128 protein-coding genes, 1 tRNA gene and 1 other annotated feature (2 of these 130 running past the window's edge) are annotated in these 115,343 nt (G+C 34.2%); of the genes, 126 read left to right on the forward strand and 3 right to left on the reverse strand.

Annotation, left to right across the window (positions count from 1 at the left end; all coding sequences use genetic code 11):
- The 67 genes from radA to ACZ446_RS02550 all read left to right on the forward strand — a co-directional run.
- On the forward strand, positions 1–472 hold the 3' end of the coding sequence (gene radA, locus ACZ446_RS02220) for a DNA repair protein RadA (protein WP_464393526.1). 899 nt of this gene lie to the left of the window's left edge; 472 of the gene's 1,371 nt are visible here — the last part of the coding sequence; the start codon falls outside the window, past its left edge; it ends in the stop codon at positions 470–472.
- Between the two features lie 30 nt (positions 473–502).
- On the forward strand, positions 503–1,582 hold the full coding sequence (gene disA / locus ACZ446_RS02225) for a DNA integrity scanning diadenylate cyclase DisA (RefSeq protein ID WP_464393527.1): 1,080 nt from the start codon (positions 503–505) through the stop codon (positions 1,580–1,582).
- Between the two features lie 122 nt (positions 1,583–1,704).
- Positions 1,705–2,205 carry a CarD family transcriptional regulator gene (locus tag ACZ446_RS02230; RefSeq protein WP_464393528.1) on the forward strand — a complete coding sequence of 167 codons (501 nt, stop codon included), beginning with the start codon at positions 1,705–1,707 and terminating at the stop codon, positions 2,203–2,205.
- A 32-nt stretch (positions 2,206–2,237) separates the two neighbouring features.
- Complete coding sequence (locus tag ACZ446_RS02235; protein WP_464393529.1) at positions 2,238–3,320, forward strand: PIN/TRAM domain-containing protein; 1,083 nt, start codon at positions 2,238–2,240, stop codon at positions 3,318–3,320.
- An 11-nt stretch (positions 3,321–3,331) separates the two neighbouring features.
- Entirely contained in the window at positions 3,332–4,018 is a 687-nt protein-coding gene (ispD, locus tag ACZ446_RS02240; RefSeq protein WP_464393530.1) for a 2-C-methyl-D-erythritol 4-phosphate cytidylyltransferase, read from the forward strand.
- On the forward strand, positions 4,018–4,542 hold the full coding sequence (gene ispF / locus ACZ446_RS02245; RefSeq protein ID WP_464393531.1) for a 2-C-methyl-D-erythritol 2,4-cyclodiphosphate synthase: 525 nt from the start codon (positions 4,018–4,020) through the stop codon (positions 4,540–4,542). Before ispD ends, ispF begins: the two co-directional genes overlap by 1 nt.
- Positions 4,539–5,330, forward strand: coding sequence for a HutP family protein (locus ACZ446_RS02250; RefSeq protein ID WP_464393532.1), 792 nt, complete (start codon positions 4,539–4,541; stop codon positions 5,328–5,330). Before ispF ends, ACZ446_RS02250 begins: the two co-directional genes overlap by 4 nt.
- A gap of 34 nt (positions 5,331–5,364) precedes the next feature.
- Complete coding sequence (gltX, locus tag ACZ446_RS02255; protein ID WP_464393533.1) at positions 5,365–6,840, forward strand: glutamate--tRNA ligase; 1,476 nt, start codon at positions 5,365–5,367, stop codon at positions 6,838–6,840.
- Between the two features lie 108 nt (positions 6,841–6,948).
- A complete protein-coding gene (gene cysS / locus ACZ446_RS02260) occupies positions 6,949–8,382 on the forward strand; it encodes a cysteine--tRNA ligase (protein WP_464393534.1) in 1,434 nt (477 codons plus the stop codon).
- A 159-nt stretch (positions 8,383–8,541) separates the two neighbouring features.
- Positions 8,542–9,270, forward strand: coding sequence for a 23S rRNA (guanosine(2251)-2'-O)-methyltransferase RlmB (gene rlmB / locus ACZ446_RS02265; protein WP_464393535.1), 729 nt, complete (start codon positions 8,542–8,544; stop codon positions 9,268–9,270).
- Positions 9,271–9,345: 75 nt separating this feature from the next.
- On the forward strand, positions 9,346–9,999 hold the full coding sequence (gene sigH, locus ACZ446_RS02270; RefSeq protein ID WP_464394363.1) for an RNA polymerase sporulation sigma factor SigH: 654 nt from the start codon (positions 9,346–9,348) through the stop codon (positions 9,997–9,999).
- A 152-nt stretch (positions 10,000–10,151) separates the two neighbouring features.
- Positions 10,152–11,345 (forward strand): elongation factor Tu, encoded by a 1,194-nt coding sequence (gene tuf, locus ACZ446_RS02275; RefSeq protein WP_464393536.1) that lies wholly within the window; start codon positions 10,152–10,154, stop codon positions 11,343–11,345.
- Between the two features lie 235 nt (positions 11,346–11,580).
- A complete protein-coding gene (gene rpmG / locus ACZ446_RS02280; RefSeq protein ID WP_014553844.1) occupies positions 11,581–11,730 on the forward strand; it encodes a 50S ribosomal protein L33 in 150 nt (49 codons plus the stop codon).
- Positions 11,731–11,764: 34 nt separating this feature from the next.
- Entirely contained in the window at positions 11,765–11,968 is a 204-nt protein-coding gene (gene secE / locus ACZ446_RS02285) for a preprotein translocase subunit SecE (RefSeq protein WP_464393537.1), read from the forward strand.
- Between the two features lie 36 nt (positions 11,969–12,004).
- The gene (nusG, locus tag ACZ446_RS02290) at positions 12,005–12,574 is read left to right on the forward strand and encodes a transcription termination/antitermination protein NusG (RefSeq protein ID WP_464393538.1); all 570 of its coding nucleotides are present in this window, start codon (positions 12,005–12,007) and stop codon (positions 12,572–12,574) included.
- Between the two features lie 45 nt (positions 12,575–12,619).
- Entirely contained in the window at positions 12,620–13,042 is a 423-nt protein-coding gene (rplK, locus tag ACZ446_RS02295) for a 50S ribosomal protein L11 (RefSeq protein ID WP_073160658.1), read from the forward strand.
- A gap of 102 nt (positions 13,043–13,144) precedes the next feature.
- Positions 13,145–13,849, forward strand: a complete 705-nt coding sequence (gene rplA / locus ACZ446_RS02300) for a 50S ribosomal protein L1 (protein ID WP_464393539.1) — start codon at positions 13,145–13,147, stop codon at positions 13,847–13,849.
- A gap of 42 nt (positions 13,850–13,891) precedes the next feature.
- Positions 13,892–14,023: a sequence feature (ribosomal protein L10 leader region), on the forward strand.
- Positions 14,024–14,068: 45 nt separating this feature from the next.
- A complete protein-coding gene (rplJ, locus tag ACZ446_RS02305) occupies positions 14,069–14,584 on the forward strand; it encodes a 50S ribosomal protein L10 (protein WP_464393540.1) in 516 nt (171 codons plus the stop codon).
- Positions 14,585–14,606: 22 nt separating this feature from the next.
- Positions 14,607–14,975, forward strand: a complete 369-nt coding sequence (gene rplL / locus ACZ446_RS02310; RefSeq protein WP_464393541.1) for a 50S ribosomal protein L7/L12 — start codon at positions 14,607–14,609, stop codon at positions 14,973–14,975.
- A 362-nt stretch (positions 14,976–15,337) separates the two neighbouring features.
- Positions 15,338–18,592, forward strand: coding sequence for a DNA-directed RNA polymerase subunit beta (gene rpoB / locus ACZ446_RS02315; protein WP_464393542.1), 3,255 nt, complete (start codon positions 15,338–15,340; stop codon positions 18,590–18,592).
- A gap of 26 nt (positions 18,593–18,618) precedes the next feature.
- Positions 18,619–22,098 carry a DNA-directed RNA polymerase subunit beta' gene (rpoC, locus tag ACZ446_RS02320; RefSeq protein WP_464393543.1) on the forward strand — a complete coding sequence of 1,160 codons (3,480 nt, stop codon included), beginning with the start codon at positions 18,619–18,621 and terminating at the stop codon, positions 22,096–22,098.
- A 208-nt stretch (positions 22,099–22,306) separates the two neighbouring features.
- Complete coding sequence (locus ACZ446_RS02325; protein WP_464393544.1) at positions 22,307–22,549, forward strand: ribosomal L7Ae/L30e/S12e/Gadd45 family protein; 243 nt, start codon at positions 22,307–22,309, stop codon at positions 22,547–22,549.
- A 20-nt stretch (positions 22,550–22,569) separates the two neighbouring features.
- Positions 22,570–22,941 (forward strand): 30S ribosomal protein S12, encoded by a 372-nt coding sequence (gene rpsL, locus ACZ446_RS02330; RefSeq protein ID WP_005488205.1) that lies wholly within the window; start codon positions 22,570–22,572, stop codon positions 22,939–22,941.
- Between the two features lie 14 nt (positions 22,942–22,955).
- On the forward strand, positions 22,956–23,423 hold the full coding sequence (gene rpsG, locus ACZ446_RS02335; protein ID WP_464393545.1) for a 30S ribosomal protein S7: 468 nt from the start codon (positions 22,956–22,958) through the stop codon (positions 23,421–23,423).
- Between the two features lie 48 nt (positions 23,424–23,471).
- Positions 23,472–25,538, forward strand: a complete 2,067-nt coding sequence (gene fusA / locus ACZ446_RS02340) for an elongation factor G (RefSeq protein WP_464393546.1) — start codon at positions 23,472–23,474, stop codon at positions 25,536–25,538.
- Positions 25,539–25,563: 25 nt separating this feature from the next.
- Positions 25,564–26,757, forward strand: a complete 1,194-nt coding sequence (gene tuf / locus ACZ446_RS02345; protein ID WP_464393536.1) for an elongation factor Tu — start codon at positions 25,564–25,566, stop codon at positions 26,755–26,757.
- An 85-nt stretch (positions 26,758–26,842) separates the two neighbouring features.
- Positions 26,843–27,154, forward strand: coding sequence for a 30S ribosomal protein S10 (gene rpsJ, locus ACZ446_RS02350; protein WP_014553831.1), 312 nt, complete (start codon positions 26,843–26,845; stop codon positions 27,152–27,154).
- Positions 27,155–27,175: 21 nt separating this feature from the next.
- Positions 27,176–27,796 (forward strand): 50S ribosomal protein L3, encoded by a 621-nt coding sequence (rplC, locus tag ACZ446_RS02355; RefSeq protein ID WP_464393547.1) that lies wholly within the window; start codon positions 27,176–27,178, stop codon positions 27,794–27,796.
- Positions 27,797–27,821: 25 nt separating this feature from the next.
- Positions 27,822–28,451, forward strand: coding sequence for a 50S ribosomal protein L4 (gene rplD / locus ACZ446_RS02360; RefSeq protein WP_464393548.1), 630 nt, complete (start codon positions 27,822–27,824; stop codon positions 28,449–28,451).
- Positions 28,448–28,738 (forward strand): 50S ribosomal protein L23, encoded by a 291-nt coding sequence (rplW, locus tag ACZ446_RS02365; protein WP_464393549.1) that lies wholly within the window; start codon positions 28,448–28,450, stop codon positions 28,736–28,738. The genes rplD and rplW overlap by 4 nt, the downstream gene beginning before the upstream one ends.
- 27 nt (positions 28,739–28,765) lie before the next feature.
- Positions 28,766–29,602 (forward strand): 50S ribosomal protein L2, encoded by an 837-nt coding sequence (gene rplB, locus ACZ446_RS02370; protein ID WP_464393550.1) that lies wholly within the window; start codon positions 28,766–28,768, stop codon positions 29,600–29,602.
- Positions 29,603–29,620: 18 nt separating this feature from the next.
- Positions 29,621–29,905, forward strand: coding sequence for a 30S ribosomal protein S19 (gene rpsS, locus ACZ446_RS02375; RefSeq protein WP_111572420.1), 285 nt, complete (start codon positions 29,621–29,623; stop codon positions 29,903–29,905).
- A gap of 32 nt (positions 29,906–29,937) precedes the next feature.
- Positions 29,938–30,279: a 50S ribosomal protein L22 gene (gene rplV, locus ACZ446_RS02380; RefSeq protein ID WP_464393551.1), complete on the forward strand. Its 342-nt coding sequence runs from the start codon at positions 29,938–29,940 to the stop codon at positions 30,277–30,279.
- Positions 30,280–30,282: 3 nt separating this feature from the next.
- Positions 30,283–30,927, forward strand: a complete 645-nt coding sequence (gene rpsC, locus ACZ446_RS02385; protein ID WP_464393552.1) for a 30S ribosomal protein S3 — start codon at positions 30,283–30,285, stop codon at positions 30,925–30,927.
- A 29-nt stretch (positions 30,928–30,956) separates the two neighbouring features.
- Positions 30,957–31,391, forward strand: coding sequence for a 50S ribosomal protein L16 (gene rplP / locus ACZ446_RS02390; RefSeq protein ID WP_005487011.1), 435 nt, complete (start codon positions 30,957–30,959; stop codon positions 31,389–31,391).
- A complete protein-coding gene (rpmC, locus tag ACZ446_RS02395; RefSeq protein ID WP_089655130.1) occupies positions 31,381–31,584 on the forward strand; it encodes a 50S ribosomal protein L29 in 204 nt (67 codons plus the stop codon). Before rplP ends, rpmC begins: the two co-directional genes overlap by 11 nt.
- A gap of 24 nt (positions 31,585–31,608) precedes the next feature.
- Complete coding sequence (rpsQ, locus tag ACZ446_RS02400) at positions 31,609–31,863, forward strand: 30S ribosomal protein S17 (RefSeq protein WP_464393553.1); 255 nt, start codon at positions 31,609–31,611, stop codon at positions 31,861–31,863.
- Between the two features lie 29 nt (positions 31,864–31,892).
- A complete protein-coding gene (rplN, locus tag ACZ446_RS02405; protein WP_464393554.1) occupies positions 31,893–32,261 on the forward strand; it encodes a 50S ribosomal protein L14 in 369 nt (122 codons plus the stop codon).
- A 15-nt stretch (positions 32,262–32,276) separates the two neighbouring features.
- Complete coding sequence (gene rplX, locus ACZ446_RS02410) at positions 32,277–32,591, forward strand: 50S ribosomal protein L24 (protein ID WP_464393555.1); 315 nt, start codon at positions 32,277–32,279, stop codon at positions 32,589–32,591.
- A gap of 22 nt (positions 32,592–32,613) precedes the next feature.
- On the forward strand, positions 32,614–33,153 hold the full coding sequence (gene rplE, locus ACZ446_RS02415) for a 50S ribosomal protein L5 (protein WP_464393556.1): 540 nt from the start codon (positions 32,614–32,616) through the stop codon (positions 33,151–33,153).
- A 28-nt stretch (positions 33,154–33,181) separates the two neighbouring features.
- Entirely contained in the window at positions 33,182–33,367 is a 186-nt protein-coding gene (locus ACZ446_RS02420) for a type Z 30S ribosomal protein S14 (RefSeq protein WP_073159829.1), read from the forward strand.
- Between the two features lie 20 nt (positions 33,368–33,387).
- Positions 33,388–33,786, forward strand: a complete 399-nt coding sequence (rpsH, locus tag ACZ446_RS02425) for a 30S ribosomal protein S8 (protein ID WP_464393557.1) — start codon at positions 33,388–33,390, stop codon at positions 33,784–33,786.
- A 41-nt stretch (positions 33,787–33,827) separates the two neighbouring features.
- Positions 33,828–34,361, forward strand: coding sequence for a 50S ribosomal protein L6 (rplF, locus tag ACZ446_RS02430; RefSeq protein WP_464393558.1), 534 nt, complete (start codon positions 33,828–33,830; stop codon positions 34,359–34,361).
- Positions 34,362–34,379: 18 nt separating this feature from the next.
- Complete coding sequence (gene rplR, locus ACZ446_RS02435; protein WP_464393559.1) at positions 34,380–34,736, forward strand: 50S ribosomal protein L18; 357 nt, start codon at positions 34,380–34,382, stop codon at positions 34,734–34,736.
- Between the two features lie 16 nt (positions 34,737–34,752).
- Positions 34,753–35,253 (forward strand): 30S ribosomal protein S5, encoded by a 501-nt coding sequence (rpsE, locus tag ACZ446_RS02440; protein ID WP_073159821.1) that lies wholly within the window; start codon positions 34,753–34,755, stop codon positions 35,251–35,253.
- A gap of 19 nt (positions 35,254–35,272) precedes the next feature.
- Positions 35,273–35,716 carry a 50S ribosomal protein L15 gene (gene rplO, locus ACZ446_RS02445; RefSeq protein ID WP_464393560.1) on the forward strand — a complete coding sequence of 148 codons (444 nt, stop codon included), beginning with the start codon at positions 35,273–35,275 and terminating at the stop codon, positions 35,714–35,716.
- A 1-nt stretch (position 35,717) separates the two neighbouring features.
- A complete protein-coding gene (secY, locus tag ACZ446_RS02450) occupies positions 35,718–36,986 on the forward strand; it encodes a preprotein translocase subunit SecY (protein ID WP_464393561.1) in 1,269 nt (422 codons plus the stop codon).
- Positions 36,987–37,001: 15 nt separating this feature from the next.
- Positions 37,002–37,652 carry an adenylate kinase gene (locus ACZ446_RS02455; protein WP_464393562.1) on the forward strand — a complete coding sequence of 217 codons (651 nt, stop codon included), beginning with the start codon at positions 37,002–37,004 and terminating at the stop codon, positions 37,650–37,652.
- The gene (gene map / locus ACZ446_RS02460; protein WP_464393563.1) at positions 37,652–38,401 is read left to right on the forward strand and encodes a type I methionyl aminopeptidase; all 750 of its coding nucleotides are present in this window, start codon (positions 37,652–37,654) and stop codon (positions 38,399–38,401) included. Before ACZ446_RS02455 ends, map begins: the two co-directional genes overlap by 1 nt.
- A gap of 41 nt (positions 38,402–38,442) precedes the next feature.
- Positions 38,443–38,766, forward strand: a complete 324-nt coding sequence (locus tag ACZ446_RS02465) for a hypothetical protein (protein ID WP_464393564.1) — start codon at positions 38,443–38,445, stop codon at positions 38,764–38,766.
- 3 nt (positions 38,767–38,769) lie between these two features.
- The gene (infA, locus tag ACZ446_RS02470) at positions 38,770–38,994 is read left to right on the forward strand and encodes a translation initiation factor IF-1 (protein WP_005487029.1); all 225 of its coding nucleotides are present in this window, start codon (positions 38,770–38,772) and stop codon (positions 38,992–38,994) included.
- Between the two features lie 23 nt (positions 38,995–39,017).
- Entirely contained in the window at positions 39,018–39,131 is a 114-nt protein-coding gene (gene rpmJ / locus ACZ446_RS02475; protein ID WP_005487032.1) for a 50S ribosomal protein L36, read from the forward strand.
- 20 nt (positions 39,132–39,151) lie between these two features.
- The gene (rpsM, locus tag ACZ446_RS02480) at positions 39,152–39,532 is read left to right on the forward strand and encodes a 30S ribosomal protein S13 (RefSeq protein ID WP_464393565.1); all 381 of its coding nucleotides are present in this window, start codon (positions 39,152–39,154) and stop codon (positions 39,530–39,532) included.
- Positions 39,533–39,548: 16 nt separating this feature from the next.
- Entirely contained in the window at positions 39,549–39,944 is a 396-nt protein-coding gene (gene rpsK, locus ACZ446_RS02485) for a 30S ribosomal protein S11 (RefSeq protein ID WP_073159808.1), read from the forward strand.
- Positions 39,945–39,972: 28 nt separating this feature from the next.
- Positions 39,973–40,599, forward strand: coding sequence for a 30S ribosomal protein S4 (rpsD, locus tag ACZ446_RS02490; protein ID WP_464393566.1), 627 nt, complete (start codon positions 39,973–39,975; stop codon positions 40,597–40,599).
- Between the two features lie 52 nt (positions 40,600–40,651).
- On the forward strand, positions 40,652–41,599 hold the full coding sequence (locus ACZ446_RS02495) for a DNA-directed RNA polymerase subunit alpha (protein WP_464393567.1): 948 nt from the start codon (positions 40,652–40,654) through the stop codon (positions 41,597–41,599).
- 13 nt (positions 41,600–41,612) lie between these two features.
- Positions 41,613–41,954: a 50S ribosomal protein L17 gene (gene rplQ, locus ACZ446_RS02500; protein WP_464393568.1), complete on the forward strand. Its 342-nt coding sequence runs from the start codon at positions 41,613–41,615 to the stop codon at positions 41,952–41,954.
- A 20-nt stretch (positions 41,955–41,974) separates the two neighbouring features.
- Positions 41,975–42,796, forward strand: a complete 822-nt coding sequence (locus tag ACZ446_RS02505) for an energy-coupling factor transporter ATPase (protein WP_464393569.1) — start codon at positions 41,975–41,977, stop codon at positions 42,794–42,796.
- Positions 42,790–43,638: an energy-coupling factor transporter ATPase gene (locus ACZ446_RS02510; RefSeq protein WP_464393570.1), complete on the forward strand. Its 849-nt coding sequence runs from the start codon at positions 42,790–42,792 to the stop codon at positions 43,636–43,638. Before ACZ446_RS02505 ends, ACZ446_RS02510 begins: the two co-directional genes overlap by 7 nt.
- Before the next feature lies 1 nt (position 43,639).
- Positions 43,640–44,431, forward strand: a complete 792-nt coding sequence (locus ACZ446_RS02515) for an energy-coupling factor transporter transmembrane component T family protein (protein ID WP_464393571.1) — start codon at positions 43,640–43,642, stop codon at positions 44,429–44,431.
- A 12-nt stretch (positions 44,432–44,443) separates the two neighbouring features.
- Entirely contained in the window at positions 44,444–45,190 is a 747-nt protein-coding gene (gene truA, locus ACZ446_RS02520; protein WP_464393572.1) for a tRNA pseudouridine(38-40) synthase TruA, read from the forward strand.
- Between the two features lie 131 nt (positions 45,191–45,321).
- Complete coding sequence (rplM, locus tag ACZ446_RS02525; protein WP_464393573.1) at positions 45,322–45,750, forward strand: 50S ribosomal protein L13; 429 nt, start codon at positions 45,322–45,324, stop codon at positions 45,748–45,750.
- 23 nt (positions 45,751–45,773) lie between these two features.
- Entirely contained in the window at positions 45,774–46,169 is a 396-nt protein-coding gene (rpsI, locus tag ACZ446_RS02530; RefSeq protein ID WP_464393574.1) for a 30S ribosomal protein S9, read from the forward strand.
- Between the two features lie 525 nt (positions 46,170–46,694).
- A complete protein-coding gene (amrB, locus tag ACZ446_RS02535) occupies positions 46,695–47,522 on the forward strand; it encodes an AmmeMemoRadiSam system protein B (protein WP_464393575.1) in 828 nt (275 codons plus the stop codon).
- Positions 47,523–47,566: 44 nt separating this feature from the next.
- Positions 47,567–48,094 carry an AmmeMemoRadiSam system protein A gene (gene amrA, locus ACZ446_RS02540; RefSeq protein WP_464393576.1) on the forward strand — a complete coding sequence of 176 codons (528 nt, stop codon included), beginning with the start codon at positions 47,567–47,569 and terminating at the stop codon, positions 48,092–48,094.
- A 66-nt stretch (positions 48,095–48,160) separates the two neighbouring features.
- Positions 48,161–48,508: a radical SAM protein gene (locus tag ACZ446_RS02545; protein ID WP_464393577.1), complete on the forward strand. Its 348-nt coding sequence runs from the start codon at positions 48,161–48,163 to the stop codon at positions 48,506–48,508.
- 158 nt (positions 48,509–48,666) lie between these two features.
- On the forward strand, positions 48,667–48,834 hold the full coding sequence (locus ACZ446_RS02550) for a hypothetical protein (protein WP_464393578.1): 168 nt from the start codon (positions 48,667–48,669) through the stop codon (positions 48,832–48,834).
- A 57-nt stretch (positions 48,835–48,891) separates the two neighbouring features.
- Here the strand turns inward: ACZ446_RS02550 and ACZ446_RS02555 are convergent, their stop codons facing one another.
- Entirely contained in the window at positions 48,892–49,617 is a 726-nt protein-coding gene (locus ACZ446_RS02555; protein ID WP_464393579.1) for a hypothetical protein, read from the reverse strand.
- Between the two features lie 125 nt (positions 49,618–49,742).
- Between ACZ446_RS02555 and cdaA the strand changes: the two genes are divergently transcribed.
- The 41 genes from cdaA (at position 49,743) to ACZ446_RS02760 (ending at position 92,837) form a co-directional block, all read left to right on the forward strand.
- Positions 49,743–50,528: a diadenylate cyclase CdaA gene (gene cdaA / locus ACZ446_RS02560; protein WP_464393580.1), complete on the forward strand. Its 786-nt coding sequence runs from the start codon at positions 49,743–49,745 to the stop codon at positions 50,526–50,528.
- Positions 50,529–50,918 carry a hypothetical protein gene (locus ACZ446_RS02565; RefSeq protein ID WP_464393581.1) on the forward strand — a complete coding sequence of 130 codons (390 nt, stop codon included), beginning with the start codon at positions 50,529–50,531 and terminating at the stop codon, positions 50,916–50,918.
- A gap of 24 nt (positions 50,919–50,942) precedes the next feature.
- Positions 50,943–52,295 (forward strand): phosphoglucosamine mutase, encoded by a 1,353-nt coding sequence (gene glmM, locus ACZ446_RS02570; RefSeq protein ID WP_464393582.1) that lies wholly within the window; start codon positions 50,943–50,945, stop codon positions 52,293–52,295.
- A 354-nt stretch (positions 52,296–52,649) separates the two neighbouring features.
- Positions 52,650–54,479, forward strand: a complete 1,830-nt coding sequence (gene glmS, locus ACZ446_RS02575; RefSeq protein WP_464393583.1) for a glutamine--fructose-6-phosphate transaminase (isomerizing) — start codon at positions 52,650–52,652, stop codon at positions 54,477–54,479.
- A gap of 124 nt (positions 54,480–54,603) precedes the next feature.
- Positions 54,604–54,984: a holo-ACP synthase gene (acpS, locus tag ACZ446_RS02580; protein ID WP_464393584.1), complete on the forward strand. Its 381-nt coding sequence runs from the start codon at positions 54,604–54,606 to the stop codon at positions 54,982–54,984.
- Positions 54,985–56,547 carry an NAD(P)H-hydrate dehydratase gene (locus tag ACZ446_RS02585; RefSeq protein WP_464393585.1) on the forward strand — a complete coding sequence of 521 codons (1,563 nt, stop codon included), beginning with the start codon at positions 54,985–54,987 and terminating at the stop codon, positions 56,545–56,547.
- Positions 56,548–56,619: 72 nt separating this feature from the next.
- A complete protein-coding gene (gene dcd, locus ACZ446_RS02590; protein ID WP_464393586.1) occupies positions 56,620–57,162 on the forward strand; it encodes a dCTP deaminase in 543 nt (180 codons plus the stop codon).
- 16 nt (positions 57,163–57,178) lie between these two features.
- Positions 57,179–59,428: an IGHMBP2 family helicase gene (locus ACZ446_RS02595; RefSeq protein ID WP_464393587.1), complete on the forward strand. Its 2,250-nt coding sequence runs from the start codon at positions 57,179–57,181 to the stop codon at positions 59,426–59,428.
- 141 nt (positions 59,429–59,569) lie between these two features.
- Complete coding sequence (locus ACZ446_RS02600; RefSeq protein ID WP_464393588.1) at positions 59,570–59,716, forward strand: hypothetical protein; 147 nt, start codon at positions 59,570–59,572, stop codon at positions 59,714–59,716.
- Positions 59,717–59,814: 98 nt separating this feature from the next.
- Positions 59,815–60,111, forward strand: a complete 297-nt coding sequence (locus tag ACZ446_RS02605) for a CopG family transcriptional regulator (RefSeq protein WP_464393589.1) — start codon at positions 59,815–59,817, stop codon at positions 60,109–60,111.
- Positions 60,092–60,442, forward strand: a complete 351-nt coding sequence (locus ACZ446_RS02610; protein ID WP_464393590.1) for a type II toxin-antitoxin system PemK/MazF family toxin — start codon at positions 60,092–60,094, stop codon at positions 60,440–60,442. Before ACZ446_RS02605 ends, ACZ446_RS02610 begins: the two co-directional genes overlap by 20 nt.
- 178 nt (positions 60,443–60,620) lie before the next feature.
- A complete protein-coding gene (locus ACZ446_RS02615) occupies positions 60,621–61,025 on the forward strand; it encodes a hypothetical protein (protein ID WP_464393591.1) in 405 nt (134 codons plus the stop codon).
- Between the two features lie 21 nt (positions 61,026–61,046).
- On the forward strand, positions 61,047–61,475 hold the full coding sequence (locus tag ACZ446_RS02620; RefSeq protein WP_464393592.1) for an ATP-binding protein: 429 nt from the start codon (positions 61,047–61,049) through the stop codon (positions 61,473–61,475).
- Between the two features lie 29 nt (positions 61,476–61,504).
- Complete coding sequence (locus tag ACZ446_RS02625; RefSeq protein ID WP_464393593.1) at positions 61,505–62,839, forward strand: [Fe-Fe] hydrogenase large subunit C-terminal domain-containing protein; 1,335 nt, start codon at positions 61,505–61,507, stop codon at positions 62,837–62,839.
- Entirely contained in the window at positions 62,829–63,158 is a 330-nt protein-coding gene (locus ACZ446_RS02630; protein ID WP_464393594.1) for a DRTGG domain-containing protein, read from the forward strand. Before ACZ446_RS02625 ends, ACZ446_RS02630 begins: the two co-directional genes overlap by 11 nt.
- A complete protein-coding gene (locus ACZ446_RS02635; RefSeq protein WP_464393595.1) occupies positions 63,159–63,899 on the forward strand; it encodes a PHP domain-containing protein in 741 nt (246 codons plus the stop codon).
- A gap of 21 nt (positions 63,900–63,920) precedes the next feature.
- Positions 63,921–64,403, forward strand: coding sequence for an NADH-quinone oxidoreductase subunit NuoE (nuoE, locus tag ACZ446_RS02640; protein ID WP_464393596.1), 483 nt, complete (start codon positions 63,921–63,923; stop codon positions 64,401–64,403).
- Position 64,404: 1 nt separating this feature from the next.
- Positions 64,405–64,962 (forward strand): ATP-binding protein, encoded by a 558-nt coding sequence (locus ACZ446_RS02645; protein ID WP_464393597.1) that lies wholly within the window; start codon positions 64,405–64,407, stop codon positions 64,960–64,962.
- Positions 64,962–65,324, forward strand: coding sequence for a (2Fe-2S) ferredoxin domain-containing protein (locus ACZ446_RS02650; protein ID WP_464393598.1), 363 nt, complete (start codon positions 64,962–64,964; stop codon positions 65,322–65,324). Before ACZ446_RS02645 ends, ACZ446_RS02650 begins: the two co-directional genes overlap by 1 nt.
- 23 nt (positions 65,325–65,347) lie before the next feature.
- Positions 65,348–67,150: an NADH-quinone oxidoreductase subunit NuoF gene (gene nuoF / locus ACZ446_RS02655; protein WP_464393599.1), complete on the forward strand. Its 1,803-nt coding sequence runs from the start codon at positions 65,348–65,350 to the stop codon at positions 67,148–67,150.
- 24 nt (positions 67,151–67,174) lie between these two features.
- Positions 67,175–68,896 (forward strand): NADH-dependent [FeFe] hydrogenase, group A6, encoded by a 1,722-nt coding sequence (locus ACZ446_RS02660; RefSeq protein WP_464393600.1) that lies wholly within the window; start codon positions 67,175–67,177, stop codon positions 68,894–68,896.
- A gap of 297 nt (positions 68,897–69,193) precedes the next feature.
- Positions 69,194–70,588 (forward strand): N-acetylglucosamine-specific PTS transporter subunit IIBC, encoded by a 1,395-nt coding sequence (nagE, locus tag ACZ446_RS02665; protein ID WP_464394364.1) that lies wholly within the window; start codon positions 69,194–69,196, stop codon positions 70,586–70,588.
- Between the two features lie 80 nt (positions 70,589–70,668).
- Positions 70,669–71,574, forward strand: coding sequence for a DUF7916 family protein (locus ACZ446_RS02670; RefSeq protein WP_464393601.1), 906 nt, complete (start codon positions 70,669–70,671; stop codon positions 71,572–71,574).
- A gap of 221 nt (positions 71,575–71,795) precedes the next feature.
- On the forward strand, positions 71,796–72,653 hold the full coding sequence (gene glcT, locus ACZ446_RS02675) for a glucose PTS transporter transcription antiterminator GlcT (protein ID WP_464393602.1): 858 nt from the start codon (positions 71,796–71,798) through the stop codon (positions 72,651–72,653).
- Positions 72,654–72,809: 156 nt separating this feature from the next.
- Positions 72,810–74,231, forward strand: coding sequence for a PTS transporter subunit EIIC (locus ACZ446_RS02680; RefSeq protein WP_464393603.1), 1,422 nt, complete (start codon positions 72,810–72,812; stop codon positions 74,229–74,231).
- Positions 74,232–74,308: 77 nt separating this feature from the next.
- Positions 74,309–74,788, forward strand: a complete 480-nt coding sequence (locus ACZ446_RS02685) for a PTS sugar transporter subunit IIA (RefSeq protein ID WP_464393604.1) — start codon at positions 74,309–74,311, stop codon at positions 74,786–74,788.
- A 134-nt stretch (positions 74,789–74,922) separates the two neighbouring features.
- On the forward strand, positions 74,923–76,059 hold the full coding sequence (gene proB / locus ACZ446_RS02690; protein WP_464393605.1) for a glutamate 5-kinase: 1,137 nt from the start codon (positions 74,923–74,925) through the stop codon (positions 76,057–76,059).
- Positions 76,049–77,305 (forward strand): glutamate-5-semialdehyde dehydrogenase, encoded by a 1,257-nt coding sequence (locus ACZ446_RS02695; protein WP_464393606.1) that lies wholly within the window; start codon positions 76,049–76,051, stop codon positions 77,303–77,305. Before proB ends, ACZ446_RS02695 begins: the two co-directional genes overlap by 11 nt.
- An 18-nt stretch (positions 77,306–77,323) precedes the next feature.
- Positions 77,324–78,127 (forward strand): pyrroline-5-carboxylate reductase, encoded by an 804-nt coding sequence (gene proC / locus ACZ446_RS02700; protein WP_464393607.1) that lies wholly within the window; start codon positions 77,324–77,326, stop codon positions 78,125–78,127.
- Positions 78,128–78,598: a tRNA (adenosine(37)-N6)-threonylcarbamoyltransferase complex ATPase subunit type 1 TsaE gene (gene tsaE, locus ACZ446_RS02705; RefSeq protein WP_464393608.1), complete on the forward strand. Its 471-nt coding sequence runs from the start codon at positions 78,128–78,130 to the stop codon at positions 78,596–78,598.
- Entirely contained in the window at positions 78,592–79,305 is a 714-nt protein-coding gene (gene tsaB, locus ACZ446_RS02710; protein WP_464393609.1) for a tRNA (adenosine(37)-N6)-threonylcarbamoyltransferase complex dimerization subunit type 1 TsaB, read from the forward strand. Before tsaE ends, tsaB begins: the two co-directional genes overlap by 7 nt.
- Position 79,306: 1 nt before the next feature.
- Positions 79,307–80,359 carry a tRNA (adenosine(37)-N6)-threonylcarbamoyltransferase complex transferase subunit TsaD gene (gene tsaD, locus ACZ446_RS02715; RefSeq protein ID WP_464393610.1) on the forward strand — a complete coding sequence of 351 codons (1,053 nt, stop codon included), beginning with the start codon at positions 79,307–79,309 and terminating at the stop codon, positions 80,357–80,359.
- Positions 80,360–80,369: 10 nt separating this feature from the next.
- The gene (locus ACZ446_RS02720) at positions 80,370–81,710 is read left to right on the forward strand and encodes a DUF512 domain-containing protein (protein WP_464393611.1); all 1,341 of its coding nucleotides are present in this window, start codon (positions 80,370–80,372) and stop codon (positions 81,708–81,710) included.
- A gap of 235 nt (positions 81,711–81,945) precedes the next feature.
- The gene (locus ACZ446_RS02725; RefSeq protein ID WP_464393612.1) at positions 81,946–82,239 is read left to right on the forward strand and encodes a co-chaperone GroES; all 294 of its coding nucleotides are present in this window, start codon (positions 81,946–81,948) and stop codon (positions 82,237–82,239) included.
- Positions 82,240–82,355: 116 nt separating this feature from the next.
- Entirely contained in the window at positions 82,356–84,020 is a 1,665-nt protein-coding gene (gene groL, locus ACZ446_RS02730; protein ID WP_464393613.1) for a chaperonin GroEL, read from the forward strand.
- Positions 84,021–84,420: 400 nt separating this feature from the next.
- A complete protein-coding gene (locus tag ACZ446_RS02735) occupies positions 84,421–85,230 on the forward strand; it encodes a pyruvate, water dikinase regulatory protein (RefSeq protein WP_464393614.1) in 810 nt (269 codons plus the stop codon).
- Positions 85,231–85,244: 14 nt separating this feature from the next.
- Positions 85,245–87,869 (forward strand): pyruvate, phosphate dikinase, encoded by a 2,625-nt coding sequence (gene ppdK, locus ACZ446_RS02740; RefSeq protein WP_464393615.1) that lies wholly within the window; start codon positions 85,245–85,247, stop codon positions 87,867–87,869.
- Positions 87,870–88,047: 178 nt separating this feature from the next.
- Complete coding sequence (gene guaA / locus ACZ446_RS02745; protein WP_464393616.1) at positions 88,048–89,586, forward strand: glutamine-hydrolyzing GMP synthase; 1,539 nt, start codon at positions 88,048–88,050, stop codon at positions 89,584–89,586.
- A 24-nt stretch (positions 89,587–89,610) separates the two neighbouring features.
- Positions 89,611–89,916 (forward strand): YerC/YecD family TrpR-related protein, encoded by a 306-nt coding sequence (locus ACZ446_RS02750; protein ID WP_464393617.1) that lies wholly within the window; start codon positions 89,611–89,613, stop codon positions 89,914–89,916.
- Positions 89,917–89,989: 73 nt separating this feature from the next.
- Positions 89,990–91,219 carry a hypothetical protein gene (locus ACZ446_RS02755; protein ID WP_464393618.1) on the forward strand — a complete coding sequence of 410 codons (1,230 nt, stop codon included), beginning with the start codon at positions 89,990–89,992 and terminating at the stop codon, positions 91,217–91,219.
- A gap of 214 nt (positions 91,220–91,433) precedes the next feature.
- Entirely contained in the window at positions 91,434–92,837 is a 1,404-nt protein-coding gene (locus tag ACZ446_RS02760; RefSeq protein WP_464393619.1) for an NAD(P)/FAD-dependent oxidoreductase, read from the forward strand.
- 88 nt (positions 92,838–92,925) lie between these two features.
- On the opposite strand, the gene ACZ446_RS02765 is transcribed toward ACZ446_RS02760, so the two are convergent.
- A tRNA-Pro gene (locus tag ACZ446_RS02765) sits at positions 92,926–93,002 on the reverse strand.
- A 157-nt stretch (positions 93,003–93,159) separates the two neighbouring features.
- On the opposite strand from ACZ446_RS02765, the gene ACZ446_RS02770 reads away from it, so the two are divergent.
- From ACZ446_RS02770 to hslO, 10 genes are all read left to right on the forward strand, one after another.
- The gene (locus ACZ446_RS02770) at positions 93,160–93,618 is read left to right on the forward strand and encodes a redoxin domain-containing protein (protein ID WP_464393620.1); all 459 of its coding nucleotides are present in this window, start codon (positions 93,160–93,162) and stop codon (positions 93,616–93,618) included.
- A gap of 236 nt (positions 93,619–93,854) precedes the next feature.
- Positions 93,855–94,334: a DUF456 domain-containing protein gene (locus ACZ446_RS02775; RefSeq protein ID WP_464393621.1), complete on the forward strand. Its 480-nt coding sequence runs from the start codon at positions 93,855–93,857 to the stop codon at positions 94,332–94,334.
- A gap of 82 nt (positions 94,335–94,416) precedes the next feature.
- On the forward strand, positions 94,417–96,396 hold the full coding sequence (locus tag ACZ446_RS02780) for a UvrD-helicase domain-containing protein (protein WP_464393622.1): 1,980 nt from the start codon (positions 94,417–94,419) through the stop codon (positions 96,394–96,396).
- 3 nt (positions 96,397–96,399) lie between these two features.
- The gene (locus tag ACZ446_RS02785) at positions 96,400–98,607 is read left to right on the forward strand and encodes an ATP-dependent helicase (protein WP_464393623.1); all 2,208 of its coding nucleotides are present in this window, start codon (positions 96,400–96,402) and stop codon (positions 98,605–98,607) included.
- Positions 98,608–99,405: a PD-(D/E)XK nuclease family protein gene (locus ACZ446_RS02790; protein WP_464393624.1), complete on the forward strand. Its 798-nt coding sequence runs from the start codon at positions 98,608–98,610 to the stop codon at positions 99,403–99,405.
- Positions 99,406–99,494: 89 nt separating this feature from the next.
- Positions 99,495–100,097, forward strand: coding sequence for a hypothetical protein (locus ACZ446_RS02795; protein ID WP_464393625.1), 603 nt, complete (start codon positions 99,495–99,497; stop codon positions 100,095–100,097).
- Entirely contained in the window at positions 100,084–102,381 is a 2,298-nt protein-coding gene (gene recJ / locus ACZ446_RS02800) for a single-stranded-DNA-specific exonuclease RecJ (RefSeq protein WP_464393626.1), read from the forward strand. The genes ACZ446_RS02795 and recJ overlap by 14 nt, the downstream gene beginning before the upstream one ends.
- A gap of 60 nt (positions 102,382–102,441) precedes the next feature.
- Entirely contained in the window at positions 102,442–103,149 is a 708-nt protein-coding gene (locus ACZ446_RS02805) for a 2-phosphosulfolactate phosphatase (RefSeq protein ID WP_464393627.1), read from the forward strand.
- A complete protein-coding gene (locus ACZ446_RS02810) occupies positions 103,150–103,434 on the forward strand; it encodes a hypothetical protein (protein ID WP_464393628.1) in 285 nt (94 codons plus the stop codon).
- Positions 103,435–103,530: 96 nt separating this feature from the next.
- Positions 103,531–104,472 (forward strand): Hsp33 family molecular chaperone HslO, encoded by a 942-nt coding sequence (gene hslO, locus ACZ446_RS02815; protein WP_464393629.1) that lies wholly within the window; start codon positions 103,531–103,533, stop codon positions 104,470–104,472.
- Between the two features lie 30 nt (positions 104,473–104,502).
- On the opposite strand, the gene hflX is transcribed toward hslO, so the two are convergent.
- On the reverse strand, positions 104,503–105,789 hold the full coding sequence (gene hflX, locus ACZ446_RS02820; RefSeq protein ID WP_464393630.1) for a GTPase HflX: 1,287 nt from the start codon (positions 105,787–105,789) through the stop codon (positions 104,503–104,505).
- Positions 105,790–106,501: 712 nt separating this feature from the next.
- Here hflX and ACZ446_RS02825 point away from each other — a divergent pair.
- The 8 genes from ACZ446_RS02825 to ACZ446_RS02860 all read left to right on the forward strand — a co-directional run.
- Positions 106,502–106,945, forward strand: a complete 444-nt coding sequence (locus tag ACZ446_RS02825) for a GIY-YIG nuclease family protein (protein ID WP_464393631.1) — start codon at positions 106,502–106,504, stop codon at positions 106,943–106,945.
- A 52-nt stretch (positions 106,946–106,997) separates the two neighbouring features.
- On the forward strand, positions 106,998–109,145 hold the full coding sequence (pcrA, locus tag ACZ446_RS02830) for a DNA helicase PcrA (protein WP_464393632.1): 2,148 nt from the start codon (positions 106,998–107,000) through the stop codon (positions 109,143–109,145).
- Between the two features lie 12 nt (positions 109,146–109,157).
- Positions 109,158–111,173, forward strand: coding sequence for an NAD-dependent DNA ligase LigA (gene ligA, locus ACZ446_RS02835; protein WP_464393633.1), 2,016 nt, complete (start codon positions 109,158–109,160; stop codon positions 111,171–111,173).
- 43 nt (positions 111,174–111,216) lie between these two features.
- Entirely contained in the window at positions 111,217–111,504 is a 288-nt protein-coding gene (gene gatC / locus ACZ446_RS02840; RefSeq protein ID WP_464393634.1) for an Asp-tRNA(Asn)/Glu-tRNA(Gln) amidotransferase subunit GatC, read from the forward strand.
- 25 nt (positions 111,505–111,529) lie between these two features.
- Complete coding sequence (gene gatA / locus ACZ446_RS02845) at positions 111,530–112,972, forward strand: Asp-tRNA(Asn)/Glu-tRNA(Gln) amidotransferase subunit GatA (protein ID WP_464393635.1); 1,443 nt, start codon at positions 111,530–111,532, stop codon at positions 112,970–112,972.
- Positions 112,973–112,993: 21 nt separating this feature from the next.
- Positions 112,994–114,439 (forward strand): Asp-tRNA(Asn)/Glu-tRNA(Gln) amidotransferase subunit GatB, encoded by a 1,446-nt coding sequence (gene gatB / locus ACZ446_RS02850; RefSeq protein WP_464393636.1) that lies wholly within the window; start codon positions 112,994–112,996, stop codon positions 114,437–114,439.
- Between the two features lie 108 nt (positions 114,440–114,547).
- On the forward strand, positions 114,548–115,171 hold the full coding sequence (locus ACZ446_RS02855; RefSeq protein WP_464393637.1) for an NUDIX hydrolase: 624 nt from the start codon (positions 114,548–114,550) through the stop codon (positions 115,169–115,171).
- Positions 115,172–115,262: 91 nt separating this feature from the next.
- Positions 115,263–115,343, forward strand: the 5' portion of a protein-coding gene (locus ACZ446_RS02860; protein ID WP_464393638.1) for a YeeE/YedE thiosulfate transporter family protein. Its footprint extends 432 nt past the window's final position; the window shows 81 of its 513 coding nt (coding positions 1–81); it begins with the start codon at positions 115,263–115,265; its stop codon lies off the right edge, out of view.

Genomic DNA, 115,343 nt, shown 5'->3' on the forward strand with positions numbered 1-115,343 from the left:
AGAAGGTAGCCGAGTGCTTTTGGTAGAAGTACAATCTCTGGTAACTGATGCTGCCTTCCCGTCACCTCAGCGGCTTGCAAAAGGCGTCGATTATAAGAGGCTTTCTCTACTTTTAGCAGTTTTAGAAAAACGCTTAGGGGCTAATTTCAAAGAGTTTGATGTTAATTTAAATATTACCGGTGGAATTAGTGTAGAAGAACCAGGGCTTGATTTAGCTATTATAGCAGCAGTTATTTCAAGTTATAAGGATGTTTCACTAGATAATGATTTAGCCGTAATTGGAGAAGTTGGTTTGGGTGGAGAAGTTAGAGCTGTTGGTCAAATAGATAAGCGAATTAATGAATTAAAAAAACTATCATTTAAAAAGGTAATTATACCAGCTGCAAATGCTAAAAATATTGCTTTTGACCCAGAAATTAAGATTGATGCAGTTAAGGATATAGCTGAATTTGTAAAAATCATTCTAAAATAAATAGCAAATCATGTGAAAAGAGGTGAAGAAGTGGAAGAAATAGATGAAAAATTAATGGATATCTTAAAGGTATTAGCTCCAGGTACAGAATTTAGGGATGGGCTTGAAAATATTTTAAGGGCCCAAACAGGAGGCTTAATTGTTGTTAGTGATAAAGAAGAAGTTCTAGATTTAGTTAATGATGGTTTTCAAATTGAAACTCCTCTTTCACCTGCTCGTTTATATGAACTTGCAAAAATGGATGGCGCAATTGTTTTAGATCAGGATGCTGAAAATATTTTATTTGCAAATGCCCAATTGATTCCTGATCCCACAGTTAAATCTTCCGAGACTGGAACAAGGCATAAAACTGCCGAAAGAGTTGCACGTCAAACTGGTGAATTAGTAATTGCTATTTCTCAACGTAGATCAATCATTACGATTTATAAAGATGATTCCAAACATATTTTAGAAGACATAAGGGTAGTGTTAGTTAAAGCTAACCAGGCAATCCAAACACTGGAAAAATATAGATCTGTTTTTGATCAGGCTCTTACTAATTTAAGTGCTTTAGAGTTTGAAAACTTGGTGACGCTATCAGATGTTGTTACTGTAATTCAAAGAACTGAAATGGTTCTAAAAATTCAGCGAGAAATCGAAAAATATATTTCTGAACTAGGATCAGAGGGAAGATTGATTAAAATGCAGCTGGAAGAACTGGTTAATAATGTTAAAGAAGAAGGTATTTTACTGATTGAGGATTATATTTCAAATGAGCTGGAAGAAGATGCTTCTGATCCTGAAAAAGTCTTAGAGGATCTTACTGATTGGTCTTCAGATGAAATATTAACTTTAAACACTATTAGTAAGGCCCTTGGTTATAGTGGTAGTTTAAATGCTTTAGACGAAACAGTTTCACCGCGTGGATATAGAATAATGAGAAAAATACCAAGACTTCCAATGCCGGTTATTGAAAATTTAGTTGAACATTTCGAAAATTTACAGGCTATTATTAGAGCTTCAGTAGATGAGTTAGATGATGTTGATGGTATTGGAGAAGTAAGGGCTCAGGCGATAAAAGATGGATTGAGACGCCTTCGAGACCAAGTTTTACTTGATCGACATATATAATAATATTTAATACACTTCGTTATAAGTCTAATCTAAAAAGTATGCAAATTGACTGTAGCTTTTTAAAATGGTATAATTATAAGGTGGATTTTTATTGCTTTCATAAAAGAGGAGTGGATAAAATGTATAAAATTGGTGACAAAGTCGTTTATCCTAATCATGGTGCAGGAACCATTGTTGGTATTGAGACTAAGACTATTTTAGATGAAAAAAAAGAATATTATATAATGAAACTTCCGATTGGAGAAATGAAAGTTATGATTCCTGTTGATAAAATTGATAAAATTGGGATTCGTGATGTTATTTCTGAAGAAAAAGCAGATGAAGTTTTTGAATTACTTAATGGCGAAAAAAGTAAAATGTCACAAAATTGGAACCGCCGTTTTAGAGCTAATCAGGAAAAATTAAAGACTGGTGATATTTTTGAAGTAGCAGAGGTTGTGAGAAATTTAAGTATTAGAGACCGCGAAAAGGGTCTTTCTACAGGTGAAAAAAAGATGTTAAGTAATGCCAGACAAATTTTAATTAGTGAACTTGTGCTGGCTAAAGATATGAATGAAGAAAGTATTTCAGAAAAAATGGATGACTTATTTACACTTGACGAAGAGGATCTTGAATCCTAATTTAAGATGTTTTTCGGAAGGGGGTGAAAATAATGCTGAAGAAAATAATGCGCTTAATTTTTGGGGTTTTTGGCGGTGTTATCGCCTATAATTTAATTGATATTTTTGGCCTGGCAAGTGATTATTCATTTAGCTGGCAAAACATTGGGGAATTCTTTTTAACTACACAGTTTTATGCTATATTATTAGGAGCAGTATTAGGTTATTTTCTTATTTTTTATGCTTTAAACAAACTTTTAGAGTTTATCATGGGCTTTGAATTGAAGTTTAAAGAACTAAGTTGGAAAAAAATCGTTATAGCAATAACTGGTCTAATAATTGGTTTAATAACTGGTGCTATTATAAATTTTATATTTTCTATTCCTAAAATACCTCGAATTGGAATGCCCCTACAAATTTTTGTTAATATCACATTTATTTATATGGGATTCGCCCTTGCTGTTCACAAAGCAAAGGATATAGAATCTTTTTTATTTTCCAGAAAAAAAGAAAAAACAGAATGTCCCCAGGATAAAACTGGTAGTGATAAAATTTTAGATACCAGTGTTATTATTGATGGCAGGATTTTTGATATATGTAAAACTGGATTTATAGAAGGAAATTTTATTATTCCTGAGTTTGTTTTAGAAGAATTACAACATATTGCAGATTCAGCCGATGATTTAAAAAGAAATCGTGGCCGTCGAGGTCTTGATATTTTAAGACAAATGCAAAATGATTCTGAAATCAAGGTAGAAATAATTGATCATGATTTTGAAGAAATTTCGGAAGTTGATAGCAAGCTTGTTAAGCTTGCTCAGCTGAGTTCAGCTAAAGTGTTAACTAATGACTATAATTTAAATAAAGTTGCTGAACTCCAGGGGGTTAATGTCCTAAATATTAATGAACTTGCCAACGCTGTTAAGCCGGTTGTCCTTCCAGGTGAAGAAATGGATGTTAAAGTAATTAAGGAGGGCAAAGAAAATGGACAGGGTGTTGCTTATCTTGATGATGGGACTATGATAGTTATTGAGGAAGGTATTAAATATTTAGGTGATGATATTTCTGTACTTGTTACAAGCATCCTGCAGACTGCTGCAGGAAGAATGATATTTGCTAGACCCAAAAGTAATTAAGGAATGATTTTATGTCTGAAATAGGTGTTTTGATACCTGCCGCCGGCAGTGGTAGTAGAATGGGCAAAAATATAAACAAACAATTTTTAAATTTGTTAGGGAAACCAATCTTGTATTATACAATTAAAAGTTTTCTAGATTGGAGAAATGATTTTGAAATCAATATTGTTTTATCAGCTGATGAATTTGATTATTTCAAAGATAAAATAAATCCATTATTTTTTCATTCTAAAAAAAGATTTAATTTAGTTGTGGGAGGTAGAAGCCGGCAAGAATCAGTTTATAATGGCTTGAAAAACTTTAGCGAAGAAGTTAAGTATGTTATAATACATGATGGTGCCAGACCATTGGTAAGTAAAGAATTAATTGAAAGATGTTATCAAGCTGCTAAAGAATATGGTGCAGCAAGCTGTGGAGTCAGAGTTAAAGACACAATTAAGCTGGTTGAGGATTCTTTTTCTAAGAAAACCCTGGATCGAGATTCATTGAGAGCTATTCAAACTCCACAAGCTTTCAAATTAGATTTAATAAAAAAGGCACATCAGGCTTATAAAAAAGATGAAGCTTCAGATGATGCTTCTTTGGTAGAAGAATTAGGAGAAAATGTTTATATTGTTAATGGTGACTATAATAATTTCAAAATAACTACTCCTGAAGATCTAAAACCAGCAGAAATGATTTTAAAGGAGAGAATATAATGTTCAAAGTAGGCTTTGCTTATGATAGTCATCGTTTTATAAAAAATAGGCCTCTTTTTTTAGGTGGTGTAGAAGTTAAATCTGATTTAGGATTAAAAGGTCATTCAGATGCAGATGTTTTACTGCACGCATTAATGGATGCTTTATTAGGAGCTGTAGGAAGTGGGGACATTGGAACCCATTTCCCGGATGATGATCCTAAATATAAAAATATAAGCAGTTTGATATTGTTAGATGAAGTACGAAAAGAAGTAGCAGAAAAAAAGTATATAATTAATAATTGTGATTTAGTAATCGTGGCTGAAAGGCCAAAATTAAAACCCTATCGCAACCAAATTGTTGAATCAATTGCAGATAATTTAAAAATAAAAAAAAATAAAATTAATTTTAAAGCAACAACAAATGAAAAAATGGGTTTTACTGGTCGAGAAGAAGGAATAGCAGCATATGCTGTTGTTAGTGTTGTAGAGAGTAAATTATGGCAGTTTTTTGAGACATTGAAAAGGGAAGGGAGTATTAGATGATGTTAGTAAAAGATATTATGACACCTAATCCAATAACTATTGGTCCTAATGCAACAATTTTTGAAGCAGAAAAGATGCTTTCAATCAATAAAATTGGAAGGTTGTTAATTGTAGAAAACGGAAAATTAATCGGTATGCTGACAGATGGAGATATTATTTCAGAAAAAAATCTAGAAGCGCCAGTAAGTGAATTTATGTCAGATAATTTAATAATTATCAATGAAAACAGTACTGTGCAGCAGGCAGCAAAAAAATTATCTGAAAATCATATAGGAGGTTTGCCTGTCTACACTGATAAAGATGAATTAGTTGGAGTAGTAACTTCTGAAGATATAGTTTATGGTTATTTAAAAGATGAAGAAGAAGAAATGGAAATGGAAAAAAAGACTATAACACCTGAAAGTTCAGCTATCTATCTTTCAATGACAAGAAGCAGAGATTATGAAGAGTATTGGTTGAAAAAAATTGAAGGTTATGGTTATCGTGGTGCAATTACTCAAACTGGTGCAAGCGCTGAAAAGCTACCAATTAAATTAAGAGAGAGTACTACAGTTGCTGCAATTGCCAGAGGGGTTATCAACGAAAACTCTCGCGAAAAGATGGCTGTATCAAATGCAGTTAAAGATGCTTATAGTCAGCTGGACCTTGTTAATCCTGGTCTAGGTGGAGGTTTTAAAATAGCTGTTGTTCGTGGGGACGGGCATGTTTCTGTGGCTATATTTGGTAAGTTTGGACATGCTTTAGTAGATGGACCTGAACAATTAACTGTGGGTACTAGTGTAATATAAGAAATTTAATATTATTAGGAGGAATTATAAGGTTATGAGTAATAATATAAGATTACGTTTCCCCCCAAGTCCAACTGGGAAAATCCATATTGGTAATATGCGAACAGCCTTATTTAACTGGCTGGTTGCAAAGCAAAAAGACGGGGAATTAGTATTAAGAATTGAAGATACAGATCAGGCAAGATCAACAAAAGAGTTTGAAGATATTATCATAAAAGAAATGGAATGGCTCGGCCTTGATGCCGATGAAGGTGTTGGAATTGGTGGAGATTATGGCCCTTATCGCCAGACTGAAAGAATCGATCTTTATCAAGAATATGCGGACAAATTATTACAATCAGGTGATGCATATAAATGTTATTGTACTAAAGAAGAACTTGATGAAATGCGCCAAAAGGCTATAGAAAATGATAAAATGCCTCGTTATGATGGGTCATGCCGCAACTTAAGTGAAGAAGAAATAGCAGCTTTTGAAGAAGAGGGAAGAGAACCGGTTTTACGTTTTAGGCTGCCCGAAGCAGAAAAAGAGATTATTGTTGAAGATTTAATCAGAGGTGATGTAAGTTTTAGTTCCTCTGTTTTAGATGATTTTATAATTTTTAAATCTGATGGAATGCCAACTTATAATTTTGCGGTTGTAATTGATGATGCATTAATGGAAATTTCCCATGTAATTAGAGGTGAAGATCACTTATCAAATACACCAAAACAAATTTTAATTTATGAAGCATTAGGTTTTGATTTACCAAAATTTGCCCATCTTCCATTGATTTTAGATGAAAATAAAGCAAAACTTAAAAAGCGAGGCAAGGATTCTGTTTATATTGGTGAATTTAGAGAACAGGGTTATCTACCGGAAGCATTATTTAATTTCATGGCTCTTTTAGGTTGGTCAACTGGTGATGAAGAAGAGATATTATCTCAGGCAGAAATTATAGAGCGTTTTGCTATCGAAGATGTTAATAAAAGTGGCGCTGTATTTGATCGCGAAAAACTAAATTGGATGAATGGAAAATATATTCGAGCTGCAGAATTAGATCGGATCGTAGAATTATCAATTCCTTTCTTACTGGATTCTGCTTTAGTCGATAATGACTATATAGAAAATAATAAAGAGTGGTTGACTAAAGTAATCGATGAAGCTAGAACAGGGGTTGATTATTTATCTCAAATTCCAAAAGAAGCAGAACTATTCTTAACAGAAATTGAATTTGAAGATCCTGCTGAAGCAGCTGAAGAATTTAAAGGCGCAGATGTTAAATTGGTTTTTGAAACTCTTAAAAAGAAAATTTATGCCCAGGAAGAACTAACTGCAGAAGCAGTTGGAGAAATTTTTAAAGAATTAAAGAATGAGCTTGATGTAGGTGGCCGAACAATTTACCATCCAACTAGATTAGCGATAACGGGTAAAGGTTCCGGTCCAGAAATGACAAGTGTAATTTCTATTTTTGGAGCAGAAGAAATTGCTAAAAGATTGGATTCAGCTCTTGAATTAGCTGAAAACTATTAAATAGATAAAATGAAGGAGTCTTCTCTGAGGGAGAAGGCTCTTTTTGAAAATATAAATTGACTTATATTTTAGATTTAAAAAGCGCCTAATCAAGAAGGGAGTGAAAAAATGATAAAAGTTTATAATACCTTAACAGGTGAGAAAGAAAAATTTGAAACAGTTGAAGCGGGAAAGGTGAAGATGTATGTCTGTGGATTAACAGTTCAAAATTATTCTCACATTGGTCATATCAGAAGTGCTATTAATTATGATGTGATCCGACGTTTTCTCGAATATTTAGGCTATCAGGTCGATTATATCTCTAATTTTACCGATATTAATGAAAAGATTGTAAAACGAGCAGCTGAAGAGGGACTAACTCCTGAGGAATTAGCTGATAAGTATGCAAATGCATTTTTAGAAGATATTAGAGAATTTAATATTAAACCAGCAGATAAATATTTAAGAGTGAGTGAGAATGTTGATGAAATTATTGAAATGGTGAAAACTCTGATTGAAAAAGGCTATGCTTATGAAGTTAATGGCAATGTCTATTTTAGTGTAGAGAGTTTTGAGGATTATGGAAAACTTTCGGGACGCAGCTTGGATGAAATGCAGGCAGGTGCTAGAATTGCTGTTAATGAGGAAAAAACCAATCCTTTAGATTTTGGTCTTTGGAAAAAGGTTGAAGCCGGAGAAGGCTGGAACAGTCCCTGGGGAGAAGGATGGCCTGGATGGCATATAGAATGCTCTGCAATGTCTATGAAGCGTCTTGGTGCAACTTTTGATATTCATGGTGGCGGAGTAGATCTGATTTTTCCTCATCATGAAAATGAAATAGCTCAGTCAGAAGCATACAGCGGCAAAAAATTTGTTAATTACTGGCTGCATAATGGCACTGTAAACTTGAGCGGTGAAAAAATGTCTAAATCTCAAGGTAACTTTTTTACAAGCCGTGAGGTTTTGAAAGAATTTTCAGGACAGGAAATCAGATATTTTTTATTAAGCAGGCATTATAGGAGTCCTATTGATTTTTCTTATGAAAAATTGGAGGAAGCTAAAACTTCACTCGAAAGAATTAAAAATACCAGACGACAGTTAGATAAGGTATTAAATTTTGATATAGCAGCTGCAGCTGAAGTAAATGATAAGTTCTTTGACGAAGTAATTTCAAAGAAAAATGATTTTGTTGATGCTTTAAGTGATGATTTCAATACAGCTGAAGCAATAGGTGTTCTGCATGATTTAGTTGGAGTAATTAATAGTTATATTAATCAAAAAGACTTCACACTAAATGAAAAGAACTTTGCTATTCTAGAAGAAACAGAAGAAATTTTCTTGGAATTAGCGGAAATTTTAGGTTTGAAATTTGAGTTGGAATCAGTTTCTGCAGTTGAAAATAGTTTAACCGAACCCTTAATTGCTTTGCTGTTAGAACTTCGCGAAAAGGCCAGAGAAAATAAAAACTGGGAAGAGTCAGATTTAATTAGGGATCGGCTGCAGGAAATTGGTATAGATGTAATAGACACTCCACATGGTACTGAATGGGAAATCAGTACTTAATAGAAAGTTAAAAGTTTGACCAGTAAATGCTTAAACAGGTAAAAATTAGTTCTAGTTTATTTTAAAAAATTGGACCTTCCTGTTAGGCAAAAGGCAAATGCCCAGAAGGGGAAATGTCCTGTGGGCGAATTGATTCGATTAAAAAGGAATGATAATTAAATGCCAAAAATTGAAGGAAGAAATCCGGTTTATGAAGCTTTAAGAGGTAACAGGAGAATACATCGAATTTTTATTCAGGAAAAAATTTCAGCTGATATCATTGATAAAATTTTAGAATTGGCGGCTGAAAAAAATGTTCCAGTTAGTAGAATTTCCTCTCGAAAGCTAGATGAAAGTGCAAAATCTCATGCGCATCAAGGTGTTATAGCTGAAGCAGATTCTTTAAAAGAATATGGTTTAGCTGACATTATAGAAATAAAAAAGAATAAAGAAGCCGATTCTTTAGTTATTATTTTAGATGAAATTAAAGACCCGCATAATTTTGGGGCGATAATTAGGACCGCTTATGCAGCAGGTGCTGATGCAGTTGTTTATCAGGACAGACGGGCAGTGGGTATAACTCCTGTTGTTTTAAAAGCTGCTGCTGGAGCTGCTGAACATATGCCATTAGTTAAAGTTTCTAATATTAATTATGCAATTAAAGACTTAAAAGAAGCTAATTTTTGGATTGCAGGAGCTGATGCAGCAGCCGAACAAAGTCATTTTGAAGCTGATTTAAGTGGTTCACTCGGGCTTGTAATAGGTAGTGAGGGCAGTGGACTTAGAAGACTTGTTAGAGAAAATTGTGACTTTCTTATTAAAATTCCAATGAGTGGAGAGTTAGGATCCCTAAATGCTTCTGTAGCAGCAGCAGTTATTATCTACGAAATTTTCCGTCAGCGCGGATAAGATAATTCTTGACGAAAGTTTTTTTAGCAAGTATAATAGTAATGTAATGGATAAGGGAGGGGATTCTGGTTGAAGATGAATGCTCATGAACTCGATTTTGATGATATCAGTTTTGAAGAGTATAAACAGATGTCCGATGATGAACTAGTTGAACTGGTCCATCAGGGTGATATGGAAGCTCAGGAAACTCTGATTAAACGTTATAAAAACTTTGTGCTTGCTAAATCACGCTCCTATTTTTTGGTTGGGGCTGATCGCGAAGATATTGTACAGGAAGGTATGATTGGCCTTTATAAAGCAGTACGGGATTATAAGATTGAGAGATTGGCTTCTTTTAGGGCTTTTGCTGAATTATGTATTACTCGACAAATCATTACTGCAATCAAGGCAGCTACCCGCCAGAAACACCAGCCTTTGAATACTTATATTTCTTTAAATAAGCCGATCTATGATGAGGAATCTGATCGAACACTTTTGGATATCCTCAAAGGTGGAAAATTATCAAATCCAGAAGCTTTATTTATCAGCAATGAAACATATGATTTAATTGAATCTGAAATTTCTTCTATGTTGAGTGATTTAGAATTTGATGTATTACAGGAATATTTAGATGGGAAATCTTATCAAAAGATTGCTGAAGCATTGGATAAGCATGTTAAATCAGTTGATAACGCATTACAAAGAGTGAAAAGAAAATTAGAAGTGTTTTTAGAAAAGCATAATATATAATAAATAAATTTTTCTAAATGCTTTTAATTTAAATAAATATAACTGTCATTAACGGCAGTATTCGGCCTGCAGCCGCCAGGCCTTTTTTGTGGATATTTTATCCTGATGGCTACATAAAATTAAGTTAAATTTTTAAGGGGGAAGAAAAGAAAATGGCAAAAGCAAAATTTGAAAGAACAAAACCACATGTTAACATAGGAACAATAGGACATGTTGACCATGGGAAAACAACGCTAACAGCAGCAATCACAAATGTGTTAGCAAACTATGGTGGAGCAGAAGTAAGAGCATTTGATTCAATCGATAATGCTCCAGAAGAAAAAGAAAGAGGAATTACAATTGCGACTTCTCACGTAGAGTATGAAACAGAGTCAAGACACTATGCTCACGTAGACTGTCCAGGACACGCTGACTATGTAAAGAACATGATTACAGGAGCAGCACAGATGGACGGAGCAATTTTGGTAGTATCTGCAGCAGATGGCCCAATGCCACAGACAAGAGAGCATATTCTTTTAGCTCGCCAGGTTGGTGTACCATCAATCGTAGTATTCTTAAACAAAGCAGATATGGTAGACGATGAAGAGTTAATCGAACTAGTAGAAATGGAAGTAAGAGAACTCTTAAGCGAATATGACTTCCCAGGAGACGATATTCCGGTAATAGTAGGATCAGCTTTAAAAGCAGCTGAAAACGGAGATCCAGAAGGAGAATGGGGTAAGAAGATCATCGAGCTTATGGATGCAGTAGATAGCTACATTCCAGAGCCAGAAAGAGATACAGAAAAGCCATTCTTAATGCCTGTAGAGGATGTATTCTCAATCACAGGACGTGGAACAGTAGCGACAGGACGTATTGAGAGAGGAACTTTACATCCATCAGACGAGGTAGAGATTGTAGGAATTAAAGAAACAGAAACAACAGTAGTAACAGGAGTAGAGATGTTCCGTAAGATGTTAGACGAAGCAGTAGCAGGAGATAACATTGGAGCATTATTAAGAGGTGTAAAAAGAGAAGACATCGAGAGAGGTCAGGTACTGGCAAAGCCAGGAAGTATTACACCACATACAAAGTTCTATGCAGAAGTTTATGTATTAAGTAAAGATGAGGGTGGAAGACACACACCATTCTTTGATGGATACAGACCACAGTTCTACTTCCGTACAACAGATGTAACAGGAAACATTCAGTTACCAGAAGGAGTAGACATGGTAATGCCTGGAGATAACATTGAGATGACAGGAGAGCTAATCACTCCAATAGCTATGGAAGAAGGACTACGTTTTGCAATCCGTGAAGGTGGTCACACAGTAGGAGCTGGAGTTGTAACTGAAATTATTGAGTAAATGCTGCTTAATATAATAAGTTATTAAAACTTAAATTTAATTCCATAGGCATGTGCAGATCAAACTGCACATGCTTTTTTTCTAAAAAAACATTGACATTAGTCTTTAAATATGGTAAATTAATTAAGGTTAAGAATCAGAAAAAATATCTTTGAATTTAAAAAACAGACTAATTAAAATTTAAAAATATAAGTTTTTCAAGCAGCAATTGTTTGATTGAGGAGGTGGATTTACGGTGAGAGAAATTATTACTTTAGAGTGTACAGAATGCAAAAACCGCAATTATTCTACCAAAAAAAATAAGAAGAATACTCGTGATAGACTGGAACTGAAAAAATATTGTAAGTTTTGCAAGGAGCATACCCTCCATCGTGAAACAAAGTAGAATCATTAATACTTAGCTGAGGAAGTGATTTAAGATGGCAAAAGAACTAGGGTTTTTTGGCAAAATCGCTAAATTTTTTAAATCAGTAAAATCTGAATTAAAAAAAGTGAACTGGCCAAATAAAGAGGAAATTACTTCGAATACATTAGTTGTAATTGTAACTGTAATTGCTTTAATAACATTTATTGGTTTAATAGATCTAACGCTGGCTAATATAATTACTCCATTAATTTCGTAATTGAGGAGGTGAGGATTCTCTAGAGAATCCTTAAATATGAATGAAGAAAGTAAGTTTAATGAAGAACTAGAAAAAGCAAGAGAAGATATTCCCTGGTATGTTGTCCACACATATTCGGGGCATGAAAGAAAAGTTAAGGCAAATCTTGAGAAGAGAATAGCCAGTACAGGTATGGAAGGCAGCATTTTTAGAATTTTAGTTCCAACTGAAGAAAAAATAGAAAAGAAGAAAGGGAAAGATGAAGTAGTTAAAAAAAGAATTTTCCCCGGTTATATCTTATTACAGATGGATATGAATGATAAATCATGGTATGTTGTTAAAAACACACCTGGTGTAATAGGCTTTGTTAGTGGTGGAACCAAACCACTCCCTGTAGAAAAAGAAGAGGTTGATGCAATTCTCAGTAGTATGGGTGAAAAAGCTAAAAAGGTTTCTGTTGACTTTGAAGTTGGAGATCAAGTTACCGTAAAAGATGGTCCATTCGAAGACTTTGATGGAGTTATTAAAGAAATTCACCCTGAACAGGGTAAAGCAAAAATTCTTGTCTCTATGTTTGGTAGAGAAACTCCAGTTGAATTAGAGTTTGATCAATTTGAGAAACATTAGTTGTTTTCTAATATAAAGAATTATTGAAGAAAGGGGTGTTTTTAAATGGCTAAACAGGTTATGACAGTAATTAAATTACAGATTCCTGGCGGACAGGCTAATCCTGCACCACCTGTAGGTCCAGCACTTGGACAGCATGGTGTTAATATTATGGAATTCTGTAAATCTTTTAATGCAAAAACTAAAGAAAATCAAGGAACATTAATTCCGGTAGAAATTACAGTATATCAGGATCGTTCTTTTGATTTTATTACTAAAACTCCACCAGCTGCTGTATTGTTAAAGCAGGCTGCAGGAATTGATACTGCTTCTGGAGAACCAAATGTTAATAAAGTTGCTACAGTTAGCAAAGATGCTGTGCAGAAGATTGCAGAAACTAAAATGCAGGATTTAAATGCTGGTAGTTTAGAAGCTGCAATGAGCATGATTGAAGGTACTGCAAGAAGTATGGGAATTTTAGTAGAGTAAATTATCTTTCTGCTCTAAAAGTAAATGCCTAGTAAAATTGAAGTTTATAGACGTAATTCAGTGGGAGGAAATTTCCGCTAATACCACAAAGGAGGAATAATAATGGCAAAAAGTAAACGTTATGCAGAAACATTAGAAAAATTTGATCGCGAAAAATTATATGAGCCCAAAGAAGCTTTTGGATTAGTTAAAGAACTTGCAACTGCAAACTTTGATGAAACAATTGAATTGTCAGCGAGATTGGGAGTAGACCCCAAACATGCTGATCAAAATATTAGAGGGACTGTTGTTTTACCGGAAGGTACAGGTCAGGAAGTAACTTTAGTTGTATTTGCTAAAGGTGAAAAAGCCAAAGAAGCTGAAGAAGCTGGAGCAGATTTCGTTGGTGGTGAAGAATTAGCAGAAAAAATTGAGGGTGGATGGTTAGATTTTGATTTAGCTATTGCTACACCTGATATGATGAGTGTTGTTGGCCGTCTTGGTAGAGTTTTAGGACCAAAAGGTTTGATGCCTAATCCTAAAGCAGGCACAGTAACTTTTGAATTGGAAAAAGCTGTAGCTGAATTTAAAGCTGGTAAACTAGAATACCGTGTTGACAAAACTGGTATTGTTCATCTGCCAATTGGTAAAGCTTCTTTTACAGAAGAAGAGCTTTTGAATAACTATCACAAAATCATGGATACTCTTGCAAAGGAACGCCCAGCAGCAGCTAAGGGTAAATTCTTTAGATCTTTAGCTATCTCACCAACAATGGGTCCTGGAGTAAAAGTTGATCCAGCAGCTACAATGTCTTTTATTGGAAGATAAAAAAAGTTTGACCTGTTAAGATTTTTGTGTTATATTTATTTAGACAAGAAAATAACCTTTCCGAAGACAGCAGGGGCGTTATGCTTAAATTTCCTGCCGAGGGCAACTTTCTGCAAATATTATTTTTGCATTTATACCTCCTGACTGTCTACAGGAGGTTTTTTCAATTTATAAAAATTACGATTAAATTTAAGCTCATATTTTAAGGGGGGTGAAAATGTGGCAAGACCAGAAAAAGAAGCAGTTGTTAAAGAACTAACTGATAAATTTAGCACTGCCAAATCACTTGTAATTACAGATTATCTGGGTTTGAATGTTGCCGAAATGACTGAATTAAGAAGTAAGCTGAGAGAGGCAGGGGTAGAATTTAAAGTTGTTAAGAATACCCTGGCTACTATTGCAGCTAATGATGTTGAAATGGAAGAAATGACAGAATTTTTCTCAGGACCAACAGCTATTGCTTTTGGTGAAGAAGATGCTGTATCTCCTGCTAAAATTTTAGTAGAATACGCTAAAGATCATGAAGTTTTAGAAATTAAAGCTGGTCTTTTAAATGGTGAAATTATAAGTAAAGAGAAAGTGGAATCTCTCGCAGAAATTCCATCCAGAGAAGAACTGCTGGCAAAGGCTTTTGCAAGTATGAAAGCACCCCTATCTGGATTGGTCAACGTACTGCAGGGTAATATCCGCGGCTTAGTACAGGTATTAAATCAAATCAAAGAAGAGAAAGCTTAAAAAAATAAGGAGGATTATTATAATGAATAAAGAAGAAATTATTAGTGCAATTGAAGAAATGAGTGTTTTAGAATTATCTGAGTTGGTTGAAGAATTAGAAGAAAAGTTTGGTGTAAGTGCGGCAGCTCCTGTAGCAGTAGCTGGTGGAGCAGCAGCAGGTGGAGCAGCAGAAGAAGAAAAGTCTGAGTTTGATGTTTTCTTAGCTGATGTTGGTGGCAAGAAAATTAAAGTTATCAAAGCTGTTCGTGAATTAACAGGTTTAGGTCTGAAAGAAGCTAAAGCTGTTGTTGATGACGCTCCAGGTAATGTTAAAGAAGGTTTAGCTAAAGAAGATGCAGAAGAAATGAAAGAAAAGTTAGAAGAAGCTGGAGCAACTGTAGAACTTAAGTAATCCAGTTTTAATATAGCAATTATGATAATAGTCCTGCTGTATAAATTTATACAGTGGGACTATTTTTTCATCATATACTGTGAAATTCTCTCTTTTATATACATTTATGCATTATCTTTATTATTTATATAATTTTTTATTAAAAAGTTTATTTTTTTATTTATTGACATATAAAGTATTATATTAATCATGGAGTTAATGACTAATTGAAAAAAGATTGTAAATGGGAGAATTTCATCTTAAAATCTCTTGACAAGAGATTTTTCCTGTGCTATCATTATTAGATGTCTATAAGGTAAATAAGTAAATGATTATTATGGGATAGTTTCAGCTAATTATTAGAATTTCCTGGGGGTGCAATGATGTCAACGGCAAGGGAAAGACATACTTTTAGTAAAATTGATGACGCGATGGACTTGCCAGATCTGATTTATACACAATTAAACTCTTATCAGTGGTTTTTAGAAGAAGGATTGCGCGAGGTTTTTGATGAGATCTCACCAATTGAAGATTTTTCTGAAAATCTGGTACTTGAATTCGTAGATTATTATTTAGAGGATCCCGAATATACAGTGGAAGAGTGTCGGGATAGAGATGATACTTATTCAGCTTCTTTGCAGGTTAAGGTTCGACTTATAAACAAGGAAACTGGTGAAGTTAAGGAACAGGAAGTGTTTATGGGTGATTTCCCACTTATGACTGATAAGGCAACATTTATTATTAATGGTGCTGAAAGAGTAGTGGTTAATCAGCTGGTTAGATCATCTGGTGTTTATTTTAGTGATGAAAGAACAAAAGACGGGCGACGCTTGATAACAGGAAGCATTATACCTAATCGCGGAGCTTGGATCGAATTTGAATATGATAAAAAGAGAATAATTTCTGTAAGAGTTGATAGGACTAGAAAACTTCCATCAACTGTTTTGCTGCGTGCACTTGGTTTTGGTACAGATGCAAAAATTACAGACGAATTTGGTGATTCAGAAGTACTGCATGATACTTTAGAGAGAGACAGTACGGAATCAAAAGAAGAAGCTTTAATTGAATTATATAAGCGCCTCCGTCCGGGAGAGCCACCTACAGTAGAAAGCGCTACCAATCTTTTAGAATCATTATTTTTTGATCACAAAAGATATGATATGGCAGCTGTTGGGCGCTATAAATTAAATAAAAAATTAGAATTAGATGTAGATAAAGATCGTAAATATCTTCATATAGATGATATTGCAGCAACTGTGAAGTATATGATTAAATTAATTTATAATGATCCAGAAGCATTTATAGATGATATTGATCATCTGGGTAATCGTCGATTAAAAACAGTCGGTGAGTTACTTCAGAATCAGTTTAGAATTGGACTTTCCAGAATGGAAAGAGTTGTACGAGAAAGAATGACTATTCAGGATGTGGATGTAGTTACTCCCCAGGCTTTAATTAATACAAGACCTGTTGTGGCTTCTATCCAGGAGTTTTTTGGTAGTTCACAGCTTTCTCAATTTATGGATCAGACTAATCCGATGTCAGAGTTGACTCATAAAAGAAGATTATCTGCTCTTGGACCTGGTGGTTTGAGTAGAGAAAGAGCTGGTTTTGATGTGCGTGATGTTCACCATTCTCATTATGGTCGTATCTGTCCAATTGAGACACCTGAAGGACCAAATATTGGTTTGATCGGTACAATGGGGACTTATGCCAAGACTAATGAGTTTGGTTTTTTAATGACTCCTTACCGTAGAGTAGTTGATTGTAGAGTTACTGATGAAATTGACTATTTAACTGCTGATGAGGAAGATAAACATATAATTGCACAGGCAAATGCAGAAATTGATGAAGAAGGAAACTTCACTAAAGAATTTGTTATTGCTCGTAAAAGAGGCGATATTTTAGAGGTGCATCCGGAAGATTTAGATTACATGGATGTTTCTACTAAACAGATGGTTGGGGTTTCCGCAGCGATGATACCTTTCTTAGAGAATGATGATGCAAACCGTGCTTTAATGGGTGCAAATATGCAGCGTCAGGCAGTTCCGCTGATGATAACTGATGCACCAATGGTTGCTACAGGTATGGAGTATAAAGCTGCGAAAGATTCAGGTGCAGTTATTGTAGCAGAAAAAGATGGAGAAGTTGTTAGTGTAACTTCTAATAAGATAATGGTAAAAAATAATGAAGGTTTAATTGATAGTTATCAATTAATGAAATATAAGAGATCTAACCAGGGAAGCTGCATGAATCAGAAGCCAATTGTTGCTAAAGGTGACCGAATTGAAGCTGGAGACATAATTGCAGATGGACCGTCAACTGAAAAGGGAGAAATGGCCCTCGGAAGAAACTCATTGATTGCATTTATGCCCTGGGAAGGATATAACTATGAGGATGCTATTTTAATCAGTGAAAATTTGGTTAAAGAAGATGCATTCACTACAATTCATATAGAAGAACACGAAGCAGAGGCCAGAGATACTAAACTTGGGCCTGAAGAAATTACCCGTGATATCCCTAATGTAGGGGAAAGTTCACTCAAAAACCTTGATGAACGTGGAATTATTCGGGTTGGTGCCGAAGTTGAGGAAGGAGATATTTTAGTTGGTAAGGTAACTCCTAAGGGAGAAACTGAACTATCAGCTGAAGAAAGACTTTTAAGAGCTATCTTTGGTGAAAAAGCACGTGAGGTTAGAGATACATCTCTTAAAGTTCCTCACGGTGAAGAAGGTATAGTTGTTGATGTTAAAGTATTCTCTCGCGAACAGGGAGATGACTTGAAGCCAGGGGTTAACCGTTTAGTTAGAGTTTATGTTGCTACAAAGAGGAAAATATCTGTAGGGGATAAGCTTGCTGGTCGTCATGGTAACAAGGGTGTTATTTCGAGAATCTTACCTGAAGAAGATATGCCTTTCTTGCCAAACGGAGAGCCTGTAGAGGTTGTACTTAACCCACTTGGTGTACCATCTCGTATGAATATTGGACAGGTACTTGAAACTCATCTCGGTATGGCAGCTAGGGCGCTTGGTATTTATACTGAAACACCTGTCTTTAACGGTGCAACTGAGATTGAAGTTGAGGATATTTTAGAAGAAGCCGGGTTATCCAGAGATGGAAAAACTGTTTTATATGATGGCAGAACCGGTGAAAGATTTGAAGAAAGAGTAACAGTTGGAGTTATGTATATCCTGAAACTCCACCACTTAGTTGATGATAAATTACATGCTCGTTCAACAGGACCTTATTCTCTTGTTACACAGCAGCCGCTTGGAGGTAAAGCTCAATTTGGTGGTCAGCGCTTTGGTGAGATGGAAGTTTGGGCACTTGAAGCATATGGTGCTGCTTACACCCTGCAGGAAATGCTGACAGTTAAATCTGATGATGTTGTAGGAAGAGTTAAAGCCTATGAAGCAATTGTTAAGGGAGAAAATGTTCCTGATCCTGGTATTCCAGAATCATTTAAAGTATTGATCAAAGAGATGCAGAGTCTTGGACTTGATGCTCGAATCTTTACTTCAGATGAAGAGGAGCTGCAGGTTGCTGAAAATGAGGATGAAATGATGGAAACAGCGCAAAAACTTGGTTTAGATACAGACTTGAAATTAAGTCGTGATAATGATGATGAAGACGAATAATTCCAATATAGAAAGGGGAGAGACCCTTGTTAAATGTGAATAATTTCGATTCAATGAGGATCGGAGTTGCTTCTGCAGAGCAGATACGTGATTGGTCCCGTGGAGAGGTTAAAAAGCCGGAAACTATTAATTACAGAACTTTGAAACCTGAAAAAGATGGTTTATTCTGTGAGAAAATTTTCGGGCCAACCAAGGATTATGAATGTCACTGTGGTAAGTATAAGCGGGTCCGTTATAAAGGTGTTGTGTGTGACCGCTGTGGAGTAGAGGTAACTAGATCCAAAGTGAGAAGAGAAAGAATGGGGCACATAGAATTGGCTGCACCATGCACACACATTTGGTATTTCAAAGGTATCCCCAGTCGACTGGGTTTGATAATGGATATGTCACCAAGAGCATTAGAGAAAGTTATTTATTTTGTACATTATATAGTAACTGATCCTGGTGATACACCATTAAGTGAAAAGCAGCTGCTTGCAGAAAGTGAATATAGGGAAGCCAAAAGCAAATATGGCAATACCTTTAAAGCTGCAATGGGAGCAGAAGCTGTTCAGGAACTGCTGGGAAGAATTGATGTAAAATCTGAGGTAGAAGAACTAAAGAAGGAAGTTAAGGAAGCAAGTGGACAGCGCCGCAAAAGGGCTGTACGCAGATTGGAAGTTATGGATGGACTTTTAGATTCAGGCTTAAATCCTGCTAATTTAGTCTTGAATGCAATTCCAGTTATTCCACCTGATTTGAGACCAATGGTTCAGCTTGATGGTGGACGCTTTGCTACTTCTGATCTGAATGATTTATATAGAAGAGTTATTAATCGTAACAATAGATTAAAAAGACTACTCGATCTTGGAGCACCAGAAATAATTATTCGTAATGAAAAAAGAATGCTGCAGGAGTCAGTGGATGCTTTAATTGATAATGGACGTCGTGGTAGACCGGTAACAGGAGCTGGAAATAGACCGCTTAAATCTTTAAGTGATATGCTTAAAGGTAAACAGGGTCGATTCCGTCAGAATTTACTTGGTAAGCGTGTTGACTATTCAGGTCGTTCGGTTATCGTTGTTGGACCAGATCTTAAAATGCATCAATGTGGACTTCCTAAAAAAATGGCTTTAGAGTTATTTAAACCATTTGTAATGAGAGGTTTGGTTGAAGAAGGACATGCTCATAATATTAAAAATGCAAAAAGAATGGTCGAAGATGTTGATGAAGCAGTTTGGGGTATTTTAGAAGAAGCCATTAAAGATCATCCAGTTCTTCTAAACCGTGCGCCAACACTTCATAGACTTGGTATTCAGGCTTTTGAGCCTGTACTTGTAGAAGGTAAGGCTATTAAGTTACATCCATTAGTTTGTCCGGCTTATAATGCTGACTTTGATGGAGACCAGATGGCTGTACACCTTCCTTTATCTGTCGAAGCTCAAGCAGAATCTCGCTTGCTGATGCTTGCTACTACAAATATTCTTAACCCATCAGATGGTGGTCCGATTACTGTACCAACACAGGATATGGTTTTAGGAGTCTTTTATTTAACTACCATCAAAGAAGATCGGAAGGGTGCTGGAAAAATATTTGCTAATGCAGATGAAGCAATCAAAGCTTATGATACTGATCGAGTACATCTGCAGGCACCGGTTAAAGTAAGATTAGATGGTGAGATAATTGAAACTTCAATTGGTCGGGTTATCTTTAATGAGGCTCTACCAGAAGAGTTAGAATTTATTAATAAGAGATTTGGCAAAAGTGATTTGGGAGATTTAATTACTGACCTTTACGAAGAAGTCGGTAATGACAAAACAGCAGCTACACTAGATAAGATTAAATCTATGGGTTATGACTTTGCTACACGCTCAGGTATTTCAATAGCGGTAAGTGACGCTGAGATCCCACCTGCAAAGCCAAAAATAGTTTCCCAAGCTGAAGATGAAGTTCATCAAATTGAAAACCACTACCGACGTGGTGCTATAACTGAAGATGAAAGATATCATAAAGTTGTAGATATTTGGAATCAGGCTAAAGATGATGTTACAGATGCACTACTTGAAAACCTTGATGAAAGCAACAACATTTACATCATGGCTATTTCTGGTGCTCGTGGTAATACATCTCAAATCTCACAGCTTGCTGGTATGCGTGGTTTGATGGCAGATCCATCAGGTAGAATTATTGATGTTCCGATTCGTTCCAGTTTCCGTGAAGGTCTGGATGTATTAGAGTATTTCCTATCTACTCATGGTGCCCGTAAGGGTCTGGCTGATACTGCCTTAAGAACTGCTGACTCTGGTTATCTAACCAGACGTTTGGTTGACGTATCACAGGATGTTATTGTTCGTGAAGATGACTGTGGTACAGAAGAAGGTATTTATGTTGAATCAATTGGTCCTAAGGGTAAGAATGCTGTGGAACCTTTATCTGAAAGGTGTATAGGAAGATTTACAGCTGAAGAAATTGTTGACCCTGAAAGTGGAGAAGTTATTGTAGAAAATAATACTCTAATTGATAGAAAGAAAATGAACAAAATTGAAGCAGCTGGGATAGATAAAGTTAAAATTAGATCTAACCTGACCTGTGAAGCACAGCATGGTGTCTGCCGTAAATGTTATGGTCGTAACCTGGCAACTGGTAAACTTGTAGACATTGGAGAATCAATTGGTATTGTCGCTGCACAGTCAATTGGTGAACCTGGTACTCAGCTTACTATGCGTACCTTCCACACTGGTGGTGTTGCTGGAGATGATATAACTCAGGGTCTTCCAAGAGTTGAAGAGCTCTTTGAGGGAAGAACTCCTAAAGGTCAGGCAATCATGACTGAAAGAGAAGGGTATGTAACAATTGTCGAAAAGAAAAACTCTAAACGAGTTGTGGTTGAGAATGAAGACGGCAAAAAGAAAACATATAAAATTCCTTATGGATCCAAAATGATTGTAAAAAATGATGATTACGTGACAGCCGGGGATAAACTAACAGAAGGTCCGCTTGATCCAAATGTTCTACTTAAGGTTAAGGGAGAAAAAGCTGTACAGAATTATCTTTTAGAAGAAGTACAGAATGTTTATCGCTCACAGGGTGTTGAAATAAATGACAAGCATATTGAGGTAATTGTTCGCCAGATGATGAAGAAGCTAAAAATTATCAAACCTGGTGACACTAATTTACTCCCAGGAAGTCTTGTTAATAGATATGATTATCGGGTAGCAAATAAGAAGGCTGCAGAAAACAATGAAGAAACAGCTGTTGCTAAACCTGAACTTCTTGGTATAACGAAAGCTTCACTTGCTACTGATTCATTCTTATCTGCTGCTTCATTCCAGGAAACAACTAGAGTACTGACAGAAGCATCACTTGACGGGAAAGTTGATCCATTATTAGGATTAAAAGAAAATGTAATTATTGGTCAATTGATTCCTGCAGGTACAGGTATGAAACATTATAGAGATATTGATGTAGTAAAAGAAGATGGAACAATGTTTGGAGATTTAACTGAAGATTTAACTGAAGTTGAATAGAATTACCAAACATATGAAATATAAATAATAAAAAGAGTTTTCCCTTTTGGTTAAGCTTAGAAATGGACTGGAATTGTTTTTAAAAGTTCTTATTTTACAAAATCAAAAAAAGGGAAAACTCTTTTTGATTTTTGCTTGACATGTCATAGTAAAGCTGTTAAAATACTTAAGTGTGCTCAACAAAGTTTGATCTGGAGGTTTGGTTAAAATGCTAAGCGATAAATGCGGTGCTGAACTGTTAGTAGGCAGCAAGCAGACTTTAAAAGCTATAGCAAACAATCAGGTAAAAAAGATATTTTTAGCTAAAGATATTGACCAGCCTTTAAAAAAAGAAATACTTAAGGCTGTTAATGATAATAATATTCCTTTTGAGATTGTAGAAAGCAAAAATGAATTGGGCAGAATTTGTGGAATCGATGTTTCTGCAGCTTCTGCAGCTCTATTGAAATAATTGGAAGGAGGTGGGATTGCATGCCGACAATTAGTCAGTTGATTCGTAAAGGACGAGAAAAGACTAAAAAGAAGACTTCCGCTCCTGCTTTGGAGGGTTCTCCACAGAAAAGGGGTGTCTGTACTAGAGTATATACTGCTACTCCAAAAAAGCCTAACTCAGCTTTAAGAAAAGTAGCTCGTGTACGTTTAACTAATGGAAAAGAGGTAACAGCCTATATTCCAGGAATTGGACATAATTTACAGGAACACTCTGTTGTGTTAGTACGAGGTGGAAGAGTAAAAGATTTACCAGGTGTTAGATATCATATTGTTAGAGGAGCACTAGATACAGCTGGTGTAGAAGACAGAAAACAGGGACGTTCCAAGTATGGTGTAAAAAAACCTAAGTAAAAGGAGGGATTTTAGTGCGCAAAAATAGAGCAGAAAAAAGAGATGTATTACCAGATCCAGTATATGATAATGTTGTTGTCAGCAGAATTATTAACAAATTAATGTTGGACGGCAAAAAAGGACTGGCAGAAAAAGCATTTTACAGTGCTCTTGATATCATCTCCGAAAGAACTGGTGAAGAGGGTTTAACAGTGGTTAATGAAGCGCTGGAAAATATCAAACCCGCTCTTGAAGTTAAATCAAGACGTGTTGGTGGTTCAAACTATCAGGTACCAGTAGAAGTGGATGAAGATAGAAAAAGAACTTTAGCATTACGCTGGTTAGTGACAGCTGCTAGAGGTCGTAATGAAAGAACTATGAGAGAGAGAATTGCTGGAGAAATTACAGACGCATATAACAATACAGGCGGCGCAGTTAGAAAGAAAGAAGAAGTCCATCGTATGGCTGAAGCCAATAGAGCTTTTGCACATTATAGATGGTAATTTAGTTGCGTGATGATGTATATAATTTTTATATAAGGGGGGAGAATAGTGGCCCGACAATTTCCACTAGAAAAAACACGTAACATTGGTATTATGGCACATATTGATGCAGGTAAGACAACTACAACAGAAAGAATTTTATACTATACAGGTCGAGTTCATAAAATGGGTGAAACTCATGATGGTGCATCTGTTATGGACTGGATGGAGCAGGAACAGGAAAGAGGAATTACAATTACCTCTGCTGCTACTACCTGTCAGTGGCGTGAAAATCGAATTAACATTATAGATACGCCCGGACACGTGGACTTCACAGTTGAGGTAGAAAGATCCTTGAGAGTTTTAGACGGGGCAATTGCTTTGTTCTGTTCTGTTGGTGGTGTTGAACCACAATCTGAAACTGTATGGAGACAGGCTGATAAATATGGAGTTCCTAGAATTGCATTTGTTAATAAAATGGATAGAACAGGAGCTGACTTTTTCAGAGCTGTAGATATGATGAAAGATAGACTTGGAGCCAATGCAGTTCCAATTCAGCTTCCAATAGGAAGTGAAGATAGATTTGATGGTGTTGTTGACTTAGTAGAAATGGACGCTATTGTTTATGAAGATGAGCTTGGTGTTAATTTTGATAGAGTTGAGATACCTGAAGATATGAAAGAACAGGCAGAAGAGTACAGAGAAATTTTAATGGAAGTTCTGGCTGAAGAAGATGACGAATTTATGATGAAATATTTAGAAGGTGAAGTAAGTACAGATGATATTAAACAATTACTACGTCAGGCAGTACTTAATGTAAATGTAATTCCAGTATTGTGTGGATCTGCCTTTAAAAACAAAGGTGTACAGATGTTACTGGATGCAGTTTTAGATTATTTACCTTCTCCAACTGATGTACCACCTATTGAAGGATTTAATCCTGAAACTGAAGAAACTGAGGTAAGAAAGGCTGCTGATGATGAACCATTTTCTGGTTTAGCATTCAAAATTATGTCTGACCCATATGTTGGTAAATTAGCATTCTTTAGATCATATTCTGGAACTTTAGAAGCTGGTTCTTATGTTTATAATGCGACAGCTGATATTCGTGAAAGAGTAGGACGTATCTTGCAGATGCATGCTAACCGCCGGGAAGAAAGAGATGTAATTTATGCTGGTGACCTTGGGGCTTTAGTTGGTCTTAAAAACACAAGTACTGGTGACACAATTTGTGATCAGGATAATCCAATTATATTAGAGGCAATGGAATTCCCTGAACCAGTTATTGGTGTTGCGATTGAGCCTAAGAGTAAAGCTGACCAGGATAAACTTGGTGAAGCTTTACAAAGATTAGCTGAAGAGGATCCAACTTTTAGAGTTCATACTGATGAAGAGACAGGACAGACAATTATTGAAGGTATGGGAGAATTACATCTGGAAGTTATTGTTGACCGCCTCTTAAGAGAATTCAAAGTTGATGCTAATATTGGTAAACCTAAGGTAGCTTACAGAGAAACAATTACTAAGAAAGTTACTGGTGTTGAAGGTAAATTCATCCGTCAGTCTGGTGGTCGTGGACAGTATGGACATGTTGTAATGGACATTGAGCCACAAGAAGCAGGCGAAGGTTTTGAATTTGAAGATAAAATTACTGGTGGATCAATTCCACGCGAATATATTCCTTCTGTTGAAGATGGAATTGTAGAAGCAATGGAAAATGGAATTATTGCTGGTTATCCGGTTGTGGATGTTAAAGTAACACTGAATGATGGTAGTTATCATGATGTTGACTCTTCTGAAATGGCATTTAAAATTGCTGGTTCAATGGGCTTCAGAGAAGGAGCTAAAAAAGCAGCACCTGCTATTTTAGAACCTGTAATGAGTGTTGAAGTTGTAACTCCTGAAGAATATATGGGAGATGTTATGGGTGACTTAAACGGACGTCGTGGAAAAGTTGAAGGTATGGAACCTAGAGGTAATGCTCAGGTTGTTAGTGCTCATGTACCTCTTTCTGAGATGTTTGGTTACTCAACTGATCTTCGTTCTAAAACTCAGGGTAGAGCAACTTATACAATGCAGTTCTCACATTATGAGCAGGCACCAAAGAGTATTGCTAAAGAAATTATTGGAGAATAGATAAATTTTTAAGGAGGAATAAAAAATGGCAAAAGCAAAATTTGAAAGAACAAAACCACATGTTAACATAGGAACAATAGGACATGTTGACCATGGGAAAACAACACTAACAGCAGCAATCACAAATGTGTTAGCAAACTATGGTGGAGCAGAAGTAAGAGCATTTGATTCAATCGATAATGCTCCAGAAGAAAAAGAAAGAGGAATTACAATTGCGACTTCTCACGTAGAGTATGAAACAGAGTCAAGACACTATGCTCACGTAGACTGTCCAGGACACGCTGACTATGTAAAGAACATGATTACAGGAGCAGCACAGATGGACGGAGCAATTTTGGTAGTATCTGCAGCAGATGGCCCAATGCCACAGACAAGAGAGCATATTCTTTTAGCTCGCCAGGTTGGTGTACCATCAATCGTAGTATTCTTAAACAAAGCAGATATGGTAGACGATGAAGAGTTAATCGAACTAGTAGAAATGGAAGTAAGAGAACTCTTAAGCGAATATGACTTCCCAGGAGACGATATTCCGGTAATAGTAGGATCAGCTTTAAAAGCAGCTGAAAACGGAGATCCAGAAGGAGAATGGGGTAAGAAGATCATCGAGCTTATGGATGCAGTAGATAGCTACATTCCAGAGCCAGAAAGAGATACAGAAAAGCCATTCTTAATGCCTGTAGAGGATGTATTCTCAATCACAGGACGTGGAACAGTAGCGACAGGACGTATTGAGAGAGGAACTTTACATCCATCAGACGAGGTAGAGATTGTAGGAATTAAAGAAACAGAAACAACAGTAGTAACAGGAGTAGAGATGTTCCGTAAGATGTTAGACGAAGCAGTAGCAGGAGATAACATTGGAGCATTATTAAGAGGTGTAAAAAGAGAAGACATCGAGAGAGGTCAGGTACTGGCAAAGCCAGGAAGTATTACACCACATACAAAGTTCTATGCAGAAGTTTATGTATTAAGTAAAGATGAGGGTGGAAGACACACACCATTCTTTGATGGATACAGACCACAGTTCTACTTCCGTACAACAGATGTAACAGGAAACATTCAGTTACCAGAAGGAGTAGACATGGTAATGCCTGGAGATAACATTGAGATGACAGGAGAGCTAATCACTCCAATAGCTATGGAAGAAGGACTACGTTTTGCAATCCGTGAAGGTGGTCACACAGTAGGAGCTGGAGTTGTAACTGAAATTATTGAGTAAATATAAAAGAGCAGAGGAGGCATCCTCCTCGCTTTTTCTATGCTCCTAACTGAGCTTAAATCGTAAAGATTAAGGAGGTAAGCAAATGGCAAAACACGAAAAAATTAGGATTCGCCTTAAAGCTTTTGAACATGAGCTCCTGGATCAATCAGCAGAGAAGATTGTTGCTACTGCTGAGAGAACTGGTGCAGATGTATCTGGTCCAGTACCTTTACCAACAGAGAAAGAGGTATTTACAGTACTTCGCTCACCTCATGTTCATAAAGATGCAAGAGAACAATTTGAAATGAGAACACATAAAAGATTGATCGATATTCTCGATCCTACATCAAAAACTGTAGACTCACTGATGAGGCTTGATTTGCCCGCAGGAGTAAATATAGAAATTAAACTTTAATGTCAGGAGGTGTATTAGGCCATGGCGAAAGCTATATTAGGAAAAAAACTGGGGATGACTCAGTATTTTAAAGATAATGGAGAGCTGGTACCTGTAACTGTAGTTGAGGCCGGTCCCTGTGTTGTTACACAGATCAAAACTACAGAAAAAGATGGATATAATTCAGTACAGCTTGGATTTGGAGAAGTTAAAAAGCACAGACTTAACAAACCGGAACTTGGTCAATTTGAAAGCCGTGATATTGAACCTAAGAAGCATTTAAGAGAGTTTAAAGGTTTAGATATGGAATTAAGTGAAGGTAGTGAAATTAAAGCTGATCTCTTCGAAGTAGGAGAAAAGGTTAATGTTAGTGGTGTTTCCAAAGGTAAAGGATTTGCCGGTAATATTAAAAGATGGAATCACAATGCAGGACCCAAAACACACGGTTCACATTTCCATCGTGCACCAGGTTCTATTGGTGCTGTAGATGCTAGAAGAGTATTTAAAGGCTTTAAAATGCCCGGAAGAATGGGTCATAATAGAGTTACTGAAAGAAATTTAGAAATTGTAAAAGTTGACGTAGAGCGCAATGTTTTATTGATTGCTGGTCCAGTACCAGGAGCTAAAAAAACAGTGCTTGAAATCAAATCTGTTAACAACTAAATAAGTTTAGAAAGGAGGATTTTTGATGCCGCAGGTAACAAAATTCAATCAGAGTGGAAAAGAACTCGAAAAAGTAGAATTAAACGATTCTGTTTTTGATGATAAAATAAATAAACATGTTGTACACCAGGTAGTTAATGCACAATTAGCTGCTAGAAGAGGCGGAAATGCTTCTACAAAAACTAGAGGTAAAGTTCGCGGTGGTGGCCGTAAACCATGGAGACAGAAAGGTACTGGACGTGCTCGTCACGGAAGTATTCGTTCTCCTTTATGGGTAGGTGGAGGAATCACATTTGGACCTTCTCCCCGCAGTTATGATAAAAAGCTTACCAAAAAAATGAGAAGATTAGCTTTAAGATCTGTCTTAACTGATAAGGTGCAGAGAGATGAGCTGATTTTAGTTGATAAAATTGAATTAGATCAACCTAAAACTAAAGCAGTAGTTAATATTTTAGCTGATTTAAAACTAGAAGATAAAAAAGTTGTCTTAGTAATGCCTGAAAAGGATGAGAACTTATATCTTTCAGCTAGAAATATTCCTAATGTAAAAACTCTGCTTGCCGGTTCAATTAATGCATATGATCTTTTAGATAATGAAATGGTTATTTTTATCGAAGAAGCGGTTAAGATGGTTGAGGAGGTGCTGGGCGAATGAAAGATGCAAGAGATATAATCATAGCACCTATTATTTCTGAAAATACTATGGAACAAATGCAGGAGGCAAATACTTATACGTTTAAGGTTGCCAAAAATGCAAATAAAATTGAAATTAGAAATGCAGTAGAAGAGATCTTCTCTGTAAATGTTATAAATGTTAATACAATGAATATTAGAGGTAAAAAAAGAAGACTCGGCTTCCATGTTGGTAAAAAGCCAGACTGGAAAAAAGCTTTAGTTAAGCTGGCTGAGGGCGATGAAATAGAAATTTACGAAGGCCTCTAAAAAATAATTTAAAAGGAGGGAAATAAGATGGCGATTAAAAGTTTTAAACCAACCACACCTTCAAGGCGTTATATGACTGTTGCTAGTTTTGATGAAATTACAACAGACAAGCCTGAAAAGAGCCTATTGGCTCCTTTAAAAAGAAAGGGTGGCCGTAACGCGAATGGTAGAATTACCAGCCGTCATCAGGGTGGTGGACATAAGCGCCGCTATCGTATTATAGATTTTAAGCGGGATAAAGATGGAATTCCTGCTAAAGTTAAGACTATAGAATATGATCCAAATCGTTCTGCAAGAATTGCGCTGCTGCAGTATGCAGATGGAGAAAAAAGATATATTCTTGCGCCAAACAAAGTAGAAGTTGGTGACACACTTGATACTGGTGCAGCTGCAGATATTACTGCAGGGAATGCACTTCAGTTAAAAGATATTCCTGTAGGTACGATTGTACACAATGTAGAAATGCAGGCAGGAAAAGGTGGCCAGATTGCACGTTCTGCTGGAACAATGGCACAGGTTCTTGCTAAAGAAGGTAAATTTGTACATTTAAAGATGCCTTCAGGTGAAGTAAGATTGATTCACCAGGTTTGTAAGGCAACTATTGGACAGGTCGGAAACATTGACCACGAAAATATTACAGTTGGTAAAGCCGGACGCAGCCGCTGGAAAGGTAAAAGACCTCATGTACGCGGTGTAGTTATGAATCCTCATGACCACCCACACGGTGGTGGAGAAGGTAAATCACCTGCTGGTAGACATCCTGTAACTCCGTGGGGTAAACCTACTATGGGTAAAAAGACACGTAAACCAAAGCGCTCAGATAAGTACATTATCCGTTCACGTCACGCTAAGAAGCGCAAATAGTAGAAAGGAGGATTATTGATGGCTAGATCTATAAAAAAGGGACCTTTCGTCTCAGAAAAACTTATTGCCAAAATCAGAGAAATGAATGAGAGTGGAAAAAAGCAGGTTGTTAAAACCTGGTCTAGAAGCTCAACCATTTTCCCTGAAATGGTTGGACATACAATTGCTGTCCATGATGGTCGCAAACATGTGCCAGTATATATATCTGAAGAAATGGTAGGACATAAATTAGGAGAATTTGCTCCAACCAGAATCTTTAGAGGTCACAGCCGCCATACAGAACGTTCAACAGCACTTAAATAGGAAATATTGTTATAGAGTAAGGGGGTTTTAAAATGGAAGCAAAAGCAGTTGCAAAGCACCTGCGTATTACTGCCCGCAAAGCACGTCTGGTTACAGATTTGATTAAGGGTAAGGACGTTAATACAGCAGTTGCAATTTTAAAAAGCACACCAAAAAAAGCTGCTAAGATGGTAGAGAAAGTATTAAATTCAGCTACAGCAAATGCTGAAAATAATCATGATATGTTTGTAGATGACCTTTACGTAAAGAGAGCTTTTGTTGATGAGGGTCCTACAATGAAAAGATGGAAAGCACGTGCTCAGGGATCGGCTAGCCCTATTAATAAAAGAACAAGCCATATCACAATCGTTTTAAGCGATACAAAGGAGGGATAGAATTTGGGTAATAAAATAAATCCACATGGTCTCCGAGTTGGAGTTATAAAAGATTGGGATGCAAAATGGTATGCGGATAAGAGTGATTATTCTAAGCTTTTAACTGAAGACCGTGAGATCAGAAGTCATGTTAAGGAGAAAATGTTTGAAGCTGGAATTTCTAAAGTTGTAATCGAAAGAGCTGCAAATAGATTAAAATTAGATGTTCACACTGCTAGACCCGGAATGGTTATTGGCCGTGGTGGATCAGAAGTAGAAGCATTAAGAAATGAAATTGAAGCTTTAACTGGTAAAACTGTACAAATCAATGTTGTAGAGGTTAAAGATCCTGAAATGAATGCTCAATTAGTTGCTGAAAATATTGCTTCTCAGTTGGTAAGAAGAATTTCTTTCCGTAGAGCAATGAAGCAGGCAATGAATCGTGCAATGCGCATGGGCGCTGAAGGTTTCAAAGTTCAGAGCAGCGGCCGTCTTGGTGGAGCAGAAATGGCAAGACGTGAAGGCTACAGTGAAGGTAGTGTTCCAATGCACACACTAAGAGCTGATATTGACTATGGTTTTGCAGAAGCAGACACAACATATGGATTAATTGGAGTTAAAGTTTGGATTAATAAGGGAGAAATACTTCCAGAAATAGATGATGAATAGATAGATTATGTAGGAAAGGAGGCTCTTTGATGTTAGTACCTAAAAGAGTAAAACATCGTAAGCAAATGAGAGGAAGAATGAAAGGTAAAGCTCATCGGGGGAATAAAATCACTTTTGGTGAATATGGCCTACAGGCTTTAGAACCCGTATGGATTACCAATAGACAGATAGAGGCTGCTCGTGTTGCCCTTACTAGAAGCATTAAGCGTGGAGGTAAAGTTTGGATCAAAATATTCCCAGACAAGCCTGTAACCGCAAAACCTGCTGAAACACGTATGGGTAGTGGTAAAGGTGCACCTGAGAAATGGGTAGCTGTAGTAAAACCAGGTAGAATTATGTTTGAGCTGGCTGGTGTACCGGAAGAGGTTGCCAGAGAAGCGATGCGCCTTGCATCTCACAAACTGCCTATTAAAACTAAATTTGTAGCAAGAGAGGGAATGGATGGTGAGGCCGATGAGAGCTGATGAATTAAGAAATTTAACAGAAGCAGAGTTAGAACAGAAAGCCCGCGAATTTAAAGAAGAGTTATTTAACCTTCGCTTCCAACATGCAACAGCACAGTTGGATAATCCAATGAGGATTAAAGAGGTTAAAAGAATTATTGCCCGAATTAAAACTGTTCTGCGGGAAAGAGAACTAGGTATCGAAAGGGCTTAATTCTTTTTTGAAAGGAGGTTTCTCATGGAAAGAAATAGTCGTAAAGAGCGTAAAGGTGTTGTAGTTAGTGATAAAAGAGATAAAACTATCACTGTCGCTGTAGAGCGCAGAACACAGCATCCTAAATATAAAAGAGTTGTAAAGAAAACTAAAAAGTATACAGCTCATGATGAAGAGAATGTATGTAATGAAGGTGACATTGTAAGAATTATGGAAACACGTCCATTAAGCAAGACAAAGAGATGGCGTTTAGTAGAAATTATTGAAAAAGCAAAATAAGTCCTGGTAGTAGAAAGGAGGGCCTGAAAATGATACAATCTGAAAGCCGTTTAAAGGTAGCGGATAATTCAGGTGCCCGAGAACTTTTATGTATTAAGGTACTTGGAGGCTCCAAAAAGAAATATGCTAAAGTTGGAGATGTAATAGTAGTCAGCGTTAAAGAAGCTATTCCAAATGGAATGGTGAAAAAGGGTGAGGTTGCTAAAGCAGTAGTTGTTAGAACCAAAAAATCTTTAAAGCGCAAAGACGGCACCTATATTAGATTTGATGAAAATGCAGCAGTAATAATCGATGACAACAATAATCCTAAGGGTACACGTATTTTTGGTCCTGTGACCCGTGAACTGAGGGAAAAGAATTATATGAAGATTATCTCCCTTGCACCGGAGGTATTATAGAAGGAGGGGATTGGATTGAGAATTAAAAAAGGTGACACTGTGGAAGTTATATCCGGAAAGGATAAAGGTAAGCGCGGTGAGATTTTAAAAGTAATTCCTAAAAAAGATCGCGTAATTGTTGAGGGTGTTAATATTGTACACCGTCATGTAAGTCCTACTCAGGATATGCCGCAGGGTGGAATTATAGAAAACGAAGCAGCAATTCATGCTTCAAATGTTCAGCTCGTCTGCCCCCGTTGTGACGAAAAGACAAGGGTTGGCGCAGAACGTTTAGATGACGGAACTAAAGTAAGAAAATGCAAAAAATGTGACGAAGTTGTTGATAAATAAATAAGCGGAAGGAGGTCCAGAAATGTCAGTATTAGCTAATGAATATAAAGAAGAAATTCTACCTCAACTAATGGAGAAGTTTAATTACAACAATGTAATGGAAGCTCCAAAGCTAGAAAAAGTTGTTGTTAATGTTGGGTTAGGAGATGCTAAAGAAGATACTAAACTTCTGGATACTGTTGTTGATGAGATCGCAAGAATAACAGGACAGAGTCCTACTGTAACTCGTGCAAAAAAATCTATCGCTAATTTCAAAATTAGAGAAGGTATGCCGGTTGGAGTAAAAGTTACTCTTCGCGGTGAGCAGATGTTTGAGTTTTTATATAAATTGATTAATATTACAATGCCACGTATCCGAGATTTTAGAGGTGTATCTCCTAAATCATTTGACGGTCGCGGTAATTACAGTTTAGGAATAAGTGAGCACACTGTTTTCCCTGAAATTAATATTGATGATGTTGATGATGTTCATGGTATGGAGATTACTATTGTAACCTCTGCTGAAACAGATGAAGAAGCATTTGAACTATTATCATTAATGGGAATGCCTTATAAGAAGTAAAGACCTATAAATTTAAGGGGGGTTTAGTTTGGCACGTAAAGCTCTAATCGAAAAGGCCAATAAAGAGCCTAAATTTGAGACACGTAAAGTGAATCGCTGCAGTAGATGTGGACGTTCACGTGGATATATGAGAAAGTTTGATTTATGCAGAATTTGTTTCCGAGAATTAGCCCACAAAGGCGAAATTCCTGGAGTTAAAAAAGCAAGCTGGTAAAACTGGAAGGAGGTTTGTAAATGAATTTAACAGATCCAATAGCAGATATGCTGACCCGGATTCGCAATGCTAATAGTGTAGGGAAAGATAGAGTTGATATTCCCGCTTCTAAGGTTAAAACCAGCATTGGTGAACTTCTAAAAGATGAAGGTTTCATTAATGATGTAAAATTAGTTGAAAGAAAACCTCAGAACATGATTCGGGTGTATTTAAAGTACGGAGATAATGATGAAAAAGTAATCAGTGGAATTAAAAGAATCAGTAAGCCTGGTTTAAGAGTATATGTAGGTAAAGATGAAGTGCCTCAGGTACTAGGAGGTTTAGGAATCGCTGTGATTTCTACTTCCCAGGGTGTTATGAGTGATAAAGAAGCAAGAGAAAAAGGAATCGGTGGAGAAGTTCTCTGTTATGTTTGGTAATTAGAGAGCTTCTTTAGATAAAATCTACGGAGGTGAAATTTATGTCACGTATTGGTGATCTACCTATTGAAATACCAGAAAAAGTTGAAGTTAACGTTGATGGTCAGACTGTAAAAGTTAAGGGCCCATTAGGTGAATTAGAAAGAACTTTTAAAGCTGGTATTGATATCAAAGTCGAAGACAACGAGATTGTCGTTGAACGCAATGGTGAAGATATTGAATCACGCTCCATGCACGGATTAGTTAGAAGCTTAATCGAAGGTATGGTTGAAGGTGTCAGCAAAGGCTTTGAAAAGAAATTAGAAATGGTAGGTGTAGGATATAATGCTCAGGTTCAGGGAGATAAACTGAAGCTTGAAGTTGGATATTCTCACCCAGTAATTATTGAAGCTGAAGGTGATATTTCATTTGAGGTTGAAAAAAATACAAATATCACAGTTAAAGGTATTGATAAGCAGCGTGTTGGAGATACAGCCGCTAAGATTCGTGAAGTAAGAAAACCAGAACCTTACAAAGGTAAAGGAATTAAATATGTTGGAGAACATATTAGACGTAAGGTTGGTAAAACTGGTTAATAGAAAGGAGTGAAAGTGATGGGAAAAAGAGAAGCAAGACAAAAACGCCATCAGAGAATTAGAAATAAAGTTGTGGGTACACCTAACCGTCCAAGAATGAATGTAACCCGCAGTTTAAAGCATATTTATGTGCAGATTATAGATGATTTATCTGGAGAAACTATTGCTTCTGCATCTACTCTCGATCCAGCTCTTCGCGATTCGATTGAAGCAGCAAGCAACAAAGATGCTGCTAAAAAAGTAGGAGAGTTAGCTGCAAGTAGAGCACTGGAAAAGGGTGTAGATACAGTAGTATTTGACAGAAGTGGATATAAATATCACGGCCGAGTAAAAGCTCTGGCTGATGCTGCCCGGGAGGAAGGGCTAAAGTTTTAAATAAGGAGGTAAATTAATGAGTAAAATTAACGCTGATAAACTCGACCTTGAGGAGCGCGTAGTTAATATTAACCGTGTTGCTAAGGTTGTAAAAGGTGGCCGCAGATTTAGCTTTAGTGCCCTAGTAGTTGTAGGGGACGGAGAAGGCCATGTTGGTGCAGGTATTGGTAAAGCAAACGAAGTACCTGAAGCCATCAGAAAAGGTATTGATGCAGCTAAAAAAGAGTTAATCGAAGTTCCAATTGTAGATACTACAATTCCCCATGAGAAAACTGGAGTTTTTGGTGCAGGTAGAGTATTACTAAAGCCCGCTGCTCCTGGTACTGGTGTTATTGCTGGTGGTCCTGTACGTGCGGTAATCGAACTTGCAGGTATTAGTGATATTTTAACTAAATCTCTGGGAACATCAAATCCGATTAATATGATCAATGCTACAATTACAGGTCTAAGTGAACTTAAAAGTGCAGAACAAGTTGCCAAATTAAGAGGTAAATCTGTAGAAGAATTAATTGGATAAATATTAAGGAGGTGTAAGGATGAAATTAAATAATCTTAAGCCTGCTGCTGGATATAAGAAAAATCGTAAAAGAGTTGGTCGCGGTACTGGCTCTGGAAGCGGCTATACTTCCGGTAGAGGTGCAAATGGACAGAACTCTCGTGCGGGAGGAAGAGTACGCCCTACATTTGAAGGTGGTCAAACTCCACTATTCAGACGTCTTCCAAAACGAGGATTTAACAATAAATTTAAAAAAGAATTTAATGAAGTAAATGTATATCAATTAAACAGATTTAATGCTGATGAAACTGTAACACCTGAGGTGTTATTAGATCAGGGAGTTATTGATAACATTGCTAAAAATGGTGTTAAAATTTTAGGCAAAGGTGAAGTTAATGTTGCCCTTGATGTTAAAGCACAGGCATTTACTGCTTCTGCCAGAAAGAAAATAGAAGCTGCTGGCGGAAAGTCAGAGGTGATTTAAGTTGCTAAAGGCTCTCGGTAATGTTTTTAAAGTAAAAGAACTTAGAGATAAAGTTTTATTTATGCTTGCTATGATGGCAGTTTACCGCCTGGGAGCACATATACCTGTTCCTGGAGTAGATGTAGCATTACTTCAGGAGAGACTTTTTGGTGGAAACTTTGGCGGGGCACTTGATTTTTTAGATTTATTTGCAGGTGGTGCGTTAAGCAACTTTACAATTTTTGCGATGAGCATTACTCCCTACATTACTGCTTCGATTATTCTGCAGTTGTTAACTGTAGTTATACCGAAATTAGAAGAACTTTCTAAACAGGGTAATGAGGGCCGTAAAAAAATTGCTCAGTATACTAGATATGGTACTATTGTACTTGCTGTTATTCAGGCAGTTGGTATCACACTATATATTCAGCGTTTTGGAGCAGTACCTAATGCAAGCGTATTTGATATTGCTTTAATTATTGTAAGTTTAACTGCAGGAACAGCTTTCTTAATGTGGTTAGGTGAGCAAATTACGGATAAAGGAATAGGAAATGGTATTTCTATTATCATTTTCACATCTATTATTTCACGTTTTCCATCAGATATGTATAACACATATGAGTTATTACAAGCAGGAACAATTTCAATTTTAAATATTCTCATTTTTGCTGTTCTGGCAATTATCATCATCGCTGGTATAATTTTTGTGCAGCAGGGTGAAAGAAGAATTCCAGTTCAGTATTCTAAGAGAATTGTTGGCCGTCGAGTTTATGGTGGTAGAAGCACTCATATTCCAATGAAGATTAATCAGGCTGGAGTAATTCCAGTAATTTTTGCTTCATCTGTGCTTTTATTCCCTGGGATTATTGCTCAGGTATTACCTTATGACTGGGCAGCTGGCTTAGCAAATGCTATTAGTCCTGGTTCAACGCTTTATATGGTATTATATGGTTTGATGATTTTATTCTTTACTTATTTCTATACTGCTATTACCTTTAATCCAGAAGAAGTAGCAGATAACATGAAGAAATATGGTGGTTTTATTCCTGGTATTAGACCTGGAAGACCAACCATTAATTATTTAGATAAAGTATTAATGAGAGTTACACTTGCAGGAGCTATATTCTTAACAATTGTTGCATTACTTCCTTTTGCAATGCAGCCATTAACAGGTGTAACAATTAGTTTTGGAGGTACATCCCTAATAATTATGGTAGGTGTAGCTTTAAAAACTATGGAACAGATCGAATCCCATCTCCTGATGAGACACTATGAAGGTTTCATGAAATAAAAAGGAGGAAATTAAATGGATATGATTTTACTGGGTTTACCTGGTGTAGGTAAGGGAACTCAGGCAAAAAAATTAGAAAGCGAACTTGAAATTCCTCACATTGCTACTGGAGATATTTTTAGAAAAGCAATTAAAAATAAAACTCCTTTAGGAAAAAAAGCTAAGTCATTTATTGATGCTGGCGAATTAGTCCCAGATGAAGTAACAATTGGAATTGTTGAAGAACGATTAAAAGAATCCGATTGTGAAAATGGATTTATCTTAGATGGTTTTCCTCGTACAATCGCACAGGCTGAAGCCTTAGATCAAATTTTAGCAGAGCAGAATAGAGAACTCGATTTAGTTATTTATCTGCAGGCTGAAATTGATGTTTTAGTTGAAAGACTTGCTGGCCGCAGGGTTTGTGTAGATTGTGGTGCTACCTATCATGTTAAAAACGATCCTCCTGAAGTTGAGGGTGTTTGTGATAAGTGTGGTGGCGAAGTTATTCAGCGTAGTGATGATCAGGAAGAAACAGTTAAAAAAAGAATTGAAGTTAATAAAGATAAAACTGCTAAACTTGCAGATTATTATCAGAAAAAAGGAATACTGCATGAAGTTGAAAGTATTGGTGGAATTGATAAAGTGCAGAAAAGACTTTTGAAGTTAATTGAGGAGAATAAATAATGATTATCTTGAAATCGAGGCGTGAAATTGATATAATGCGTGAAGCAAACCAAATAGTTGCTGAAACCCACGCTTTTTTATCTGAAAAGATTAAACCTGGTATTTCAACAGCTGAACTAGATCAGTTTGCTGATGAATTTATTCGCAGCAGAGGAGCTGTTCCTTCTTTTAAAGGTTATCAGGGTTTTCCAGCCTCAGTTTGTATCTCAATTAATGAAGAAGTTGTACATGGTATTCCTGCTGAACACCGCTTTTTAGAAAATGGTGATATAGTAAGTATTGACATTGGGACTTTTTATGAAGGTTTTAATGGTGATGCTGCCAGAACCTATGCAGTTGGATCAATTTCTGAAAATGCCAGCAAATTATTAAAAGTAACAGAAGAATCTCTTCTTAAAGGATTAGAGAAAGCAGTTATCGGCAACAGATTATTTGATATTTCTCATGCTGTACAAGAACATGTTGAAAAAAATGGGTTTTCTGTGGTTCGAGATTATGTGGGTCACGGTATTGGCCGTGATATGCATGAAGATCCACAGATACCTAACTTTGGCCCAGCAGGTAAGGGCCCAAAGTTAAAAGAGGGGATGACCCTTGCTGTAGAGCCAATGGTTAACATTGGTAGTTATGAAGTCGAAACATTAGAGGATGATTGGACAGTAGTAACAAAAGATAGAAGTTTATCTGCACATTTTGAGCATACTATTGCAATAACTAAAGCTGGAGTTGAAATATTAAGTAAACTATAACTTTTATTGCAGAGTTTATCTTATCTATGGTATAATGAACAGTGCGTGCAAAAAGAAGCACAGAGAAAAGAGTGATATTTTTGGATACTGCTTTTAAAGTTGGCGAAATTGTAAAGTCAACTGCCGGCAGAGATAAAGGAAATTATTATTTGGTAATAGATAATAGTTTTAAAAATAAATTCAAAGTTGTTGATGGTGTTAAGAAAAAATTTAATAATCCGAAGTATAAAAACGGCAAACATTTAGAGGGCACTGGAGAGATTTCAAATGAATTTTTACGCTGGTTAAAGAGTAAAAAAAGAGTGCGTAATGAAGATGTTCGCTTAGTTTTAAAGGATTATCTCAGCAAAGAGGAGGTAAAATAATTTATGGCAAAAGAAGATCCTATTGAAGTCCAGGGTACAGTTGTTGAACCCCTGCCAAATGCAATGTTTAGAGTAGAATTGGAAAACGGACACAAAGTTCTGGCACATGTTTCAGGAAAAATGAGGATGAATTTTATACGAATCTTACCTGGTGATAAGGTAACAGTAGAACTTTCTCCCTATGACTTGAGTCGTGGCCGGATAACTTATCGACATAAAGCGAAATAAATTACCACAAGGGGTGATTGTTAATGAAAGTAAGACCATCAGTTAAGCCGATTTGTGATAAATGTAAAGTTATCAGACGCAATGGTAAAGTAATGGTTATTTGTGAAAATCCCAAGCATAAACAGCGTCAGGGATAAAAAATACTGGAGGTGAAATCATGGCTAGAATTGAAGGTGTTGATCTTCCTAGAAATAAAAGGGTAGAAATTGGATTGACATATATTTATGGTATTGGTAAAACTACTTCTCAAAAAATTCTTGCAAACACAGGTATTGATCCTGATACAAGAATTAAAGATTTAACAGAAGCTGAAATTTCAGATTTAAGAAGTGAAATTGATAATAACTATATTGTTGAAGGTGAACTAAGAAGAGAAAGAAGAGCTGATATTAAAAGATTAAAAGATATTGGTTGTTACCGTGGTCTTCGTCACCGCAGAGGTTTACCTGTACGTGGACAGAGAACTAAGACAAATGCTCGTACACGTAAAGGACCTAAGAAAACTGTTGGTGTAACAAGATCAAAACCAGCTAAGTAAGGAGGGAATTTAATTAATGGCTAAAAATAAGAAAAAACAGCGTAGAAGAAAAAAGGTTAAGCGTAATATAGAAAAGGGTCAGGCTCATATTAAATCTACATTTAATAATACAATTATTTCAATTACTGATGAAGAAGGTAAAGTAATTGCCTGGTCAAGTGCTGGAAAAGTTGGTTACAAAGGTTCCAGAAAAAGCACCCCTTTTGCTGCCCAGTTGGCTGCAGAAAATGCTGCTGAAGAAGCAAAAGATATGGGAATGAAGGAAATTGAAATTTTTGTTAAAGGACCCGGTTCTGGTAGAGAATCTGCAATTAGAACTCTTCAGTCTGCCGGCTTAAATATTACTTTAATTAAAGATATTACTCCTATTCCACATAATGGTTGTAGACCCCCAAAAAGAAGACGTATATAATTATATAATAGAAAGTTGAGGTGTAAAAATGGCAAGATATACAGGTTCAGTTTGTAAATTATGCAGGCGTGAAGGTGAAAAATTATATTTAAAAGGCGCCCGCTGCTATAGTGATAAATGTTCTTTTGACCGCAGACCTTATGTTCCAGGTGAACATGGTCAGGGTCGCCAGAAAGTTTCTGAATATGGTTCACAGTTAAGAGAAAAACAAAAAGTTAGAAGAATTTACGGTATTATGGAAAAGCAGTTCCGTAATTACTTTGAAAAAGCAGAAAATGAAAATGGAGTTACAGGTGAAAACTTCCTCCAATTATTAGAAAGAAGATTAGATAATGTCGTTTACAGAATGGGTTTTGCCAGCTCTCGCAGTGAAGCAAGACAGTTTGTATTACACGGACATATTAAAGTGAATGGACGCAAAGTTGACATTCCTTCATATGAAATTGATGTAGATGATGTTATTAGTGTGAAAGATTCCAGCCGTAAGTCCAAACGTTTTAAAGAGATCTTTGAATATAATGCTGACTTTACTACACAGGAATGGGTTAATTCTGATCTTGAAAAAGCTGAAGGTACAATTGTTGGATTACCAGAGAGGGAAGATATCGATTATCCGGTAGAAGAACACCTGATTGTCGAGTATTATTCACGGTAAATGAATACCCTCAGTCATAAAATTGTTAATATAAGGAGGGTAAGCTGATAAGATGATAGAAATTGAAAAACCACGTGTGGAAAGACTTGAAAGTGATGAGAACTATGGTCGTTATGAAATTTCTCCTTTAGAAAGAGGTTATGGTACTACTCTTGGTAATTCTCTGCGTCGTATCCTGCTTTCTTCTTTACCCGGAGCTGCACTTACTTCAGTAAAGGTAGAGGGAGTAAAGCATGAATTTTCAGCTATTCCAGGAGTAGTTGAAGATATGACAGATCTAATTCTGAATCTAAAAGAGGTAGTTGTTAAGTATTCAGGTGATGAAGAAACAACTATTAGATTAGAAGCAGAAGGTGAGGGAGAAGTTACAGCTGGTGACTTTGTTTCTTCAGGTGATGTACAGGTTGTTAATAAAGATCATCATATAGCTACACTTGCTGAAGATGGTAGATTAGTACTAGAAGCAACTGTTCATAAAGGTAGAGGCTATCATACTGCTGAAGAAAATAAAGATTTATTTGAAAATAATGTAATTGGTTTAATTCCAATAGACTCTTCTTACAGTCCTATTGAAAGAGCTAATTTTAATATTGAAAATACCAGAGTTGGTCAGGTAACTGACTTTGACCGTTTAGTTTTAGAGGTCAATACTAATGGTAGTATTAATCCTGATGATGCTATCAGTCTTGCTGCTAAAATCATGGTTGAACATCTTGAATTATTTATCAATCTTACTGATGAAATCGAAGATGTGGAGATTATGGTGGAAGTAGAAGAAGAAGAAAAGGATAAGATCCTTGATACAACAATTGAAGAATTAGAACTTTCTGTTCGTTCTTCCAATTGTCTAAAACGGGCCGGTATCAATACAGTTGAAGAACTTGTTGATAAAACTGAAGATGATCTGATGAAGGTTCGTAATCTTGGGAAAAAATCCTTACAGGAAATTAAAGATAAATTAGATGAACTGGAACTAGATTTAAAAGAGAATGAAATTTAAGGAGGGATTTTAGGTGGCTAAGCGTAAATTACAGAAAAGATCTTCTCATCGTAAGGCGATGTTAAGCAACATGGCTACATCACTTTTTCGTGAAGGAAGAATCGAAACTACACTACCTAAGGCTAAAGAATTAAGATCTTATGCTGAGAAACTTATTACAGCTGCGAAGACTAATAACTTAGCTTCTAGACGCAAAGTAATGAGTAAAATCAAAGATAAAGAAGTTGTTACTAAATTATTTGATGAAATTGCACCTCAGTATTCTGAAAGACCTGGTGGTTACACAAGAATTTTGAAGATGTATCCCCGCAGAGGAGATGCAGCAAAACAAGCAATTATTGAATTGGTAGAATAATACTGAATGAAGGTGTTAATATGAGCCTGATAGAAATAAATGGGGTAGATTTTCTTTATCAAAATGAAAACAGTGATAGACCGGCTCTGCAAGATATAAATCTGCAGATAGAAGCCGGTGATTTTGCTGTTATTATTGGTTCGAATGGTTCGGGCAAATCTACCCTGGCAAAGTTATTGAATGTACTCTTAACTCCTTCTACAGGAGAAATATTTGTAGATGGTTTAAATACTAATAATCCTGATAATACCTGGAAGATTAGACAGAAGGTTGGAATGGTTTTTCAAAACCCTGATAATCAGCTGGTTGCTTCTATGGTTGAAGATGATGTAGCATTTGGACCAGAGAATCTTGGTGTTCCTAGTCAAGAGATTCGTCAAAGAGTTGACAAATCTCTAGAAATGGTTGGGATGTCTGGATTTCAAAAATTTGCACCGCACAAATTATCTGGCGGTCAAAAACAGAGAGTTGCTATTGCTGGGGTTATTGCCATGGAACCTGATTGTATAGTTCTTGATGAACCAACTGCAATGCTTGATCCGCAAGGAAGAAAAGAAGTTATGGAAACGGTACAGTACCTGAACAAAGAAAAAGGGATTACTGTTGTGCATATAACTCATTTTATGGAGGAAGCTGTGGATGCAGACAAAGTTATTGTTATGAACCAGGGAGAAATTTTGCATAAGGGATGCCCAAAGACTATTTTTAGATTAGTTGAGCAATTAAAAGAGATAAATTTAGACATTCCTGTGGCAGTTGAAGTTGCTGAATATCTGCGTCAGGAAAAAATTGATGTCCCTGATATCTTGAGCATAGATGAGTTGGTGGAAGCATTATGTTAATAGAACTTGATAATGTTAGCCATGTCTATCAGGATGATAATAATGTTAAAGCCCTAAAAAATATTAATTTAGAAATAAGCAAGGGAGAATTTATTGGAATTGTAGGACATACAGGTTCTGGTAAATCTACTTTAGTTCAGCTTTTTAATGGATTAATAATTCCCAGCTCTGGAACTGTAAAGGTTAATGGAAAAAATATTACTAATGAAAAAAATAATTTAAAAGAAATCAGACGCCATGTTGGTTTGGTTTTTCAGTATCCAGAACATCAGTTGTTTGAAGAAACTGTTTATCAGGATATAGCCTTTGGTCCAAAAAATCTGGGTTTTAAAAAAGATGAGATTCAACTTAGAGTAAAAGAGGTTATGGAATTAGTTGGCCTTGATTATAGTGAGTTTAAGGATAGGTCTCCATTTAATTTAAGTGGAGGTCAGCAGCGAAAAGTAGCTATTGCTGGTGTTTTAGCTTTAAAACCAGATGTTTTAGTCTTAGATGAACCAAGCGCTGGACTTGATCCTCAGGCTCGAAAACAGCTGGCAGAACTGCTGCAGTATCTTTATCAAGAGTTGGAAATGACTATTATATTAATATCTCATCGAATGGAAGAAATTGCTGAATTATCAAGTAGAGTTATTGTAATGCATCAGGGCGAAGTTGTAATTGATGATAATCCTGTTGAGGTTTTTTCAAAGGAGCAGAAATTACATAAACTATCTTTGGATTTACCACAGATTACTGAAATTTTACACCGCTTAGATGAAAGAGGTTTGAAAGTAAATACAAATTTATTTTCGATATCTGAAGCATCAGCAGAAATAACTAAAGCATTGAGGAGCAAATAATATGCTAAAAGATATTACAATTGGTCAATATATAGCTCGTGATTCTATTATTCATGCTTTAGATGCCAGAATTAAAATTATGATTACCACAATTTTGATAATAGCTCTGTTTACTATTGATTCATTTATAGGTTTTGGATTTTTTACAGCCTTTGTTTTGGTTGTAATATTGCTATCTAAAATATCAGTAAAAAAAGTTTTAAAAGGGTTGAAGCCAATTTTGATTTTGGTTTTATTTACTCTATTTATTCATATATTTTTAACCAAAGGTGGTCAGGTTCTCTGGTCCTGGAAATTTATTTCCATTGAGTCTGAAGGTGTCTATACTGGTTTTTTTATGGTAAGTAGGATTTTTATTTTAATTTTATTTACATCCCTTTTAACTTTAACGACTTCTCCTCTGCAGTTAACTGATGGAATTGAATATATTTTATCACCCCTAAAAAGATTTGGAGTTCCGGCAAGTGAACTATCAATGATGATGACAATTGCTTTAAGGTTTATTCCAACTTTACTGGAAGAAGCTGATAAAATAATGAAAGCTCAGCAGGCCCGAGGTGCTGATTTTGAATCGGGTAATTTAATTCAAAGAGCAAAAAGCTTAATTCCATTACTTGTTCCTTTATTTATTAGTGCATTTAGAAGAGCAGATGATCTAGCGCTGGCAATGGAATCAAGATGCTATCGAGGTGGAGAGGGTAGAACAAGGCTGCATGAGTTAGAATATAGATATTATGACTTTGTTGCCTTAGGAATGATAATTATACTGGCAGTTGCTGTATCATTTTATTAGGTGATAATTGAGATGAGACAAAATTATAAAATAATAATTGAATATGATGGGACAAACTATAGCGGCTGGCAGATTCAAAAAAATACTAACGAGACAATTCAGCAGAAGCTGGAGAAGGCTTTATCAAAAATAAATAAAAGCAGAGTTTCTGTAACAGGTGCAGGAAGAACAGATGCTGGGGTTCATGCGGCTGGTCAGACAGCAAATTTCTTTTTAGATATTGATATTCCTGCAGAAAAAATACCACTTGCTTTAAATAGTGAGCTGCCTAATGATATTATTTGTAAAAAAGCTGAAAAAGTTAGTGCTGATTTTCATTCTCGTTATGATGCACGGGGCAAAAAATATAGATATAGAATTCTAAACAGTAATTTTAATTCAGTTTTTGTCCGTAATTTTGTATATAATGTTCATAAAAAACTTGATTTAAAACTTATGCAAAAAGCAGCTGAAATTTTTGAAGGCTGTCATGATTTTGCTTCATTTTGTGCTGCTGGTTCTTCAGTAGGATCTACAGTTAGAGATATCTACTCATTAAATCTTTATGAAGCAGAAAATGATGAGATTTGGATCGATGTTATTGGAAATGGTTTTTTATATAATATGATAAGAATTTTAGCCGGTACACTAATTGAAACCGGTCTCAAAAAAAGATCTTTGTTTGAACTGCAAAATGTTCTGCAGAGTTGTGATCGAAACAATGCTGGTTTTACTGCTCCGGCTCAGGGTTTAACTTTAATAGAAGTATTTTATGATTAATTTATTTCGTTTAACTTGACAAAAGCAGAAGATTGTATTAAAATTACTATGAATTATTCTGTCCAACAACAAGCCCCGTTGAGAATATATTCATGTAATTATAGAGAGTATTTAACTAAGGAGGTATAGTTATGTCAACATATATGGCCAATAATGAAAGTGTAGAGCGCAACTGGTACGTAGTTGATGCTGCAGATAAAACTTTAGGAAGACTAGCATCTGAAATTGCTCAGTATATTAGAGGTAAGCATAAGCCAACTTTTACTCCTCATGTAGATATGGGAGATTATGTAATTGTTGTTAATGCTGAGAAAGTAAAATTAACTGGAAAGAAGTGGGACGATAAAAAACATTACAGTCACACTAATCACCCAGGTGGTATTAATGAAATTACTTATAAGGAACTTCGTGCTAAAGACCCAGAGTTTATAATCGAAAAAGCTGTAAAGGGTATGTTACCACACAATAAATTAGGTAGAAAAATGTTAAAAAAGTTAAAAGTATATAGTGGATCAAACCATCCACATCAGGCTCAACAGCCAGAAAAATTAGAACTTTAATTCTGAAAGGAGGAATTTAATAGATGGCTTCTGAAGTACAATATAGAGGTACAGGTCGTAGAAAAACTTCTACAGCTCGTGTTCGCCTGCTGCCTGGAGATGGAAAGTTTTTAGTAAATGACAAAGATATTGATACCTATTTTAATAGAAAATCTTTAATTAAAGATATTATGTCACCTTTAGAATTAGTTAATGCTGATGGAACATTTGATGTATTAGTAAATGTTAGAGGTGGAGGACTTTCAGGTCAAGCTGGAGCAGTTAGACATGGAATTGCTAGAGCGTTACTGGAAGTAGATAAAGATTATCGTGGACCACTTAAGAAAGCTGGTTACTTAACCAGAGACTCCCGTATGGTTGAAAGAAAGAAATACGGTCGCAAAAAAGCGAGAAAAAGTCCACAGTTCTCAAAAAGATAATATTTATTTTTCATTTTATTACAGGCAGAGCTCAGGCTCTGCTTTTTTCTTTTTTATAATCTCAGTATTAGTTAATTATTTTAAAGCTGAGCATTAAAATATCAATCCAGAAAAAATTATTACAATAACTAAGACTCATAAAAGAACTTAGTTGAGCTGCCTGAGCAAAGAAACGTCCTGTTTCTAGCTCAGCTCAGAGCGTCCTTGCTCTTCGGCTCAACTAAGTTTTTTTATTCATCAAGTTATAATAAAATAATTTATTTAGTCATTCATTTTAATGCTCAGCTTTAAAATAAAATATTCAAATAGATTATAAAAATAGAAAAGGCAGGCCTTCCAGTGTTAACTAAGTTATAATTAATAAAATGTATCAGCGAAAAGTAGGCTTAGAGGTGTTTTTTTATCAGTTAATTTGTTGTATAATATAAATGATAGAGGAATTAGTTAAGAATTTTTAATTTTTTGGAAGTAAAATTAAATTTATCTGCATTGATTTAGAGCTTAACTTTAGCGGAGGTGAAATTTATGGGAGTTAAATGTGCTGCTTTACTGCCGCACCCGCCGATTGTTATCGAAGAAATTGGGGGTCGGGAATTAAAAAAGGCAGAAAAAACTGTTCAGGGATTTAAAAAGACAGCAGCAGAAATAGCTGAATTTAAGGATGAACTTGATTTAGTGGTTTTTATTACACCACACGGCCCGGTATTTCGTTCTACAGCTTCTTTAATTGTCAAAAAAGAACTTTATGGTGATTTTGGTGATTTTTCATATCCTAAAATTAAGTTTAAGGAAGAGTCAGATGTTGAATTTGCTGAAAAATTAATAGCTAGAACCAGAGGGAAAAAATTATCTCTACAGCCGCTTAGAACAAAAGATTTAAACAATTATGGAATAGATCAAGAATTAGACCATGGAATTATGGTTCCTCTGCATTATTTTAAAAAATTTGACATCAAATTACCTATTTTACCTCTATCAATTGGTTTTATTTCATATGAAGAATTATATCAAATTGGTAAAGAAATTAAAGAAAATGCAGCTGAAATGGGTTATCAAATTGCTGTGATTGCAAGTGGTGACTTATCTCATCGACTTAAAAAGGGTGCACCTGCTGGTTTCAATCCAAAAGCGCATCTTTTTGATGAGCGATTAATTCAATATTTTAAGGAACAAGACTTCAAATCAATTTTAAATTTTGAACCTGAACTAGTTGAGAAAGCTGGAGAATGTGGCTTAAGGCCCATTGTAACTATGCTGGGAGCTTTAGATGAATTAGATTTAGAAATCAGTGTAAATTCCTATGAAGGGCCTTTTGGTGTTGGATATGGTACTATTTTTATAGATATAAAATAAACTTTTTTAAAAGCATAGAGTATATTATACTAGGAGTGATAACTATGAATCAAGAAAAATTTATTACCGATTTAGCAAGAAGAGCAGTTGAGGAGTATATCATTAGAGGTAGAGAGGTTGAAGTTGATGAGAATGAACTTCCAGAAATTTTAAAAAAGCAGGCTGGTGTATTTGTTACTTTAAAGAAAAATAGTAATTTAAGAGGTTGTATGGGAACTTTTAAAGCGGTTCAAAAAAATGCTGCCTATGAAATTATTAGTAATGCAATGACGGCTGCTGAAAATGATCCTAGATTTCCTGAAGTAAATAAAGAAGAACTAAATGAAATTAAGTTTTCAGTTGATATATTGTCAGAACCAGAACTGGTAAGAGATGAAGAAGAATTAGATCCCAAAAAATATGGTATTTTAGTAAAAGGTGGACACCAAACAGGTTTATTACTGCCAGATTTAGATGGAATAGATACTCCAGAAAAACAGATAAATATCGCTAAAAGAAAAGCAGGGTTAAATCAGGACACTAATGTGGAAATTTATCGTTTTCAAGTGAGAAGGTTTGAGGAAAATGATTAAAAACTATCCAGCTAAATTCTATAATTTAGAGGGGGAAAAAATTCGCTGCAAGTTATGTCCACATGAATGCAAAATTGGCAAATTAGCCAGCAAAAACCCTTTTTAAGAGATTATTCGCCTCAGGCAATTGTTAATGAGGCTGTTGATAGGGGGATCAATTATATTGCTTACACTTACTCTGAACCAATAGTCTTTTATGAATATATGCTGGAAACAGCTAAAATAGCCCGAAAAAAGGCAATAAAAAATATAATGATCAGTAATGGGTTTATTAATGAAAAGCCTTTAAAAGAGCTTCTTCCGCTTATAGATGCTGCTAACATTGGCTTGAAGGCGTTTGCAGATGAATTTTATCGTAATTATTGTAATGGTGGATTGGAAAGTGTAAAAAATACTATAAGCTTATTAGCTTAAGAAGTCCATTTAGAAATTACAACTTTAATTATAAGCGTTTTATCAAATAATTCTTAATTTTGTTTTTTCAAGTGAGATCTTGACAGTGAATATTGCTGCTGCTATACTCTAGATAAGCTCATATAATTTTATAAGAATAATAAGGAGGGCTTATAATAATGAAAAATAAAAATGTGAAATGTAATATATGTGGAAGCCAAAATTGGTCTGGTACATTATATTGCGAAAAGTGTAGTGGAGATTTATATCATAATCATAACTATAATGAAGAAAAATCTTCTGCTAAGATTAATCAATTAACTAAAATTTTTAAATTGTGGAAGTAAAAATTTATGAATAAAAAGGTCGGCCGCTGGCCGGCCTTTTTTACTAAATTAAATACTTTAAATATACATGAATTTAAAACCATAAATAAAGGCAATATAAAGAGTTAAAAAATAACTGTAAAATATTATCGAGCTAAATAAATTATAATCTGTAATAATATAAAGATAATTACTTATAACAACTGAAATAAAAATTATTAAAATAAAAGCTGGATTAAATTCTAAAAATAGTAGAGAAGCAAAAAGTGAACTAAATATTACAGCAATAAATGTTGGTAGATAAAGATCAAATAATGAAAATATTACTTTATTAAATAAAAATTGTTCTACACAAGCTGTAAAAAGTAGTGCTGTAAAAATGATAACAAGTAGTGGTAAATCAGTATAAATTGCTTGAAAAAAATTTTTTCCTAGTTGAAGAGGGAAAAAGCTGTTGTTTATTTTATTTTGTGCATTAAGATTGATTAAAATTACTCCTGCAGTTAAGATAGAAAAGATAATAAATAGAGCTTTTAAATTTATTTTTTTAAATTTAAATTTAAAACCTAAATCTGACAGGCTGAAATCATAAAGAAGATTAAAATAACTATAAATGATAATTAAAAAAATAAAATGAGAGAGAATATTTATTGCAAAACTTAAAATTTCATTAATGTAAATTAAGGCTGCAAAATCATTTTCACTAATATAATAGCTGCTTAAAGTTATAAAATACCAGCACAGAATGACAATTAAAAAATCTTTGTAATTAAGGCGTTGATCAGAGAAAATATTTTTGTTCAAATTATCACCTCCTCTCTCATATTTCTATTAAAAACCAAGGAATCCTTTAAAAATTTATTTTTTTGAATGGATTAGAGAAAATAAGCAGGGTTTGCCCGGGCGTTTGCCGAATATTTAAGATAGAGGTGATAAAATTGTCCTGGAAAGTTTTAACAAGTTTATTAGACATTTTTATAATTGCTTTCATTATTTATTATTTATTAAATATTATCTCAGGAACAAGGGCAGTACAGTTAATTAAGGGCTTAGGTTTAATTTTTGTAGTCGCACTAGTGGCGCAGCTTTTAGAACTAAATACAGTTAACTGGTTTTTGGATAGTTTTTTAACAATTATAATGGTTGCTTTACCAATTGTTTTTCAACCTGAATTAAGAAGAGCACTTGAACAAATTGGACGGGGAGGGTTTTTGAAAGAACAATTCTGGCAAAATTGGGGTCCAAAAGAAATTAACGAAATAGTTCTAGCTGCAGATGAAATGTCTGAGCAAAATATTGGTGCATTAATAGTGATTTCACGTAGAGTTGGTTTGAAAAATTATATAGAAACCGGAATAATGTTGAATGCTGAAATAACTAAACAGCTTCTCTACAGCATTTTCCAGCATGAATCACCACTTCATGATGGGGCTTTGATAATTGAGAATGGTAGAATTAGGGCTGCAAGCTGTTTTTTAAATCTTTCTACTCGCTCTGATATTAATCCCCGACTTGGAACAAGGCACAGAGCGGCAATTGGGATCACTGAAGAATCTGACGCATTAGCTCTGGTAGTTTCTGAAGAAACAGGAGTTATTTCTGTTGCTGAAAATGGACAGTTAAGCCGTCACCTTGATAAGTCTGAGCTGCGCGAGAAATTATCTCACAGCTTTGAAAAGTCAAGAGAAAAATCATTTGTGAGGAGGCACCTATAAATGTTTTCTCTAAGTGAAAATCAAAAAAAGTTAATTTTGGCCTTCTTTATTGCTGTTTTACTCTGGGGATATGCCAGTAATCAAACAGCAAATGTATTCAATTTTGGTGAAGAACAGGCAGCTTCGTTTTTGATAGATATCAAAGTAAGAAATTTAGCTGATAATTATCAGGTGGAATCGATGTCTGTAGATCGAGCAGTTGTAAGAATTGACTATGTCTCTTATTTTTCTCAAATTAAAAAAGAAGATATAACAGCTTATGTTGATTTGCGTAATGTTGACCCAGGTGATAATATGAAAATAATTGAGGTTGAACTTCCCAGTTCTGCGAGATTAATGGGAGTCGATCCGGGATATTTACTGGTTAATGTAAGTCAAAAAGATAATTAATAAAAATAAATAGAGGTGGATAATTTGGAAAAAAGATTGTTTGGAACTGATGGAGTACGTGGAGTAGCTAATCACGAATTAAAGGGTGAGTTAGCTTTTAAATTAGGAAGAATTGGAGGATATTTTCTAAGCAAAGATTCTAAAGTTGAAAGACCGGTAGTTGTAATTGGTAAAGATACAAGGCTTTCTGGAGATATGTTGGAAGCAGCTTTAATGGCAGGTTTAACTTCTGTTGGAATTGATGTTTATCGTTTGGGAATTATTCCTACTCCGGGTGTTTGTTATCTAAGCAGAATTAAAAATGTTGTTGGAGGAATTATGATTTCTGCTTCTCATAATCCAACTGCTGATAATGGAATTAAGTTTTTTGATAGTAATGGAATCAAATTAACTGATGAAGCTGAATTAGAAATAGAAGAACTAATATTCAATGATCATTCTGAAGAGCTGCCTTATCCAATTGATAATGAAATTGGATTAGTAGAAGAAAAATATGATTGGATAGATCAGTATACTAATTTTATTATAGATAGTTCTGAGCAAAAATTGAATGGTTTAAAGATTGTTATTGATTGTGCTAATGGGGCTGCTTACAAGGCTTCTCCATCAGTATTTGAAGCTTTAGGTGCTGAAGTTTATATAATTAATAACCATCCAAATGGAGAAGAGATTAATGTTAACTGTGGTTCAACTGCACCTGAGCTGGCAGCTGAGAAAGTTGTTGAGTTGGGAGCAGATCTTGGGGTTGCTCACGATGGGGATGCTGATCGAGTTATTTTAATTGATGAAAAGGGTGATGTTGTAGAAGGTGATAATATTATGGCAGTTGCTGCTCGTGCTATGATAGAAGAAAATAAATTAAACAAAAAAACTGTTGTTACAACAAAATACAGTAATTTAGGTTTAAAAGAAAGTTTGGCAGAAGTAGATGCTGATTTAGTAATTACTAAAAATGGGGATCGTTATGTTTTAGCAGAAATGCTTAGAAATGATTATAAGCTAGGTGGAGAAAAATCAGGACATATTATTTTTAGTGAATATAATACAACTGGTGATGGTATATTAACTGCAGTTAAAATTGCTTCTATAATTAAAAAGAAAAATAAATCTTTATCTGAGCTGAAAAAAGTAATGAATTATTGGCCCCAAATTCTAGCTAATGTTGAAGTAAATCAAAAAGAAGGCTGGAAAGGAAATGCTAAAATCAACTCTGAAATTGAGGCTGCAGAAGCAGAAATATCTAAATCTGGTCGTGTTTTTGTTAGAGCTTCAGGTACAGAACCTTTAATTAGAGTGATGCTGGAAGGCAAGGATGAAGAACTTTTGAACAAATGGGAAAATAAATTAACTTCAATAATTAGTTCTGAATTGAACTAAAGATTTGCTATTTTAAGTAATTTATAATAATATTATATTTGTGTTTATTTAAATTTGTTGTAAAGAATCGAATGTTGTTAAGGTAGGATTTTTTGATGAAAAATTATTGAATTTGATCTAAATTAAAGGAGGTGGTTGGAAATTTATAAATAAAAGCGCCAGAACCCAATTGGAACGGAATCTTAATTGGGTGGACGAGGAAGAAGGTTATCGAAATTTCGGCGGATGCCTTCAGGCAGCAGCTTTTCTGCCTTAAGTTTATTTCTTAAAATCAGTGGGTAATTACTGAGACAAAGGAAATAAATAATAGCTGACAATTGAATATTAATAATAAAACGGAGGTTAAGATACTATATGTGCGGAATTGTTGGTTATATTGGAGAAAAAAAAGCGGCCCCGATACTTCTTTCTGGACTCAAAAAGTTGGAATATAGAGGTTATGATTCAGCTGGGATTGCTGTTCAGGAGAAAAAGGCTGTTAAAATTGTAAAAAAAGAAGGTAAATTAGATAAATTGAAATCAAGCGCAGAAGAAGAAATTTTTTATGGAGGTACTGGAATTGGACATACCAGATGGGCTACTCATGGTCGACCATCTGATATTAACTCACATCCCCATACTGATTCTTTTTCTGAAATTGTAATAGTGCATAATGGTATTATTGAAAACTTTAGAGAATTAAAAGAGGATCTAGCAGCAGCAGGTCATCAGTTCAAATCTGAAACTGATTCAGAAGTTGTTGCTCATTTGATTTCTACTTATTACGAAGACGATTTAAGGGCTGCAGTTAATAAAACTGTTGAAAGGTTGGAAGGGTCTTTTGCACTTGCTGTCATGTCAAGGCAGGAGAAAGATAGAATTATTGCTGTCCGTAAAGATAGTCCTTTAATTATTGGCTTAGGCGAAAACGAGAATTTTTTGGCTTCAGATATTCCAGCATATCTTGAACATACTAATGATTTTTATATACTTGAAGACGGAGAAATTGCTGATATTAGAAAAGAAGAAGTTACTATTTATACATTTAATGGTGATATGATAGCTAATAAAAGTAAGACAAAAATCAGCTGGGATGCTGAAATGGCTGAAAAACAGGGATATCAGCATTTTATGTTAAAGGAAATTCATGAGCAGCCTGAGTCTTTAAAAAGATTACTTGAAGATAATTTAAAAAGTGGTTATGTTGACTTAACTGCCAGTGGTCTTGCTGAAAACTGGCTTGATAATTATGATAAAATTCATATTGTAGCCTGTGGTACTGCTTACCATTCTGGAGCACTTGCTAAATACCTGCTGGAAGATAAATTAAGAATTCCAGTGGAAGTTGAAGTGGCAAGCGAATATCGCTATCGTAATCCCATTATTGATGCTGGTACTTTAATGATTGTTGTCAGCCAGTCAGGAGAAACTGCTGACACTTTAGCGGCTTTGAGATTAGCAAAGAAAAAAGGAGCATCAGTTTTAGCGCTGACTAACTCCAGGGACAGCAGCATTGCTCGAGAATCTGATATGGTAATCTACCTAAAAGCTGGCCCTGAAATAGCTGTTGCTTCAACAAAAGCTTATACAAATATGGTAGCAGCCTTTTATCTTTTGTTGATAGATGGAATGAGGCAGAGAGATAATATTAGTGAGCAGATTACAGCTGATTATACTTCTGATTTAATTAAACTACCGGAAATGATTCGGAAGCTTAGTGAACAGAGTAAAGAACAAATTCAGGCTATTGCTGATAATTACGCAGATAAAGAAAATATTTTCTTTATTGGACGTAATACTGATTATACTCTGGCTTTAGAAGGAGCTTTAAAACTTAAAGAGATCTCTTATATTCATGCAGAGGCTTACCCTGCAGGAGAATTAAAACATGGTACACTTGCTTTGATTGAGGAGGGAGTGGCTGTTGTTGCTCTCGGAAGTAGAGCTGATATTTTTCCGAAATTATTTAGTAATTTAAAGGAAGTTAAAGCTAGAGGTGCTGAAACATTACTGATTACTGAAGAAAATCAGAGATTCGAAACAGAGAGTGTTAATCATTTAATTAAACTGCCGGTTTTAAATGAAGATTTTGCCGGTCTACTGGCAATTATTCCACTACAGCTTTTGGCATATTATACTGCTTTAAATTGTGGTGAAGATATTGATCAACCAAGAAACTTAGCAAAGAGTGTAACAGTAGAATAAATGATCTAATAAATTTGAAACCGAGTCTTTATAGGGCTCGGTTTTTTGCATTTAACTCATAATTTTAATATAATTATTAAGAAGAGTAGTTATAAGATTTTATACGATATTAGAAAGGATAAATATGATTATTGGAACTGGAATAGATATAGTTCAAAATAATAGGATTGAAGAGCTTATTAATAAGTACGGAGATCGTTTTTTAAAAAAAATTTATACAGCAAAAGAAATTGAATACTGTCAGTCTAAAAATAATTTTGTTGCTTCTTTTGCAGCTCGATTTGCAGCTAAAGAGGCTGTCTTAAAGGCTTTAGGAACTGGAATGAGAAATAACAGCTGGCATGAAATTGAAATTCTTAATGACGAACTTGGAAAACCTGAGGTCCTATTAAATAACAAAACTGCCAGAAGAGCTGAAAAAATTAAGGTTAGATCTATTTTTATATCAATTTCTCACGAAAAAAAATACAGTATTGCTCAGATCATTATGGAAGGAGAAAAATAAATGGAAGTCTTGACTCCAAAAATGATGACAAAATGTGATCAGGAGACTATAGAGGCTGGTTATCCTGAAATTTTATTAATGGAATCAGCTGCTTTGGGTACAGCTAAGCTTGCTGAGGAAATTATAGAAAAAAAATTAGTTTATGAGGAAAAATCTAAAATAAAGATTACTTTTTTAGTAGGCAAAGGGAATAATGGGGGAGATGGGCTGGCTGCTGCCCGTATTTTGAAAAATTGGGGCTATAATCCTAAAATAATTTTGAGTTCAAGTAAAGATGAATTAAATGGTGTTAACAAAAAGAATTTTGAACTTGCTGTTTTAAATAAAATAAAGATAGTTCAATTTTCAAATTTAGAAAAAGCAAAGTTTTTAGCTGAAATAAAGAATAGTGATTTAATTATTGATTCACTTTTAGGTACAGGAATTACTGGTGAGCTTAGAGGAAATATTAAAAGAATTATTAATTTAATTAATCAAAATATAAATGATCAAGCTATAACTATTGCTGTAGATATTCCATCAGGGGTTATAGGGAAGACAGGCAATACAGCAGGAGGAGCTTTAAAAGCTGATTATACAGCAACTATGGCTGCATATAAAAGAGGCTTGATTTTATATCCAGGTAGAGATTACACTGGTGAAGTTAAGGTTATTAATATTGGGATTCAGGCAGAAACTATTGAAAAAAATGGAGATGGCCTAAAAATATTTAACCATCAGGAAGCAAAAAAGTTAATTCCTTATAGAAAAAATTATGGCCACAAAGGTGACTTTGGTAAAGTTGCTGTGTTTGCAGGTTCTAGTGGGATGACAGGTGCTCCTTTATTAACAACTAAGGCAGCTTTAAAAAGTGGGTCCGGACTTGTTTATTTATTAATTAGCGAAGAAATTGAAGCTTTAACCAGTTCAAAAGTTGAAGAATTAGTAGGAATTCCGCTTCCATCTCAAAAGGGTGTAATTGCAAAAAAAGCATTTGAAAAAATTAAGGAATTTTCAAAAAAAGTTGATCTTTTAGCTGCTGGCCCGGGGCTTGGCTCAACTGAAGCTGTCCAGACTGTAATAAACAATATTTTGGAGCAGTTAAATGTTCCTTTGGTTTTAGATGCAGATGGACTGAATTCAATTACCGATTTAAAACTGTTAAGAGATTATCAGGGAGAGCTTATTTTGACACCACATCCGGGAGAAATGTCTAGATTGACTGGTTTAACTATTTCTGAAATAAATAATAATCGTTTAGAAGTAGCAAGAAATTTTGCAAAAGAAAACAATCTAAACTTAGTTTTAAAGGGAGCTGCAACAATAACTGCTGCTCCAGATGGAAGAGCCTATATTAACAGCAGTGGCTGTAATGGAATGGCAACTGCGGGTAGTGGTGATGTATTAACTGGTATAATAGCTTCCTTAAAAGCTCAGAGAATGAATAGCTTTGAAGCTGCAGCTTTAGCAGTATATATTCACGGTAGAGCTGGAGAATATGCAGCTGCTGCAGAAAGCAATTTTGCGCTTACTGCAGGGAACATTGTAGATAATTTAGCATCAGTTTGGAAAGAATTGACTTAAAACTAGAAAAAATATATAAATATAATTTAGTTAGTTTGAATTTATAAAATAAAATAATTTAAGGGGTAAAAAATGATATTATCAGATAAAACAATAAAAAAAATGTTGGTCGAAAATGAGCTTGTAATTGATCCTATAGATGATTTGCAAATCCAGCCCGCTTCAGTTGACATGAGGTTGGGAAATGATTTTTTAAAGGTGGATGAGAATTCTCTACCAGTTATGACTCTAAATGATAAGGTTAATTATGAAGAAGTGAAGGGTAATGAAATTATTATACCACCTCACTCATTTTTGCTTGCAACTACTAAAGAATATATAAAACTACCAGATAATTTAACTGCTTTTGTAGAGGGGAGAAGTTCAATCGGCCGGATGGGGCTTTTTATTCAGAATGCAGGCTGGGTTGACCCTGGTTTTGAAGGTCAAATAACACTGGAATTATATAATGCTAATCGGTTGCCAATTAAACTGGAATCCGATCGGAGAATCTGTCAGCTTGTATTTGCTTCGATGGACAATAAAGCTGATAATCCATATCGTGGTAAATATCAGGGACAAAAAAATACAGTAGGTACCAGGGTATTTAAAGATCCAGAAAATAAAAAAAGATAAAACTGGAGGTGTTGTTGTGGTAACTTTAGTTATTTCAGATATTGATAATAGTATTGGCCCAGGGGATATAGTAGGTGCATTTATTAACGAAGCTGGGACAGAAAGTGATAATATTGGTAAGATCAATATTGACAAAAAAAATAAAATTGCAGAAGTTGAAGTAAATTGGGAGTCTGCTCCTCAGATTATAGAAGCTATGGACAACAATCAAATTGGAGGAGTAAAGGTTCAGGTAGAAGCAAAAAATCCGGATGATCTGATTGATAAAGATATTATTAATTATTATAATAAATTTCATAATTTGGTCGAACTAGAAAGACAGGAAGAGATTGACCGACATAAGTTAGAAATAAAATATTTATCTGCAAGAGAAAGGCAGGCAAAAGGAAGAGCTTTATTGGATCTTCACGGTAGAGATAATGGAACAACTTTTGGGCATCGGCCTTTAGTTAAGTTTACTTCAAAATATAAAGGAGAAAGACTGGCTGAGACTCAAATTACACCTGGGGATTTAGTAATGATTAGTTTAAATAAACCTTTACACCCGAATAATCCGACTGGGACAGTAATTGAAAAAACTGCTTATTCAATTACTGTTGCTTTTGAGAGTTATCCACCCGAATTTATTTATAATAAGGGAGTAAGAATTGATTTATTTGTCAATGATACCAGTTTTCAGCGAATGTTTTCTGCTTTAGAAAAGATTAAACATCCTGAAAATGAACTGCAGAAAAGGAAACGAGATATTTTATTGGAGCGAAAAAAACCAGAATTACCAAACAGTTTAGATTTGAGTCTGGATTATTTAAATAAGTCACAGTTAAATGCTGTAGAGAATGCTTTGGCTGCGGAAGACCTTTATTTAATTCAGGGGCCACCAGGAACTGGAAAAACTATAACAGCAGTGGAATTAATTGATAAAGCTGTTCAGGGTGGAAATAAAGTTTTAGCTGCGGCTGACTCAAATACAGCTGTCGATAATCTCTTAGAACTTTTGGCTGAAAAAGAGCTTAATGTGATTCGAATTGGACATCCAATCCGAGTTAATAAAAAATTAAGAGAGCATACTCTAGATAAGGTTGTTTTAAAACATCAGGATTATCTTGAGGCGGAAAAATTAAGAGATGAGGTATCTGACTTAATTAATAAACAGGAGTCTTATATTTACCCTGGTGGTAAATATAGAAGAGGACTTTCAGATCAGGAAATAAAAAATTATGCTGAAAAAGATTTGGAGCATCATGTTAGAGGTATTAGTCCAGAAGTTATTCAAGAAATGGCAGGCTGGTTGGAACTTCAGGCGAAAATTGATAAATATTTTAAAGAGATTGAAAGATTAGAAAATAAAGCTGTAGAAGAATTATTAGACGAGGCAGACATTATTTGTACTACTAATATTTCAGCTGGATCTGATCTTTTAGCAGATATGGATTTCGACTTAAGTGTTATTGATGAAGCTACCCAGGCAACTCAACCAGCAGCTTTAATTCCATATTTAAAGGCTGATAAAACTATTTTAATTGGTGACCACAAACAGCTGCCGCCAACAGTAGTTAACCAGGAGGCAGCTAAAGAGGGTCTCAGTATTTCTTTATTTGAAAAATTAATTAGCTCTTATCAGAAAAATTTAAGCTCTTTATTAAAAATTCAATATAGAATGAATAGGAAGCTTATGGGTTTTTCCAGCATCTACTTTTATGACAATAGTTTAACTGCGGCTGAATCTGCTGCTGATCAAAAATTAAGTGATCTTGGGATTGAGCTGGAAGTGGATGATTGTTTTACTATTAAATCTCTAAAATCAGAGTATCCATTAGTATTTTTAGATACAAAAGAAATGAAGGCTGAAGAAAGGTCATTTGAAGGATCTAATTCTTATGATAACCCAGTAGAATCTGAAATAGCTCTAGATATATTGGATCGAGCAGTCAAAGCTTCAATTCCTGAAAATGATATTGCAGTTATTGCTGCTTATAAAGATCAGGTTGATCTGATTAATCAGCACAATAAATTTCAGGATGTAGAAATTGATACGGTAGATGCTTTTCAGGGTCGAGAAAAAGAAATGATTATTTTTTCTGCAGTCAGAAGTAATGATGATAAGAATATCGGTTTTTTAAGAGATTTAAGACGGCTCAATGTTGCTTTAACTAGAGCGAAAAGAAAATTGATTTTTATTGGTGACAGCAGCACAATTTGTAGTCATGATGTTTATGCTAAACTTTTGAAATATATTAAAAAAAGTGGGCTTTATTATCAATTATAGTTAAAAGCGTTATAAATTGGAGAAAATGCGGTTATAACAGTAATCTTGGTCTCATTTTTTGATTGACACCTCATCATATTTAAGATATAATTACATTATCTAAGAGGATTTCAAAATCATTTATAATGAGGTGGTCAGAAAGTGGAGAGGCTGCGCCGAAAGAATAATTTTAGCAAAACTGAAAAAGAAGAAATTGTAAAAAGAATGGTTAAAGGCTATGAAAAAATGTCTGCAGTAACTGATGATCGTGTTCAAAAATTTTCTCTACTTAAGGATGGGGCTAATTAGTCTCATCTTTTTCTTCATTTTTAGGATTAGAATCTAATTGCAAATTTATAAGTAGATGATATAATTAAGACAGCCTAAAACCAATGGAGGTGGGTCTGTTGTCAGAAAATAGAAAAATAAGTGTTGAGCTTCCAGAATGTGTATTGGAAGAAATTAAAACCTACTGCAAAAACAGCAGTCAAAAAAGAAATGATTTTTTAAAACAGGCAATAAAATTTTATCTAAAAGAAATGAAAAAACAAGAGGTTCGTAATCATCTTCGTGATGGATATAAAAAAATGGCCGGTCTTAATCAGCAGTTAGCTGATGAAGGATTATCAAGTGAATGTTACTCTTATTTATGTTATGAGCAGAGACTGGTGGAGTGTGAAAAAGTTGAAAGTAAAAAGGGGTGATGTTTTTTACGCAAATTTAAATCCAGTTGTTGGTTCTGAACAGGGGGGAGTAAGACCTGTACTTATTATCCAAAATGATATTGGTAATAAATACAGTCCAACTGTAATAGTTGCTGCAATTACTTCCAGGATTAATAAAGCTAAGCTTCCCACACACGTTGAAATACCTGCTGATTATACTAATTTAGATAAGGATTCTGTTGTTTTATTAGAACAAATTAGAACCCTTGATAAGAAACGATTACAGCGTCATATAGCCCATTTAGGTGAGGATGTAATAGAAGATGTTAATCAGTCAATTGAAATAAGTTTAGGATTAATAGATTTATAACGTCTTTTAAATATTTAATTGGTTATTTCTTGACAGTGTGAAAAAATTATCATATACTTTTAATGTATAAATTTTTATTGATCAAAGTGAATTTTATCACTAAATACTATTTGTGGGAATATTTAACAAATTGCAAAGATAACAAAAATAAGTTATTATTGAAGCATGGGGGTTAATAATGAAATTAAAAACTGTCAAGAAGCTTTTAAACACAGAGACAATATTTGAAGATTGTGGAATTAATGATAATCATGATCTTGACTCAGCCTGTGGTGATGACCTTGAAATAAACAATGCCTGTGGTGCAGATTTAATGAGTGACGTATTAGCTTTTTCTAATCAAAAAACACTACTGCTGACAGGACTTACTAATCCTCAAGTTGTTCGGACAGCAGATATGGTAGAGATTAAGGTTATTATTTTTGTCAGAGGTAAGGAACCACAAATTGAAACTATTTCTTTGGCCAATCAATTAAATATTTGTCTTTATTCTACTGACAAATCTTTATTTGAAGCTTGTGGTCTATTATATAAAAATGGGATTGGTCCAGAAGAGATGAATTATATAGAAGCCTCCAAATAATTTTAGGAGTTGATTTGTTTTTTGAAAAAACAACAAATATTAAATAAGGAAATTGAAAGCTTTGACTTTCAAAGTGGAGGTGAAGCCTCCAGTAATTTGAAGAATATTTTACGCAAATTAGGAGTTGCAGCTCAAATTGTCCGTAAAACTGCAATTGTTACCTATGAATTAGAAATGAATGTGGTAATTCATTCTCTGGGAGGAGAAATTACAGCTTTAATATCTGAAGACGAGCTGGAGATAAGAGTTGATGATGATGGCCCTGGCATAGAAGATTTAGATAAAGCTTTTACTGCTGGGTATTCAACAGCCAGTGATGAAATTCGCGAGATGGGATTTGGAGCTGGAATGGGCTTAGTTAATGTTAAAAGATATGCAGATCAAATTGATGTAGAGTCTTCCCCGGGGGAAGGTACACATGTAAAAGTAATAATAAAACTAGCAAATTAAAGCTTATGAAATGCTGCAGGAGGTTAATAATGACCAAAAAGCATTCTGTACTGTTAAAAGAAGAAAAATGTGAGGGATGTACAAACTGTGTTAAGGGATGTCCAACAAAAGCTATTCGAGTTCATCAGGGTAAGGCCTGGATTAAAGAGGATTTGTGTATTGATTGTGCAGAATGTATCAGGGCCTGTGAGTACCATGCTAAATACACTAAAACAGATGAACTGACTCAAATAGTTGAATCTAACTATCCAATTTTATTAATACCTCCAAGTTTTTATAGTCAGTTTACTGAAAATACATCTGCAGCTAAAATAAAAAAAGCAATTCTGAATTTAGGTTTTGAGGCTGTATTTGATGTAGCAGATGCAGCAGCTGCTTTATCCCGTAAAACACTTGATTTTTTAAACAATAATTCAGGCAGCTACATTTCTAGTTCCTGTCCTGTGATTGTAAGATTAATAAAGCTGCAGTTTCCCGATTTAATTGAGATGTTGATTCCTTTAAAATCTCCAGTTGAACTGATGGCAGAAAGACTTGAGAAAAAATTTAAAGAAGAAAAAGACATAAACCCTGATATTTTCTTTTTGACTCCCTGTCCTGCTAAATTAACAACTGTAAAAAGATCTATTGGTCAAAAAGAGAGTTTTTTAACTGGGGCAATTGGTGTTGAGAATATTTACAAAAAAATATATGAGTCTTTAGAGAATATTAAACTTGATCAGTCTGAAGATGAAATTATAACTCTTGCTACAATTTGGGGAAGTGAAGGTGGAGAACAATCTATATTAAAATCCTGGCAGGATATAAATACCTTAAGTGTTTCTGGGATTAAAGAGGTTAAAAAATTATTGAACGAAATAGAGAGAAATAATATAGCTGAATCTATTAAATATTTTGAACTAACTTCCTGTATTGATGGCTGTATTGGTGGAGTACTAAATGTTATAAATCCTTTTCAGGCAAGATTTAATTTAGAGCAGAGGATTAAAAAAGTCAAAGAAATTTCTCAAAGTAAAGATCTAGAATTGGATACTGCTGATGATGAATACTACAATTTTACACTCCCAGATGAAATTACAGCCGACAATCTTTCTAAACTAGATAATGATTTTAAAATAGCTATGCAGAAACTAGAACAGCTGCAAAAAGAAATTGAGAATTTACCTGGTTTGGATTGTGCAGCCTGTGGAGCACCTGATTGTAAAACTTTTGCTGAAGATATAGTTAATGGCCGTGCTGTTAGGACTGACTGTATTTTTATGTTAAGACAGCAGTTAGGTCAATTAGCAGATGAACTTTCAAATCTGGCAAATGAACTCCCGCCTGTAATGGCATCTAAAAAGGAGGATAAAGATGACAGTTAAAGAGCTGGTAGATTTATTTAATTTGGAAATAGTTGCTGGTCCTGATTTAGAAAAGGAAATTGACGGTGTTTATATTGGTGACCTTTTAAGTAATGTAATGGCAAGAGCAGAGAAAGATAATCTCTGGCTAACAGTGCAGGGGCACCAAAACGTTGTTGCTGTAGCTTTGTTAGTTGAATTATCTGCTGTTATTTTAGTAGAAGATTTTGAATATGAAAAAAATGCTGTTAGAAGAGCCTGTCAAAAAGGGGTTAACCTTTTAAAAACTAAAAAGAAAAGTTATGATTTGGCCTGTAAATTTTGTGAAAGCAAAATATAAATGATTAAGTTAAAAGCCGATCTTCATTTACATTCCGTTTTATCTCCCTGTGGTGATTTACTAATGACTCCAGCTGAGATAATTAAAAAGGCCAAAAAAGAAAAAATAGATGTACTGGCCCTAACAGATCATAACAGTGCTGAAAATGTAGAAGTTCTTAAGTATTATGCTGAGCAGCACAATCTGAAAATTATTCCTGCAGTGGAGACTGAAACAAAAGAAGAAATTCACATTTTATGTTATTTCCCTGACATAAAAAGTCTTCTAGATTGGCAGGAAATCATATATAATAATCTTTCTGATCAAGAAAATGATGAAGATTTTTTTGGACCACAGATTAAATGTGGTTATGATGATGAATATCAGAGTAAAATTAAATATCTGCTTGCAGCTTCTGTAAATTTAAGTTTAGAAAAAGTGGTAGAAAAAGTAAAAGAATTGGGAGGAGTTGCTGTGCCTTCCCATTTAGATAGGAATCACAGTATTATTTCTCAGTTGGGATTTATACCACCTGAACTAAACTTTAAAACTGTAGAAATATCAAAAAATACAAACCCTAAATTTTTTTTGAAAAAGTTTCCAAACTTAAATAAATTACAGTTTATGCAGAATTCAGATAGTCATTACCTTAAAGAAATTAAAGCATATCAAAATTTGATAGTAGAAAAGTTTTCTTTTTCAGAATTTAAAAAAGCTGTAGAAAAAAAAGATGGTAGAAAAATTGAATTAATTGAAACTTAATTTTCAAGGAGGTAATTATTGATGGCAGAAATGACAAAGGAAAAACTAGAAGAATATTTAAAACCACTGACAGAAATTTTATCAAGATATGATAAAAAAGAAAGATATTTGATACCTGTTTTGCAGGAAGCACAGGAAGAATATGGTTACTTGCCAGAAGAAGTAATGAAAGAAATAGCGCTGGGCTTGAATTTATCTTTGAGTCAGGTTTATGGAGTTGTAACTTTTTACAGTCAATTCCATCAAGAACCAAGAGGTAACAATATAATTAGAGTTTGTATGGGAACCGCCTGCCATGTAAGAGGTGGTGGGGGTATTCTAGACGCTATTAAAGATGAGTTAGGTATTGATGCTGGTGAAACAACAGAAGATCTAGAGTTTACTCTGGAATCAGTAGCCTGTATTGGTGCCTGTGGTTTAGCACCAGTTATTATGATAAATGATGACACACATGGTCGTTTAACTCCTGATAAAATCCCGACAATTTTAGCAAAGTATCAATAAAATGAGGGAATTATCTCTTCATATTTTAGATATTATTGAAAATTCTAGAAGGGCTGGTTCTGATTTAATTATAATTAAAATTTCAGAAATGCCTGAGCAAGATCTATTAAAAATTATTATTGAGGATAATGGTAGTGGGATTAGTGAGGAAAAATTAGATAAGATTGATGATCCATTTATTACCTCAAGAACAACTAGAGAAGTAGGTCTTGGCATTTCATTATTTAAATCAGCAGCAGAAAGCTGTAATGGAAATTTAAATATAAAATCCAAAATTGGAGAAGGTACAAAGGTTGAAGCTAATTTCGATTATCACCATATTGATCGAGCTCCTTTAGGAGATATTACAACTACTATTAGCAATTTTATAGCTGCTAATGGTGAAAAAGTAGATGTTATTTATCAGCATCAATATCAGGATAATAGTTTTAGTTTTGACAGCAGAGAAATCAAAGCTGAAATAGATGATGTGTCTATTCAGTCCAGACATATAATTGGCTGGTTAAGAGAATATATTGGAGAAAATTTAGAAGAAATCCGCGGAGGTGAAGCTTTTTAATGAAATCTTTAGCTGAATTAAAAGAACTAAGAAATAAAGTGCAGAAAGAAATGAAAAAGCGTGATCAAGGAACAAGAGCTGAAATTATTGTTGGTATGGGAACTTGTGGTATTGCAGCAGGTGCCAGAGATATTTTAAAAGCTGTACTTGCAGAAGTTGAAAAAAGAGACTTGGACGTTAGAGTGACTCAAACCGGATGTATAGGTATGTGTGAAAAAGAGCCTCTAATTGATGTTAAACTCCCTGGTAAGGAAAGAATTACTTATGGAAATTTAACTGAAGCAGATATCCAAAAAATAATTTCAGAACATGTAGTTAATGGTAGTGTTGTTACAGATCTAGTAATCGCCAGACATAAATAAGAATATAAAGGAGGCACTTGTAAATGAAGGATACTATTTATCGTTCCCACGTATTAATTTGTACAGGAACAGGTTGTGTATCATCTGGGGCTAAAACCATTAAAGAAGCTTTAGAAGAGGAATTAGCTGCAAATGATTTAACAAATGAAATTAAAATTGTAGAAACTGGATGTCATGGATTTTGTGAAAAGGGTCCAATAATGATAGTTTATCCAGAAGGTGTATTTTATTGTGAATTAACTTCTGATGATGTAGCAGAGGTTGTAGAAGAACATTTATTAAAAGGTAGAACAGTTGAAAGATTACTTTTTAAAGAACCAATGACTGAAGAACAAATTCCTTCTTATCAGGATATTGACTTTTATAAAAAGCAGCAGCGTATTGCTTTAGCTAATTGCGGTAAAATTGATCCAGAAGATATAGATGAATATATTGCTTTAGGTGGATATGAAGCAGCTGGTAAAGTTTTAACTGAGATGTCACCACAAGAAGTCGTAGACACTGTTAAGGATTCTGGACTTCGAGGTCGAGGTGGTGGGGGTTTTCCAACTGGTTTAAAATGGCAGTTTGCTAAAAACTCAGAAAGTGACAAGAAATATTTAATTTGTAATGCTGATGAAGGAGATCCGGGAGCTTTTATGGATCGAAGCATCTTAGAGGGAGATCCACACAGAATTATTGAAGGTATGATTGTTGGAGCTTATGCTATTGGTGCCGATGAAGGATATGTGTATGTTAGAGCCGAATATCCACTGGCAATCACACGTCTCCAAAAAGCTATCGAAGATGCTGAAGAATATGGCTTATTGGGTGACGATATTTTCAGCAGTGGATTTAACTTTAAACTACATATTAAAAAAGGTGCTGGAGCTTTTGTTTGTGGTGAAGAGACAGCTTTAATGAATTCTATTGAAGGAAAAAGAGGTATGCCAACTCCTAGACCTCCTTATCCAGCAGTAAGAGGCTTGTGGGGCAAACCAACTAATATCAATAATGTAGAAACATATGCTAACATTCCTTTTATTATAACTGAAGGTGCAGATAGTTTTTCTGCAATTGGTACAGAAGGTAGTTCTGGAACAAAGGTTTTTGCTTTGACCGGGAAAATTAATAATACTGGTTTGGTTGAAGTTCCAATGGGAACAACTTTAAAAGAAGTAATCTTTGAAATTGGTGGTGGACTGGGTGAAGGCAAGAAATTTAAAGCAGTTCAGACTGGTGGACCTTCAGGCGGCTGCTTACCTGAAGAATATTTAGACCTTCCAATTGATTATGATTCACTGCTGGATGCCGGAACAATGATGGGTTCTGGTGGTATGGTGGTAATGGATGAAGATTCCTGTATGGTTGATGTAGCTAGATTTTTCTTAAACTTTACCCAGAGTGAATCATGTGGTAAATGTACTCCCTGTCGTGAGGGTACAAAAAGGATGTTAGAAATTTTAAATAGAATTACTGAAGGTGAAGGTAAAGATGGAGATATTGAACTCTTGCTTGAATTAGGAGAGCACATAAAGAGTACATCTCTTTGTGGTTTAGGTCAGTCTGCTCCAAACCCGGTATTAAGTACAGTTAGATATTTCCGTGACGAATATGAAGCACACATCCATGATGGCAAATGCCCTGCAGGTGTTTGTACTGAGCTAGCAGGTGCTTATGTAATTGATGAAGAAGCATGTATTGGCTGCAGTAAATGTGCTAAAGTATGTCCGGTAGATGCAATCAGTGGAGAAATTAAAAATCCATTTACAATTGATCCTGATGTTTGTATTGCCTGTGGAGCCTGTGAACCAGAATGTCCTGTAGATGCAATTTCACAGGGATAAACTCTTACAATAGGAGGAAAATTAATGAGCAAAGTTAAATTAACTATAGATAAACAAGTTGTAGAGGTTGAAGAAGACAGTTCAATTTTAGATGCAGCACGCGAAATTGGTATAGATATACCTATTTTATGTTATCATCCTGACTTAAGCCTACATGGTGCCTGTAGAGTTTGTGTTGTTGAAGACGAAGAGAGTGGGCGCTTATTGGCATCTTGTGCCACACCTGTTAATGAAGGAATGCAGATTAATACAAGAAGTATGAAAGCTAGAAAAGCAAGAAGAAAAAATGTAGAATTATTGTTAGCAAACCATCCTAATGACTGTTTAGGTTGTGATCGTAATGGTCATTGTGAATTACAGGACCTTACTTATGAACTGGGAATTCGTTCTGAAGATGTGGAAAGAGTTTCTGGAGAACAGAGCGAGTATGATATTGATGAAACAGGTCCAGCTTTAAGAAGAGATCCAAATAAATGTATACTCTGTGGACGCTGTGTTCGTATTTGTGAAGAAGTTCAGGGAGTATCTGCTCTTCAGTTTACACAGCGTGGTTTTGACTCAATAGTTACAACTGCTTTTGATCTACCACAAGCGGAAATAAACTGTGTTAACTGTGGTCAGTGTGCAACTGTCTGTCCAGTTGGAGCAATTACTGAATTAAGTGAAATTGATAAAGTATGGGCGGCTTTAGAAGATGATGAAAAACATGTTTTAGTTCAAACTGCCCCCTCTGTCCAGGCTACACTTGGTGAAGAGTTTGGAATGGAAACAGGAACAGTAGTTACTGGTAAAATGGTAGCAGCTTTAAGAAGGCTGGGCTTTGATAAGATTTTCTCTACCGATTTTGCTGCTGATCTAACAATTTTAGAAGAAGGTAGTGAATTTTTAAAGAAATTAAACGGTGAGGGAGAGCTGCCTCATATTACATCCTGCTGTCCAGGCTGGGTTAAAGGTGCAGAACATAATTTCCCAGATCTTCTTAAGCATCTATCATCAGCGAAATCTCCAATGCAGATGTTTTCTGCTTTAAGTAAAACTTATTATCCAGAACAGACTGGAGTTGATCCAGAAACTATCTATACAGTAGCTGTGATGCCCTGTACAGCTAAAAAGTTTGAGAAAGATAGAGAAGAAATTAATGGCTCTGATTTCAAAGATACAGATGCTGTTTTAACTACCAGAGAGTTTGCTAGAATGATCAAAGAAATGGGTATTAACTTTAACGCTTTACCTGATGAAGACTTTGATGAGCTTATGGGTGTTTCAACTGGTGCTGGTACTATTTTTGGTACTACTGGTGGAGTAACTGAAGCAGCAGTTAGATCAGTAAAAGAAAAGCTAACAGGTGAACCTTTAGAACGATTAAACCTTGGTTTTAGGGGTATTAATGAAGCTGAAGTTAGAATAGGTGATAGAGTTGTTAAAGTTGGAATTGCAAACGGTTTTGCTAATGCTCAAAAATTATTAGAAAAGGTTAGAGCAGGAGAATGTGATTTAGACTTTATTGAAATTATGGCTTGTCCTCATGGTTGTGTTGGTGGTGGGGGTCAGCCTCGCCCAGCTACAGACGAGAAAAAAGAGAAACGGGCTCAGGGTCTGGCAAATATTGATGATACAAGTAAGATCAGAAAATCACATGAGAATCCACAAATTCTAAAATTATATGAAGAATTTCTAGGGGAACCTTTAGGTGGAGAATCACATCATTTATTACACACCAAGTACAAAGCTAGACCTAAAAATTAAATACAGCTAAAATAAAGGCGGCTTAATCTTATTAGATTGAGCTGCCTTTTTTCTATATCGGAAAAAGATTAGAAATTAATACAATAACTAGATTATCTTGACAATACAACTCAAGGTGAGTATAATTAAATTTAGAAGTAATATTCAAAAAATTTAAAATAATTCAAAAGCATTTATACAAAATTATTTATTATTTATCATTTGAATTTATTTTAAATTAACTGCTTTTAAATTAAAGGGAGGTTGATTTAATTGAAAAAGGTATTTTCTCAATTACAGCGGATAGGAAAGTCTTTAATGCTTCCGATTGCAGTTTTACCTGCAGCTGCTCTACTTTTAAGGCTTGGAGCAGGAGACGTATTTGACATTCCATTTGTGATGGCAGCTGGTTCAGCGATATTTGATAATCTTGCTTTATTATTTGGAATTGGAGTTGCTGTTGGAATTGCCCATGATAGTTCTGGTTCGGCTGGTCTTGCTGGTGCTGTCGGCTATCTTGTAATTACTAATGGAACTCAGGCTATTAATTCTGATATTAACATGGGAGTTTTAGCTGGAATTATTGGTGGTCTAGTGGCGGGAACTCTATATAATAGATACCATGATATTAAATTACCAGACTTTCTAGGATTTTTTGGTGGACGAAGATTTGTACCAATAATTACAGGTGCAGCTGCTGTTGTTTTAGCTGGAATTTTTGGCTTTATTTGGCCTCCAATTCAGGATGCTATTCAGGCAGCTGGACAGTGGATAATTGATGCTGGAGCAGTAGGTGTTTTTGTTTATGGATTCTTAAATCGTTTATTAATACCACTGGGACTTCATCATGTTATTAATAGTTTTATCTGGTTTGTATTTGGAGAATTTACAACTGCAGCTGGTGAAGTAGTAACTGGTGATTTGTCTAGATTTTTTGCTGGAGATCCTTCTGCTGGATTTTTCATGTCTGGATTCTTTCCGATGATGATGTTTGGATTACCTGCAGCAGCATTAGCAATGTATAATTCGGCTAAACCTGAAAATAAAGCAGCTGTTTCTGGTATATTCTTAAGTGTTGGTCTAACTTCATTTTTAACCGGAATTACAGAACCAATCGAATTTGCTTTTATGTTTTTAGCACCAGTATTATACTTTATTCATGCTGTTTTAACCGGTTTATCTTTAGTAGTAACTTATATCTTAGGTATTCAGCATGGTTTTGGATTTTCAGCTGGAGCAATTGACTATTTCTTAAACTATGGACTTGCCACAAGGCCAATAATGATTATTCCAATTGGTTTAGTGTTTTTTGCTATCTATTATTTCTTATTTCGGTTTGCAATTGAAAAATTTAACATTCCGACTCCAGGACGTTTAGACACTGAAACTGCTGATGCTGGTGTTAGTGTAATGCCAGAAACACAACAGCAAAAAAAGAGGACATCTAAATCTGATTCAGATAGTGCTGATAAAGCAAAGGCTTATATTGAAGCACTGGGTGGAAAAGATAATATTAAAACCCTAGATGCTTGTATTACAAGACTTCGTTTAGAAGTTGAAGATAGTTCTATTATAGATGAGAAAGTGCTTCAGAAACTTGGAGCTACAGGTGTTTTGAAAGCAAATAAAAATAACGCCCAGGTGGTAGTCGGGACTAAAGCTGAAATGATTGCTGATGATATTAATGCAGAATTGAAAAAAATGAAAGAGTAATTAATTCAGTTCAGCCGGAGTTATCTGCCTCCGGCTGAAAACTTTTTAATAGATAATTCACTTGTGAAAGGAGATTAGAAATGGTTAAGCGATTATTGAGTTCCAGTAGTTCAGAATTATTAAGTTATAATAAAGAAGAATTACTTCAGGCAATAAAATTATCAGAAGGTAGAACTATTATTTCTGAAGTTATTGGTCAGGAATCTTTATTTAGAGAAGTAAGCAATGCTGAGGTGGCAGCAGCTTTTGGAGCTGATATTTTACTTTTGAATTTATTTGATCTTGAACAGGCTGAATTCAAAAATATAGAAAAAGATACTGCTTCTGAGATAGTAAAAGAAATTAAAAAATTGTGTGGTCGTCCTTTAGGAATTAATCTAGAACCTGTTAGTACAGATAAACTTAAATCTAAACGCTTTCTAGAATTAAGTTCTGGTCGTAAAGCAACTTTAGCTAATATTGAAAAGGCTGTCAAAGCAGGTTTTAATATGATAACTTTTACTGGAAATCCTTCAGTTGGCGTTAGCAATCAAGCAATTATTGAAGCAGTTAAAACTGCTGATCAAAATTTTGGTGATCAAATTATTATAACAGCTGGAAAAATGCATATGTCAGGTATAAATGAAGATTATCTAGCAGCCAAATATATAGATTCTTTAATTTCTGCAGGCACAGATATAATTTTATTACCGGCTCCCGGAACAGTTCCAGGGATTGATTTGGATTCACTTAAAGAAATAATTAAGTTAATTCATAACCGCGGTAAATTAGCTTTAACTGCGATTGGTACTTCTCAGGAAAGCGCTGATCAGCAGACAATAAGAGATATTGCACTAATGAGTAAAATGGCAGGATCAGATATTCAACATATTGGAGATGCAGGCTATGCCGGTATTGCTCTACCAGAAAATATTTTAAGTTTATCTAAGACAATTCGTGGTAAAAGACACACTTATAATAGAATGGCGCTTTCAATTAATCGATGAATTTTATATAATTATCTAAAATTATTAAAAAACAACTTGAAAAATCAAATAAATACTGTTATTATTAAAGAAATGAATAAAATTTAGAGTGTAACTGTTAAATCAGGCATAATCTAGAAGGGGATATCTTTAATTAATTTATATCTTTTTCTGGATTTTATTATTTTAAATATCTTTATTTTGCCAGTTGTATTAATGTTTGCTCTTGCAAGGAGGCTTATATGGCTGAAGTTGATAAATTTGTTATCAGAAAAATATTTAATAATAATGTTATTCTGGCAGAAAAATCTTCTGTTGAAGGAGAATTGATTTTTGTTGGCAGAGGAATTGGTTTTTCTTATAAAATTGGAGATGAAGTGCTTAAATCAGAACTTAAGATTGACAAAGAATTTGCTCCAATAGCTGGCGAAAAAAGAGAAAATTATATTCAGCTTTTAGAAGAAGTAGATAGTAAAGTAATTGGAGTAACTGAAGAGATAATTGCAATGGTTAGTTCAGAGTTAGAAGAGGAATTGGATCAGCATATCAGGATTGGGCTTACTGATCATATTGCATTTTCATTAAAAAGAATTAAAGATGGAATTGAAGTTGCTAATCCTTTTTTAGCTGAAACCAGAACACTTTATAATGAAGAGTATAGATTAGCAGAAAAAGCAGTCGAAATGCTTTCTGAAAGATTTGATCTTGAAATACCCGAAAGTGAAATTGGGTTTATAACATTTCATATTCATGGAGCCAGAAATGAAAAGGGACTTTCTAAGACTTTAAAAAATACAACAGTAATTAAAGAACTTGTAACAGAAGTTGAAGCTGAATTGGGACAAAAATTGAGTTATGAAAGCCTTAATTATGCTCGTTTGGTAAATCATTTGAGATTTGCTCTTGAAAGAATTGAAACAGATGCTTCAAATCCTAATCCACTTTTAGAAAATATTAAAGAAAATTTTAGTTTTTCGTTTAAAGTAGCAGAAAAATTGGCTGAAATAATTGAAGATAAGTTTAACTCAAAGGTACCTGAAGCTGAAAAGGGATACTTAGCTCTTCATCTTCAGCGTTTAAGAAGAGATTTAGAGTTATAATTTTAGTTAAAATAAAAATACTTTAATTTGGCGTGTTACTGTTAAATCAGGCAAAAGCCGGTTAGATAGAATTTGTTTAAATCATTTTCTATCTAGTCGGCTTTTTCTTTTATATAAATTTTATTTATAACATAATAAAAAGGGAGGATTTTTTTAATGAAAGGTTTTAAGAAATTACAAAAAATAGGTAAGTCTTTAATGACTCCAGTTTCAGTATTACCTGCTGCCGGTATTTTAGTTGCTGTTGGTAGATTATTACAGGAACAGAGTGGTTTGGTTTATGATATTGGAGAGGTAATGTTTAATAGTGGAATTGCAATTTTTGAACAGCTGCCTTTAATTTTTGCTTTAGGAGTTGCTATTGGTTTTGCAGGAGATGCTGTTGCTGCTTTAGCAGCTGGTGTTGGTTTTACAGTGTATGCTAAGGTTCTTGATGTTATGGCAGGAGTAATAAACATCTCTGAACAAACAGGAGGTAGTATTGAAGCTATAAATACCGGTGTTTTTGGGGGTATAATTGTTGGTGTTATTGCATCTCAAATGTATAAGAAATTTCATAAGACTGAATTACCACCATATTTAGGATTTTTCGCTGGTAAAAGGTTGGTTCCCATTGTTACTGCAGCTAGTTCAGTGTTTGCTGGAGTTTTGTTAGCATTCATTTGGCCGCCAATTCAGATTCAAATAAATGAATTTGCACGTTTTGCTATGGATTCAGCTATTGGTCCAGCCCTTTATGCTGCTGGGAAAAGAGCTTTAATTCCTGTTGGATTACATCATGTATATTATCCGCCATTTTTATATGAGTTTGGAAGATTTACCACAGAAGCAGGTCAGGTTTTAAGAGGAGAAACTGCAAGATTTTTTGCTGGAGACCCTACAGCTGGTAGATTTATGGCAGCAGAATTTCCATTGATGTTATTTGCACTTCCTTCTGCCTGTCTTGCAATGTACTTAAGAGCGAAAAATAAAGTTAAAGTTGCTGGTATGTTGACAACTGCTGCTATTACTTCTTTCTTAACAGGTATTACAGAACCAATTGAGTTCTCATTTATCTTTGTAGCACCTCCTCTTTATTTATTTCATGTCATAGGAGGTTTTATTTCCGGTCTGCTTACTAATTTATTTGATATTAGAATTGGATATACTTTTTCTGCAAGCGCAATTGACTATGTTTTAAGTTTATCTAATCTGGGTAATCCAATGATGTTTTGGTTGGTTGTTGGTCCTATAATGGCTGTTCTATATTTTACAGTTTTTTATTTTACTATTCCACTCTTTAATTTTGAAACACCTGGTAGAGGCAGTGATGCTGAAGAATCAGAAACTGCAGAACCGTTTAGTAAAGATCAACGAGCTGCAGATGTATTAGCTGCTTTAGGAGGTAGCGAAAATTTAGAAAGTGTAGATGCCTGTATTACAAGATTGAGATTGGAAGTTTTTGATAATAGTGTTATTGATGAAAAAGAGCTGAAAAGATTAGGAGCATCAGGAGTAATGAAATCTGGAAGTAGTGTTCAAGTAGTATTTGGACCTGAATCTGATGCTTTAAAAGATAAAATAAAAAATATAATGTAAATAAATTATGTACTTTATTTAATTAACTTGTCAAAACTAAAGAAAATATATTATAATGTTTTAAAGGAGGAGATTCGATGTTCAATATATTTAAGAAAAAAGAGGAATATCTGACTGCACCTTTTGCCGGGGAAATTACTGATTTAAAGCAGGTACCAGATGAAGCTTTTGCTCAAAAGATGCTTGGTGATGGTTTTGCTATTATTCCAGAAGAAAATATTATTAAAGCACCATGTGCTGGAGAAATTGTACAAATTTTTTCTACTGGACATGCAGTTGGAATCCAAACTAAAAAGGGACTGGAAGTATTAGTCCATATTGGTATAGATACTGTTAAATTGGATGGCGAAGGATTTGAAAAATTAGTAAAAAATGGAGATCAAGTTGAGGCAGGAACACCGTTAATAGAAGTAGATTTAGATTATATAAAAAATAATGCTCCTTCTATTTCAACTCCTGTAATTATTACAAACATGGAAAAAGTTAAGAGTTTGGAACTGGTTAAAAAAGGAAAAGTTAAGGCCGGAACTAAAGTGCTTAAAGTAGAATTAGTATAATTAAATAATTTATTTGAATATAATCTTTGCTAAAGGGAAATAACTGCGCAGTTATTTCCCTTTTTATATTTAGTTAAATTTGATATAATAAATAAAACGCTTTTTATCTAATATTAAAGACAGGATGATTAATAATGGATTTTAAAAGAATTGTAGTAAAAGTTGGCAGCAGTACAATAAGTAATCAAAATGCTAAACTTAATTTTAGTCAAATTGATGCTTTAGTGAGACAGCTGGTTGATTTAGGAAATCAAGGTAGAGAAATGATATTGGTTAGCTCTGGTGCAATAGCAGCTGGTATGGGAGAGTTGGGTTATGCAAAAAAGCCAGTATCTATTCCGGAACAACAGGCCTGTGCAGCTGTTGGGCAGGGAGTTTTAATTGGAATTTATAATAAATTTTTTAGAGAATATGGAGCAAAATGTGCTCAAATTTTATTAACTTCAAGTGATTTAGAAAACAGAAATCGCTATTTAAATGCATTTAATACTTTAAAAACTTTAATTGATCATGGTGTTATTCCAGTGATTAATGAAAATGATACGGTTGTTACTAATGAAATTAAAGTTGGAGACAATGATACTTTAGCTGCAAGAGTAGCAGGTTTAGTAGAAGCTGATTTGTTAATTAATCTTTCAGATGTTCCAGGGCTTTATAATGGTAACCCAAATAAAGAAAGTGATGAGTTAAGACTTATCTCTAGAGTAGAAAAGATTACAGAAGAAATTGAGAAAATGGCTGGAGGTAAAGGAAGTACAGTTGGAACCGGTGGAATGGAAACCAAAATTGAAGCAGCTAAAATAGCTGTAAATTCTGGTGTTGTGATGATTATTGGCCCTGGACAGCAGAAAAATTCACTGCTGCAGTTAGTAGAGATGGCCGAAAATAAGAATTATAATTTAGGGACTACTTTTTTGACAGCAAAAGATAGACTTTCTAAAAGGAAGCAGTGGTTAAATTTTAATTTAGCTCCAATGGGTAAAATAATTGTAGACCAGGGTGCTGCTAATGCTCTTGTGAAAAGAGGAAAGAGTTTGCTGCCGGGAGGGATTGTTGATTTAACTGGAGACTTTAATAGTGGAGATTTGGTAACTATTAGTGATGGAAAACAGGAAATTGGTAAAGGCATAGTAAATTATAGTTCTGATGAAATTGAAAAAATTAAAGGTGCTCATTCAAAAGAAATCGGCAATATTCTTGGATATTTTAATAAAAGTGAAGTTATTCATCGGGATAATATGGTAATAGGAGGAGATAAAGATGAGTATTAGAGAAGGATTAATTTCACAAGCTAAAGCAGCTAAAGAAGCTGCACGTAAAGTTGCAAAGGCTGGTACAGACAAAAAAAATAAAGCTTTAAATTCAATTGCTGACAAGCTAATTGAGCGTCAAAATGAAATATTGAAAAATAATGAAAAAGATATGGAGAAGGGTAGAGAAAATAACTTGAGTCGGGCTCTATTAGATAGGCTTCAATTAACAGAATCCAGAATAAGGGGAATGGCACAGGGTTTGAGAGAAGTAGCGGCCCAGGATGATCCAATTGGTGAAGTTCCAGAAATGTGGAGGCGTCCAAATGGTCTGCAAATAGGTAAAGTTAGAGTTCCCTTAGGTGTTATTGGTATTATTTATGAAGCAAGACCTAATGTAACTGTTGATGTTGCTGGTTTATGTTTGAAATCTGGAAATACGGTTATTCTCCGAGGTGGTTCAAATGCTTTTAATTCAAATCAAATTTTAACTAATATAATTCAGGATGGTTTACGAGAAGCTGGATTACCAAAAGAATCTGTGCAGCTTATTTCAACTACTGATCGAAAAGCAGTAGATATTCTATTTACTTTAAATGATTATCTAGATGTTTTGATCCCTCGTGGTGGAGCAGGCCTGATTCAAAAAGTTGTTAACGAATCTAAGGTGCCAGTAATTGAAACAGGTGTTGGAAATTGTCATGTTTATGTAAATAAAGATGCCGACTTGATTAAGGCGAAAAAAATAGTTTTTAATGCTAAATATTCGAGACCTGCAGTTTGTAATTCAGCTGAAAGTTTATTAGTAGATCAAGAAATAGCAGAAGACTTTTTACCAGAAATGGCAAGGATTTTTGCAGAAAGCAATGTGGAATTGAAAGGCTGTGAAAGGACAAGGCATATTGTTCCAAAAATTAAAGAAGCTACAGAAGAAGATTATGCAGCTGAATATTTAGATTATATAATGTCAGTCAAAGTTGTTGATAATTATGCGGAAGCAGTTGAACACATTTATCAATATGGAACTAAACATTCGGAAGCAATAGTTACTGAAAACTATACAACTGCTAGAGCTTTTTTAGATGAAATTGATGCAGCTGCAGTTTATGTTAACGCATCTACCCGTTTTACTGATGGCGGACAGTTTGGTTTAGGTGCAGAAACTGGAATAAGCACTCAGAAATTACATGCAAGGGGTCCCATGGGACTTAAAGAATTAACTACCACAAAATATATCATTATGGGTGATGGACAGATAAGAGAATAGTTTGAGGAGGATTTTTTGATGAAATTAGCAATAATAGGTCTGGGCAATATGGGGCAGGCTATTTTAAGCGGTATACTTAAGTCTGAAATTATTAAGGCACATAATATAACAGCAGCAGATAAAAAATTTGCTGAATCTAATTTTGAAATACCAGCTGAATTTTCAGATATAAATCTTACTGCTGATAATAAGGAAGCTGTTAAAAAAGCGGATTATATTATTTTAGCAGTAAAACCCCAAATAATTGAATTTGTGCTGGAAGACATAAAAGATTGGGCTGATTCCAAGGTTATTATTTCGATTGCAGCTGGTGTAAAGACCAGAGTTTTGGCCCAATATTTTACTGCTGATACAAAAATAATCAGAGTTATGCCCAACACACCAGCTCTGGTTGCTGAAGGGATGAGTGCACTTTATTTTTCACCTTCTGTTGAAGCTGATGAAAAAGCTTTAGTTGAGAAGATATTTAATTCTTTTGGTGAAACTACTGAGGTTGAAGAAAGTGATATGGATGCAGTAACCGGACTTAGTGGGAGTGGGCCGGCTTTTGTTTACATCTTTATTGAAGCTTTAGCAGATGCAGGTGTATTGAAAGGTCTTACAAGAGAAAAAGCTTTAAAATTAGCAGCTCAAACAGTTAAAGGTGGGGCAGAGATGGTTTTGAACTCAGGTAATCATCCAGCTGAATTAAAAGATATGGTTACTTCACCTGCTGGAACAACTATAGCTGGTGTAGCTGAATTGGAGCAAAATTCGTTTCGTTCCGCTGTTATCAGAGCTGTAAAAAAAGCTGCTGAGCGTTCGGAAGAGCTGGGAAAATAGATGGATAAAAATTATTCAACAACTACAAATTCACCAGCTGAAACAATGAATTTTGGTCGTAAATTGGCAGAGTTAATTAAGCCGCCGGCTCTAGTCTTATTAAAAGGTGAACTTGGTACTGGTAAAACCTTAATTGCAAAGGCTGCAGTTTCTGCATTAGGCTACGAAGGTGAGGTAACAAGTCCAACTTTTAGTATTATTCAGGAATATAGGGCTGATATAGAAATTTTGCATATGGATCTTTATCGTTTAGATAGCAGAGAAGAGCTAATAGAAATAGGTTTTGAAGATTATTTAAATCGAGAAGCAGTTGTATTTATAGAGTGGCCGGAACTTGCTTTATCTTTAATTCCGGCTGATTTTATTTTTATTGATATAGAAAAAATTTCAAAAAGGCAGAGGAAAATAACTGTGCGTGGTGAAGGAAAGCAGAGCATTTTATTAATAGAAAGGTTGAATAAAGAATGTTAACTTTAGGTATTGATACCTCTACTGATAATTTAGGACTTGCTTTAATTGAGAATGACTCGATAAAAGCGGAATACAATTTGAGCTTAAAAAGAAAACATAGCGAAAAACTTTTACCATTAATGGAGGATATTTTTGCTAATATAGGAGTAAAACCTCAAGCTTTGGATGCAGCTGCAGTAGCAGTGGGGCCGGGATCATTTACTGGTTTAAGAATTGGTATTACAACAGCTAAGATTTTAGCCAGAATTTTTGAAATTCCTGTCAAGGGAATTTCTACTTTAGAAATTATGGCTGCTGGAGTTGAGTCAGAATATTCATTATCACTGCTGGATGCAAGACGTGAGCGAGTCTACTATTCTTTTTATAAGTTAAATTACAAAAAGAATAATTATATACCTCAGACGCTATTAACTGCAGCAAGTGCTAGAATTTCTGAAATTCCTAATATTTTGAGTGATTATAAGGAAAATGAGTTCACTGTAATTGGAGAAAAACAAACTGCAGTAATAGATATTCTAAAAACAAATAATTTTGTAGTAAACAAGAGTTCATTTGAAAAAAATATACCTCGAGCAGCTGTTTTAGCAAGGTTAGGAAGAGATTATATATCTCAGGGATATAAAGATAATATTTATGAGTTAAAGCCTACCTATTTAAAGCAGCCACAGGCTGAAATTAACTGGCAGAAGAAATATGGTGATAACTAATATGGGAGTGGAAAAAGTGAAATTTGAAGATAAAATTAAAAATGAAACAGAAGATATTTATATTTTAGCTCTTGAAAGTTCCTGTGATGAAACTGCTGCCTCAGTTAACAAAAACGGTCTCGAAGTTTTATCAAATGTCGTTTCATCTCAAGTGAAGCTCCACCAAAAATTCGGAGGAGTTGTCCCGGAAATTGCATCTCGTAAACACCTGGAATTATTACTGCCTGTAATTGATCAAGCCTTAGAAGAGGCGGGTATTGATTTTGAAGATTTAGATGCAGTTGCATCAACTTATGGCCCGGGCTTAGTTGGGGGTCTCTTGGTAACTTTAACTGCTGCTAAAACAATTTCTTTTTCGCTAAATATTCCTTTAATTGGGGTGAATCATATAGCAGGTCATATTTACGCAAATTTTATTGAAAATCCTGATATCAAAAAGCCTCTTATTTGCTTAACAATTTCAGGTGGACATACAGATTTATTATACTTTGAAAATTTAAGGGGATATAAAATTTTGGGTCGAACAATAGATGATGCGGCTGGTGAAGCTTTTGATAAAATAGCGAGGTTTATGGGGTTGGGCTATCCCGGTGGACCAGCTATTGAAAAAACAGCTTTTACTGGTAATAAAGATGCAATAGATTTTCCAAGGGCTGATTTAGGAGATAGTTATAATTTTAGTTTTAGTGGATTAAAAACTGCAGTAATGAATTATGTTAATAATGAAAAACAGCGAGGTAATGAAATTAATAAAAATGATTTAGCAGCCAGTTTCCAAGAAGCTGTTGTTGATAGTTTAGCCTCAAATTTAATTAAAGCTGTAAAGGAATATGATGTTAAGAGTGTTGTTTTATCAGGTGGAGTAGCAGCTAATCAAAGACTTAGACATGTGATTGCAGAAAGAATAAAAGAATATAATTTAGAGTTATATTCTCCCAAATTGGAGTTCTGCACAGATAATGCAGCCATGATTGGGGCAGTTGCTTATTACCAATATCTTGAGCATGATTTTGCACCTTTGAGTATTAGTGCCGATCCTGCATTGAAATTATAGGTGATTAATAATGAAAAGTAATAGAACAAAAGAAGAAATACTTTTTAAAACAGTTAAAGAAGATAATATTCTTCCAATAACATCAATTTGTAAATTAAATTGTATTTTTTGCAGTCATAAAAATAATCCTCCAGAGATAGAAACATACAGTTTTGGTCATCTGGAATTTAATTTAATTAAAAGAATGATTGAGTTTTTAGATCCAGAGCAGCCGGTTTTTATTGGAGAATCTGCCAGTAAAATAATTGAGGGTGAGCCTTTTGTTCACCCTGATATTTTCAAAATTTTGAAGTGTTTAAGAAAGCGCTGGCCTGAGATAGAAATTAAAATTACCAGCAGTGGTTCTTTTCTTCAGCTGGAAAAAATAGATCTTTTAAAAAAATTAAAACCTCTAGAATTGAATATATCTTTAAATGCCCCCGCTCCTGAGGAACGGGTTTTTTTAATGAATGATTCACGGCCGGATAATGTTTTTAAATTAATACCAGAATTAAAAGAACAGAAAATTAAATTTGAGGCAAGTATTGTATCAATGCATCATTTAAATGGCTTTGGATATTTGAGAAGGACTTTTGATTTTTTAGAAAAGTATCCTCCGCGGAGCTTGAGAGTTTTTCTGGCGGGATTCAGCAGTTTTGCAGATGAAGATTTGATTGTAGAAAAAAAAGAATATTATAAGCTAAATAATTTTATTAGCAAAGAACAAAATAATTATTCATACCCAATTATTATTGAACCCCAACTGATTTCTTCTTTGAAAGCTGAAATTAGTAATTTGATAACTAATTCAGCTGCGCAAGCTGCTGGAATTAAAAGTGGTGATATTATTTTAAAAGTAAACCAGGTTGATGTAAAAAGTAGAGTTGATGCTTTTTATAAAATCAAAACAGTGAAAAATCCTAAAATTGAATTTCTTCGCGAGGGTGAAAAACTTAAAACAACAATAATTAAAGAAGCGAATGAGAATTCGGGTTTAATTATGGCTTATGATTTATCTTTAAATCAGATAGATAAATTGCTTGCTTATGCAGAAGCAAGCAAAAACATGCACACTGTTGTAATCTCATCTAGACCTGCATATGAATTTATAAGAAAGATGTTAAAATCTTATTTAAGTAAAAATTATAACTTAACTATCTTAAAGGCTAATAATTTGTTTTTAGGAGGGTCAATTTTTGCAGCTGGTTTACTTTGCAATAATGATTTGATTGAAACATTAAAAAAAACAGATATAAAAGTTGATAAAATAATTTTACCAGAAATAATATATGATTATTATGGTAATGATCTGCTTGGTAATCATTATAGTGAACTTGAAGATGAATTCGAAGCTGAGGTTATCCTTGTTTAGTTTTTGATTATCATTTTAGATAATTAAAAAGATTTATAAGACGTTAATTAGAGAATTAACAACTTAATCAGCTCTAAAGAGTAATAAATGCTTTTAAATCGTTTTAAAGCTTAATTAAAGAATTTGATTTTCGCTTCTGACTTAGATATTATATTTACAGTGCTTGTTAGCACTCGCTTCTATTGAGTGCTAATTATTATAAAAGAATATAATATTAGAAGGGGGTTATTTTTAAATGAGTATTAAACCACTAGATAACAGAGTTGTAGTACAGTATGTAGAAAAAGATGAAGGTGAAGAAAAGACCAAAGGGGGAATTGTTCTTCCTGATACTGCTAAAAAAGATGAGAAGCCACAGCAGGCAGAAATTGTTGCTGTAGGTAAAAACATTGCTCCAGAAGGTGGAGAAGCAGAAGTAGCTGTAGGAGATACAGTAGTCTTTGATAAATATGCTGGAACCAAAGTGGAGATTGATTCTGAAGAGTATATAATTTTGTCAATTGATGATGTTTTAGCAGTAATTGAATAGATAATTATAAATTAGCAGCTGCTAATTTATTTTACTGTTAAATAAATTTGATTTAAATTTTATAATGATTTACTTAATAAAAAATAGCTCAGTTTAAATATACAGGAGGGATTTAGATGCCAAAACAGTTAAAGTTCGGTGAAGATGCCCGTCGCAAGTTAGAAACAGGAGTTTCACGTTTAGCAAATGCAGTAAAGGTAACACTTGGACCAAAAGGACGTAATGTACTATTAGAAAAGAGTTTTGGTTCACCTACTATCACTAATGATGGTGTTAGTATTGCAAAAGAAATAGAATTAAAAGATCGATATGAAAATATGGGAGCTCAAGCAGTTAAAGAAGTAGCAACCAAGACTAATGATGTTGCTGGTGATGGAACAACAACTGCAACAGTATTAGCAGAGGCTATATTAAAAGAAGGATTTAAAAATGTAGCTGCCGGTGCAAATCCAATGTTAATTAAAAGAGGTATTCAAAAAGCAGTTGAAACTTTAACTGCCGAAATAGCTTCTGTTGCTAAACCTGTAGAGGGTAAAGAAGCGGTTTCTCAGATTGCTTCTATTTCTGCTGGTAATGATGATGAAATAGGTAACTTAATTGCTGAAGCAATGGAAAAAGTTGGTCAGGATGGAGTTATTTCTGTTGAAGAATCAAAAAGTATGGGAACTTCTTTAGATGTTGTAGAAGGTATGCAGTTTGATCGCGGTTACTTATCTCCATATATGGTAACAGATACTGATACAATGGAAGCTTCTTTAGAAGATCCATATATCTTAATTACTGATAAGAAAATTTCCAGCATTCAGGATATTTTACCTCTCTTAGAGCAGGTTGCTCAGTCAGGTAAGAGTCTATTAATTATTTCTGAAGAGGTTGAAGGTGAAGCATTAGCTACTTTAGTTGTTAATAAGATTCGTGGAACATTCAATTGTGTAGCTGTAAAAGCACCAGGGTTTGGTGACCGCCGTAAAGCAATGTTAGAAGATATTGCAGTTTTAACTGGTGGTAAGCTAATCACTGAAGATCTTGGCTTAAAATTAGAAAATGCCAGTATTAATGATTTAGGTCAGGCACATAAAGTAACAATTACTAAAGATGATACAACTATCGTTGAAGGTAATGGAGACAAAGAAAAAATTCAGGATAGAATTTCTCAATTAAGAAAACAGATTGAGAGTACCAGTTCTGATTTTGATAGAGAAAAATTACAGGAAAGACTTGCTAAACTTGCTGGAGGAGTTGCAGTAATTCAAGTTGGTGCAGCAACTGAAACTGAATTAAAGGAAAAACAGCATAGAATTGAAGATGCATTATCTGCTACTAGAGCAGCTGTAGAAGAAGGCCTAGTTGCAGGAGGAGGTACCACTTATCTGAAAGTGATGGCTGCTCTTGATGGCTTAAACTTAGAAGGTGATGAGGGTACTGGAGTTGACATTGTACGTAAAGCTTTAGAAGCTCCAATTAAACAAATTGCTAATAATGCAGGTCATGAAGGTTCTGTTGTTGTAGAGAGAGTTAAGGAAAAAGGCGAAGGAATTGGATTTGACGCGCTTAAAGGTGAATATGTAGATATGGTTAAGGCTGGTATTATTGATCCTGCCAAAGTAACTCGTTCTGCTCTTCAAAATGCAGCAAGTGCTGCTTCAATGCTTTTAACCACTGAGTGTCTAGTTGCTGATAATAGTGATGATGATGACGACAATGGTGGTGGAATGCCCGGCGGCATGCCCGGAGGAATGGGCGGCATGGGTGGAATGGGTGGAATGGGCGGCATGATGTAAGCTCAAACACCACATTCTTAACAAAATAAGTTATTAAGGTGTATGATTCTTTTCTAGAGTCATACACCTTTTTATATTTAAAGTTAATTTAAAATATAAGATCATAAATTGAGATTTTCTTCTTTTAAAAAAGGATTTTTTTGATTAATAGAGAATAAATATTATAAGAGAAAATATATCTCAAAATGAAAGTTTAAATTAAAGGCTTATCTAATATAAATCATATTATTCTATTTTTTTAAGATCAAATTCCTTTTTACAAATCAATGTCACTTTAGTTTAAAATTTCATAATTTTTTGCGAAAAACAAATACTTTTTTTGCAAAAAATAGAAAAAAATACAGGTGGTGATAGATAAATATTACTTTAAATAAAAAAAGTATGTAGGGTAGGTGATTATATGAAAAAAACCTTTATGGTATATGTATTGTCCGATTCAGTAGGTGATACAGCTGAACAGGTTGCTCGAGCTGCAGCAGAACAGTATAAGAATGCAGATTATGAAATCAAAAAGTATCCCTATGTTGAGAGTGTAGTTAAAATTGATAATATTATGGAAAATGTAGATGTTGAAAATTCAATTTTTGTTTACACAATAGTTAATCAGGAAATCTCTAATTATCTTAAAAAGGTTTGTGATCAGAAAAATATAACATATATTGATATTATGGCTCCCAGTTTAGATAAGTTTAGTAGTTTTTTAAAACAGGAACCATTAAGGGAATCGGGAGTAATTCGTAAATTAGATGAAAGTTATTTTAAAAGGGTTGAAGCTGTAGAATTCGCGGTTAAATATGATGATGGTAAAGACCCCAGGGGGATTTTAAAAGCGGATATAGTATTAATTGGAGTTTCTCGGTCATCTAAAACTCCTTTGAGTATGTATTTAGCACATAAAAATTATAAGGTAGTTAATATTCCACTTGTTACAGGTTCTAAAGTTCCAGATCAATTATTTGAAATTCCAAGAAGAAAAATAATTGGTTTGATGATTGATCCATCAGATCTAATAGAAATTAGACGTGAAAGAATTAAAGTTTTAGGACTTGACAATAGTGTAGATTATGTATCAATTGAAAAGATTTATGAGGAATTGGAATATGCTCAAAAGATAATGAAAAAACTTGGCTGTCCAGTAATTGATATGACTAAAAAAGCTGTTGAAGAAGCAGCAAATTTAGTTATTGATATCATAAATGATCTTAACTAACAAAAGGAGGGGTTTTGTTGAAGAAATATGTTTATGCCTTTGAAGAAGGAAAAAAAGAAATGAAGTCATTGTTGGGTGGTAAAGGTGCCAATCTTGCTGAGATGAGTAAAATTGGATTACCGGTGCCTCCAGGATTTACAATCACTACAGAAGCCTGTATTCACTATATTGAAATTGGTGAAAAACTAGAAGATAGTTTAAAAGAAAGTATTTTTGAACATTTAGCAGATTTAGAAAAGAAAATAGGCAAAGATTTTGGTGATGTAAATGATCCTCTCTTAGTATCTGTAAGATCTGGTGCAGTAATTTCTATGCCTGGAATGATGGATACAATTTTAAACCTGGGTCTGAATGATAAGAGTGTTGAAGGATTAGCTAAAAAGACTTCAAATCCTCGTTTTGCCTATGATAGTTATCGTCGTTTAATTCAGATGTTTGGTAATGTTGTACTTGGGATTCCTGGTTATGAGTTTGACAATTATCTTGAACGCAAAAAAGAGAAGAAAAATTATGACAATGATACTGATCTGACTGTCGATGATTTAAAAGACATCATTAAAGATTTTAAAGCTTTAATTAAAAACAGAAAAGACATAGAATTTCCACAAAAGCCAGAGGAGCAATTGCTGATGGCTGTAAAAGCTGTATTTAGTTCCTGGAATAATAATCGTGCTATTTCTTACAGAAATCATAATGATATTCCACATGATCTGGGTACTGCAGTAAATGTTCAGACTATGGTTTTTGGTAACATAGGTGATAACTCTGGTACAGGTGTTGCTTTTACTCGTAACCCTGCCACTGGAGAAGATAAAGTATTTGGAGAATTTCTATTAAATGCTCAGGGTGAAGATGTAGTAGCTGGAATTAGAACTCCTAAAAATATTAGTGAACTAAAAGATTTAATGCCTGGTGTTTATGATGAGTTTATGGATGTTACAGAAACATTAGAGCAGCATTATAAAGATATGCAGGATATTGAGTTTACAATTCAGGAAGGTGATCTATTCTTACTGCAGACAAGAACTGGTAAAAGAACTGCAGATGCAGCAATTAATATTGCTGTAGATATGGAAGAAGAAGGCTTAATTGATAAAGAGACTGCAATTATGAGAATTGATCCTGAAGATATTAGTCAGCTTTTACATCCCAATTTTAAGGAAGATGAATTGGAAAAAGCTGATTTACTGGCGACTGGACTTGCAGCGTCTCCTGGTGCTGCAATAGGTAAAATATACTTCAATTCCGAAGATGCAGCTGAAGCTGCTGCTGATGGTGAAGATGTGATCCTGGTGCGGAAAGAAACTTCACCGGAAGATATAGAAGGTATGGTTAAGTCAAATGGTATTTTAACATCTCGTGGTGGTATGACATCTCATGCAGCTGTAGTTGCTAGAGGTATGGGCAAGTGTTGTGTTGCCGGTGCTGGTGATATTCAGGTTGATGAAAGCACCAGACAGTTTTTCGTTGACGATAGAGTGTTTAATGAAGGTGATTATATTTCTCTTAATGGTAGCACTGGAGAAGTTTATGCAGGGGTTGTTGAAACAACAGATGCTCATTTAACAGATAACTTTAAAATGTTAATGGAATGGTCAGATGAGTACCGTGATATGGGAGTTTATACTAATGCTGACACTCCAAATGATGCTCAGGTAGCAGTAGACTTTGGAGCTGAGGGTATTGGACTCTGCAGGACAGAGCATATGTTTTTTGATAGTGAAAGAATTATGTCAGTTCGTGAAATGATTGTTGCTGATAGTAAGAAAAAACGTAAAAAAGCTCTGGATAAATTATTCCCTTATCAAAAAGAGGACTTTAAGGGTATCTTTAAAGTTATGCAGGATCGAAATGTAACTGTAAGATTATTAGATCCACCATTACATGAGTTCCTACCTCAAAATGAAAGAGATATTAAAAACTTAGCTGGCGAATTATCTATCTCAGTTGAGGAATTAAGACGGACAATTAGCGATTTAGAAGAGATGAATCCAATGTTAGGACATCGAGGCTGCCGCTTAGGTATTAGTTATCCTGAAATTTATGAAATGCAGGTTAAAGCAATTATTTCAGCAGCAATTGAAGTTAAAGAAGAGGATGGCTATGATGTTAAAGCAGATATTATGATTCCTCTTGTTGGAACTGATAGAGAACTGGAAATTTTAAGAGAAAAATCTGAGAAAGTAGCTTCAGAATTATTAGATAATACTGATACAGAAATTCATTATACTATTGGTACTATGATTGAGATTCCAAGAGCTGCTCTTTTAGCAGATAAGATTGCTAAATTTGCTGATTTCTTCTCCTTCGGAACTAATGATTTAACCCAGATGACATATGGATTTTCACGTGATGACGCTGGTAAATTTATTAGTGAATATCTGGAACAGGAAATTTTCGCTAAAGATCCTTTCCAGGTTCTGGATCAAGAGGGTGTAGGAAAATTAATTGAAAATACAGTTAAATTGGGAAGAGAAGAAAAACCAGAATTGAAGATTGGTATTTGTGGCGAGCACGGTGGAGAACCGTCATCAATTGAATTCTGTCATAAAAACAATCTAAATTATGTTTCCTGCTCACCATATAGAGTTCCAATCGCTCGTTTAGCAGCAGCACAATCAGCAATAAAAAATGGATAGTTAAAGTTTTATATTTTGACTTTCTAAATTAGATAATATGAGCTCCCTTCTATTATTTTTAGACAATAGAGGGGAGTTTTAATATTTATTTAAAAATTAATTTATTAATCGGATACTGCTTGACAATTGCTGTCTTTAACCTGTATACTTTAGTAAATAAAAGCGGAAGGGGAATTTGATGGACTACGATAAAATACTTATTCTTGATTTTGGAGGTCAGTATAGTCAGCTGATTGCCAGAAGAGTAAGAGAATTTAATGTTTATTCAGTAATTAGAGGACATGATATTGATTTAGAAGAAATCAAAAATATTAATCCAGCAGCTATAATTTTTTCTGGAGGACCAGATAGTGTAACTGCACCCAAAGCACCAGGTGTTGATCAAGGTGTTTTTGAATTAGGGATTCCTATTTTAGGTATCTGTTATGGGATGCAGTTAATGGCACAGTTATTAGAAGGTGGTCAGGTTGAAAAGGCAGAGCATGGTGAATATGGAAAGGCTAATTTAGAATTATTCACCCAAAAAAAATTATTTAAAGAAATAGATAATCATTCACAAGTTTGGATGAGTCATGGTGACCATGTGAAAAAGGTTCCAGCAGGTTTTGAAGTTATTGCTAAAACAGAATTAACTGAAGCAGCTGCAATGGCTGATTTTGAACGCGATTTTTATGGAGTACAGTTTCACCCGGAGGTAAATCATACTATTCAGGGAAAAACAATGCTGCATAATTTTTTATTTAGAATTGTAAATGTCAAAGCTAATTGGAATATGGCTGATTATATTAACGAAGAAGTTGAGAGAATTAGGAATCAAGTTGGTACCGGAAAAGTCATTTGTGGGCTTTCTGGAGGTGTTGATTCTGCTGTTGCTTCTGCTATCGTACATAAGGCTATAGGAGACCAATTAACCTGTATTTTTGTTGATCATGGTTTGCTGCGTAAAGGTGAGGCTGAACAAGTTAAGAGGACTTTTGGAGAAGAATTTAATATCCCTCTTATTTATGTTGATGCAAAAGAAAGATTTTTAGATAGATTAGCTGGAGTTAAAGACCCAGAGAAAAAAAGAAAGATTATTGGAGATGAGTTTATTCAGGTTTTTGATGAAGAAGCTGAAAAATTATCAGATGTCCGCTATTTAGTTCAGGGTACAATTTATTCTGATGTTATTGAAAGTGGTGGAACAGATAAAGCAGCAACAATTAAAAGTCACCATAATGTTGGTGGTTTACCTGAAGAAATGAATCTTGAACTTGTCGAGCCTCTTCACTTCTTATTTAAAGATGAGGTAAGAAAAATTGGTGAAGTTTTGGGATTGCCTGAAGAAATTGTTTGGAGACAACCTTTCCCAGGTCCTGGCTTAGCTATTAGAATTATTGGAGATGTTGACTGGAATAAACTTGAAATTTTAAGAAATGCTGATGCAATTGTTCAAGAAGAAATAAGAGAGGCAGGTCTTTATAAAGATATTTGGCAGTCATTTGCAGTTTTACCTGATTTAAGAAGTGTAGGAGTCATGGGTGATGAAAGAACTTATGGTTACCCTATTATTTTAAGAGCAGTAAATAGTGATGATGCGATGACTGCTGATTGGGCAAGGCTGCCATATGAGCTGATGCAGTCAATTTCTAATCGAATTGTTAACCAGGTTGAAGAAGTTAATAGGGTTGTTTATGATATCACATCAAAACCTCCCGGAACAATAGAATGGGAGTAATTTTCTAGAAAAGGGGTGTAAAATTTGGCCCGCACTATAAGAGATAAATTTACTGAGCAGTTATTTGAAGCTATCTTATTACTTGAGACTAAAGAAGAGTGTTATAACTTTTTCCAGGATATAGCTACAATAGGAGAAATCAAAGCATTGGGACAGCGGCTTGAAGTAGCACGAATGCTTAAAGAAGGTTATACATATGACCATATTGTAGATGAGACTGGGGTTAGTACAGCAACGATCAGTCGGGTTAAACGTTCGCTAGAATATGGTGAGGATGGATATAATTTAATTTTAGCTCGTCTGGAAGAGAGTAACGCTATAAATGAATAATTATAAGAAAAAGCTCATCATGAGCTTTTTTTCTTGATAATAAATCTAACTAAATATAAACAAGGGGGAAACAATGAAAAAGGGATTAGTATTATTTTTAATGTTAGGGATTGTTTTATCAACTGTTGGTTCTGTTTCAGCTGCTCTGGATGCTGAGGCAATTGGAATGGGGGATAATTTTTCCACTATGACAGGTGAGGCAGCTTATTATTCCAACCCAGCTGGACTTGCTTTAAGAGCAAACAATTTTGCAGTAAAAGCAAATTTTGGACTTTCCATCTGGAATAACGTCTTTGAAAACAGTGAGTTTTCGGAAGATGAAATTGAAAGTAAGTTAACTGGTGAAGATCTGATTTTAGCCGGGGAAACTGCTGCCGGTACTCAGTTTTTTTATAAAAACTTTGCTCTCGCAGTAAATGCTAGAGGAGAAGGAATGCTGGAAGCTGACAGCAATATCGCTGAAATTATAACTGGAGATACTCCTGAAATAAGTTTAGATGCTCTTCGTGATAAGGGTCAGGTTACAGCAGAATTTGGTGAAACTAAAGGTGGTGCTGCTGCTACAGCAGATGTATCTTTAAGTTATGCCCGTAAGATCTTCAATAATTGGTCTCAGAATTCAAAGAATATAGAAGGACTATATTTTGGAGCAACTTACCATTATTTAGAAGGTGAGATTTATCAATTTGCTGGTGGAGGAAGTATTACTGCAGAATTAGATGGTAATAAAGCTAAATATTCTGGACCAGGTGCAGAATTTTATACTAATGAAGCTGAAGATGCAAGTGGAGATGCTTTTGATTTTGGTTTAGCATTAAAAACTAAAGGAGATTATACTTTTGCTTTTAGTGCTATGAATATTGGTGAACTTTCTGCAGATGAATATATTGAAGATGGAAAATCATATACTGCTGCTGGAAATTCAATTGACGAAAAAAATATAACTGAAAAATTAGTTAAAGAAGAAATAACTTATGAACTGCCGCGAACATATAGACTGGGATTAAAAAGAGAATACAGTGAAAACACTGTTTTATATGCTGACTATTCCAGGGTGAGTTATGATGGTGGTCAGGATGAAAACATCTATGCAATTGGAAGTGAATTTAGAAGGACTAAATTAATTCCACTTCGTCTTGGAGTTAACTATTCATCTTTAAGAGAAGATGTTGAAATTGCAGCTGGAATGGGGATTCATATTAGTGATAACTTTAAAATTAATTTAGGAATTGCTGATCTTTTAGCTTTAAGTGATAATGCTAAAGGAGTTAAATTTGGTTTATCTACTCTAATTAGCTTTTAATAATTAGATGGATGTTATGAGATAAATTAAAAAATATAAATATAAGTATTATTATTTTATGACCTTTAGATATATCTGATATATCTAAAGGTCATTTTTTTGAAAAAAACAAAATTAAAAGCAGGATTTTAAATGTTTGTCTAGAAAATAATATATTGGTTTGTCTAAAAAATATTATTTAGACTTTATTTAAAACCTGGAGGTTTAAAAATTAATGAGTAAAAAAGATTATGATGTGATAATTATTGGAGCTGGCCCAACTGGAATATTTACTGCGATGGAATTTGTTAAAAAGGAAGCAAATTTGGATATTCTAATTTTAGAAAAGGGAACAAATCTTAAAAAACGGGTCTGTCCTATGAAAGAGAATCCTGGAATAGGTTGTGTTAACTGTCCAAGCTGTGCAATAGTATCAGGCTGGGGGGGAGCAGGAGCCTATAGTGATGGCAAGCTTTCACTTTCTCCTGATATTGGAGGTAATTTAGAAAATTACATAGGCAGACAGAGGCTAATTGACAATATTTCATATGCAGATGATATTTATATGGAATTTGGTGCACCAGACCGTATCTTTGGGGTAGCTGAAGATAAGCAGGATGAAATAAGAAAGAAGGCTGTTAGAGCTGAACTTAAGTTTATTCCGGCCAGTTTAAGGCATTTAGGAACTGGATATAGTCAGGTTGTTTTGCAGAATATGCAGGATTATCTGGAAAACAAGGGAGTTGAAATTAGATTTGGTGTTAATGTAAAAAAATTCATAGTGGAATCTGAAAAGATTCAGGCAGTAGAAACTGCTGCTGGTGAAAAGATTACAGCTGATTTTGTAATGGCAGCTGCAGGTAGAGAAAATGCTGAGTGGTTGACTAATGAGGCGAAAAAGCTTGATATTGCGACAGCTATTAATCCAGTTGATATTGGCGTTAGGGTTGAATGTCCAGCGGCAGTAACAGAGTACATGACTGATAATTTGTATGAATCAAAATTAATTTATAATACACCAACTTTTCAAGATAAGGTACGAACATTCTGTATGTCTCCTTATGGTGAGGTTGTAAGTGAAAATAATCAAGGATTAATCACAGTTAATGGTCACAGTCATTCTGATATTAAAACTCATAATACTAATTTTGCTCTGCTTGTAAGTAAAACTTTTACAGAACCTTTTCATGAACCAATTACTTATGGCAAGAGTATTGCCAAACTTGCTAATATGCTTGCTGGTGGAGTTCTGGTGCAGAGGCTAGGAGATCTTCTGGAAGGAAGAAGAACAACTGAAGAAAGATTAAAACGTTCAGTCACTGAACCAACTTTAAAAGATGCAACTCCTGGAGATTTGTCTCTTGTTTTACCTCATAGACATTTGACAGGTATTATTGAGATGTTAAAAGCACTTGATAAAATCACACCTGGTATCTATGGACGTGATACATTACTTTATGGTGTTGAAGTTAAATTTTACTCTTCTCGACTTGATGTGAAAGATAATTTAGAATCAAAAATAGACAACTTATTTTTTGGTGGGGATGGAGCAGGTATAACTAGAGGTTTGATGCAGGCTTCTGTTTCTGGTATCGTAATTGCTCGTTCCATAATTGAAAAATTAGATACTGATAATTAGTTTTTAATTAAAATTTTATAATATATAAAAAAGCGGCAGAATCCATCTAATAAAATTGGATTCTGCCGCTTTTTAGTCCAGAGAAAAATGGTCTGGCTGCGGGGATTTGAACCCCGGACCTCTTCGTCCCGAACGAAGCGCGCTACCAAACTGCGCCACAGCCAGTGAATATTATAAAATATTATATCATAATCTAATCTGATACAAAAGAAAATAATTATCCTGATTGTTAAATTTTAACTTGATATTTATTCTCAATCTATATATAATTAATGCAAGTTAATAACTCAGGTTTAAATATATTTAATAGGAGGTATTTCTTATGAAGATTGAAGTAGGAGATAAAATTCCAAAAATAAATTTAAGAGACCACAATGAGGAAGAAATTAAATTAGACAAATTTGAAGGCAAGAATGTTCTTTTATCATTTCATCCTTTAGCCTGGACAAGTGTATGCCGTAATCAGATGCAGGCACTTGAAGATAATTATAAAGAATTTGAGAAAAATAATACAGTTCCAATCGGAATCAGTGTTGACCCTGTTCCATCTAAGAGGGCCTGGGCTAAAGATATGGAATTAAAAAATTTAAAATTAGTATCTGATTTTTGGCCTCATGGAGAGTTTGCTTCGAAATTGGGAATTTTTATTGAAGAAAAAGGAATATCAGGTAGAGTAAATATTCTAGTCAATGATCAGGGTAAAGTTCTGTGGCTTAAAGAGTATGATATTCCAGAACTGCCAGATATAGACGAAGTATTAGAAGCAGTAAAAAATAACTGATTTATACAAAAATAAAATTAAAAATTGCTGTTATTCAGTAAATTAGAGTAAAAAGTTCACAACTGATTTATTCTATAATTAATCTTAAGAGCAAGTGAATTCCCTGTTTATTATAAACAGGGTTTTTTGCTTGCTCTTTGTTATTTATGTTATAATTAAATTCAGACTGAAAGAAAAAATAGTAATATTTTATTATAAAAAAGTTGCTTATCTTATTTTTAAGGGAGTGTGAAAATGTGGATATATTTTTGTTAATTATGGTATTAATTTTATTTGCGGTTGAAATTGCTGCAATATTTTTACCAGTTTTGCCGGATTCTATTTTTTTCTGGTCTGCTATTATTTTATATAAAATAATTAAGAGTGGTATTAATTATTCTCCATATTTTTGGGCTGGAGCGATTTTAATAACTGTCCTTATCTTTTTTGCGGATTACTTAGCAAATGCCTATTTTATTAAAAAACGTGGGGGCAACAATAAGACTATATTTGCAGCTGTTATTGGGATGCTGCTTGGAACTGTATTTTTAGGGCCATTAGGCTTTATAATCACACCTTTTGTCTTGATTTTTGTTACAGAATACTGGCAGAGCAGGAATAAAGCGGATTCATTTAAACTCGCTGTTGGGAGTATATTAGCTTTTTTAACCAGTACAGCTGCTAGACTGGCTATGCAGATTTTTTTAATGGCCTGGTTTTTGATAGAAATTTATTAAATAAATTAAAAATCAGTTAATTAAATTTAAAACAATAAAAATTTTTGATAAGGTTTGATTTCAAAAGTGAGGGGGGCTGACAGTGCATAAAGTTTACAGTGGAAGTACAGGAAGCGGTAAAAGTTATAAATTAAAAGCAGAATATCAAAGGCTTGCTTCTGAAATTGGAAGTGAAAAAATATTATTACTTTTAAATTCTGCACGTTCTGTCAGTCAATTTAGAGAAGAAATTAATTTGAAAATGATTGGTAATTTAAATATTTATACTTATTTTGGTTTTGTAAATCAGCAGTTAAATAAAAATTGGCCTGCAGTAGAAAGAAAATATAGTGGAGAAAATCAAATTATCGAACCAACCTTTATGAATATAGAAACTTCTCATTTTTTAATGAGCAACTATGTTGCCAAATATAGAAAAGAAAAATCTTATTTTAGGAATATTAAGGCAAGACCTGTTCAAATTGCAGTTCAATTAATTGATAATTTAAATTTAGCTGCTTTTAATATGCTCAACTTTGATGAACTTAAGCAGAGATTAATGACCTGGACTCAAAATGATGAAGAAAGAAAAGAATATACTGAACAATCAATAACAATAATGAAAACCTTTCGGAATTTCTCTTTGAATTATAGACTTTTTGATTACTCAGCTGCAGTGACTTTGTTTAATCAGTATCTGCTTTCTGATTCAGGATATCTGAAGAATTTAGATAATAAATATAGTTATCTTTTAGTTGATGATTTAGAAAAAGTTGTTCCTGCCGGTCAAAGTTTGATCAAGTCATTAATAGAAACTAAAATGCAAGGGATTTTTACTTTTAATGAAAGTGGTGGTTTTAATAGATTCTTTGGTGGAAATCCAGCTGCAGCTAAAAAAAAGTTTTTTAATTCAGAAGCAGAGATAATTGAGTTAAAAGAAAATTATACATCTTCAAGTGCCAGTGCTGAATTAGCAGAGCAAATAAAAATGACTGTTCAGGAAAGAGAAAAAAACAAAATTAAATCAAAACTTTTGCTAAAAGAAATAGATAGTGAATTAAGAGGAGAAATGATAATTAAAGCAGCTAAAAAGATTATTTCTTTACTTAAAAAGGGTATAAAAGCAGATCAAATTGCGGTAATTTCTCCAAAAATTGATAAAGTTTTAAGCTTTAGTCTGGAACAAATTCTAGAAAAAAATGGATATCAGTTAAGTAATTTTAATCGTTCTAAAAGATTAATTGATATTCCATTTGCTAGAGCTCTTTTAATTTTATATTTATTTCACTGTGGGAAAACCAATATTATTGGTATTTCATCACTGCAGCAGTCTCTAAGCCTTCTTTTAGAACTTGATCCTTTACGATCATATATTTTGGCAGAAGAAATTGCTGCAACCGGAATGAATTTAGTAGATCTTGATGATTCAAATTTGCGCGAAAAAATAAATTTTCATGCTGCAGAAAAATATGATTATTTAAAAAATTGGCTTCAGGATAAAAAAGAAGATAAGTTAGAAATAGAAGATTTTTTTCAATTGGTTTTTAGCGAACTTTTAGCACCTTTAAATCCATCAGAAGAGGATGTTTTTGCCTGCAGACAGATGATTGAATCAGTTTCACGTTTTCATCAGGCAGTCGAAAACTTTCATCAGGAAAAAGATGATTTAAGTGAGCGTTATATAAATATGATTTATGAAGGAACACTTGCTGCTGAAACACTTTTTAAAGATCAAGAAAAAGAAAAGGGAGTAATCCTTGCTTCACCGTATAAATTTCTGTTTTCACCTGAATTAAATGGAGTTGAATATTTATTTTTGCTTGATATTTCAAGTGATGAATGGATGCAGAGTATAGCCAAAGAACTAGTTAATCCTTATATTTATACGGAGCAGTGGCAGGAAAAAGCAGTCTGGGATGATAAAATTGATCAGCAAATTAGATTAAATCAACTTAGTGATTTTTTAATTAGTTTGATTTATAAAGTAAAAAAAGGTATTTATATTGCAGATAGTTTTTTGAACAGCAGTGGTAGAGAACAGGAAGGACCACTTTACCGCTGGTTTGATGTGAGAGGAGAGTAATTTATGAATTTCAAACCGAGGCCTGGACAGAAAGAAGTTTTAGAATACCAAAGTGGACAGCTTGCTGTACCTGCTGTTCCAGGAGCAGGAAAGACTACAGTTCTTGCACATCTAGCAGCAGAACTGATTGAGAATAAATTAAATAATAATCAAAAAATATTAATAGTAACCTATATGAATTCTGCTGTAGCAAATTTCCGTAAAAGGATTGGAGACTTTCTGGCAGAAAAAGGCCTTCCCCGTAGCAGAGGTTATAGTGTTAAAACTCTGCATTCTCTTGCCCTGGGTATTATTAAAGAAAAACCTGAGTCAAGATTGATTAATCAAGAATTTCAATTAATCGAGTCAGGTAAGCGTTATCGTTGGATAAAAGGTTTATGCCGACAATGGTCAGGCGAAAATAATGAGCTGCTGCAAAATTTTTTTAATTTAGAAAAAAATAGTTATCAATTTGAAAAATATCTAAAAAAGTGGAAAGAAGAGGACTTTCCTGCTTTTGTAGCTTCCATGATTTCATATTTTAAGCTTAAGCTTTTGAATGGAGAAGAACTAAAAAATATGGTTAAATATTCAAATTTGAAAACCGCAAATATTTTGACACCAGCAGTAGATATTTTTTCAGAATATGAATTTAAAATGGCTCAGGCAGGACTTTTAGATTTTGATGATCTTGTTCAGCAAAGTTTAAAATTATTAAAGGAAGACTCTGATTTTGCTGAGCGCATTGCAGCTCAGTATGCATATGTTTTTGAAGATGAGGCACAGGATTCCAATCAAGCTCAGGAAGAAATGCTCTATTTGCTAACAGGAGACAATAATAATTTAGTGCGAGTTGGAGACAGTAATCAGGCAATTACAGGTACTTTTACTCTTTCCGATCCAGAAATATTTCGAAGTTACTGTAAAAAAGAAGAGGTTGAAGTAGAAACTATGGCTGTTTCCAGCCGCAGCAGTCAAGATATTATTGATTTAGCTAATTATCTTATTGATTGGAGTCAGGATGAATTTTCTGAGCGAGAGATTGAGCCTTTAGAAGCTAAATATATTAAAGCAGTTTCTAAAGATGATCCAGCTCCTAATCCTAATCCAGATGGTTATAGAATTGGCAGTCGTGCTTTTAAAACCTGGAAAGTAGAAAAAAAATTTATAGCACGTCAGGCACTTCGTAAAGCCAATGAAAATAATAAGGATACAACTGCAGTATTAATGCCTACAGGTTGGCAGTTAGAAGAAATTGCAAGAGAAATCAATAATTTGGGAGGTGAATTTCAGCTTGCCGGAAGCAGTGCCAGAGATGCTTTTTTAACAGAGATAGAGGTTATATTAAAATTTTTAACATCTCCAGCCTCAGAAGATAATTTGAAATTGGTTTTTGCTGAAATTTTTGCAAAAGAAAAGCCAGAACTGTTAGAAATATTGGAAGCTAGCCTAGAGAAAAATCAAAATCAAGAATTAATTTTTCCTCTATCAGGTTTAAATAGAGATAATTTTGAACTTGAATTTAGAAAAAAAGAAGATTTCGAAAGTTTTTATAAGAGTTTATTACAAATTCAAGGATGGCTTGAGGCTTCGATGGAATTACCACCAGATGAGCTGGTATTATTTTTAGCTGAAAGAATAGGACTTATAGGTAAAAAACTAGCTTTAGCTCAAAACTTAGCCCTGGAGTTTGGCAGACTTTTAAAAGATAATCCAGCCTGGCGCCTGGACCAATTAACCGCAGAACTTCCTGAAATCAGAGATCGGATTAAGCAATTTGCTGAAACATTAACTGAAATGGAAGGCTTTGAAGCAAAACCAGATCAGGTAACTCTTTCTACTATTCATAAAGCAAAAGGTATGGAATGGGATACTGTTTTTATTGGCAGCCTAACATCAAGTCATTTTCAGCATGATAATGATGACTATTTTATGGGAGAAAAATTCTATCTAAATGAGGAAATAAAAAATCCAAAAGCCTCTGCTAGAGCAGAATTGGAATATGTTTTAAATGAAAAAAAAGAAAGAAATGTGGATTATAAGGCTCGACAGGAGCTAATAGCTGAAAGGGTACGTCTTTTATATGTGGGAGTTACTAGGGCACGCAGCAATCTTTTTTTAAGTACACATTTAAAAAATGGGAAATGGGAAAAAGATCCTGCATTTGTTTTTAGTTCTTTAGATAAATTTATTAATAATAGAAAAAAAGAAAAGCAGCAGGGAGCTGATTAAATGCCTTTGAACACATTAAATGATCTCTATTTTTCTCAATCTGCTCTGGCAATTTTTAATAAATGCAGGAGACGTTTTAAATATCGTTATTTAGATGGTTTATACTGGCCTGCAGAATGGGGTATGAATGAAGAGGTGAAAAAAGATCTAAAACAGGGACGGCAGTTTCATTTAATAGCTGAAAGATATTATAGTAAAACATTGGGTGATACTATACTAAGCTCTAATCCACTTCTGCAGTCCTGGTTGAATAGATTAAAAACTTTTGCGGAAGCTAAAAATGTAGTGGCTGCAGAACAGGAATTGCGTTTTCAAAAAGAAAATTTAAAACTGTTGGCAAAATATGATCTTTTAAAATATGATAAAACCAAAAATAGATTTATAATTTTTGATTGGAAAACAGATAAAAAAAAATTATCTAAAAAAAATATTGAGAAGAAAATGCAGAGTCGTTTCTATTTATATCTTTTATATGAAGCAGGGTATAAATATTTTTCAGATCAATATAAATTAGATAACATGCCGCTTCTTATTTACTGGAATCCACGTTATCCAAAAGAGCAAGTAAGGATTATATATAATAAAGATAATTTTAAAAAAGATAAAATATTTTTTAAAAATTTAATTAGTGAAATTCTAAATGAAAAAGAATTTTCATTGACCACTGACTTAAATAAATGTCGTTTTTGTGAATACAGACCAATTTGCAGAGGAAAAACTACTGAAAATAAAGAAATAATAGATGATGATTTAGAATTGAATTTAGATTGGGAAGCAGTAGAAGAATTAGAGTTTTAATTATTTTAAAATTAAATGATTAGATAGATTATTTGATATCTAAAATGAGGTGAGTTTAAGAATAAATCTAAAAATTTATTCTATAATTTATGTTTAAAGATGAAGATGATTACCAACTTCGTTATATTTATCATACAAATCGATATAATAATGCTTATTTAGTTGAACTTAATTTAGATCAATATGACGACCTGTTTAATAGCTGGGATGGATCGGCTCTTGATCGGAAAGAACTTGATCCTGAATTAAGTCATTTTTTAGAAAGAGCAAGTTATGAGCTGCCTTTAAAAGAGAAAGTAGAACTATGCTTCTATTTACCAAAAAACAAGAAAAATGAGAAAATGGAGGCAGATTCCAGAGCAACAATTAAAAACAATTTTAAAATGAAGCAGTTTTTTATTGATCAGGATTTGAAACAGAGCTATAAAAAAATTGCTACTTATATTGTAATGGGAATTTTGTTTTTGTTTACAGCTTATCTAATTCCTGAAACTAAAGACTTATCAATTTTAATTTCATTACTAATGGAAGGTTTGTTTGTTGGTGGTTGGGTCTTTTTATGGGAAGCCTTTTCAATTTTCTTTTTTGGCAGTCGAGAACTTAAGGATAAAAAGAAAAGATATTTTAGGTATCTTGATTCAGACATAGTTTTTAAGTATAGAGAGCGAGAGGTTAAAGATGAGAATAATTAAAGCTGAAGAATTTGAACCAGCAGACGAATTAGTGGAATATTTAGGAAGCAAAAAGCTTGCTTGTTTGGCTCAAAAGCGGGGCTTAGACACAAAAGATAAATTAGTCCAATTTTTAGAGCCCGATAAATACTCATCATTGAACTTAGATGATTTCCCAAGAATATATGAAATTGTTGATTTTATTTTACAGCACATCCAGAATGATAGTAAAATTTTAATTTATGGAGATTATGATGTAGATGGAATAACTTCTACTTCAATTTTATTTGGTGCACTCAGTCAGTTGAGTGATCAAATTAATTATCATATTCCAGATCGATTTAAAGAAGGATATGGACTTAACAAAAAAGTATTGGCTGAATATCAATCTGAAATAGATTTAGTTATCAGCTGTGACTGTGGAATCAGCAACTATGAAGAAGTTAAATTTGCCAAAGAAGGTGGTATGGATTTTGTGGTTACAGATCATCATGATTTACCAGATATATTACCACCTGCCGATTATGTAATTTCTCCCAGATTATTACCTGAGGATCATCAAGGATATTGGCTGCCTGGAGCTGGAATGGCATATTTTTTAATCAAAGCAATCTTTGAAAAAGTAGATAAAAAAGGAGAAGAGGAAAACTACTTAGATTTATTACTACTGGCAATAATAGCAGATGTAGTTCCACTAAAAGGAGAAAATCGTTATTTATTTAAAACAGGATTAAAAAAATTACAATCTACAGAGAGAATTGGTTTGAAGGCTTTATATAATGAACTTGATATTAATCCGTTAGAGATTAATGAAAAAACACTTGGTTTTCAAATTGGACCTCTGCTTAATTCAGCTGGTCGAGTTGACAGTGCGGAAAAGGGATTAAAATTACTTTTGGCAGAAGATAAAAATAATGCTGCTGGTTTAGCTGCTGAATTAAGCCAAATAAATGATCATCGAAAAAAAATAAGTCAGCAAATTTATTTAGAGCTTGAAAAAGAAATTGATCCTCAACAAAGAAAATCTTTAATCAGTTATAATTCTGATTGGCATCAAGGAGTAATTGGAATTGCAGCTGGGAGGATAGCTGAAAATTATCAGATCCCTGCAGTTTTAATGACTTCTAATCAAAAAGGAGAGCTTATTACTGGTTCAGCCCGTTCAATTGAAGGTATTAACATAAATAATCTTATTTCTGAGTGTTCTGATCTTTTAGAAAAAAATGGTGGTCATGCTGCTGCGGCTGGTTTTTCTTTGAAAAAAGATCGTTTAGAAAAATTCAAATTACGACTTCAGCGGCTTATTGATCAGGAAATTGAAAAGATTGAATCAGATTTTGAAATTAAAACGGATCTAAATTTAGAACTGTCACAGATTGATGATGACTTTTATCAATCTTTAAGGCTTTTTGCGCCTTTTGGTGAGTCTAATCCAGAACCATTATTTTATTTGGAGGCTGAGATTATCAGCAGTCGTGATATTTCATCTGGTCGTCATAAAAGACTTGTCTTAGGTAGTAATGATCATAGAATAACCGCTCTCTGGTGGTGGAGTGGAGAAGTAGAAAAAAATTATATTCAGAAAGCAGCCTGCAATTTAACTGAAAACATTTATCGTGGAAACAAAAGTTTACAGCTTGAGCTTAAAGCTTTAAAACCAAAAAAAAATAAATCTAAAAAGCATAATTTTAAAAATGAAGATAAAAACTTGATTGAACTAATTGACTGGAGGGAAAAAGATATTTCTGAACTTCAAACTGGAGCTGTTAATACTGTTTATTTTGCTGAAGGATTACAGGAATATAATCTTTATCCACTTATTAACCGAAATTATTATAAAAAAGCAGAAAAGTTAGTTTTGGTTACTCTGCCCCCTTCACCTGCCATTTTGGAGGAAGTCTTACTTTCAACTACTGCTAAGAAATTAATCTTAATAAATTCTAAAAATCAAATTAGAACTTTTAGTGAATTTACTAAAAAGCTGTTATCTTTATTAAAGTATAGTCTGCACAATAAAAATGGAATTTTTAATTTAGAAAAAGCAGCGCTTGCTCTTGAAGCAGAGGAGATTACTGTTAAAAGAGCTCTAGATTTTTTAAGAGCAGAAGCTTTTATAGACTATGAATATATATCATATAAAGATCTCTTAATTAGTAGAAATGGTGAAAAAAATTTAGGACAGTCAAATTTAAATAAAAAGAATTTAAAGAAACTTTTAAAAGAGAGCTTTGCTTTTAAAAGCTTCATAAAGAATAAAGCTGCTGTTAAAATAGAGAATTTCATTAATAATTTATTAACAAAATAAACGAAAATATTTGTTTTGTTTTATTTAATAAAAAAACTTAGCTCGGACTAAAGTAGGAGAGTGATAAAAATTAAAATAAATAATTTAAAGCTATTAAAAGGCGCGAAAAAAGCAAAAGGTTTAACAGTAATTGTTGATGTTTTTCGTGCTTATACAACTGCAGCCTATCTTTTCAGCAGTCAGGTAGATAAAATTTTTATAGTTAGTAAAATTGAAACAGCAAAAAAGTTAAAAAGGGAATTGAATTCGCCTGTTTTAATTGGAGAAAGAAAGGGAATAAAAGTTGCAGAATTTGATTATAATAATTCTCCTTATTTTATTTCTCAAAATAGTTTTTCTGGCAAAGAAATAGTTTTAAGTACCAGTGCAGGAACTAAAGGAATAATTGCAGCTAAAAATGCTGAAGAAATTATCACTGGTAGTTTTGTCAATATCAATGCTGCAGCAGAGTACATTAAAAACAAAAAACCGGAATTAGTTTCAATTGTAGCAATGGGTAATAATGGAACTGTTGAAGCAGATGAAGATAATTTGTATATGCAGGAACTAAATAAACTTTTATCTGGTAATGAAACTTTGAACGAAGGTCAAATAAAAGAGAAACTTAGAAGTCCCGCTGGAGACAGGTTTTTTGTGGAATCAACTCAATCAGAGATGCCTAAAGAAGACTTTGAGTATTGTTTAAAAATCAATAAATTTAATTTTGTTATTAGAGCTGTAAAAATTGCAGAAGATATTTATCAATTAAAAAGGGAAGAGGTGGATTAATTGCAGAAGTTTCTAATTGCTGTAATTGTTGTTTTAATTATTCTAATTTCTGCAGCTATTACCAATCCTACAAGAGAGGAATTTATTAATTGGGGAGTGGCTGAAATAAGATCAGAAGCAGAAACTGATATTGAAAGGATTTTTGGTGGGGCGGTTGCAGCACCTATGTTGGAACTGCAAACGGAAGCAGATGATTTTGTGTTTTTTACAATTTTTGTTCTGGAGAAATCGGATGGTAAAGTTAAATATTTGGGGATTTTTAATAGTTTTTTTACTTTAAATTAAAATAATTTGACTTTAGAACTCAGTTTAATAAAATAATGTATGGGTAAATAAGGTGATTTTATTTATAAGATAATTCAAGTTGGAGGAGATTATATAATGAAAGATTATTTGATTAGAGCAATAACGACTAATAAAGAAATTAGAGCTCTTGCAGTTAAATCTACTGATATTGTTAAGGAAGCTCAGGAAAGGCATCAAACTACTCCTGTTGCAACTGCAGCTTTAGGGAGAGTAATTACAGGAGCTTTACTGACTGGTTCTTTAGTTAAATCTGGAGATGAAGTAGTTTTAAAAATAGAGGGTAGTGGACCTGCTGGTAAAATTGTTGCAGATGCAAATCAAAAAGGGGAAGTGCGCGGTTATATTGAAAATCCGAATCTGGATTTATATCAGACTGATTCTGGAAAACTCGATGTAGCAAAAGCAGTTGGGGCGGGTGAGCTCTCACTGACAAAAATCATGAGGATGAAAGAGCCCTATACTGGTAGTGTTCCTTTAGTTTCAGGTGAAATCGGAGAAGATCTAACTTATTATTTTACTGCATCAGAACAGGTACCATCTGCAGTTGGCTTAGGTGTTTTGGTTGATACTGATCTTAGTGTTAAAGCGGCTGGGGGATTTATTATTCAATTATTACCTGATGCTTCTGAAGAAACTATTCAAATGCTGGAAAAAAATTTAAAAAACATAAAGTCTGTCAGTAAATTAATTGAGTCAGGAATGACTCCCGAAGAATTATTAAAAGAACTCTTAGGGGATATGGATTATCGAATTATGGCGCGTAAAGATGTTGAATTTAAATGCAGATGCAGTAGAGAAAGAAGTTTTGAATTAATAGCAGGCTTGGGCAAAGAGGAAATCGAAGCCACTTTAGCTGAGCAGGGAGAAATAGAAGTCCGCTGCCATTTTTGTAACAATACTTATAATTTTGAAAAAGAAGAGATAGAAAATATTATTTCTGAAATAGATATAAAAGAAAATAAAATTCCAGAGGTTGATACTGAAGAAATCGTGGTAGACAAGGAAAATCAGAAATAAAAATAGTGAACAATCAGACTCCGCAGAGAATTATTTTTCTCTGCGGTATTTTTTTAATTTTGAAGCTGTTTTTTTAGGGATTAATGCTTTTAAATATATATTATTTTTTTGATATTTTTCTTCATAAACTTTTGCGGTGTTATGAATTTTTTCTACCCATCCAGCTTCAGAATAGGGAAGGTCTAGCTCCATTTCTATCATTTCATTGCTAATAATTTGATTTAGTTTATTAACTACAGCATTAATATTAATTTCTTTTAAAGCAGAAATGAAAATGGAATTAGGATAAATTATTTTTAAATCACTAATTTTTGATTTTTTTAGTAAATCAATTTTATTAAAGACTTTAATTATCTTGCAGTTTGGGGTTACAAGTTCATTTATTTCATTATTTACAACCCGAATATTTTTTTCCATTTCATCATTTGAAGCATCGATTAAATGAATTATTATATCTGCATTTTCAATTTCTTCTAAAGTAGTTCTAAAAGATGCTATTAATTGATGCGGGAGCTTGTTAATAAATCCAACCGTGTCGCTTAGAATAATATTTTGCCCTACAGGAAGTTGTAGCTGGCGCATTGTAGAGTCTAAAGTAGCAAACAATTTATCAGCAGTATAGCTATCAGAATTAGCTAATTTGTTCATTAAAGTTGATTTTCCTGCGTTTGTATAACCTACAAGTGCTGCAATTGGATCCTTCCGGCTGCTGCGTTGAACTTCACGTCTGGCTTTTATTTCCTTTAGATTTTCTTTTAGTCGATATATTTTCTTTTCAATGCGGCGGCGGTCAACCTCAAGCTTTGTTTCACCTGGTCCTCTGGTACCAATACCACCTGCTAATCTTGACATTTCTACCCCCCGGCCCTGAAGTCTAGGAAGTCGATATTCTAATTGTGCCAATTCTACCTGAATTTTACTTTCTCGGCTGTGGGCATGTTTTGCAAAAATATCTAAGATAACCTGAGCTCGATCAATAACCTTAATTTCAATTTTATTTTCCAAATTACGCTGCTGGACAGGAGAAAGTTCATTATCAAAAACAATTAAATTTGCTCCAATAGTTTCGGCAGCCTCTTTTATTTCTCTTACCTTGCCACTGCCAATATAATAAGCAGGGTCAATTTTTCTATCATGATAGGTCATTTTTAAAATGCATTCTGCACCTGCAGTTTCAATAAGCAGCTTAAGTTCTTGTAATTCTCCTTCATTTAAACCAACTAATACTGCTTTTTCCTGCATTGCTTTTATTTGATACATATCATCATTTTGATTAATCTCAAATTTATTATTAATATTATCATCTCCTAAATTCAAGTTTAAAGACTAATATTTCATTTACTTCTTAATATATATTATAACACTTTTTCCAAAAATCTAAAATTAGCAAATTATTATATATTAGTTTTTAATATATTTTTAAAATCAGTAATTGATGAATATTATTAAGTATAGATAGGATATAATAAAGTAAAAAGGAGCTAATCAACTTTAAAGACCAAATATAATGTGAAATTAAGCACTTTACTGCTTGATATATTAAAATCATCATGTTATTCTATAAACATAATATATTTTTAGTCTCAAACTTAGATGAGTGAATAATTTTTTGCGAATTCATGTTACTTTATTCACAAATTAAATGGCTTCTTTATTTAATTATAAATCTTAGTAAGAAATAAATTGTAAAAAATAGATCTCTAAGGTCAATTTAGTGATAGAGATTTATAATAAATTTGCCCAAATGCTAAAATATACTCTATGCAAAAAGATGCTCTCCCCAGAGCATCTTTTTGTCATTAAAATTATATTTTAAATTTGCTGTAATAATTATTAATAGATTTACAAAACAATAGTTTTAGTTATAATGGATTTTTAAGATTAAAATTATTGAAAGTTTTGCTGAAAAATTGATAAAAACTAATAAATGTATTATAATTGAGATGCCGGGATACCGGCATTTTTTCTGTTAAGTTTACATTAATTTAAATTCATGGCAAAAATATGGTATTTTGATGGAGTGATAGATATGAGTTCTTATCCCTATGGAGGAGTTTATATTTTAAAAATCAGATTAAAAAATCAAAAAACTATAAAAGTTGGAGCATTAGCTGAAAACGATTTTAAAGCAGGTTATTACTTTTATACCGGCACTGCTCAGCGTAATCTTGAAGCCAGGATCAAAAGACATTACAGTGCTAATAAAAATTTTCACTGGCATATAGATTATCTCTTAGATATAGCTGAACTGGAAAAAGATTTCTATTTTGAACTTCCAGCAAAAGCTGAGTGTTTTTTAGCAGAAACTTTAAAAGAAAATGGTGGAAGTAATCCTATAAAAGGTTTCGGAGCCAGTGACTGCAGCTGTGAAAGCCATTTGATATATTTTCCATTTTCTGAAGGTGGAAATATACTAGAAACTTTAATAAAAAATAAAAATTTAGAAGCAGAGTTTAATAATTTTAAGAAATAATAATTTGAATATAATAAAATATATATTTTATTAAAATTAAGGAAGTGATTAGGTGGAAGATAGTGAAATACTAAAAAATCTTAATCAGGCTCAAAAAAAGGCTGTAAAACATTATCAGGGGCCGGAACTAGTTCTTGCAGGTGCTGGCAGTGGGAAAACAAGAGTTTTGACCAGAAGGATTGGCTATTTGATTAATCATTATGGAGTGTCTCCTTATAATATTTTAGCTGTTACTTTTACCAATAAAGCAGCAAATGAAATGAAAGAAAGGGTCAAAGATATGGTTGGAGGAGTAAAAAGCAGCCTCTGGGTCAGCACTTTTCATTCTTTTTGTGTACGAATTCTGCGGCGAGAAGCAGAAAAACTGGGCTATAATAAAAATTTTGTTATTTTTGATAGTCTTGATCAGCGCAAACTTGTTAAAGAGGTTTTAAAGTCAAAAAATTTAGATCCTAAAAAAACAAAACCACGCTCAGTTTTAAATAAAATTTCAAGTGCCAAAAACGAATTGAAAACTCCTGCCGAAATGCGGGCTGTTTCTGGCAGCTTTTTTGATCAGACAGCTGCTGATATTTATGAGGAATATCAAAAAAGGCTTAAAAAAAATAATGCTATGGACTTTGATGATTTAATTCAGCAGACAGTAAGACTTTTTGAAGAATTTCCGCTAGTTTTAGAGCATTATCAGGAGCGATTTAAGTATATTCTGGTAGATGAGTATCAGGATGTTAATCATGCTCAGTACCAGTTGGTTAATCTGCTGGCAGAGCGCTATCGTAATATTTGTGTTGTCGGTGATCCTGATCAGGGAATTTATGGTTTTAGAGGAGCAGATATTAGAAATATCTTAAATTTTGAAGATGATTATCCTGATGTTAAAACTATTCGTTTGGAACAGAATTACCGCTCCAAGGGAAACATTTTAAAAGCTGCTCAGGCAGTGATTAAGAATAATTCTTCCCGGAAAGAGAAAGAACTCTGGACAGATCAGGGTGAGGGAGCTAAACTGGAACTATATGAAGCAAAAAATGAAAAAGAAGAAGCAGACTTTGTTTGTCGAACAGCTAAAGAATTGACTAAAAAAGAAGAGCTGACTTTTGATGACCTAGCAGTTTTATATAGAACTAACTCACAATCAAGGGCATTTGAGGATATGCTGATGAAATACGGAATTCCTTATCAGATTGTTGGAGGAGTTCGATTTTATGAGCGGATGGAAATTAAAGATATTATGGCTTATCTGCGTCTTATATATAATCCAGCTGATGATATTAGCCTTTTGAGAATTATTAACCGCCCGAAAAGAGGAATTGGTGCTGGAACTTTAGGGAAAATTCAGGATTATGCTGAAACAGAAGGGCTTAACTTATATCAGGCTGCTTTAAAGTCTAAAGAAAATCCTGCTTTAAGTGGTACTTATGCTAAAAGAGTGCTTCATTTTACAGAAATCATTGAAGAGTTGAGAGCTGAACAAGAAGAGATTGCACTGGCCAGATTGACTGAAAAACTTTTGGATAAAAGTGGTTATCGTCATAATCTTGAAGAAGAAAAAACAGCTGAGGCAGAAAGTAGGCTGGAAAATATAGAAGAATTATTTTCTGTTATCAATGAGTATATGAAAAACAGTGATAATAATACTCTGGCTGGATTTTTAGAAGAAGTTACGCTAATGTCAGATATTGATTCTATGGAAGAGGATCAGAGCTCACTTACTTTGATGACTATTCATTCAGCTAAGGGCTTAGAATTTCCTGTAGTGTTTTTAGTGGGGATGGAAGAGGGAATTTTTCCTCATTCTAATTCAATGTTTGAACAAAAAGGTATGGAAGAAGAAAGACGTCTCTGCTATGTTGGAATGACAAGGGCTGAAGAGAGATTATACTTAAGCAGAGCTCAGGTCAGGCTTCGTTTTGGAGAAAGAAATATTAACCCTCCTTCTCAATTTATAGAAGAGATTCCTTCTGAATTGCTCTCAGGAGCAGCTGATACCCGTTCTGATATGGCAAAAGAGGAAGAGCTGATTCATAGCGACAATTCTGGTACAGATTATGCTATTGGTCAGAAAATTGTACATCCTCGCTGGGGAATTGGTACTATATTATCAATAAGAGGCGATAAAAATCCAGAATTAAAGATTGCCTTTGAACAGGGTAAAACTAGAAATTTACTGGCAGAGTTTGCTCCAATACAGAAAGTTTAGGTAGGTGTTAAGATGTCAAAATTAACAAAAGATAAGGCCGAAAAGAAAATAAAGGCTTTAAGAGAAAAAATTAGAGAACATGAATATAAGTATTTTGTATTAGATGATCCTTCAATTTCTGATGCTGAGTTTGATCAATTAATGCAGAAATTAATTAAATTAGAAAATGAATTTCCAGATCTAGTAAAAGAAGATTCTCCTACTCAGAGAGTGGGCGGAGAAGTCTTAGATGAATTTGAAAAAGTTGAACATTCTTCAACAATGCTCAGTCTGGATAATGCATTTGGTACAAATGATTTAAAAGATTTTGATCAGCGTATTCAAAAAAACATTGAAGATGAAGACTATCAGTATGTTGTTGAACACAAAATTGATGGTCTTTCAGCAGTAATGCGCTATAATAGCGGCAGTTTTGAACTTGGTGCTACTCGTGGTAACGGAGAGATTGGTGAAAATATTACTCAAAATATGAAAACTATACGCTCTCTGCCTTTAAAAATTGATGAAAAAGCGGAGTTAGAATTGAGAGGAGAAATTTATTTAGCTAAAAGTGAATTTAAGCGGTTAAATAAAGAAAGACTCCAAAATGATGAATCTCCATTTGCTAATCCTCGTAATGCTGCTGCTGGATCAGTTAGACAGCTGGACAGTAAGATTGCTGCGGAGAGAAGTTTGTCAATTTTAATTTATGATTTAATTTCTCACTCAGAAAGAGAATTTGAAACTCACCTAGAGGTTTTTTCTTATTTAAAAGAGTTGGGTTTTAAAGTTAACTGGCATCAATCTGCTGCTGATATAGAAGCTGTAATTGAAATTTGTGAGCGATGGCAGGATGAAAGAGAAAACTTAGATTTTGAAATTGATGGTTTGGTAATAAAGATAAATGATTTATCTTTAAGAGAAAAGCTAGGCTCAACAGCTAGATCACCTCGTTGGGCGATTGCTTATAAGTTTCCAGCCCAGCAAAAGACAACTAAAATTAAAAATATAGAAATTTCGCTGGGGCGTACAGGAGCTTTAACACCAACTGCTATTTTAGAACCAGTGGAACTTGCTGGATCAACTGTAAGCAGAGCAACTCTGCATAATGAAGATGAAATTAAAAGAAAAGATATTAGGATAGGAGATACAGCTCTGGTTCAAAAAGCAGGAGATGTAATTCCAGAAGTTGTTAAAATAATAAAGGAAGATCGAGATGGAAGTGAAAAGGAATTTGAAATGCCAAAACAATGTCCTGTTTGTGGTGGAGAAGTGATCAGACCTGAAGGTGAGGCTGTAACCCGGTGTACCAATATTAGCTGTCCTGCTCAGAGGAAAGAGAGCATACTGCATTTTGTTTCTCGAGATGCAATGAATATTGAGGGAGTAGGACCTGCTTTGATTGAACAGCTGCTTAATAATAATTTGATTGAAGATTATGCTGACTTATATTTTCTTAAAAAATCACATCTTAAAGACTTAGAAAGGATGGGCGAGAAATCTTCAAAAAATGTTATTGAAGCAATCGAGAGCAGTAAGGATCGTGAGTTTTTTAGGGTTCTTTATGCTTTAGGTATTAGACATGTTGGAATTGGAGCAGCCAGGATATTAGCTAAAAACTTTGATTCAATAGAAGAAATAAAATTAGCTTCTGTTTCAGAGCTGGAAGCAATTGATGAAATTGGCCCAGTAATTGCAGAGAGCATTGTCGGCTTTTTTAAGGAGAGACATAATAGAGATCTCTTAAGCCGCCTTAAACAGGCTGGTATTAGATTAGAAAAAAAGGTTGACCAGGAAGCTGAAAAATTTTTGGATGGTTTAAAGTTTGTTTTTACAGGTTCCTTGAATAATTATACACGTTCTGAAGTTAAAGATTTGGTAGAAAAGGCCGGTGGAAGAGCAGTATCTTCAGTTAGTTCAAAAACAGATTACCTGGTTATTGGTGATAATCCAGGATCTAAATTTGATAAGGCTCAGGAACTAGGTGTAGAAATTTTAAGTGAAGCTGATTTTAAAGAAATAGTTGATAGAAAGTCAATTTCTGAATAAAATTAATCATCATTATTATTCTAAAAGTGAGGAGGAAAATTAAATGATTGATAAAAAAGATGTAGAATATGCAGCAGGTTTAGCTCAACTTAAACTTGATGAAGAAGAAAAGGAAAAATATACTGAACAGATTGGAGAAATTCTTGATTATGTTGATAAGCTGAGTGAATTGGATACAGATGATGTTGTACCAACAGCCTATACTGTGCCCATGAAAAATGTACTGCGTAAAGACGAGGTTAAAGAGTCTCTACCTCGCGAAAAATCACTTGCCAATGCACCAGATGAAAAAGATGGACAGTTTAGAGCTCCAAAAATCATGTCAGATTAAGCAGCTAAGGAGGTAAGATAATAAAATGAATATTTATGATTTAACAATTCACGAACTAAAAGATAAAATTGCTGCTGGAGAACTAACTCCTGCAGAAATTAAGAAAGCTTATTCAGATAGAATAAATGATGTAGAAGATAGAGTTAAGTCTTATATTACAGTAACAGATGAGCTAGCAGATCAGGGACTAGCAGATTATGAAAATAACAAAGATGGTCTTTTAGCTGGAATTCCAATTGCAGTTAAAGATAATATGTCAACAGATGGAATAAAAACCAGCTGTGCTTCAAAAATGCTTGAAAACTATAAGCCACCATATGATGCAACAGTTGTGGAAAAATTAAATGAAGCTGGAGCAGTTATTATGGGTAAAACCAATATGGATGAGTTTGCTATGGGTTCTTCAACCGAAAACTCTGCCTTTTTTAACACCCATAATCCCTGGGATTTAGATCGAGCTCCGGGTGGATCCAGTGGAGGTTCAGCTGCAGCAGTTGCAGCAGGAGAATGTGCAGCTGCTCTAGGATCCGATACAGGTGGTTCAATTAGACAGCCTGCATCATATTGTGGAGTTGTTGGTTTAAAACCTACCTATGGTATGGTTTCCCGTTATGGACTTGTAGCATTTGCTTCTTCTTTAGATCAGATTGGACCAATCACTAAAGATGTTGAAGATAGTGCAATTTTGATGAATGTAATTGCCGGTCATGATCCAAAAGATTCAACTTCTATTGCAGGTAAAAAAGAAGATTATACTTCATATCTTAAAGAAGATGTCAGTGGTATGAAAATTGGTATTCCTGAAGAATACTTCAATTTAGATTTTGATCAGGAAGTAAAAGATAGTGTAATGGCCGCTGTTGAAAAATTAAAAGAAGCAGGTGCAGAAGTAGAAACGGTACATATGACAGATGCTTCTTATGCTCTTGCAGCTTATTATGTAATTGCACCAGCTGAGGCAAGCTCTAACCTGGCCCGGTACGATGGAGTTCGCTATGGTTTGCGCAGCGAACATGCTTCTGATGTAAGTGAAATGTTTACAAATACTCGTCACGAAGGCTTTGGGGATGAGGTAAAGAGAAGAATTATGATTGGTACTTATGCTTTAAGTTCAGGTTACTATGACGCTTATTATCTTAAAGCACAAAAAGTTAGAACTTTGATCAAAGACGATTTTGATCGAATATTTAATGATTTTGATCTAATCATTACTCCAACTGCTCCAACTACAGCAATGGAGTTGAATTCGAATAAAGATCCACTAGAAATGTATTATTCCGATATTTTTACAGTACCAATTAATATAGCTGGTGTGCCTGCAATGTCAGTTCCTTGTGGTTTTGATAGCAGTGATATGCCAATAGGTCTGCAGTTAATTGGACCTCACTTTGGTGAAGGAAAAATTATTCAGGCAGCTTATACTTTAGAAAAAATATTAAATATTAAAGATAAAAGAGCAGAACTATAAATATTTGAGAGAGGTGAAAAAATGTCCACTAAATATGAAACAGTTATTGGACTTGAAGTCCATGTGCAGTTAAGTACAGATTCTAAGATTTTTTGCGGCTGCAGCACTGAATTTGGAAAAGAGCCAAACGAAAATACATGTCCGGTCTGCCTTGGTTTGCCAGGTACTTTGCCGGTTTTAAATAAAAAAGTAGTAGACTATGCGATTATGGCAGGACTTGCCTTAAACTGTGATATCGCTGAATATTCTAAGTTTGACCGAAAAAACTATTTCTATCCTGATTTACCTAAAGCCTATCAGATTTCGCAGTTTGATCTGCCTGTTGCAGAAAACGGAAAGATTGAAATTGAAACTGATGAGGGTATCTTCAACATTGGAGTTACCAGAGTTCACTTAGAGGAAGATGCAGGTAAATTAATCCATGAGGGAAGTATTGATAAATCCAAAGGGAGTCTGGTAGATTATAATCGTACCGGAGTTCCCCTTATTGAAATTGTTAGTGAACCTGATATGAGAACACCAGCTCAGGCAAAGGCTTATTTAACTGAGTTAAAAATGATTATGGAATATCTTGATATTTCTGACTGTAATATGGAAGAAGGTTCACTGCGCTGTGATGCCAATGTTTCTTTACGTCCTGTTGGTCAGGAAGAATTTGGTACCAAAGCTGAGCTGAAAAATATGAACTCCTTTAGTGCAGTTGAAAAAGGTCTGGAATATGAAGTTGAAAGACAGCGCGAAATTCTAGAAGAGGGTGGAGAAGTTGTTCAAGAAACCAGAACCTGGGATGAATCTTTAAATAAGACAATCTCCATGCGTGGTAAGGAAGAAGCACACGATTACCGCTATTTCCCTGAACCTGATTTAGTTCCTTTAGAAATTGATGAAGCCTGGAAGGAAGAAATGCGTAAAGAAATTCCAGAGCTGCCGCGAGAAAAGTATAAGCGTTTTGTTTCTGAACTTGGTCTGCCTGAGTATGATGCAGGCGTACTGACAGGAGACAGAGATATGGCAGTTTTCTTTGAAGAAGTTCTCAAAGACTATGATGACCCTAAAAACTTGAGCAACTGGATGATGGGTGAGTTTTTGAGATTATTAAATGAAAATAATCATTCACCATTTGAATCTGGTGTAACACCAATTAATCTGGCTAAAATGCTGAAGCTGATTGATGAGGATATTATAAGTGGTAAAATTGCCAAAGAAGTCTTTGAAAAAATGTATAACAGCGGCAGTGATCCAGAAACTATCGTAGAAGAAGAGGGTCTAAAACAGATTAGTGATGAAGATGAATTAGAAAATATTGTTGATGGAATTATTGAAGCTAATCCAGATGCAGTAGAAGATGTTCAGAATGGAAAAGATCGAGCAATTGGATTTTTAGTAGGTCAGGTAATGAAGGAAACTAGAGGTAAGGCCAATCCTGGTCTGGTAAACCAGATGCTCAGAGATAAATTAATGGATTAATTGGAAGTTAATTTAATAGATTATAAATAAGTTATCAACTGGTCTCCGGAAAACAGCATTTTCGGAGGCCAGTAAAAATTATCAGCTACAAAATCATTATTCTTGAGGGTGATTTTTTTGAAAATTGAGAATATAAAAGCAAGAATTCAAAATAGAATACCCGGGCCAACTAGAATCCAGCATTATTTTTCAGTTTTAATTCCTTTAATTGAGATAGAGGGAAAGATCCATTTGATTTATGAGCTGCGCTCTCAGAATTTAAATACTCAGCCAGGAGAAGTATCTTTTCCAGGAGGTAGAATTGAAAGGGGAGAGGAATTTTCTCAGGCTGCTGTTAGAGAATGTAGTGAAGAGCTTTTGATTCCAGAAGCAAAAATTGAGATTTTAGGAGAAACAGATTATTTGATCACACCATTTAATTTTATAATTTATGCCTTTGTGGGAAAAATTAATGTAAATTCAATTGAAGAAATTAAGGTTAACAATTATGAAGTAGAAGAAATTTTTACCGTTCCTTTAGAATTTTTTCTGAATCATCAGGTTGAAAAATATGCGGCAGTTTTAAAGAGTGAGTTTGATCAGGATTTTCCCTATCATCTTTTACCACAGGGAGAAAAATATAATCCGCGTCAGGGAGATTATCAAATTTATTTTTACCGCTATCAGGGGCGGGTTATCTGGGGTATAACAGCAGAAATAACAAAATCTTTTATCGATATTTTAAAACATTAGATCATACTGCAGGAATTAAGCAGCCTGTCTGGAATATGTTATAAACAATCAAAATTGATTATAAGTAGCTGGAAAAAGGAGTTGTTTATTTATGAAGCAGTTTATTTTTGCAGACAGCTGGTCACCTTATCTTGTTGGTTCCTTGATCGGAATCTTAAGCTGGTTTTCTTTT

This window comes from Halanaerobium sehlinense (assembly GCF_055379485.1).

What these genes read in the sequence shown, in the direction of transcription:
- ACZ446_RS02230 (WP_464393528.1), top strand. Translation starts at nt 1,705, where the DNA reads ATGTATAAAATTGGTGACAAAGTCGTTTATCCTAATCATGGTGCAGGA.
- ACZ446_RS02235 (WP_464393529.1), top strand. Translation starts at nt 2,238, where the DNA reads ATGCTGAAGAAAATAATGCGCTTAATTTTTGGGGTTTTTGGCGGTGTT.
- ispD (WP_464393530.1), top strand. Translation starts at nt 3,332, where the DNA reads ATGTCTGAAATAGGTGTTTTGATACCTGCCGCCGGCAGTGGTAGTAGA.
- ispF (WP_464393531.1), top strand. Translation starts at nt 4,018, where the DNA reads ATGTTCAAAGTAGGCTTTGCTTATGATAGTCATCGTTTTATAAAAAAT.
- ACZ446_RS02250 (WP_464393532.1), top strand. Translation starts at nt 4,539, where the DNA reads ATGATGTTAGTAAAAGATATTATGACACCTAATCCAATAACTATTGGT.
- gltX (WP_464393533.1), top strand. Translation starts at nt 5,365, where the DNA reads ATGAGTAATAATATAAGATTACGTTTCCCCCCAAGTCCAACTGGGAAA.
- cysS (WP_464393534.1), top strand. Translation starts at nt 6,949, where the DNA reads ATGATAAAAGTTTATAATACCTTAACAGGTGAGAAAGAAAAATTTGAA.
- rlmB (WP_464393535.1), top strand. Translation starts at nt 8,542, where the DNA reads ATGCCAAAAATTGAAGGAAGAAATCCGGTTTATGAAGCTTTAAGAGGT.
- sigH (WP_464394363.1), top strand. Translation starts at nt 9,346, where the DNA reads ATGAATGCTCATGAACTCGATTTTGATGATATCAGTTTTGAAGAGTAT.
- tuf (WP_464393536.1), top strand. Translation starts at nt 10,152, where the DNA reads ATGGCAAAAGCAAAATTTGAAAGAACAAAACCACATGTTAACATAGGA.
- secE (WP_464393537.1), top strand. Translation starts at nt 11,765, where the DNA reads ATGGCAAAAGAACTAGGGTTTTTTGGCAAAATCGCTAAATTTTTTAAA.
- nusG (WP_464393538.1), top strand. Translation starts at nt 12,005, where the DNA reads ATGAATGAAGAAAGTAAGTTTAATGAAGAACTAGAAAAAGCAAGAGAA.
- rplK (WP_073160658.1), top strand. Translation starts at nt 12,620, where the DNA reads ATGGCTAAACAGGTTATGACAGTAATTAAATTACAGATTCCTGGCGGA.
- rplA (WP_464393539.1), top strand. Translation starts at nt 13,145, where the DNA reads ATGGCAAAAAGTAAACGTTATGCAGAAACATTAGAAAAATTTGATCGC.
- rplL (WP_464393541.1), top strand. Translation starts at nt 14,607, where the DNA reads ATGAATAAAGAAGAAATTATTAGTGCAATTGAAGAAATGAGTGTTTTA.
- rpoB (WP_464393542.1), top strand. Translation starts at nt 15,338, where the DNA reads ATGTCAACGGCAAGGGAAAGACATACTTTTAGTAAAATTGATGACGCG.
- ACZ446_RS02325 (WP_464393544.1), top strand. Translation starts at nt 22,307, where the DNA reads ATGCTAAGCGATAAATGCGGTGCTGAACTGTTAGTAGGCAGCAAGCAG.
- rpsL (WP_005488205.1), top strand. Translation starts at nt 22,570, where the DNA reads ATGCCGACAATTAGTCAGTTGATTCGTAAAGGACGAGAAAAGACTAAA.
- tuf (WP_464393536.1), top strand. Translation starts at nt 25,564, where the DNA reads ATGGCAAAAGCAAAATTTGAAAGAACAAAACCACATGTTAACATAGGA.
- rpsJ (WP_014553831.1), top strand. Translation starts at nt 26,843, where the DNA reads ATGGCAAAACACGAAAAAATTAGGATTCGCCTTAAAGCTTTTGAACAT.
- rplC (WP_464393547.1), top strand. Translation starts at nt 27,176, where the DNA reads ATGGCGAAAGCTATATTAGGAAAAAAACTGGGGATGACTCAGTATTTT.
- rplD (WP_464393548.1), top strand. Translation starts at nt 27,822, where the DNA reads ATGCCGCAGGTAACAAAATTCAATCAGAGTGGAAAAGAACTCGAAAAA.
- rplW (WP_464393549.1), top strand. Translation starts at nt 28,448, where the DNA reads ATGAAAGATGCAAGAGATATAATCATAGCACCTATTATTTCTGAAAAT.
- rplB (WP_464393550.1), top strand. Translation starts at nt 28,766, where the DNA reads ATGGCGATTAAAAGTTTTAAACCAACCACACCTTCAAGGCGTTATATG.
- rpsS (WP_111572420.1), top strand. Translation starts at nt 29,621, where the DNA reads ATGGCTAGATCTATAAAAAAGGGACCTTTCGTCTCAGAAAAACTTATT.
- rplV (WP_464393551.1), top strand. Translation starts at nt 29,938, where the DNA reads ATGGAAGCAAAAGCAGTTGCAAAGCACCTGCGTATTACTGCCCGCAAA.
- rplP (WP_005487011.1), top strand. Translation starts at nt 30,957, where the DNA reads ATGTTAGTACCTAAAAGAGTAAAACATCGTAAGCAAATGAGAGGAAGA.
- rpmC (WP_089655130.1), top strand. Translation starts at nt 31,381, where the DNA reads ATGAGAGCTGATGAATTAAGAAATTTAACAGAAGCAGAGTTAGAACAG.
- rpsQ (WP_464393553.1), top strand. Translation starts at nt 31,609, where the DNA reads ATGGAAAGAAATAGTCGTAAAGAGCGTAAAGGTGTTGTAGTTAGTGAT.
- rplN (WP_464393554.1), top strand. Translation starts at nt 31,893, where the DNA reads ATGATACAATCTGAAAGCCGTTTAAAGGTAGCGGATAATTCAGGTGCC.
- rplE (WP_464393556.1), top strand. Translation starts at nt 32,614, where the DNA reads ATGTCAGTATTAGCTAATGAATATAAAGAAGAAATTCTACCTCAACTA.
- rpsH (WP_464393557.1), top strand. Translation starts at nt 33,388, where the DNA reads ATGAATTTAACAGATCCAATAGCAGATATGCTGACCCGGATTCGCAAT.
- rplF (WP_464393558.1), top strand. Translation starts at nt 33,828, where the DNA reads ATGTCACGTATTGGTGATCTACCTATTGAAATACCAGAAAAAGTTGAA.
- rplR (WP_464393559.1), top strand. Translation starts at nt 34,380, where the DNA reads ATGGGAAAAAGAGAAGCAAGACAAAAACGCCATCAGAGAATTAGAAAT.
- rpsE (WP_073159821.1), top strand. Translation starts at nt 34,753, where the DNA reads ATGAGTAAAATTAACGCTGATAAACTCGACCTTGAGGAGCGCGTAGTT.
- rplO (WP_464393560.1), top strand. Translation starts at nt 35,273, where the DNA reads ATGAAATTAAATAATCTTAAGCCTGCTGCTGGATATAAGAAAAATCGT.
- ACZ446_RS02455 (WP_464393562.1), top strand. Translation starts at nt 37,002, where the DNA reads ATGGATATGATTTTACTGGGTTTACCTGGTGTAGGTAAGGGAACTCAG.
- map (WP_464393563.1), top strand. Translation starts at nt 37,652, where the DNA reads ATGATTATCTTGAAATCGAGGCGTGAAATTGATATAATGCGTGAAGCA.
- infA (WP_005487029.1), top strand. Translation starts at nt 38,770, where the DNA reads ATGGCAAAAGAAGATCCTATTGAAGTCCAGGGTACAGTTGTTGAACCC.
- rpmJ (WP_005487032.1), top strand. Translation starts at nt 39,018, where the DNA reads ATGAAAGTAAGACCATCAGTTAAGCCGATTTGTGATAAATGTAAAGTT.
- rpsM (WP_464393565.1), top strand. Translation starts at nt 39,152, where the DNA reads ATGGCTAGAATTGAAGGTGTTGATCTTCCTAGAAATAAAAGGGTAGAA.
- rpsK (WP_073159808.1), top strand. Translation starts at nt 39,549, where the DNA reads ATGGCTAAAAATAAGAAAAAACAGCGTAGAAGAAAAAAGGTTAAGCGT.
- rpsD (WP_464393566.1), top strand. Translation starts at nt 39,973, where the DNA reads ATGGCAAGATATACAGGTTCAGTTTGTAAATTATGCAGGCGTGAAGGT.
- ACZ446_RS02495 (WP_464393567.1), top strand. Translation starts at nt 40,652, where the DNA reads ATGATAGAAATTGAAAAACCACGTGTGGAAAGACTTGAAAGTGATGAG.
- ACZ446_RS02505 (WP_464393569.1), top strand. Translation starts at nt 41,975, where the DNA reads ATGAGCCTGATAGAAATAAATGGGGTAGATTTTCTTTATCAAAATGAA.
- ACZ446_RS02510 (WP_464393570.1), top strand. Translation starts at nt 42,790, where the DNA reads ATGTTAATAGAACTTGATAATGTTAGCCATGTCTATCAGGATGATAAT.
- ACZ446_RS02515 (WP_464393571.1), top strand. Translation starts at nt 43,640, where the DNA reads ATGCTAAAAGATATTACAATTGGTCAATATATAGCTCGTGATTCTATT.
- truA (WP_464393572.1), top strand. Translation starts at nt 44,444, where the DNA reads ATGAGACAAAATTATAAAATAATAATTGAATATGATGGGACAAACTAT.
- rplM (WP_464393573.1), top strand. Translation starts at nt 45,322, where the DNA reads ATGTCAACATATATGGCCAATAATGAAAGTGTAGAGCGCAACTGGTAC.
- rpsI (WP_464393574.1), top strand. Translation starts at nt 45,774, where the DNA reads ATGGCTTCTGAAGTACAATATAGAGGTACAGGTCGTAGAAAAACTTCT.
- amrB (WP_464393575.1), top strand. Translation starts at nt 46,695, where the DNA reads ATGGGAGTTAAATGTGCTGCTTTACTGCCGCACCCGCCGATTGTTATC.
- amrA (WP_464393576.1), top strand. Translation starts at nt 47,567, where the DNA reads ATGAATCAAGAAAAATTTATTACCGATTTAGCAAGAAGAGCAGTTGAG.
- ACZ446_RS02545 (WP_464393577.1), top strand. Translation starts at nt 48,161, where the DNA reads ATGCAAAATTGGCAAATTAGCCAGCAAAAACCCTTTTTAAGAGATTAT.
- ACZ446_RS02550 (WP_464393578.1), top strand. Translation starts at nt 48,667, where the DNA reads ATGAAAAATAAAAATGTGAAATGTAATATATGTGGAAGCCAAAATTGG.
- ACZ446_RS02565 (WP_464393581.1), top strand. Translation starts at nt 50,529, where the DNA reads ATGTTTTCTCTAAGTGAAAATCAAAAAAAGTTAATTTTGGCCTTCTTT.
- glmS (WP_464393583.1), top strand. Translation starts at nt 52,650, where the DNA reads ATGTGCGGAATTGTTGGTTATATTGGAGAAAAAAAAGCGGCCCCGATA.
- acpS (WP_464393584.1), top strand. Translation starts at nt 54,604, where the DNA reads ATGATTATTGGAACTGGAATAGATATAGTTCAAAATAATAGGATTGAA.
- ACZ446_RS02585 (WP_464393585.1), top strand. Translation starts at nt 54,985, where the DNA reads ATGGAAGTCTTGACTCCAAAAATGATGACAAAATGTGATCAGGAGACT.
- dcd (WP_464393586.1), top strand. Translation starts at nt 56,620, where the DNA reads ATGATATTATCAGATAAAACAATAAAAAAAATGTTGGTCGAAAATGAG.
- ACZ446_RS02615 (WP_464393591.1), top strand. Translation starts at nt 60,621, where the DNA reads ATGAAATTAAAAACTGTCAAGAAGCTTTTAAACACAGAGACAATATTT.
- ACZ446_RS02625 (WP_464393593.1), top strand. Translation starts at nt 61,505, where the DNA reads ATGACCAAAAAGCATTCTGTACTGTTAAAAGAAGAAAAATGTGAGGGA.
- ACZ446_RS02630 (WP_464393594.1), top strand. Translation starts at nt 62,829, where the DNA reads ATGACAGTTAAAGAGCTGGTAGATTTATTTAATTTGGAAATAGTTGCT.
- ACZ446_RS02635 (WP_464393595.1), top strand. Translation starts at nt 63,159, where the DNA reads ATGATTAAGTTAAAAGCCGATCTTCATTTACATTCCGTTTTATCTCCC.
- nuoE (WP_464393596.1), top strand. Translation starts at nt 63,921, where the DNA reads ATGGCAGAAATGACAAAGGAAAAACTAGAAGAATATTTAAAACCACTG.
- ACZ446_RS02645 (WP_464393597.1), top strand. Translation starts at nt 64,405, where the DNA reads ATGAGGGAATTATCTCTTCATATTTTAGATATTATTGAAAATTCTAGA.
- ACZ446_RS02650 (WP_464393598.1), top strand. Translation starts at nt 64,962, where the DNA reads ATGAAATCTTTAGCTGAATTAAAAGAACTAAGAAATAAAGTGCAGAAA.
- nuoF (WP_464393599.1), top strand. Translation starts at nt 65,348, where the DNA reads ATGAAGGATACTATTTATCGTTCCCACGTATTAATTTGTACAGGAACA.
- ACZ446_RS02660 (WP_464393600.1), top strand. Translation starts at nt 67,175, where the DNA reads ATGAGCAAAGTTAAATTAACTATAGATAAACAAGTTGTAGAGGTTGAA.
- nagE (WP_464394364.1), top strand. Translation starts at nt 69,194, where the DNA reads ATGCTTCCGATTGCAGTTTTACCTGCAGCTGCTCTACTTTTAAGGCTT.
- ACZ446_RS02670 (WP_464393601.1), top strand. Translation starts at nt 70,669, where the DNA reads ATGGTTAAGCGATTATTGAGTTCCAGTAGTTCAGAATTATTAAGTTAT.
- glcT (WP_464393602.1), top strand. Translation starts at nt 71,796, where the DNA reads ATGGCTGAAGTTGATAAATTTGTTATCAGAAAAATATTTAATAATAAT.
- ACZ446_RS02680 (WP_464393603.1), top strand. Translation starts at nt 72,810, where the DNA reads ATGAAAGGTTTTAAGAAATTACAAAAAATAGGTAAGTCTTTAATGACT.
- ACZ446_RS02685 (WP_464393604.1), top strand. Translation starts at nt 74,309, where the DNA reads ATGTTCAATATATTTAAGAAAAAAGAGGAATATCTGACTGCACCTTTT.
- proB (WP_464393605.1), top strand. Translation starts at nt 74,923, where the DNA reads ATGGATTTTAAAAGAATTGTAGTAAAAGTTGGCAGCAGTACAATAAGT.
- ACZ446_RS02695 (WP_464393606.1), top strand. Translation starts at nt 76,049, where the DNA reads ATGAGTATTAGAGAAGGATTAATTTCACAAGCTAAAGCAGCTAAAGAA.
- proC (WP_464393607.1), top strand. Translation starts at nt 77,324, where the DNA reads ATGAAATTAGCAATAATAGGTCTGGGCAATATGGGGCAGGCTATTTTA.
- tsaE (WP_464393608.1), top strand. Translation starts at nt 78,128, where the DNA reads ATGGATAAAAATTATTCAACAACTACAAATTCACCAGCTGAAACAATG.
- tsaB (WP_464393609.1), top strand. Translation starts at nt 78,592, where the DNA reads ATGTTAACTTTAGGTATTGATACCTCTACTGATAATTTAGGACTTGCT.
- tsaD (WP_464393610.1), top strand. Translation starts at nt 79,307, where the DNA reads ATGGGAGTGGAAAAAGTGAAATTTGAAGATAAAATTAAAAATGAAACA.
- ACZ446_RS02720 (WP_464393611.1), top strand. Translation starts at nt 80,370, where the DNA reads ATGAAAAGTAATAGAACAAAAGAAGAAATACTTTTTAAAACAGTTAAA.
- ACZ446_RS02725 (WP_464393612.1), top strand. Translation starts at nt 81,946, where the DNA reads ATGAGTATTAAACCACTAGATAACAGAGTTGTAGTACAGTATGTAGAA.
- groL (WP_464393613.1), top strand. Translation starts at nt 82,356, where the DNA reads ATGCCAAAACAGTTAAAGTTCGGTGAAGATGCCCGTCGCAAGTTAGAA.
- ACZ446_RS02735 (WP_464393614.1), top strand. Translation starts at nt 84,421, where the DNA reads ATGAAAAAAACCTTTATGGTATATGTATTGTCCGATTCAGTAGGTGAT.
- guaA (WP_464393616.1), top strand. Translation starts at nt 88,048, where the DNA reads ATGGACTACGATAAAATACTTATTCTTGATTTTGGAGGTCAGTATAGT.
- ACZ446_RS02755 (WP_464393618.1), top strand. Translation starts at nt 89,990, where the DNA reads ATGAAAAAGGGATTAGTATTATTTTTAATGTTAGGGATTGTTTTATCA.
- ACZ446_RS02760 (WP_464393619.1), top strand. Translation starts at nt 91,434, where the DNA reads ATGAGTAAAAAAGATTATGATGTGATAATTATTGGAGCTGGCCCAACT.
- ACZ446_RS02770 (WP_464393620.1), top strand. Translation starts at nt 93,160, where the DNA reads ATGAAGATTGAAGTAGGAGATAAAATTCCAAAAATAAATTTAAGAGAC.
- ACZ446_RS02785 (WP_464393623.1), top strand. Translation starts at nt 96,400, where the DNA reads ATGAATTTCAAACCGAGGCCTGGACAGAAAGAAGTTTTAGAATACCAA.
- ACZ446_RS02790 (WP_464393624.1), top strand. Translation starts at nt 98,608, where the DNA reads ATGCCTTTGAACACATTAAATGATCTCTATTTTTCTCAATCTGCTCTG.
- ACZ446_RS02795 (WP_464393625.1), top strand. Translation starts at nt 99,495, where the DNA reads ATGTTTAAAGATGAAGATGATTACCAACTTCGTTATATTTATCATACA.
- recJ (WP_464393626.1), top strand. Translation starts at nt 100,084, where the DNA reads ATGAGAATAATTAAAGCTGAAGAATTTGAACCAGCAGACGAATTAGTG.
- hslO (WP_464393629.1), top strand. Translation starts at nt 103,531, where the DNA reads ATGAAAGATTATTTGATTAGAGCAATAACGACTAATAAAGAAATTAGA.
- ACZ446_RS02825 (WP_464393631.1), top strand. Translation starts at nt 106,502, where the DNA reads ATGAGTTCTTATCCCTATGGAGGAGTTTATATTTTAAAAATCAGATTA.
- ligA (WP_464393633.1), top strand. Translation starts at nt 109,158, where the DNA reads ATGTCAAAATTAACAAAAGATAAGGCCGAAAAGAAAATAAAGGCTTTA.
- gatC (WP_464393634.1), top strand. Translation starts at nt 111,217, where the DNA reads ATGATTGATAAAAAAGATGTAGAATATGCAGCAGGTTTAGCTCAACTT.
- gatA (WP_464393635.1), top strand. Translation starts at nt 111,530, where the DNA reads ATGAATATTTATGATTTAACAATTCACGAACTAAAAGATAAAATTGCT.
- gatB (WP_464393636.1), top strand. Translation starts at nt 112,994, where the DNA reads ATGTCCACTAAATATGAAACAGTTATTGGACTTGAAGTCCATGTGCAG.